The following is a 115343-nucleotide window of genomic DNA, read 5'->3' as shown; positions in this document are numbered from 1 at the left end:
ATCGGTCGATAAAGGCACCGTTGCACCATTCGCCAACGTAATTGTTTCAGGTACTTTGTTAAAACGGATGGTTGGATGTTTATCTTCATTGCCTTCGTAGGTTAGGTGTACCGTCCAATCTTCCATTCTATACCCAACCGATACGTAGTACTGAGACTGCTCTGGCAAAAGGCTATTTTCGGCTTCAACTTCTGTGTATTCACCATCTAGAAGAAAGTTATTGTAATCAATAGCAAACCCAAGGCCTAAGAATGTGCCATCATCTTTATCAATAACCAGTTTGTTTAACTCTTCCTGTAAGCCATAGGTTTTTAATAAAGTGGATAATCCAACCAAAGGTGCTGAGTTATTTAAGCTAATCGTTGTTTCGGCTACCATGTAAGAAGCCCGCAAGGTTAACCAATCTTTCGACACTGTCCAGTTTAGGCCTGTAATATCATTTAGACTGCCATCATCTTTGTTAGTGATCGCTTTAAAGTCTCCTTCTGTGCGGCCATAAACAGCTTGAATAGACGAATCCCAATTTCCAATTGTCGATGTATATAAAAGACTAATACCGGTAGGTGCTGGCGTGTTTAAACTATAGACTGACGTTGGCGGACGCACCCAACGATACGCATAGCCAACTTCAATAAAATCGGAGTACCTGAACAAAGGTAGCCTCATTTTTCCCAGACTCACACGCAAACTATCGCTCACATCATAACTGATATATGCCCAAGCAAATTCAGCGTCGTAATCTTCGCTGCCTCGGGCCACTAGTTGACCCGTAGCACTCAGCCCATCCCCCAAGTCTGAAGATATCTGTAATGCAATCATGGTTTCATTGCTAAATGATATGTCATCTTCATAATCAAATAGTTTCATATTGTCGTCGGTTGCAGTTCCAGCAACAATAGAGGCAAAACCATTGATTCGTACATCGGCCCCATATGCGGCCCCATTTATGGCACAGCATAAAGCCACAGCTAATAATCGTTTTTTCATAGTGTCATCCCAAGTGATAATTAATAAAAATAAATATCAACTTGAGTATAGGAGCCAAATTCTCTTTTAACGTAATAATGTCAAAAGAAATTTTCATTATAAAAGTGTTTTTTAAGGTTGTGAATTTTGATACAAAACTGCACTTTAATGCGTGCCAAAATAAAACATGCGTGCCAAAATAAAACAGCCCTCGTGTGAAGAGGGCTGTTAACATGTAGAGAAATAGAGATAGTTAAGCAAGCTTGCGCAGCAGCCCTTGTGTGTTCTGGCGCATCGTATTCGAAACCATAAAGTAACCAATCGCGGCCACAAACCCTGCTCCCGTAGCCGGCCCTAAAGCCCACACATAAGGGTGCATTTTTCCTTCAACATCAAATAATTGCTGCTGGATCACCAACAAAGCTACATCACTGACCAACGCGGCTACAAATCCAGCAATTGCACCTAACAATAAAAACTCATACAAGGTTGCCAATTTAATGAGTCTTCCTCTTGCACCTAGGGTGCGTAATATCACCACTTCTTGCATTCGTTCAGCAAGACTAGCTTGAACTTGAGACACAAGCACTAACGCACCACTGATAAGCACAATCGCTAGCACAAACCCTATCGCCAGCGACACTTGTGCAATAATAGATTGTGCTTGCTCTAAACGACTTTTTATATCAATCATACTGATCGTTGGATAGCGCTGTAACATACGACTTATCGCTTGTGTGTGACTGTCATCCAACTTGGCAGCGCTAAAATAAGTCACAGGGATCTTACCTGCCATATTCGGACTCAAAATCATCACAAAGTTTGGCTTTAATGTGCCCCAATCTACGCTTCTAAAACTTGTAACAACCGCATCAAAACGTTGCTCATTTACCAAAAAGCTAATTGTGTCACCTAGCTTTAGATCTAAGCGTTCTTGCCAACCGTCGAATACTGACACTTCGATTTGCTCACTTTGAGAATTGCTCTCAAACCACTTGCCCTCGGTGATCTCATTTCCCTCAGGAAGCTCTGTCAGCCAAGTTAAATTAGGTTCTCGATTCACTCCTTCTCGCTCACCTTCGCCCTGCTCTTCGCCTTCTTGACGTGATACTCTACGCGCTAAAGTCTCCCCATTGATAGCATCGACACGCGCGTTAAACACAGGGAAGAATGCTTCATGTACAATATTATGTTGTTCAAAAAACTCATCTAATGGTTGCACCTCATCTTGGCCAATATTAATCAAAAACATGTTTGGCGCATCTGCGGGCACTTGAGTTTGCCAATCAGAAATCATGTCATTTTTTAATACCACCAAAAACAGCATCAGCTTAATTGCTAAAGCAAAGCTAATGAGTTGAATCGCATTTGCGTTGGCACGCTTTTGCAAAGTTGCGATGGCTAATGACCAACTAGACCCGGGGCTTAAACCTAACTTTCTGCCAGCGCTAAAAATCAAACGGGAGAGCGCAAACAGCACAGCAATTACCAGCAATGTTGAACCAAACAAAATAAGCGTTGTTAGCAATTGCCCACTAAACATCCACATCAATAAAAATATAGTGATTAAAGATAGACAAATATGAATACGGCTCAAAGCAAGCTTATCGCCCAAGCTGCGGCGTAGGACACGCAATGGTGGAATATCAAACAAATCTAATAAGGGCTTTAGCGAAAACATCAGTGCGCATACAACACCGATAAAAATCGACAATAGCCAAGGCTCTAGACCTGCAGGCGGCAACTGTGCTTCCATAAATTTGGCTAAATACTCAGCCCCAAAGTGTTGCAATACAAAGCCAATTAAAAGCCCCACTAGGATTGAAAATCCTGTTACCAGACTGAGGTGCAGTAGATAGATGTTGCGAATGACGCGACGACTACCACCGAGCGTTTTCATCATCGCTACAGGGTCATATTGGCGTTCACAGTAACGCTTTGCCGACACAGCCATTGCGACTGCAGCCAGCATAATGCCAAACAACCCAGCCAAGAGCAAAAAGCGCTCTGCGCGCGCCAAGTTATCACCCAAAGGAGATTGCCTGTCTTTAATACCTTGCCAAGATTGGTTGGCTTTCAGGTTGGGCTTCAACCATGTATAAAAATCGCTTAACTGTTGCTCTTCACCTGCGAACAGTAAACGGTGAAACACTCGACTTCCTGGCTGTACAGCCTGAGTTGCTTCAATATCATCATAATTAAGTAACACTCGCCGATTGCCCGCAAGAGAAAAAAATGGTGCATCAGGCTCGTTTACCAGTACCTTGCTCACAGTAAAAATTCCAGCCCCTAGCTCGACTTTATCGCCCACTTGCAAAGCGAGACTATAAAATAAGCCCTCACTTAACCAAACTTCTCCTTTATCAGGTGCCCCTCGAATTTCATAAGGCGTGCTGTTTAAGCTGTCTTTTAGTGTAACTTTCCCTCGTAAAGGGTACTCAGATGACACCGCTTTGACCGACCCTAAAACCAATTCTTCGTTGGCAAATAGCATAGAATCAAAGTACAGCATTTTTGCCGTTTTCAATCCAAACTCTTTACCTGCTGTAAGGATGCTCGAGTCAATCGCATGATTACTCGATAAACGTCGGTCAGCCGCTATGAAATCACTGGTTTTTTGTTCAATGTTTAAACCTATTCTCTGCGTGACCGAAGACAAACTGAATACCGTGAGTACAGCCAAGGCAATAGCCGCAAAGATGATTGAAAGTTCACCTCTGCGAAATTCCCTACTAAATAATTTAAATGCTAACTTAACCCACATAAGCCGCAGCTCCATCACGAATCGTTTCTAATTTTCCGGCCTCGATATGAATAATTCGATCACATTGCTTGGCGAGCTGTTCATCATGGGTGACAAGTATCAAAGTTGTGCCATTTTGTTTGTTCAAATCAAATAGCAATCGCTCTACGAGGTGGCCATTTTTACTGTCCAAGTTTGCCGATGGCTCATCCGCAAACAGTAGCTTAGGAGAGCCAATAAATGCTCGGGCAATTGCCACTCGTTGCTGTTCACCGCCAGATAGTTGTGAGGGGTAATGATCTAATCGATGTGATAAGCCCACTTTGTCTAATAGTGCTAATGCTTGCTGTTTTGCATTACTGTCGCCCGCCAGCTCTGCGGGCAACATAACATTTTCCAGCGCCGTTAAGCTTTGTACCAGCATAAAAGACTGAAATACAAAGCCAACTTTTTTTGCCCGTAGTTGAGCTCGCGCTTCTTCATTTAATTGACTTAATAGCTCGCCATCTATGCTGACATCGCCTTGACTTGCTACATCTAACCCAGCAAGTAAGCTAAGCAATGTAGATTTACCAGAACCAGACGCCCCAACAATCGCAACCGACTCTCCCGACTTGACAGAAAAATTGATATCACTGAGGATAGTGAGCTCGCCCTCAAGGGTATTTACTGACTTTGTAAGCCCTGTGACATTAATGATATTTAACTGAGAAAGTACTGACATGACGCGTTTTTCCCTAAAGTTTTTAGTGTTTTTTATGCTTGTGCTTATGCCAATTAGCAGCTTCGCCAAAGACAAAATAATGATTATTGGAGATAGCTTAAGCGCAGGCTACGGCATTGAACAAGCACAAGCTTGGGTTAATTTGTTACAAAATACATACGATTCACAGCAAAAATCGATCGATTTAATCAACACAGCTGTCAGCGGACAAACAACAGATAACGCGTTATTGAAAATTGATGCTTGGCTTACAGCCCACAAACCCAGTCATGTATTAATAGAATTGGGTGGAAATGATGGTATTCGAGGTTTTCCTGTAAAGCTTCTGCGAAAACATCTTCTTGAACTTGTGACCAAAAGTCAACAAGCGGGCGCTCATGTTGCGCTGATGGAAATTCATATACCACCTAACTTAGGGCCACGATATACGACTATGTTTACGCAAAGTTATAAGAAGGTGAGTGATGAAACTGGCGCTTACTTAATGCCTTACTTTATGATACCCATAGCAGTAAAGCCCGAACTCATGCAAAAAGATAACTTGCATCCAAACAGCGAAGCTCAGCCTTTGATCAGAGATTTTATGGAAAAAGAGATTGATGCTTGGTTGATGAAAACCAAAGACAATGTATAAACGGGGCTATTCACGGGGCAAGAAAAATAATAGTTAGAAAACGTTCCAGCTCTGTCATTTTAGCAATGGCGGAGCTGGATGATTAGCATATTATGCTTTTGATTGCGTCAGCCATCTAATAAAGCTTCTTGCTTCACTGGCAGTTGAAAAACGTTTGTTTTTCAACCCAGTTTTATCTGCAAAAATAACATTGCTTTTATTGACTGAGATAGACAGCACAGGCTGTATAATTTGGATCATAGATCCATTGTATTCATATGACATAGAAAACTCACAAATTTAACGCCAGTGTTCTCTGGCTAATTAACATATAAGCTTCACTACAGTTTTGACGATATTCCCAAAGATTACGGTCTTTTTTTAAGACAAGTTCCAACAGAGCGTTGGTAATTCGGTCGCCGTACAATAATTCAGCTTTCAATTTTTTAATGCTGGCTTACTGGATCAGGGTAAGAAAGGACATTACTAGTTGCTCTTACAACATAGAGCAAGACTAAGCCTAGGATTATACCTTTATATGCGAAGAATTTACAAGCACTAATTAACTACGCTATAAAATATCCCTTTCCAAGCCAACTTTTTTACAAACTACCTACAGGCCCGTTATTTTAGATAAGTGAGTACTGAGGTTTAAATCTATCTGGTGGCTAGGTGAGTAAATTTCAACCAGCGCATCATCAAAATCTCCTTTACTGAAATGATCATAAATATTATTTGATAGCGCGTAAGGCTCGCTAGGCATACCTAAAAATGGGAAGATCATTCTATCTAACTCCCCGTCGCTATCTTTATCATGAATGACATTAATGGCATATCTCCCTGCAGGCAAGTTGTCAAATACCACAGGTGTGTTTGGTTTTTGAGGGGATACAATTTTTTTTGCAAAATAATGGGCGCGAGGATCACTAATGTTTAAGTCCGCGTGATAATCAGCACTGTTGTCATGGATCATAACCAGTAGTTGTCCTTGCTCACTAGATACATTATGTATGTTTATAACTAATTGAGTAGGTGCTCCTGCGACCGCATTCGCAGCGACCGCATTCACGGCGACCGCATTCACACTTTTTTTACTGGTGGACTTGCAAGCGGTTAATGCAACACCTAGGGCAGTCATGAGTAACACTCTAAGCATAACTATCTCCTTGTATTCATAATATGTTCAATTTAGCAGTTTAAGCATGCTATAAACATGGTACGTGTAGGGGATTTTTGTAAAATTGTGTAGAATAATTAGACATATTCTTACACCTGATTAGAGCGAGCTTTACACATGAACAAGCCTATTATTTCTATACATTATTGTGTGTTATGTCAGTGGCTACTACGAAGTGGCTGGCTTGCTCAAGAGCTACTAAGCACTTTTTCCGACGAGCTTCAGCAAGTCGCCCTTGTACCCTCTACAAAAGGCGTGTTTCAAATCTACTATAATGACGAACTCATCTGGTGCAGAAAAGTGGATGGCGGTTTTCCTGAAGCAAAAATATTAAAACGCAGAGTCAGAGATAAACTTGATCCCAAGCGCTCTTTGGGGCATATCGACAATTAAGTTATTTTAATAGAGATTGAAGATTAAATAGCATTTAGTTAGATTTAATCAGCATAACTCATACTGTCAGTGTTGAATTTAATCTATATTCGCCGCTGTTTTGCAAAATAAGTGATATGCTGATATAACAATATAAAAAAGGTACATCCATCATTGGATTAAATAATAAAAATGAAATTCAGTTTTAGCCATTTTGAATTCGACTGCGTGAATCTAGTACTTACCAATAATGGTAAAGTTTTTTCACTCAACGAAAAGCCAGCCAAATTGCTTGCCCTGCTTCTTATGGAATCAGAGCGAATTCATAGTAAAGATGAAATTTTAGAAGCCGTTTGGCCAGGTAGAACGGTCACTAATCAAGTAGTTTTTCAAAGCATCGGGCACTTACGAGCTTTGTTTGGTGATGATGCAATTAAAACGTTTTCTCGCAAAGGGTATCAGTGGCAATTACCACTTACACCTGTCACACAAGACAATATAGCTCAAAGCAATCAAGCAGCCTCTGAGGATAAAACCTCGCTGCAAGACGCGCCATCACATAATGATTCGCTGAGTGAACCTGCTACAAACAAAGTCACGAGTAAATCTAAAGCCGTATGGCCTGTTGCTGCAGCAGCACTTCTAGGATTACTAGCTGGTGTCTATTTTTTAGTTTGATCAATTTAAACTGAACTCGCATTATGTAATACATAGCAACTCATATACTGAGGGAAAGTTATGCTCAATGCATCAAATTGCGGTTTATTGGTAATTGATATACAGGGAAAACTAGCCACACAGGTTGTCAACAGTACACAGCTCATCGCTGGCACTGAAGCACTCATTCTTGGCTGTAAAGCGCTAGACTTGCCTATTGTCTGGTTAGAGCAAGCGCCAAATAAACTTGGTGCAACCGTGCCGCAATTGGCCAGCCTGTTACATCCTGAGCACGCGATCACCAAAACAACCTTTAGTGGTTATGCAAATCATACCGTTGCTCAGCGTATAAAAAGTGAGAACAAGCAATATTGGCTTGTGTGCGGTATTGAAGCGCATATTTGCGTGTATCAAACAGCACGTGACTTGCTTGCCAATAAATTTAAAGTAATGCTCGTAGAAGACGCTATCTCATCACAACATATAGAGCATAAAGCACTGGCGTTAAGTCAGCTGCAACATAATGGTGCGCAACTAACTAACGTAGAGATGTGTTTATACGAATTACTTGCTGATTCTCAACATCCACAATTTAGAACAATCTTAAACCTAATAAAATAAAGCTGATGTTTTGCTTGGTCGACAAGCTTAATGTGCGTACTTCGTTTAAGAAGTATGAGCGCCAGCCGTAAAGCCCCTTTACAGAGCTTTTATTCATTGCCAAGTTCTATCGCTTGGCTCGCCAAAACAGTCTGCAGTGCTTCATCCATTTTCTGTATAAAATCATGTTTGTAAGGAAACTTATTCAACGAGTCTTTTACATAACCTATATGCGCGGTGCGGCGTAATACAATTCGGTCTTCGACTATATGGCTTAGGTCAAGTTCAGGATGTAAACGTTTTACACTTCTCAAACCTAATAAGGTCGAAAGTCTATCATTGACATAGCAATCAATACGCTTTTTAGCCAATTTAATAATATTTGAATAGGTATCTTTGTTTTCCCACAACCTAATTTTGCCTTGTTTAGTGGCTTGCTCTAATCCATCATCAAGGATCATATACCCTGCATTTAATCCCACATTTATCGGGTTTGCCGTCGTGTCTTTTGATTCAATATCCGCTAATGAAACGCCAGCATTACAAAAAGCTACCACCACTTCCTCAAGTAAAGGTACGGAATACGGCCAAATAAAAGGTCTACGTTTAATATGCTTGTAGGGTGGTATCAATGCAAAGCTGTCGCCGTTTTCAAGCGCTGCAACACCTCTTTTCCAAGGAACAGGGTGAAGTTCAACAATATATTTATCATCAATAAGCTTTATCGCTTGCTGTACTAGGTCCACATAAATACCGGCAGGTTCACCGTTATTAACATAACTATATGGTGGGTAGCTCTCATCAACAAGAATGGTGACACGGTACTGAGGTTCCGCATAAACAAATGAAGCAATACTCAAAAATAACAACCACGTTGCGAATTTGAGAGTACTAAAAGTCGTCATTTCTGCAGCATTGGTTTTCACATCTTGCCTCTTATTAACACCTTGACTCTGAACGCTTTGCGTACTTGGCAGAAAAGAGCCCGACCTAATTTTGAGCTACACAATTAGTCTAGTCCAAGCTTTGGCACACGAAACGATAAATCTTACTTATAAAGTGAACTTCGATAACAGCGCTTCTTGCTCATGCGCATGCTCTGCAAGCGCATCACTGGCACAATATTGTTTATCTGCAAAACTCCCCACTTCAACACTAATATCATTGATATGGTTAGTATTTTTGTTAATTTCTTCAATTACAACGCTTTGCTGCTCAATCGCGGTCGCGATTTGAATATTGCGATCCATTAACTCTTTTACCGACTCAGTTATTTCATTGAGCATATGTGTTGCCTGTTCTGTTTGCTCAACACACAACTGGGTCTTGTCTTTGCTACTTCCCATTGAATGCTGTACTTGGCTTGAGGAAGCTTGAATTTGGTCAATCATAGATTTTATTTCTGTGGTGGACTCTTGTGTTTTTGAAGCTAAAGAACGTACTTCATCAGCCACCACAGCAAACCCTCTTCCTTGCTCTCCAGCCCGTGCAGCCTCAATCGCTGCGTTAAGTGCTAATAAATTGGTTTGCTCAGCGATGCCATTAATAACCGAGAGTATGTTCTCAATATTTTGACTATATTCGGCTAGCTGCGTGCTTAAAACATAAGAGTGCTCTATATCCTGTGCTAACGCAGTTATCTGCTCTTTAGCCTTTAAAAACACACTCTGGCCTTCAATTGTCTTGTCGTTAACTTGGGTGATTGAGCTGGCGGCTTGCTGTGCGTTACCAGCAATTTCGGTAGACGTAGTACTCATTTGATGCATGGCCGTCGCCAAACTGTCGATTAGCATAACTTGTTCATCAAGCTTCTTCATTGAGTCACTAGATAATACTTTCGCAGAGTCACTACTGCTCACAACTTTATCAGCACGCCCTTTAACACTGGCCACTAACTGGCGAAGCGAAGCCAAAAATAGATTAAATTGCTGCGCAACAACACCACACTCGTCTTCATTCACTATTTCGAGCCGTCTCGTTAAATCTCCTCCACCACTGGCTATTTCTGTAATTGCTAGCTCTAACTCTTTGAGTGGTCTTAGTAAATGAAGAGCCAAAGCTCTGACACTCACCACTCCAAGCACAATGGCTATCACAGCAATAATGAGCGAGTTTAAAGTAATATCAAACAAGGTCTCATAGGCTAAAGATTTATCTATCAAAACCGCCAAGTACCAATCGGTTCCATACTGATTTGCTAGCTCGTGCAGGTAAAATAACTTAACTCCCTCATTAGTTTTCACTTCTTGTAACTCACCGATTTGGGTGATAGACAATGCTGAATCGATGCTATCGATACTTTTACCATTAAACTTAGAGTTTTGATGACTAATAATTTTGCCATCGCCAGAAACTAAAAATGCATACCCTGTATTATCAAAGTTAACCGCATTAACGCTTTTGGCTATTACACTCAAACTAAGATCACCACCAATGACTCCTTGTAACTTTGCATTTGCACTAATAGGAGACACAACAGAGAGCAACAATTCCCCCGTAGAAGCATCGATATAAGGGCTGGTAAATGCCGTTTTTTGCTGATTTTTACCGAGTTGATACCAGCCTCTTTGGCGAAAATCGACATTCGGTGGGTTCTGCCTATTTGGGTCGTTTGAGCGCAATTGTGTTTCATTTTCCAAAGTTCCAAAAACAAGTAAAAACTCTCGCTTCAAAAATGGCGTGTTTAATTTTTTATTGAACTGTTCAACGCTAAAATCATGCTCTAATTGACTTTTAATCACATTTATTTGGTTGGCTTTAATAGTGAGCCAATTATCAATACTAATGGCCAATAGTTGTGAGCTGTCACTTACATATGCCTGTGTTTTAGTTCGCACAGAGTCACTCACAAACCAATAAGTAGATAGAGTGGTCACAGAAATAATGAGTAAAATAACAATGGCTGAGGCCACAGAGAATTTAGTACGGATCTGCATTTTAGCCGCCTGAGCAAAAATCAACCGAATCTGTGAAGTGTTGACTATAATTCGATGATTGGCAACTATCAAAAGTGAAGACTATGCGACTTTCAGTACACAACTGTGCAGGTCTAATTTCAGTACTATGTTTGTTATTCAGCCTCGTTGCAAACGCCACTGATAGAGCAGTTACCATGGACGATATAGAGGCATTAGAGGCTCAGCTTGCACAATTAAAAGCCAGGTTTTTAGAACAAAATAAACGTACTCTTAGCGCAAATAAAGCGCCACAAGATAAGACCGCACAGGTTATATCAGCACAACAAGACAAAGCCGCTCCTCTCGTAAATGAGACAACAAAGGTTGATGTATACGCTACCATTCGTCCTACTTTTGGACTGATAGATGAGCAAACTCACAGTAATTGGGACGTGCGAGATGCGCTATCTCATGCAGGACTCAAAGTTAGCCACGAATTTCAACCTGGTTGGTCAGCACAACTACATGGCGAGTGGGGGATTGATCTGGCCAATGAAGGGAACTTTGGGAAATCTCGACGTGCTTACACCGCTCTTTCAACCCCCTATGGCCGTTTTGGCATAGGTAAACAAAGACCAGCGCAATATCTATTCATTGCCGAATACGTTGACATATTCAACCATTCAAGCAGCCCTTTTGCATACGATCCTGAAAGCATCTTCTTCGTCGACAACCTGTTGAGTTATCGTTTTGAGACCGGACCACTCACATTTGTTGCCGTTGGACAATTTGACGGCAATCAAGGGGACAAGCAAACTGACTTGTTCAATGCAGGCGTGAGTTATGATGCACATGGGCTACATGCCGCATTGACTTACCAACAAAATGATATATTCGACAAAGATGTCAAGCTTGGCCACAACCGCATCTGGGCTAGCTCATTTGCATACCAGTTTACCAACCGATTTTATGGCGCTGTGTCCTATCAAAACAAAGACTATGCGCGCAATCAGGCGAGTTTATCCCGCAGTGGTCACACTTTTGACTTATCTTTGGCTTATCAATTCGCCGATCGCTACAAACTAAAGACCGGCATTTTTGATTTTGATGATGGCTACAATCACTTTGATACAAATAACCAAAGTTTTGACGGATATAACGTTACCCTTGAATGGCTTCCAACTAAACCTCTTCGGGTACATTTAGAATACTTAAATAAATCCTTTGATAATCAAGCTGACATGCAGTCGATTTCTGTGGGTTTTCGATATGATTACAAACAACAATGGCAATATGAATAATTGCTCACAATTAAAATGTAAAGGGCGCTGTGATTGCTTCTAACTCGATGCACTTTACCAGCGCTCATATTGTCTTGTCGCTGATATGCTGCTCGCTACCAGCAAAAGCAGAGCTATTTTTTACTGAGGACATTTGAGTTAGAGCAATATTTAAACAGCAGAGTTCATATTGGTTAATGAAAACAATTAAGTTCAAGTTGCTACAGACTTTACAGGTTGAAGAAACTCAAAAACTAAAAGCAGCTCGAGTTATTTGCTAGGGGATACTTCCTTAGCTACTTTTAAATACAGGTGCTCAAAAACAATTTAAATTAGGAAGGCTTGTGAAAATATTGTCCGTTGACGATAACCCTCAAAACAGGGCAGTTCTGGAAAAGGCACTGGGCAAGCAGCACGAAATCACCTCATCTGATGGCAGTGAGCCAATACTTGCTCTAATGGAGATGCATCAGCCGCAAGTGGTACTTATGGATATTATGCTTGGTACCGATTATACCGGTTATGACTTAGTTAAAGAGATAAGAGGGCATGGTGCATACAATGAGTGCGAAATAATATTTATTTCAGCGCTGACCTCCAGTGAAGACAAACTCAATGCTTATGGCTGTGGTGGAGACGACTACATTGCCAAACCAGTAGACTTTCAAGAACTGCGTGAAAAGTTAAGACGTGTAGAGCTGCGCATATCCGAGCGCGATGGCCTCAAAGAAATGTATGAGTTAGCCTCAAATACCGCTTTTACGTCAATGCAACAAGCGAGTGAACTTGGAGAGCTCGTTACCTTTTTTACCGACAATTTAGAAGTCACTGATTTAGGTATTCTTTTTAACAATATAAAGCTGTACTTCGCCAATGCTGGAGTTAACTGCTGTGTAGAATTTAGGGTAGCCGGTGAATACCACCAGTTTCCTAAAGCAACAATGTCTGACTTAGAACGCGAAATATTAGAACTAGGTAGAAGCGCTAAGCGCATCGTGCCTTTTGGCTCAAACCTGCTTTTTAACTCCCCTTCTTGCTCAATGCTCATCAAAGGTATTCATGTTGATGATGATGATGAAGTGATTGGGCGGCTACGCGACAACTTCGCCATTTTACTGACTATTGTCGACAGCAGAATTGACTTTATTGAAGAACAAATTGAAAAACACAATATTCGTCAAAAAGCGATCAATAACTTAAAGAGTCAACTCACCGATGACTTTGCCAGCATCAAAAACCTATGCCAGAGTCAAGATGCACAAATCAGCAAACTTGTTAACGACCTATCTCAAGCTGTGCAGTTAAAAATCATTACCCTAGGGCTTGATGAAGAGCAAGAGTCTGAGCTTATGGGGTTAGTGGATGAGACAAAAGAAGTCGTCGAAGAAACGCTAGGTTTATCATTTGTACTTGAAGACAAACTAAAAAATATCACCGAACGGCTTAAAGCAGTTGAGTAATTACAGTATGGAAGATTTTAACCTAATAAACATCAACCCAGTGGCTACTTAGCAGCCGCATTGTTTCATGAGATAGGTCGCAATCACAGTGAAAGAGATACGTAACAGTTCGGTCATTCTTGCAATAGATGATAACCCAACCAATTTAAAGTTATTAGATAGGCTTCTAAAAGCTAAAGGGTATCGACATGTTCATCTTCTAAGTGACTCCAGAAAGGCGGTGACAGCTTATTGTGATCTTAACCCAGATCTCATTTTACTAGATATTAATATGCCACATTTTAACGGTTTTGAGGTTATGGATGCGCTATTTAGCCTTGAGCAAAAATTAATGCCGCCCATTATCGTGATCTCGGCACAACAAAGCATCGAAAGTACACTGACTGCGCTACAAAAAGGCGCTCGAGACTATGTGACAAAACCTTTTGAAAAAAATGAGTTACTGATGCGCGTGCAAAATTTGCTAGATGCCCATCTCGCTCACAAAATGCTTGATAACCAAGCGCAGGTGTTGGAACAGATGGTCGAGGCTAGAACAAAAGAACTACACAGCACCCGTCTAAGTGTTGTGCAACGGTTAGGCATGGCTGCCGAATATAAAGATGAAGAAACAGGTAACCACATTTTACGCATGAGCCATATCAGTAAGTTCCTTGCACAAAAACTAGGTTGGTCTGATTACGAATGCGAGCTGATATTACATGCAAGCCCAATGCACGACATCGGTAAAATAGGCATTCCTGATTCAATACTGCTAAAGCCAGGCCCTTTAGACGCTCAGCAATGGGAAATAATGAAAACACACGCACAAATAGGCGGCGAATTGCTCGCAGGTGATTCCTCCGACCTGATGATCATGGCTCGAAATATCGCACTATGTCATCACGAAAAATGGGATGGGTCTGGTTACCCCAATGGCTTAAAGCAAGAAGCCATCCCTATCGAAGGCAGAATCGCGGCGATTGCAGATGTTTTTGATGCGTTAACCTCGGTAAGACCATACAAAAAAGCATGGAGTATAGCTGCAGCCATTGATTATATTAAAGAGCAAAGTGGTCATCATTTTGAGCCAAAACTTACTGAAATCTTTGTGCAACATATTGATGAAATCAATCACATTAAAAACAAATTTCAAGACTAGTTATATGCTGATTTACTTGCCAAACCACCGCCTCTTTAATCACGTAATTAATCAGGAGTAATGTAACTATGTATATCGAGCAAAATTTACTCCATACGTTGGTGCAATTAAAAAAACAACTCATTGCTCATGAAGCTGTTACAGCATCTTTGGTTGAAAGAGTGATCGAACTGGTGCATGAGCGATGTGACGACCAAAGAGGAAGCGGTATATATCCCGAGTCATATTTAAGTATAGAGCTTATCAACAACTTAACTGACTATGCTCAGCATCCTGATGAGCAAAATACAGAAAAGCTCAAAACCAGCATTGAAGATATTTGCTATATTCTGTCTCATAATCACACCTTTGCAAATAGCATGCGTGTCGAAATTATGGAGCAAAACGACCGCAGCACAAATGAGCACGTGATTATAATTGACAATATACCCACAGAGGGAGTCAAGCTTGCCACTATATTGGAAACCTCAGGGTATGACTGCCAAGTGCTTGATAGCATCAAAGCGCTATATGAATATCTGCATGCGCAGCAAGACTCCAGTATGTCTTTGATGATTATTTATAAGTGGAATGCCCCCCTTGAAGAGCAAACCATTCTTAGTAATATTTCTGAAATTAAAAGAATGCTGCCTCACGATGCGCTGTTGCTTTTCATGTCGAAGTTTATGAATATGCAGTTAAGATTAAAAGCGCTTAGAGCGGGTGTTGATCGCTATATTAGACTTCCAAATCACGAAGCTTATATTATCTCAATCATGAGTTCGTTATCTGATGCAACGAAAGATACCCCTTATCGTGCGCTCATAGTCGATGACAGCAAATCATTTTTGCACCTTTATGGTGAACTTTTAACAGCACAAGGATTCGAAACTTATGAGTTTTCAGACCCATTACAAGTGCTGGAACAGTTACATAATTTAGACCCCGATGTCATTATTCTTGATTATCATATGCCCTATATCATTGGTCCTGAGTTATCCATTATCTTAAGAGAGCAACCACAATTTGTAGATGTACCGATTGTATTTATTTCCTCAGACACAGACTACACAGCACAATTATATGCGCTCAGAACAGGTGCAGATGACTTCTTATTAAAACCCGTTGAGCAGGAGCATTTTTGCGGTTCAATTTTAGTCAGAGCAAGGCGTCATCGATTAAAAAAAGTGTTAAGAGAGAATCTACAAAAAGAAGTCTATGAACGAGACAAAGAGCATTTGGCAATTAACTCTCATGCCATCGTCAGCATTACCGATCACAAAGGCGACATCATTTATGCGAATGACTATTTTTGTAAAATTAGCGGCTACAGCAGAGAGGAGTTATTAGGTCACAACCACCGTATCGTAAAGTCTGACATACATGATGATGCATTTTATCAAAACTTATGGAAAACCATCAAAAGCGGCCGAGTTTGGAAAGGTGACATTTGCAATAAGCAAAAAAATGGTGGCCTTTATTGGGTAAACTCAACCATCACTCCAATGATTGGAAAAAATGGTAGACCCTACCAATACGTATCTATTAGAACAGACATCACCACCAATAAAATGCTCCAGCAGGCCCTGCAAGCAATGGTGGTGAGCACCTCCACCACAATCGGAACCGAGTTTTTTGAACAAACCACTATGGGGCTAACTATAGCAACGGGCGCCACAAGCAGTTTCATCACAGTGCCAACCGACACACCTGGTATGGTAAAAACGCTGTCGCTAGCCCACCATGGAGAGATAATCAACGATTACGAGTACCAATTGGAGCATACTCCTTGCGAAAAAATAAAACACGGTGGTATATGTTTTTATAAGGAAAACGCGTATTTAGCATTTCCTGAAGATGAGTGGCTAGTAAAACACAAGATAGAAGCATATATCGCGGTGCCTCTGGCTACTATTGGCGGTGATATACTCGGGTATATCGGCTTAATGAGCAGCAACAAGCTGAATAATTGTGACTATATCAAATCACTTTTAGCTGTATTTGCAGACCGCGTCTCATTAGAAATGGTCAGATTGGAAAATGAAGAGCGACTGATACAAGCTAAAGAAGAAGCAGATCGCGCCAATAAAGCAAAATCTGAGTTTTTATCCAATATGAGCCATGAACTTAGAACACCGTTAAATGCCATATTGGGGTTTGGTCAGTTATTAGAATCATCAGACAACCTCTGTAATGATGATGCCGAAGACGTGAAAGAAATACTAAAAGCCAGTCGCCACCTGCTAAATTTGATTAATGAAATCTTAGACTTATCAAAAGTAGAAGCCGGTAAATTTGAAGTAGAAAGCCAAATGTATGACGTATCTAAAACGCTCATAGAGTGTATCAAACTTATCAAAGCCGATTGCACCAAAAAGCAGATTTCTTTAAATGTCGAAAAAGTTCACAGTGTCTATGCTATGTGCGACCCGCTAAGGCTTAAGCAGGTGCTCCTTAACGTACTATCTAATGCTGTTAAATATAACTGTGAGCGAGGCAGCATCGTCGTAAAAACGCAACAAACGCCACACCATTGCACTATTTCGATCTCTGATACAGGAAAAGGTATTGCGGAACATGATTTAGAAAAGCTCTTTGAACCGTTTAACCGACTTGGAGCAGAGCGTTCAGAGACAGAAGGCACTGGAATAGGCCTAACTTTAACTCAAAAATTAGTGCAATTAATGCATGGTGAGCTGCTAGTTGAAAGCGAATATGGTGTAGGGAGTACTTTTACCATTCAGCTACCCAAATAAAAGCACAGCGAACATATAGAGAGCAAATATGAAGTGGCTTGAAGCTATCCCCTACCCTTATGTGATTGCCTTTTTAACAACGGCCTTACTAAGTTCATTGTTTATTGTTGTGCAAGACGCACCGGATACACAAATACTCAGTAATAATCAAACTCCCAAAAATGAACAAATACACCTACTCACACAAGAGTTAATTCAGTTCAATCAGCTTGTTGATACCACAAAAAATGATCCTAAACAGATATTCGCAATATGGAAAGCGGGTCGTGCCAACCTTGACCATAATAATCTAAGTGAATACTTTATCTATCAAAACACGCTCACTATTGCAGCATCAGATAACCAAAAGGACATTGGTAACACATTACCTAATACACTTGAGGACACCCACTTTTTATCCTCTGTAGAACACAATTCTCCCTATATACATCAAGACAAGCATCACCTATTTGGGGCCATTAGTCTGTGCGTCTCTGCCGCAGATTGCTATTATTACCTGCAGATAAGAAACCTACCTTCCGAAGTCATAACACACAGCAACTTCATCTATATCGGCAATTGGCTGCTCATAGGTTTGGCGCTGATTTTGCTAAATATTGCCTATTTGAAGTTTCGGATGCGCACACTTAAAAGCGCTCTGGCAACACACTTTGAACAACCTCCTGGTTTTTCACTTATTAGTACTCGCGATGACATTACCTTGATCACCCAATCTATTGTTAACAAAAGTGCAGCTTCAGACGCCACCCAAAGCGATGATTCTGAGCATATGGATAATCTTTCTGCTCAGCTGCAGTCTCAGTTTTCAAGACTATCAGCCATCATTAATACCGTTGTTGATGGCATTATCACCATCGATAGTGAAGGGACTGTAGAAACATTTAATCCTGCAGCCGAGCGTATGTTTGGTTATAAGGCTGACCAAGTTATAGGGCAAAACGTGAAAATGCTTATGCCCGCGCCATATCAACAAGAACATGATAGCTATATTGATAACTATCTCACAACAGGAGAGGCCAAAGTCATCGGCTCAGGTCGAGAAGTACTTGGGCAAAAAGCCGATGGCGCCTTGTTTCCCATGGCGTTATCTATTAGCGAGATGAGCGTTGATGGACAAAGAATGTTTACAGGGATCGTGAGAGATATCTCAGAGATTGCTGAACATAAATCACAGTTAAGCGACCATGTTGCGCGCATCAAAGCCATCATAGAGACAGTGATTGACGGTATTATTACCATCAACGAAAAAGGCATTATTGACAGTTTTAACCCAGCTGCAGAAAAAATATTTGGCTATAACGAACAAGAAGTGATTGGCAAAAATATCAAAATGCTGATGCCCGCCCCCTATCAACAGGAGCACGACCAATACTTAGTTAACTATATGACCAGCGGTATCAAAAAAGTCATAGGCTCAGGCCGAGAAGTGTTGGGACAAAGAAAAGATGGTTCGGTGTTTTCTATGTCTTTGGCTGTGAGCGAAATGCTTGTTGGTGACACAAAAATGTTTACTGGCATCGTTAGAGATATCACGGAGCAGAAAAAATACGAAACGGCTTTAACGCAATATCGCATTGACTTGGAAAAGCAAGTTCAGCAAAGAACCAATGAACTTGAAAGTGCCACCAAGCTAGCTCAAGCAGCCAGTATAGCCAAATCAAAATTTTTATCACGCATGAGCCATGAGCTAAGAACGCCACTTAACGCCATTATTGGTTTTACCCAGTTACTCGAAGAGGAAGATCTGAGTGAAAGCCAAATAGATAGCCTAAAAGAAATATCTACAGCTGGCAAAGACCTCACTTTGATGGTAAATGAGATTTTACAAGTGGCGTCAGTGCAAACTGGCGCTCTCTCTTTAAATATCGAAGAAGTTTTACTGAACGAGAGTCTAAAAGAGTCTATCAACCAATTATTACCAGCCGCTAATCAAAAACATATATCAATATCGTTCGATGAAACAGCGCAATATTATGTAAAAGGCGATTATTCAAAGCTAAAACAGGTCATCACAAACCTCATCGACAATGCTATTCGATATAGTGATGAAAATACTCAGATCACTATAACGCTCACACAAGACCATGATAGCGTTTGCACACATATCAAAGACACAGGAAGCGGATTGTCGAGCGAAAAGCTCGCTAATATGTTTGAACCGTTTGAACGGGGGGCTGATGAATATTCAGGACAACAAGGGATCGGTATTGGTTTAACTATCGCCAAAGAGTTTATTGAGGCCATGGACGGGAAAATTGACGTACAAAGTGCTGATGGACAAGGCACTACTGTCACCTTTATTTTACCCCTAGCTAGAATTGAAGACACTCGCCAAAGCAATCAACTCACCGTTTTATATATCGAAGACAATGTAACCAATAGAAAGCTTATGAAACGACTCATTAGCCGTTTTGACAATATTATCTATCATGAAGCCATTGATGGGGTAAGTGGTATTGAAGCGGCTAAAAAGCTCAAACCAAACTTGATCCTACTCGATATCAATTTGCCTGATATTTCAGGCTATGAAGTGTTTTCAATGCTCAAGAAATGCCAGAGCACACAGAATATTGCGGTAGTGGGCGTCTCAGCCAATGCGATGTCTACCGACCAAGATAAAGCACGCAACCTTGGCTTTAGCGATTACCTAACAAAACCAATAGAGCTTGACGTATTGACCAACCTGTTTGAATGCATATTTAAACAACAGTCTGACAATTAAAATGCTATTGAAAAATAACCATGTGCTAGAAGGGTGAAACACAACATTAATAGGAATAAATCTTACCCTGAACTGTCTGATTCGAACATAGGGCTTTAATCAAGCCTGACCGTCGAGAAAGTGCCAGACTCAGCCATTCAGGTGCAGCCTAACGTTTAAAGTCAATCATGATTACGGGCGTTCAATCTAACTCATTGGGTGTCTAGCAAACTATGGGAAGTCCATTGTTACACTCAGAAAAAGAATATCAGATTGATTATGTGAAATAGTTAAATCAGTAAAAAAGAAAGGTTAGTTAAAACGGTTAACCCCACCGAGTCTTAGCATTAGCAAGTGACGATAACACGGTCAGACCGAGAGCATGAAAGCCTGTTTAGTCGGGAAGAGTTAGCAACTCTGTTTAACGAATGAGGTATTGCTCAAGCGCAAATCATCAGGGCGATAGCGTAGATAAGCTAATAAACGCCGAATGTAGAGCTGCTGTCAGATCTTCTTGTTGTCAAAACTGCTATTGCTTGACAAAGGGGAGTCCATGTAGCCCGGTTAATGGGCAAAATTTAGTTGGCTAAAATGTTGAGGAACGAAAACAGCAAACTGTTTTTTGTCCTTGTTAAACAGCTTGTTATGAGTACTTATAGCTTGGGTGAACTTGAATCACAATATACCCAAACAATTCCAAAATCACCAAATACCTCAAAGCCATTTTCAATTGATTTTACGTATTCAAATTCACCTAAACTCGTTGAATCGGTATCAGGATCGTAAAGCATTCCTATTGATAACTCCGAAAAATCGATCGTAATAGGTGAATTATCAGAATTAAAAAAACGAACATTGATAGAATCAAACTCTTCTTCGTCGTCAAGCACGACAAACCTAAGTTCGCTTCTATCTTGAGGTGCTTCAATTTTTACTACATTGTTGCCGAATAGTCGATTCATCTATCTACTCATAACGCCGTGTTTAGCTGAATTTAAAGTGGAGCCGATTTTGGCATAAAGTGTAGCGAAGCGGAATGCCAAAATTGAGCGGAGCTTTAAATGTCAGCTAGAACACCTTGTTAGCAATTAACCGACTCTATACACTTTAATCCTGCCGTGAGCACACCCACCCTCTTTGTCATAACCAATATTAATTGCTTTTCCACTTGAGTATGCGACCAATAGTCGTGAGTAAACTTGCTGACGAATTGCATCCGGCGTTGACTCGTCTATAGCAAAATAATCTGTCTGACAAGCTGGATGTGATGAAGGTTGATTATCCAACCGGAAGTAAATTCTACCGCTGTAGGTATACGTGGCGATACTGGTCACTTTCCCTGTTATATTTGCATTGTAATCGGCATTCGCATACGACCCCAAAAGTGATAGAAACATTAATACCAAATATTTTTTCATATTTACCTCAAAAATGATTTAATTGCTAACGCCCGGTTATGGGGCGGAAAATGCTTGGCTAAAATTAGCGAAGAATGAGCACAAGCCAAGCTTTTTTGCGTCCCTTTCATTAACCGCTTGTTATACGTTTTTTAAGCCATCAAATGGGTTTATTGTTATATTAATACCAGTAAGATAACCATCTTCCCCTTTGGTAAACTCAAAAGGCTTACCTGGTATGATTGTTTGAGTCACAACCCAACCACCTTTGAAAGTCATTTCTACATCAATAATATTTGAAACACCGCTGAAGTTTAAAGTAATTTTTTCACCTACAGGTGTATTCTCAAGTGACTCTTTTAATACTTTTTCTACTTCAAATTCTCTCATGACTACCCTAAACGTATAACGCCCGGCTCAGGCGCAGACAACCAGAGCGGGATTTGTGCCGAAATCGGCGCTCGCGCCATTGGCACAGATGGCGCGACGGTTGGCTGTCGCTTGGAGCCGTTTGTTATGTGCTGGTGTCTTCTATACAGCTTGTTTTTACTCAACCCTAAGCAAAAAATTAGTGGATTACACTAGAAAAGTTCACTTCACCAATCTGCAACTCAGTTATCTTAGCGGTGCTTGAACCTGGTTCACAAGTTATTGCAACACTAACTTTCCTGTCGGCCGCTTGTGCTGCTAACAGCATAGAGACAATCCGCCCTTTCTCATCCACGAGCTTATATATCCCATTCTCATCTGAAGTTTTACAGCCAGCGTGAACGCTAGAAGTAGACAGTTTTATATGGTGGACAGTTGAGGATGGATACGCCCTAATCGCAAGAACCTTAGAAAATGGGGTCCACTCAGCCATGGCATTAAAACTAATCATAAAAACGAATAGAAACGGTATAGATTTCAAAACTACCTCGCAATGTATTCTAATAATTACAACTGGATAACCAAATAATCAACCAGTTACTTGCTGCCTGTACAGAACTCACAAAGCTACTACACATAACGCCGCGCTCTGCGGCAAATTTGGAGCGCAGCGGAAAATTTGTCCGCCAGCAGCGCCTTGTTAACCCTGCGCTGAAAACGACTCATGGTAAGTAACCGTACCTTTCGGATGAGTACCTTGAAGTAAAAGGGCCTGAAAGTATTCAGGGGGAACATCTGGGAGTACTAGGCCTTCTATCGGTTTAAAGCCAAATCGGTGATAGTAATGAGGGTCGCCAAGTAAAACACAGCCATTTGCTTTTAGGTTTTTCAATTCTGAAAGAGCTGCATGCATTAATTTAGAACCTATGCCCTTACCTTGCTCACTTGGGGTCACGGAGATTGGTCCCAAGCCATACCAATCATTTGAACCATCCGAGATCGTAACTGGTGACAAGGCCACATGCCCAATAATTTGAGTCGAATCCTCTGCAACAAGTGAAATCGTTAACGCACCTGAATCCCGCAGAGCCTTCACAATAAATTGTTCAGTGTGGTCTGTATGTGGTGCGTTGAGAAACGCAGCGACAGTGATCTCATGAATGCTTTGAATGTCGCTAGGTTTTTCTAGCCGAATGTTGATGCTCAACGAAATATCTCCAAGTAGGGTTAACGCCTCAATATGGGGCGCACAAATGCTTGGCTAAAATTAGCGACGAAGTAGCGCAAGCCAAGCGTTTTGCGTCCTTGCCATAATTGACTTGTTATATTGCAGCTACGCCATAATAGATCATGATTATTGTCATAGACGTTACTACTAATGGTGAATATAAATATACCAACCATTTACGCAAAGCTGAAACCTGACCAATGCGATAAATTTTATAGCTTTTAATTGAGTAATTAATAACTGCAACAACACAAGCTAGAAAGCTAATTGCAGCTAAACCCGACCAAATATTCGGAATAGCGAAAGAAAGCATAATAAGCCAGAAGATATAGGCAAAATAGATCACTTAACTAGATTCCTTTCACAAAATTTCAACTGCAATATAACAGTGTATTAGCGTGAATTCGCGTTAATGTTCTACCCATTAGCCCTACAACACACCAATTAACAAATTTAATTGCGCTAAATATTAGCATGTTAGCCGCCATTTTGTCCTCAAAAAGTAACAACGCTCACAGAGCAAAACGAGAATCTACTTAAACGAGAATGAGTCAACTTATCTAAAATGGTTAAGCCTTTTTATAATCAAATGGTTAGGTATATTTTTAGGTCTACAGGTGAACAATTTGAACAATAATTAACGGGGTCTCTACTTGCAAAGTTTGATGCCTTAAATTATACCTGTATAAAACCACAGTAAATGGATTTGCTATGAACAAGGCATCTTTTTTAGAATCTGTACGCGTAGAGCTTAGCAAATTCGAGTGACTGTCTTTTACGGATACTCTTACATGTTACCCAAGCCAGTTTGCTGGTTGAACAAAATTGGCTTGTTATACGTGTTCACAATTTTCCTTGTACTTTTCTTCGATAATAAACGCCTTGCATTATAAATACTATGAAGCCAAACAATGCAAAAATTGAATTGAAGTAGATATTTGTGTCAGGAACGAGCAAAAACATAAAACAAAAAGGAGCGAAAACGAAAGATCTCGTTGATTTTTCTTTGTCACTTAACAAAGTTCACCTTTTCAATTCAACTCTCCCTTAAAGACACATATAACGAATAATATGGACTCCCCACTCGGCATCAATGTGCCATAGTGAAGTTGATAAAAAGCTTCAATTGAGGAGAGTCCGTATGTCATTAATTAAAGCCATTGGCATCGATTTAGCCAAACCTATCTTTAGTATCCACGGTGTTGATACTCATAACAAGTGTAAATCACGTAAAACCATCAAGCGAAACAAACTCTTAGCTGAAATTGCAAAATTACCGCCTTGCATTAATCTAAACTGACAGTCGCCGATTGAAAAACGGGTAACTGCCAGATCAATTCTGAGCTAGTACAAATTAAACTAGTTCTGCTGCATTGAGAAGCGACTCTTCATGAGTCATTTTACCTTCATTTGCCTTCGCAGAGCTTGAAGTCACAATAAATAGAAGTGATATCGTCATTAAAGTGAATAAATTTTTTAATAAGTTTCCTTTGCATAAAATCGACTGTTTGGCAGCGACCAACCTTGTATTGCCGCGACTTAAAATTTGGTGGTATTAAAGCTGACTTGTGTTTTTAGAGAACTTGCTAAAGGCTAGCTCTATTTGCTGTTGAGAGTCTGCATTTTCATTAATAAGCGTTTGCATAAACCCTTTTTTAGTGAATGAACTTGGCTGCTCTAGTTGTTTAAACAACATCTCCTTGAGTTGTGCTTTTCCAACAAGCTCCTCTAACGCTTGTATCAATAAAATAGAATCTAGCGTGATTAATTGCTCTTCAACATGCGCTGTGCGCTTTGAGTGCTGTACCATGTTAAGCGTCTGCAATTTTAGCTGCTTCATTGTATGACCAACGACTTCTTTTCTAGCATCGAGACCAAATTGCTGTTCAACTGTGCTCAATAAAACATGCCCTTGAAGGAACTTTGTTAGCATATCGGGCAACTCCAATTGATTGCTCCAAAGCAGTTGTTTGACAAACGAAGGCACTAAGTAGCGATAGACTAAGTGTAACTTGTCATTGTTAACGGATAGGTGTCGAACAAGGCTATCAAAGTCATATAAAGCCACTTCAGGTACATCTCGAATTTTTTCATGTATGCGTGGACTTGCAATAATATGCATGGGTGACAACAGCGCCATACCAAGCTCTTTGGTTATGCGCTTTGATAACTCAGAAATGACCGTTAACACTTGCTCTGAATCCTCATAGTGTGATGGAAGATAAAGCGCCACATTGGCGTTGATGGTTCCATCTATTTCAGAGGCTTTTGGTATACTCGACCAAATAAAATTGACTCCCTTGTTTGACGTTGACTCAAATAGGAAATAATTACGATTATTTTGTTGCCAAGCTTTCTTTTTCCCTTGGCTGATCACCACATGGCTTGCATCTGTACTGATCACCGATGAATAACTCAAGTGTCTTTGTGGGTTAAATAAAGTCGACGCTTCCCCTAGTGAATAGCGTTTTCGGGCTGATTTATCTTGCAGTTCAAAATGCGCTTGATATCCCACATGTGGTAAAAAGCGTTCAGTTAAAATATTTGTAAAACTAGGCTCAACCACTAAATTTGTGCTAACAGGCCATAGGCTAGGCTGTTGATAGTCAACAGTCATATTAACGTCGAGACTTTCACCAGGCGCTAAAGGTTTACTCAAATCCAAAATGGCCTGTTGTCCATAGTCATCTTCTAAGATAGTAAATTGGGCATTTTGTTGCACTTGCCATGACTTATAGCTGCCGTAACGACCAATCAAAACTTGTTCAATGTTAGAGTTTGATTGATTTACTAACGTATAAGCGGCGGTAATATTTACCGAACCGATAGCCGGGTAAATATCAACTTCAGAGCCTATATGTACGAGTTCTGGTTGTGGCTGTTGAGCCCAATTTCGATACGTTTTCTCATAATAAACTTGCCAGTCTTGTTGCTGAGCGACATAGGTTAACGGCTTTTCCGAGGTCAACGTTTGATGAATACAAAAAGCGTAAAACGCACTGATCACAATCAAAACATAAGCGCTTTTGAATCGACTTTTAGGCTGTTGATTAACCAGTCCTGTGCCTCTGTGGCTTCGAATAATGGCAAAAGAATATAAACAAGCAATGACCATAAGCCAAAATGCAACAAAAGAGAGCAAAACAAAAGTACTGCCTCCAAATCCCCAAAAGTGTGTGGCTTCTTGCATAGGCGAGCCAGCTATGTTCCACAACAAATGAGTCAACCCTAAGCTCGAGGTGATGGGCGTAAATTTAACGATCAATATCGCCAGGATAATGGCTCCGGCTTTAACCGGCGAAGTGACTAAATGATGAATTAAGACAAACATGACAGATAATAACAGTAATGGAATGCTCGCCACCGCAAATTGGCTAACATATTGACTTAATTCGATCTCGGTATTGAATAGTAACTCAGCACTCAAAGACGCCATTGCGGCGTTGAGGATTAAGACTCCTACCAATACACATAGGCTGGTCATTTGCGCCAATAATCTCAAGCTATTGCTTGTTGGCATAGTGGCGATGATCTCATCAAAACCCCGTTTTTTCTCATTCCAACAAATCAAACAACTCCACATCGCTACCGTGATTGAGCCAAATGCCAATAAAACATCCGAAGCAATGAAATTTATCGCATCCAAACTTGAAGATTTATAGGCGCCAACTTGCATTGTGCTATGCAACCCTGTCATGACTTCATTGGTGGCGATCCCAGCCCATAACAGCAGAATGATTTGATTAACTCTATTTCTTAAAATATGACTTAACGAGCTCAAAACCATTGCGGTAAATGGTGTACTCGCGTTAAAAAGTGTCACTGCGACTTTTTTAGACGACGAGGTTTTCTTCTTTTTCTTAGCACCGGTTGACTGTATTTGAACCTTTAACGTTATCACCACGATAACAATGCTGAGGCCTATCAGCATGAGACGGTTTATAACCATAGTGCCGTTGAGTAACTCTGTAGCACCGTTATGAAGTAAAGGTGTTGTGCCAAAGGGGTCAAACCAAATCATCACCTCATAGAGTGCTTGGCTTACCACCGCGCTGCCAGATAAAAAAGGAAAACCTAAGGCGCTCCCCAACACCATGTAACCCACCGCCAATAAAGCCGTAAAAGCATAAGCAGTAAAAGTGCTGCTGGAGTATATGGCAACTAAAATGACAATCGACGATAAGGCAATTAAATTTGGTAGGACTAAACCAAACAAACCAAACACAATAACCTCGATTGCCTCACTCCCTGCAAAATGTTGAATGCTGATCAACAACACACTGATCATAAAGGGAATAAATACGCAGCTAATATGCACCACAAAACGGAGACAAGAGTGTTTCGACTTTTTCAGTGGGGTCGCCTCAATCAACTCATGCATATTTGAGTTAACATCACGAAGGAACAATGTCACCACAGAGATCACCACCATAATTGGCAAAATTAACATCTGGATCAGTGACAAAACCTGCAAGGCATCCTGTTGAGAAGCCCCAGCTTCAAGTGCTCCCAAACCTAAAATAGAACAGGCTATTGTGGATATGAGCAGCATAATAACGAGTAGAGGTTGGCTAAATGCGTATTTAAATTCATTGCGTAACAACATCTTCATGCTCCTTTTTATTTAATTCCCAAAAGTAACGATCTTGCAGTGTAGCCTCGGTTAACTGAGCACTTGGCGTAGGCTGTGCCTCACTCAAAATACGCCATGCCGGTATCCCAAACCGATAGTTTTTACTCAATACGGTGACCTCACCTGCTAAGATAGGCGCATGATCACTTTGCCAAACTCGTCCTTCAAGAGGAGCAATTAAGGTTTGAACATCCGCGCTTTCAACAATCTCTCCTTTAATTAAAAGCGCTACGTGGTGGCATAGGTTTTCAATATCTTCAACGATGTGAGTTGAAAGGATGACCAGTCTGTCTTGACTGATACTTACTAACACATCATGTAAACGTTCCCGCTCCGCAGGATCTAATCCTGAGGTCGGCTCATCCATGATTAAAAAGCTTGGGTTACCTAACAAGGTTTGAGCTATGCCAAAACGTTGTTTCATACCGCCAGAAAAAGACGCGACTGCTTTATTCTCAACGTACTTTAAATTTGTCAACGTGAGCAATTCCTCAATTTGAGGTTCAAACTCCGCGCGGTTGAGCCCTTTTAGAACTGCAATGTGCTCCAACAACTTTTTGCATGACATATGCGGATAGACGCCAAAATACTGTGGCAGATAACCCAGTGTTTGGCGCAATTCATGTGGTGATGTTAGACAATTAATGTTATTAAAATGGTAACTGCCACTATCTGGTGATTGAAGGCAAGCGAGCGTTCTCATCAAAGAGGATTTACCCGCTCCGTTTGGTCCAAGTAAACCAACCATACCGGTTGATAATTCTAACGAAATGTCTTTTAAAGCATGCGTTCCATCAGCATATTTTTTATCAATATTATTAATTTTCAGCATGTGCACTCCAAGGTGAGTTGATTTGGGAGTGACTTTAGCGAGGTTTAAATTTAATCGCTAAGACCGAATGATGTCTGTGTCTGTTAACGTGATAAGTTGAGTAAAACGCGTTTTATCATTTAAATCGTGGGTTTTGTCATTTTTTGCAAGTAAAGTGAAATAAACTCGTATTTACTGTTGTCGATTAATGTTAGCCTCGTTGAGAAAATAAAGGTGTTGTACACAATGAAACTCAGGTTAAGCCCTTACATTCCGCTGTTCACTGCATTGTTTGTTGTTGCCCATATGTTGTTTTTGAAATCTCAAGAACTCACCGCTTTGAGTTATAGTTACGCATTTGTCGCCTCGGTTATAGTAAGCTTGCCTATCTTTGCCTGTGTGTATTTCTCCAAACAAGCCAAAGGTACAAAAAAGGCCCTTCTGTTGATCATAGGGTTTTTACTTTACCCTATTTCCATACTACACCCTTCAGATATATCCGCGACAAAACTGCATCAACAGTTTTCAACAGAAGAATTTGTTATTTTCTTCATATTTTATTTGTTATCTACGATTCATCCTGTTTGGCAAAAAGTAATTTCATCACATACCAGTTTGCGGATAAAAAGCCGGATCACCTTCTCTCATGCTATCCTTTTGATATTAATTGTCAGCTCTTTGATCTTTGCATTTACCTTTAGTGCAGTCCCAACCATCTCGTCCACCACGCAAAATAGCATTACCATTAATATTGAATCACCAATGATCAATGTGACTCACTTTTTTTACTATTTATACCAGTTTCTGGTCATTTCAATGTTAATTTGGGGTCTTTATTATCTAACCCGACGTTGGTTAGTCAAAGATGTGCTGGCTAAATACGGCGTATATATTTTTTGTTGTGCCGTGCTGATAGCGGTTTTAGTTTTAACTCCCATTCTGTTTTCAATTATTTTATCACTGCCAATGAGTCGTGATGAATTGGCTGCGTTCATACCATCTAGCAACAACATTTTTTATAAAAACCATTATCAAGTAGTTTTGGGGCTTTTTGTCATCTTTACGCCATTCATTTTACTATTTGATAAACAACAGCAAGAGCAACAAATCCAACAACTCTCTGAAGAAAAGCTCTCTTCTGAGCTGTTGCAATTGCAGCAACAAGTCAATCCTCATTTTCTTTTTAATACACTTAACAACATATACGCCCACTCATTAAGAGGCTCGGACAAAACCCCAAAACTCATCAGTCGGTTATCAAATATGCTGCGTTATACCGTCTATGACGGTCAAAATAAAACAGTCTCTTTGCAAGAAGAGCTGCAATATTTAAAAGACTTTATTGAGTTACAACGATTAAGAGCCAAAGATAATTTAGTGCTGAACATTCAAATCCCTGAAAGAGTCGATGAAAGCCTCATTATCGCGCCCTTATTGCTTATCATCGTTTTGGAAAATGCATTTAAACATTCAATTGAACGCACCTCAGAACCATGTTCGATTGATATCGATTTAAACGTTGAAGGTAATGAGCTGCATCTTTGTTGTCAAAATACTTTCATCCACCCCCCTAAAAATTCATTGGAAAAAGGCGGCTTGGGGTTGGATAATTTAATTAAGCGACTTAACCTGTTATATCCAAAGCGGCATCGCTTGAGCTACGGTCAACAACAAAAGGAATGGAGGGTAGCATTATCAATAACACTAAACGACGAATAACATGCATCATTGTTGATGACGAGCCTTGGGCACACGAAGTTTTAAGCTATCATATCGAGCGTCATACTGATCTTGAGTTAATTGGTCAAATGAAAAGTGCAACCGAAACCATTAAATGGTTAGCCAATAACAGTGTCGACTTGATTTTCCTCGATGTGAATATGCCTGAGATCTCTGGTGTTGAAATGCTTCGCGTTTTAGCGGTTAAGGTGAATGTCATTTTTGTCAGTGCTCACAAAGAATACGCGTTAGATGGATTCGAATTAGACGCTATCGATTATTTACTCAAACCGGTGGATGAGGAACGGTTTGATAAGGCTATCGGTAAACTCAAATCGTTAATGAATATTGAATCGAGTAAAAAAGAAACCTTAACTATCAAACAAGACAGAGGCTTTAAAGTCTTGTCCCTTGGTGAAATCAGCCTGCTGCAGAGCTATGGCAACTATGTCAAAATTTGGCATGGGAATAATATGGACCTAGTCAATAGTACATTAAAGTCGGTACTACGCGAACTACCTGAGCATAGGTTTATTCAAGTCAGTAAATCATCAATTATTAATAGACATAAAGTCCATGAAGTAAATGCGAAGGAAGTCACTCTAACCTGTGGCAATAGCGTTAAAATTAGTAGGTTATACGTGAATGATATTAAACAGCTTTGCTTATAATCTAGGTGGAATAGAAAAATTTGCCATCAAAGTGCTATTTGATTAACAACGGTAATTTATAACACGTTCTTAAAGCCTATCCGTAAAAAGTATTCACCAATTCCGTATAAAAATTAGAGTATTTAAAGTAAATGATTTAGGGCAACAACGCGTTATCTGAATGTCTACTCTGTAAAAAATGGGGTCACCCATTAGTCAACCGTTGTAAAGTGCCAACAAGAACCTTTCGATTTCAAATTTAGGCAATAAAAACAGCAAAATAATGGACGTACACCCCATTCACTTGTAGACATAAATAACGTTGTAAAGGCAATAACATGCGCAATACATGAAAGAAAAATGCTTTAACGTTTCAAGCTCTCTAGCCTTAAACTAACTTGTTTCGCTAATTTTGTTACGTTTTCTTGATGTGCTTGCATTAACGCTTTGAATTCTCGCCGGCTCTGTATAGGCTTCAGTAGGTGGCTGTCTTGTAATGTCCACCATTCGCGATCAAAGGTTTCAAGCCAGCCTTGATTTAATGCTTTACGCAAATGCTGTGTAGCTTTACTTGGGATATGCAACTGAGCGTTTACTTGAGCTAGTGCCATTTCTGCTTGTGCTTTGTCTTGAACCTTATCTAAAAAAAGAAATTGCTCCACATTATTTAATACAACTTTGGCATACTCTTGTTCATTTAATTTTAATAAGGTTGCGCCATAGAGTATCAAAGCTAAATAATTGTCAGTTGTTACGTCGACTGCGCGGGCTTTATGCCAATCTGGATAAATATGTAATAAAGAAGCTCGGGTTTGCTCATATAAACCTGCTCTGTATTGTGCGATAGCTAAATTGTATTTGTACTTATAGTTTTTTGGATGGGTTTTACTGAGTTGCTCTAATAAAGACACTGCGTTAATTAGCTCACCTTTTAAGCCGTAACCTATTAGCTTTAGAGAGCTCTCAAAGTGTTCATGTTTTGATGTCATGCGAGCCAATATTTTATTGGCTTCTGTTTCCTGCCCAATACTTAAATACGAAAAAACAACCTGCTCACAATATTCGTCACTAGCGCAATATTCAAAAAGGTCGTTATTGTTTACGTGCCATTCAGCGATAGCAATAATCGAGGCTGGTGTATTGCGAAATATATGGGTGGATTCAATAGTACTTGAATCTCGATCCGGCTCCAAAATTATGGATCGTCTATACAGTTTTTGCGCAGTATCAAGCTTTCCTCTGATTGCTAAATATCGGCTATATATAGCTTTTAGTGACGCTGAGAGTGGGTTTAAAGCAATAGCATGCTCCATATGTTTAATGACTAACGATTCTTCTCCCATCTGGTTTAGTAATGAACTATACCAATGGTGAGTAGTTGCGCTGTTTTCTAGCTCTAAAGAACGAACAAACATATCATGTGCTTCATTCAAGATAGGGAGTGGGGTTTCGGAATAGCTTGCCTTAAGAGTCAGTAACATGCCTTTAGTTGCAAGCGCCATAGGCGAGTTTGGTTCTAAAGCCAATGCTTGCTCTACATAAGGAAGTCCTTTATCTACAGATTCTTTCGCACTCCAATTCGCATAATAATGGAATTGGCCGTAAGTAATGGCTAGTCCAACGTGTGCGTCCACGTAATTGGGCTCTAATTCAAGACTATGTTTAAAATAAGTCTCAGATTTTGTTAGTGAAGTTGGAGTTCTTTGTCGCCAATGATATTGCGCCATCAAGAACCATTCGTAAGCTTGGCTGTCTATTTTCTTATTAACCGCAACCTGGGGTTGTGAGTTTGGCTGAATAGCCTGCCTGATATCACGGCTTATTATATCTTGTAAGTTAAATACATTTGTATTTTCACTGTTAAAGCTTTTAGCCCAAAGCAAACGGCCATCGAACGTGCTAATTATTCGTACATTTACTCTTACTTGCCCTGCTGATTGGTGGACGCTGCCGTCTAAAAAAGCTGCGACTTTAAGAGCATTACCAATTTTGGATGGTTCCCTATTTCCTCTGAAATTAAAAGAAGAATCACGAGAGATAACTTTTAAATGTTTCGATTGAGATAGCTGATTAATGATTGCGTCAGAGAGCCCCTCCGTGAAATATATATTGTCTGTATTCTCATTTAAGTCTTCAAAGGGCAATACTGCAATTGAACTAAGTGCTGCAAGATTATCATTCTCAGGCTCAGGCTCTTGATAAAACCGGTAGAAACCCACGATAAGAATGATGACAAGTAATAAGAGTATGCTACCGATAAAATACGCTTTACGACTACTAGTTTGTAGATTAATCGCATGTAATGGCGCTTCTTGTGGCTGATTATTTTCAATTAGTGGTTTTACGTCTGTAATCAAACAATAGCCAACATTGGGTATCGTTTTGATAAAAGTTGGCTGGCGAGCCTTATCTCCTAATGCTTTCCTGATTTTACTGATCGCTACAGACAATATCTCTTCATTTACAACACTCTCTTTCCAAACATGCTCGATAATCTGCTCTTTAGTTACATTTTGCCCTGAGTTTTGTATAAGAAATAAAAGCACTTGCATGCTTTTATTATCAATTGACTTTTGCTCGTCAGAGTCTTGGAAGGTATTAGTTAATGGGCAGACGACCCATCGTCCTAATTGATATTTCTGATTGTTATGCAAAGACCTATCCGAAAAGTAATTTCTGCTGCAATGAATTATAACTGAACAATGCTAATTAATATTTACTTTTTATCCTATGCAAACGATGTCAGCCTTACCTTGGATAAAAACAATAAAAATCAACAATTTAACCTTAAATTTAAGAATATTTAATGTGATTTAAGTTGGGTGAAGTGTGATTAAAATGTACCTTTCTTGTACTTTATTTGCATTGTGATAGCGAACTTTTGAAATCAAATTTGAGTGCTATAACGCAAAAATTTTCGACTTTATAGGAGATAACATGTTCACAAATTGCCGAGCCAAATTACTAACCGTATTCTTACTACTTGTTTCTTTTGAGGGGTTTTCCAATGAAACAGATCTCACAGCTCCAAGAGCCTCAGCGGAAGAGGTTAAAATTGACTTTTGGGACATGGCACCACTAGAAGAGGCCTTTATCAACATAGCACCCGAAAAGTTAGCAGATAATATAGAAGTAGGGAAACTTGGTGTTGATGGCGGTAACAAAACGCCTATTTTAAGGTTAGCTAAAGAGCTCGCTGAGAATAAGTATGGAAAATATGACAGTTTGCTTATCAGCCATAAAGGTAAGCTATTATTTGAGTCTTATTTCAACAATGGAAGAGTAGATTTACCTCACTTTCAGTTTTCCGCTACCAAAGGCTACACTAGCTTAGTCTTAGCTAGAGCTATGCAGCTTGGTTATATAACCATGGCTGATTTGCATAAGCCTTTAGTGAATTTTTTTAAGGGTGTAGATACAAGTAAGCTAGCAACCGGCATAGAGAAAGTTACCCTACACCATTTATTGTCTATGCGCTCAGGTCTTAGGTTTAGTGCTGAGCAACTTAAAGACTTTCGAGGTAACCGGGAAAAGTATTCGGGTACGGCTGAAGTACAAGCCTTTTTGGAACAAACTCAACCGATAACAAAAGAATCTCAAGTATACAAATACCAAGCATCCGATCCCATTTTGGTAATGCACGTTTTAGACGCGGTTGTACCAGGAACAGCTAAAGACTTTATTGACAAAGAGTTCTTAAACAAAATGGATATATATCACTACAAGTGGACACTAGACCCAAAAGCACTCCCAATGGCAGAAAGTGGCCTGAATTTAACGTCTCGTGACATGCTCAAAATAGGGGAAACGCTTATCAACAATGGGAGGTGGAAAAACAAGCAACTTTTATCAAAAAACTATTTAAAGGCTGCTTTCAAAGCACTTACCAAGCCAACCGAAAGTTGGTATCCAGAAGGCTTTAATTATGGCTATTTATGGTACCAAACTGACATTGTGTTAAATACCAAAAGCTACAACGTTAACCTTGCTTGGGGAGCAGGCGGAAACCGAGTCATTGTTGTGAATGATCTGGACCTAGTCATCGTTATTACGGGTCATGATGCAGAAGACGTTATATTTAAACAAATTACCAAACAGGTTTTACCTGCTTTTATATAGATTGTTAAGCGGCATAAAGATCCAACCGTCTCTTGTTCGCTCATAACTGTCTGTCAGATTTGGTCCACTACAATTAATAGCGCCACTTCACTACCAAAAGTCTTTTTGCACGTTTGTGGTGCTTTCTTTGCAGTGACACTTCTACAAGGATCACTGCAATATAGGTTGCTTATGCCCCTTCAAACTGCAACTGACACAAACGCTGATAGAGCGGATCAGACTCAATAAGCATGTGATGCTTGCCTTGGTTTACTACCTTACCCTGTTCCATAACGACTATGCTATCGGCGTGCTTTACCGTTGATAAGCGGTGAGCGATGATCAACGTTGTGCGATTTTTCATAAGCTCTACCAAAGCAGCTTGTACATGAAATTCACTTTCTGAATCGAGTGCACTGGTTGCTTCATCTAAAAGTAATATACTGGGGTCTTTTAAAATTGCTCGGGCAATGGCAATTCGCTGTTTTTGACCACCAGAGAGCCTAACGCCTTGCTCACCCAAAAAACTGTTATACCCTTCAGGTAAAGCCTCAATAAACTCATGCGCGTGTGCTTTTTTAGCGGCATTAATTACTTCTTCTTCACTGGCTGTCGGTTTGCCATAACGAATGTTATGCATCACATCAGCACTGAATAATACTGGGTTTTGGGGGACTAAGCCCATTAACTTCCTAAGCTGTGCTAAAGGCAATGATCGAATATCAATACCGTTAAGCGTAATAGCGCCTTGTTGTGGATCATAAAAGCGCTGCAACATTTCAAACAGGGTACTTTTACCTGCACCAGACGGTCCAACAATAGCGACAACCTCTCCTTGGTTCACGGTTAAGTTAATCTGGTTCAATGCCAGCTGTGTGGGTCTTGATGGATAACTAAATGACAACTGTTTAATATCAATCGCAGTACCTAAGCTCACATCTAGCGGCGCATCATGTTCAGGGCTTAACAAGTCGCTCTTTACTTCTAACAGTTGCAATAGCCTTTGTGCCGCCCCCGCAGCGCGCTGAAGTTCGGAATAAACCTCCGCGATTGTTGCCACCGACATCGCCACCATGACCGCATAAAATACAAATGCAGCAAGATCACCCGCAGTGATATTACCAGCAATCACATCACTCCCACCGACCCACAGCATCACCGTTATCGCCCCAAAAATAGAAAAAATAGCGATGGCAATCAACAAGGCTCGCTGTTTTATCCGCGCTTTAGCAACATCAAAAGCCGACTCTACTTCATCAGCAAACGCTTTACACTCTGCAGGTTCCTGAGTATAGCTTTGCACCACCTTAATATTTTGAATGATTTCTGTGGCATAAGTGCCTATATCTGCAATGGCATCTTGGCTGCTACTGGCGAGCCGTCTGACTTTTTTACCAAACGCAAACATGGGCAATAACACTAAGGGCACAAATGCAACCACAATGAGCGATAGCTTTAGGTTGGTAACAAATAGCATCACTAAACCACCAACCAGTGTTAACGAACTGCGCAGGGCCATCGAAAACGAAGAGCCTATAATGGATTGTAATAGGGTGGTATCCGTGGTTAATCGAGAGGTGATCTCGGCACTGCGGTTTTCTTCAAAGTAATTAGGATGCAAAAATACGATTTTTTCTAATACTGCTTTGCGCATATCAGCAACAACCCGTTCGCCAAGCCAACTCATCAAGTAAAAGCGAAAAAAAGTCCCAACGGCCAACAGTAAAATCATGGCGATCATACTCATTGCCGCCACGTTTAATTGCGATGTAGAACTTGCAACAAAACCACTATCAATGACTAATTTGACTCCCTGACCCAACGACAAGGCAACGGCGGCAGTTACAATTAATGCAATGAGCGCCAAAATAACCATCACTTTATAAGGCTTAACGAACGCAGCTATCGGGAGCAAACTTTTGATCCCCTTAGATTTTTTCTCACCATCATTGGTGGAGTGTGGAGAAACCGATTTATCCATGCTTTTTGGTATTCCTAAACGGGCTTTCGTTTAGCATGCCTGTTTTGGCAAAACAAATACAGCTTAGATTTAGTCCAAATCACAGCTTAACCCAGCCCCTTTTTATCAAGATGACGAGGAACCGTGGCATTAAAATATAATCTCCACTCGCGTTCCCGATTCACTACTTGTGAGCGAATACTGTAGCGATAACTTTTCACACAAGCGTTTCACTATGTTCAAACCCAGCCCTAAACCTTGGCTATTTTCGCCTTTAAATCCGTCTTCAAAAATAAATGCTTGCGCATCATTTCCAATTCCCTGCCCCGTGTCTTCAATACACAACGTGTTATTATTAAAGGTGATGGTGATTGCGCCTTGCGTCGTGTATTTAAATGCATTGCCTAGTAAGTTATTTAACAAAATAAGTAAAATGGTCTGCGCGACTGGCACTTCAATTTGCTCACCAACATCAATATTTAACTCAATATCTTTGCCTGATAAGTGCTCATACTGCTGTATTACACTTTGCTCTATCGCCAACAATAAGCGGCTTTTACCTTGTCCGATGGTGTCTTCGCGTGCCAGTGCTAACAAAATGGTTAAACTTTGTTCTATTTGTTGTTGTGCAACATCAATCCGTTGCACCAAAGATGACTGTTGCTCATCTAACTGCGTCTGTTTTAACAATGTCAGCGCACCTTGGCTGATTGTAACTGGCGTCCGTAGTTCATGAGAGACATCTCGAGTAAACAATTGCTCTCGACTTATAAACGCACGGATCCTTGCCAGCGCAGACTCTAACGTTTTCGCAAACGCGCCGATTTCATCGTTGTTGAACTTGTTCGCAAATCCTTGGGGTAGTTTATCGACTGGCGCATTGGTTAAAATATCCATAATATCATCCAGCGGCTTCAGTAATCGTTTGGAAATTTTATACGAAGCAAATCCCATCACCATGGCGATTAAACACGCAAACGCACAAATAATCAGTAAGAAATACACCATACCTTCAGTGAACTTTCGCACTACGAGGTGTTCACTAACTTCAGCTATCAAAAAACCAGACTGGTCTTTTAATTTAAAAAGATGAAAATGCTGACCATTTTCACCGGCAAACTCACGTCGATTTGGTTCATCCTGTAATACCGTTAATACGGTCTCAGGCAACAGCGCTTGATACTTAACATAATGCACAAAATCAAGCTTAGGTTGAGGCTCTTGCCCCTGTGATATTTGAGTTTGTACTAGTTTTACTTCGTCTTTAAGTAAGTCGTTAAAAAATTGGTCTTCTACGTTGTAGGCGATAAAAAAGCTACTTATCCCAAACAACACACTGGTCAGTAACGTACTGCCAACAAAATAAACGACTATACGATTACGAAGCTGCGTTATTTTCATAGTTTGCCGACTCTATTTAGTAACGTTGGATATAACGTCAAGCGCAAAGCCAACACCGTGTAAAGTTTTGATCACAGGTGACGAAAAGGGTTTGTCTATGGCTTTGCGAAGCTGATAAATGTGCGAACGTAAAGCATCTGAGTCTGTTGGTTCATCTCCCCAGATCTTTTCACATAACTCGCTACGACTAATGGCTCTAGGGTGAGATTCCATCAACACTCGTAGTATTTTTAGTGGTATTGGTTGTAAAAACACCTCTTTTCCTTGACGCGTAACATGAAAGGTTTGCTTGTTTAGAGAGATATCACCAATAGTGAGAGTATGAGAGGTATTCAGTGTATGACGTTGCGACAACGCCATACAACGCACCCACAACTCTTCCAACGCAAAAGGTTTAGTCAAATAATCATCCGCGCCTTGCCCAAACCCTTGTAGTTTATCATCAAGCGTGTCTCGCGCTGTAAGCATAATAATAGGAATGTGCCTATCTGCAATTTTCCTAACTTGCAAACACACTTGCAAGCCATCCATTTTAGGCAACATTAAATCAAGCACAATACAATCATAATAATTGCTCAAAGCGAGCGATAAACCTTGCTCTCCATCGTAAGCAAAGTCGACCACAGAACCTTTTGACTCAAAATAATCGGCAATATTTCGGCTAATATCCGCTTGGTCTTCCACCAGTAGGACTTTGATAGGGCTTGTTGGCATTATTACTCCATCCATAAGCAAGCTATGTGTCACATAATTTAAAAAACAACATGTGAAACAGATGTGAAATTGGGCTTCACACTGTCTTCACGCTGGGGCTGTCACCTTAGCATGATAATTATTAAGGAGTATACGTCATGCAAAATAGTCCAGGCATCGCTTTAACTGCAACTAAATTGAGTCATCAAGTAACCCTCAACTCTGGAAACGAGCTAAATTTAATCAATGAATTATCTTTAACAGTTCAAAGTGGTGAACACATTGCCATTACTGGTGCATCAGGGAGTGGTAAGTCAACTTTGCTTAGTTTGCTCGCTGGACTTGAAAGCGTCCAACAAGGCAGCTTGACCTTCACACACGGTGGTAGATCAGTGGAGCAGCGCTACCTTCGCCAACATAGTGGCTTTGTTTTTCAACAATTTCATCTTTTACCAGAGCTTGATGCGCTCAATAATGTTGCGTTACCTTTAAAACTTCGAGCTATAAAAGATGCCGAAGTAAAAGCAGCTCAGTGGTTAGATAATGTTGGCTTATCTGAGAGGAAAAATCAGCCTATCAGTAAATTAAGTGGTGGCGAGCAACAGCGTGTTGCTATAGCTAGGGCGTTTGTAAATAAACCAAGCATTATTTTTGCAGACGAGCCAACAGGTAACCTAGATGAACACACCGCCAGTGAAGTGGCATCTCTAATGTGTCAATTTGCTCGTAGTAATCAAACCACATTGGTACTGGTGACACATAATTTATCGTTTGCACAACAGTTAGATAGCCAATATTGCCTCGCAAACGGAGCACTGACACATGTTCGCTAATCACTCATCCCCCGCTCTAAACGTTTGCTCTGTTGCACTACAACAAACCCTGCTACTCACTAAGAAAGGGCAAAACTGGTTAACATTAGCCAGTTTAAGCGTTTTGTTTTTTTATTTATGCTTTATCACGCTTGTTGCACAAGGAGTCGACAACTACCTAACTCAGAACCTGAAGCAACTTTTGGGTGCTGACAGCGTCATTCAAATGAATCGTCAAATCCCAAGCAAGGAACTAGCTGCATTAAACCGCATTGCCTCTAAAGGTAGTCAAACTCAGCTCTATAACATCACCTTCACGCACGCTGCAAATCACCAATTAGTGCAATTAAAAGCGGTCGATAATAATTATCCTTTACAAGGCCAGCTAGAATACAGCCAAAGCAAGACGCTTATAGGCAAACAAAGTTCCGAAGCGCCTAGTATTAATCACATATGGTTAGAGCCAAGGCTTGCTGCAGCTCTGGATATAGAAATAGGCGAAACGCTCATATTGGGTAATACCCTATTATTATTCAAAGCCTATCTATTACACGAACCAGACCGCCTACACGAAGGACATTCTAGCGATATGCGCGCATTAGTTCACCGTGACAGTATTCAAGCACAACAACTGCAAGTAAAGCAGTACCGATACTTATTTAATCACAATGATGAGCATATAGAAGACATTCAAAAAATCCAAAAAACAATGCCAGATAGTCAACTATTCAGCAAAGTTTTAGGACAGCATCCGGTTGCGGCCATATACCAAAGGGTAGAAAAGTTCTTAGGTCTTTTAAGTGTATTGCTCATCATCCTCGCTGGTATCACTTTGTTACTCTCGAGTCGTAAAACCAGTCATGCTTTAAGCCGCTTTATTGCTGTGTGCTTAGCCAATGGTATGGACAAAAAATACAAACTACATATTCTGCTATGCAATAGCCTATTTACTCTGCTTTTAAGCTTTGCGCCGGCACTGGTGTTGGCCATATTCAGTGCTGGGGTGTTTGAGCAATCAACGCAAAACTTGATGCCGGATTTTACGCTTATTTGGCAGCCTCTTGATTTACTAAACGTGCTGGTATTGTGTAGTGCTTTGTATTTTGGATTATTTTTACCAGTCTGGATTAACGTATTCAGAACCCAACCTATTCAACTCTTAGCAGCACACTGCGCTAAAGTTACACATTTATCTCTCAATGTATTTTTTCTAAGCATGATGATGGCGGGGATTGTCTACTGGTACTCAGATAACTGGACGTTAACTACATTGCTATTAGGCAGCTTAACCCTATGCATTGTTGGGTTGCTGGCTGTGAGCACGTTGGTATTAAACCTTGGGAGATGGGGGCTTGGCAAGCACGGGAAGTTACTGGGCTTTACTTTATACTTGATGCGTCAACGTATCACGGTTAAAGCCGCGCAAATGATGTCTTTGGGTCTGAGTATCACCTTATTATTGATGGCCGCTCGAGTACATCAAGACATTACCTCTATGCTTGAACATTTTAAATACACACAACAAGGTAACTTGCTAATCACCCAAATAAATCCCCCTCAAAGGACGGCACTGGAGCAGTTTTTAGCACGTAATGGTAGTGAACTCAAAGAGCTTTATCAGTACCAATACGCACAACTCACGCATATTAACAACACACCTCTGTATGATGCTGATATTCCTGTTAGTGATACGCTCAGCACCGTACAAAAGCCCATTCGTTTGCATTGGAGCGAACGCTTGCCTAGTAACAATAAGTTAGAACAGGGCCAGTGGAGTAGTGCGGTTAACTCGAATACTTTAATTAACATTTCTGTTGAAGACGAAGTATTTAACGAGCTTAATCTAAAACTAGGCGACCAAATAAGTATGCAAATGACGGAACAAACACAAGTGTTCAACGTGGCATCTGTGCATAGCTTTGTATCTGGTAGTAGCAATATCACTTTTTGGTTTGTGGCTCAATCCTCAAAGCCGGTGCCTAATGCTTCGATATACAGCATGGGCAGCGCTCAGCTAACAGAAAAAGCATGGCCGCAATTGACTGATCTCTGGCAAGCTCACCCAACCATGCGGTTACAATCCATAGATAGTATATTGTCAAAAACGCGCACCTACTTAAACATACTAACGGGCGCAGTGTTTATGTATAGCGGATTGATCAGTGTGCTGACCATATTACTGATTATTGCTGCCATTCAAAGGCACTTATTAGAAGATAAAAAACGTAATGGCTTGTTAGTTAGTTTTGGGCTGAATAAAACACAGCAATATAAAATTGCCACTTATGAATGGCTGATCATAACACTACTCCCCACCATAAGCGCTTTCGCTTGCGTGTATTTTACAATGAACGCATTTTATCAATATGAGTTAGGGTTAGCTTACAACCCCGATCACTTTGCTTTGTTAATACAAGCGCTGTGTATTGTAATTATTATCACATTACTTGGTCTGTTTTTTACTAGAAAACAGTTTACGAATAACGTGAGAAGCTTACTTGTAGAGCAATAAATCAGAAAGGGCCTTGTAAAGGCCCTTTACATAAGCTCACTTAAGATGATTGGCAAAGCGCATAGCCACCTTTTAGGTGCCCTACATTGTCAAATCCTAAACGAGCAAGCGCATTTGCAGCCACTTGTGAGCGACTACCACTTCGACACACCAAAATAAGTTCTTGCGACTTATTATGCTGCTGCTGGCAAATAAAGTCAGTTAAGCGAGTCAGTGGCACATTCATATCAAACTCTTGATCATGATTGAGTGCGTACTCATGAGGTTCACGAATGTCGATTAGCTTAACCTGAGAATCTCTTTGCAATTTTTCTTTAAGCTCAGATCCGTTATATTCTTGCAGATGCTTCTTAGTGCATGAGCCGGTAAACGCACCACACATGATTTCTTCACCAGTTTGGTCATTGATATTTTTATCTAACTCAACCTTACGCTCAACAAACTGCTCAACTGTGACTGCACCGTTTAACACATCATTTAACAGCGAATTTCTAGAGGATTCAGCTTTAAAATTGGTAACAAATTCATTGTGATAGTCATGGCTAGGGCACAGTAAACTTTGATCTCCAACAAGCTGCGCTAATGATTGTAAACTTTGATACATCTGCTTTGCATCACTTGTCGAAAAGTTAGTTCTGCCAAGGCTGCCCATTAACACTAAGTCACCACAAAAAACGTAACTGACATCAAGCGCACCACTTAGCAACTTATCTTTGTCACATAACACCAAAGAGATACTATCTTCAGTATGCCCAGGTGTGGCAATACGGACCAAATATTTATCGCCAATTGAAATTGCCGCAAAGCGGCGCTGTGCTATTTCTACTTCAGTTGTCTCTACAGGCCAGCCTAGATAATCAGCATGTTGATTGTCTAAATGTGCTTTCGCTAAAGCTATGCGCCCAGATTGGTGATCAGCATGACCATGGGTATCAATCGCCGCAACTAACTGCAACTGCTGACATTGTAAAATGGTTAGTAAGCGATTACTTAACTCGGGCAACGGGTCAATGATCACTGCCGTTTTGGTAACAGGATCAGCATATAACCAGCTACAACTGCCACCGACTTTAAATTGCACCAAGCCTTGCAACTGGGTTTTTTCATCAATGTTACCGGTCGCATTGAGCAAACAACTATGGCCTAAAGCTTGTGCACAGTGATGAATACGGTCGCAGGCTTGATCAATTTGCTGTTGGGTTACCGCTGGACCAAATGACATTCTAATAGCCGATTCACTTTGCCAAGCTGGCAGGCCCATTGCATCCAGTACAAAACTACGGGTCACTTTTGAGCTACATGCTGACCCTGAGCTAACGCGAAGATTTGCCGCATCAAATAAATCCATGATCTCTTTGGAGCTAAAACCTGGTATGGCAAAATTCAGCGTTGTTGGTACGCTATTCGCAAAGTCATGGTTGAAAACTACGGTCGGAAAGGCATTTTTTAACGCAAGCGCCAACTGAGATCGGAACAACTGTAGCTGACCTGCATTGGCAAACACGCCATCCCCATTGTCTAGCAGCTCATCAAAAATCACATTCAAAGCCGCTAAGCCCGGCAAGTTTTCTGTGCCTGAGCGCAATCCGCCCTCTTGTCCGCCACCGGCAATAAATGGCGTAAAAGGCGCACCTTCGCGAATGTACACAAAACCAATGCCCTTAGGGGCATATAGCTTGTGGCCACTAAATGGCGCATAGTCAATACTGGTATTCGCCAATTCTAAACCACGTTTACCCAATGCTTGAACACAGTCAACCATCCAAAAAACATCGGCATTATGGCCTCTAATCACCATCTCTAGTGCTGACAAATCTTGATAAACACCCGTTTCGTTGTTCACCGCCATGGTGCAAATCATCAGTGCATTGGGTACTTCTTTTGCTATGAAATCGTAATCAAGCGTACCTTTTTCATCCACAGGAATAGCCTTTATCTGCGCATCGATTTCTAACACTTTATTCCAATGCTTAAGCGACTCAGGTACTGCTTTGTGCTCAGTGGCGCCATATAAAATGCTATATTGCTTATGTGCATGCATTTTACCTTTTGCGGCACACAAGGCTGATAAAATACCCGTTTGGATCCCTTCCGTTGCACCGCTGGTAAAAATAACCTGTCCAGAGCCAGCCCCTAATACTTGTACCGCTTTACGACGTGTTTCATCCATGATTTGCTTTGCCTGCAAACCACTGATATGGCTACTGCTCGGGTTACCAAACATGGTTTCCATGGTAGACAAAGCCGCTTTGGCAGCCTTTGGCAATACGGGTGTAGTGGCATTTGCATCTAAATAAATTTGGCTTAGTGCTTGTTGCTCAGACATGACAGGACCTTTCTTTATATCGAACCCAACAGTTATAACAAAAAAGAATAACTAATTACTTATTGCTATATTAGCAAGTTTGGGTGCTTATTCAACCATTAATTTTCTAATAAAGTCGTGCAAAGGCTCTAGCTGTCGGCTTTTCGACGAGTTGCTTCAACAATTATTGGGTAACTTCCTTATAACATTTATTGTACATTTTAGGTTAATCCGAAGTTAAAAAATTATAACAATAGAGTTTATTTTTTGTTCATTTTAAGTCATCGTAAAAACGAATCCAATCAAAACAACATGTAAAGGAAATAATATGACAAAGCTAAGCACTCTCACTTTAGCAGTTACTCTTGGTCTTGCTGCAACACATAGCTATGCAGCAAAAATGCTACCTGTTCAAGCTGATAAAGCGATTGAAGATAAGTACATTGTGGTATTTGATACCCCAAGCGTTATTGATCCAAAGGATGCAAAACGCATGAATGCTTATCTCCATTCGCAAGGTAACAATTTAGAGACCAAGTATAATGTGCGTGTAGAGCGTAACTTTGGTACTGCACTTAGTGGCGTACTTGTAAAAGCCAACAAAAGCCAGATACATGCGATGCTAAAAGATGGCAACATCAAATACATTGAGCAAGACCAGATTGTTTCGGTAGAGCCAATGGTTGATGTTAAAGCAGAGCAAAAAATGATTGAGATCCAAGGCGACCAAAACAATGCAGTTTGGGGCTTAGACCGTATCGATCAGCAAGACTTACCGCTTAACAATGTATACCACTATGACTACGATGGCTCTGGTGTTACTGCCTATGTAATCGATACAGGTGTATTAATTAGCCACAATGAATTTGGTAACCGCGCAAGCCATGGTTATGACTTTATTGACAACGACTCAGATGCAACTGACTGTAACGGCCACGGTACGCACGTAGCAGGTACTATTGGTGGTTCAACTTACGGTGTAGCCAAAAATGTAAACGTCGTTGGCGTGCGAGTGTTGAGCTGTAGCGGTTCAGGTTCAAATTCAGGTGTTATCGCAGGTATCAACTGGGTGAAAAACAACGCCAGCGGCCCATCAGTTGCAAACATGAGTTTAGGCGGCGGCGCATCTCAAGCAACCGATGACGCGGTAAACAGTGCAGTAGCATCTGGTATTACCTTTGTTGTCGCAGCGGGTAATGATAACAGCAGCGCATGTAACTACTCGCCTGCACGTGCAGCTGACGCTATCACTGTTGGTTCAACCACAAGTAGCGATGGCCGTTCAAGCTTCTCAAACTATGGTAATTGTCTAGATATTTACGCGCCAGGTTCAAGCATTAAATCAGCTTGGTATAACTCAAACACAGCAACTAATACTATCAGCGGTACGTCTATGGCATCACCGCACGTTGCGGGTACTGTGGCATTATACCTAGATGAAAACCCAAGCTTAACACCAGCTCAAATCGACCAAATGCTTAGCGATAAGAGCGCCAAGAACAAGATCTCCGATGCTAAATCAGGTTCACCAAACGAGTTGTTACAAGCGGCAGCAGGTCCAATTGTTGAACCTGATGTAACCGAGTTATTCAGTGGTCAAGGCCAAGCGGTGTCTGGCGCAACTGGCTCAACAAGCTACTTCAAAATTGACGTACCTGCTGGCAGCGATGCACTATCGTTTGTACTAGGCGGCGGTTCAGGTGATGCTGATTTATATGTTAAACAAGGTAGCATGCCAACAATGAACGATTACCAATGTCGTCCGTACAAAAATGGTAATGCAGAGCAGTGCGACTTCGCAAACCCTGCGGGTGGCGAGTGGTTTGCAATGTTACACGGTTACTCTTCATACAGCGGTGCAACATTAACTGCAACAGTAGGTGGTGACACAGGTGGTTGTGGTAGCAACTGTCTACAAAATGGCGAACCAGTTTCAAACTTATCTGGTACTTCAGGCCAGCAATTAAACTACACCATTGAAGTACCAGCTAATGTTACTTTAAATGTGTCTATCTCTGGTGGTAGCGGCGATGCAGACCTTTACGTTAAAAAAGGCTCAGCACCAACACTATCTAGCTACGACTGTCGCCCTTGGAAAAACGGTAACAGTGAAAGCTGTTCATTAAACTCAGGCACAGGTGGTACATACCACATTATGCTAAACGGCTATAGTAGCTTCTCAGGTGTGAGCTTAGTCGGTCAATATTAATAGCAGTATTTAAGTTGTCATAAAAAAAGCCCCAGCAATTTTGCTGGGGCTTTTATGTTGGGACGAGTGTTATTCTTTAACTGGCTTATACAGGCCATCAAATACCATTTGCCATTGCGCTTGCTGGTCGGTTTTGTTTTGCCATAGTTGACGTACCGAGCCATCTTTATTAGCTGTCCAAGTTATCCGCTCATGCACTTGCTGACCCGCTTTGTTTTTACGTATACCAGCAAGTACCATTGCGCCATCGACTACATTACCTTCAAGTGTTAACAGCAAACCTGAATTATCAACCCAAGTTTGATGCCATACTCCCCGTGTCGCATCATAAATATTTAAGCTCTCACCAGAGAACCCTGATGGGGTTGTATAGCGTTCGTTAATCACACAGCCATTATGGGATTTGCTTATTTCATTATGTCCAGCCAATTTGTTATCAGGGGTATATACCTGCCATTTACCTAACCAAAAATCAAACTGGGTAAATGCTTTTCCCTCGCACTTAGCCAAACTACCAAAGCTTGAGCATAAGCATCCAATCATCAAAAACATCCGCAGCATCGCTTCACCTCTAAATTGTGACAAGCCATATTAATCATATGCCGTCAGTAGTTTTGTTCTGTTCGCTTTTCTTTGGGGTGCAACCAGTCAAATGAGCGATACAAAAACTTTTCTGCGTCTTTATATACGACTTCTCCATGAGACATAATGATTGTTTTTGGTTGCCAAGCAATCATATCTTCCACATGTTCTCTCGCTAAGTCTTTGTGAAACGAAAAGCTCAAGCGCCAGTCAAGCGGGGTTTTACCATTAGGCGCGATAATCCCCGCAAATTTTGCCAACCAACTTTTTGGTGGCTCAAAGGCGTTTTCCGAAAAGTTTTCAATTAAGTCTGTCACAATCAACGTGTGTGAAGGACGATGAAAAAAGACTGCTTCTTCCATTGCCGGTGACCCCGTAAAAAGTAACTGGGTAACGTCATCTGGCCAAGGAGGCGAAAACTGCTCAGTTAACGTGTCATCAAACTTAAGATCGCTGCGCTTTTTAATGACTTCTGCAGTGCCCAAGGTACAGGCTTGAGGAAACTGCAGCTGCCAATCTTTAATATATAAATGATGTAATTCGTTTGGGGCAATAAGATATTTTACTTCGCCAAGTGATTTAATGTGGCTAAGCACATGTACATCAAGCTTGATAGGGCTATGCACCCATAGTGACTGATCTGCAAAACGCACTACGGTCATGCGTGTGGTATAGGGAAGCGAAAAATACGACACTGCTTCTCCGTCAAAAATCCAAATATTATCAGCTATTTTATTCATAATACTCTCCTTAGACGTTACTCCTGCTAGTCAATACTCCTTCACTATCAGGTGAGTAATCAAAAATATCAGTCTGACAGTCAACACATTAGCCATTACTTTATTAACACACACTTAAGACAAAACTATGTACCTCAGTTAAAAGCGAGGTTAGCCATCTTGTTGCTTGCTCATTACCTCTTCCATTGCTTGCAGAATTTGCTCTGTACTTAAGTCTTCTTTATGGGTGCCTATGGTCCAAACATGACCAAACGGGTCTTCTAAAGTTCCCGCTCTGTCGCCATAAAACTGGTCGTGCACTGGGCGCATTTCTTTACCACCCAGCGCCAATACATTAGCAAATACACTATCAACATCTTCCACATACAACATCAAACTAACCGCTGTGCCACCAAGCGAATGGGGATCGTCAAAATGAACCTCTGCGCATTTGTCACTGAGCATAATATGTGAGTCACCGATTTTTAGCTCAGCATGGGCTATGCCACCATCAGGAAGGGGTAATTGGATCACCAACTGCGCATTAAACGCTTGTTGGTAAAACACAATTGCATTAACCGCCCCATCAACAATTAAATAGGGCGTGATACTGTGATAACCGTGCGGAATCGCTTGCGTGGCCATCAAGTGCTCCTGCCAAAAAACCATCCTTTTAGGTTAGTTTAAAATGGCTATTTTTTCACCTCCCCTTATAAAGCAAGCAGGCTTGTACAAGCCAATTATTTTACCAAACCACATTTAAAAACCATGCTTACGTTAAGCGCATGGCGACTTTTTCAATGCCGTGTGAAGGAGTAAAACGTTTGGTTATTACAAATCCATGCTTGCGATATAAGCGGATCGCAGGCTCGTTAACAGCAGCGGTTTCTACAATGGCTTGAGTTGTAGCAAACTCGCTCAACACATAACGCATCAGCTTATCGGCAATGCCTTTTCTAAAAAACTGAGGGTCAACGGTAAGACTATGAATGTCTAACGTTTGCTCGGCAACCTCAATTTCGATTACCGCAGCAAGCGTATCTTGCTCAAAAAAGCCATAAAAATCACTGGGCGAATTACTAATATCTGCTGTCGTTCGAGACAAAGGCGGAAAGTGTTCAGTGCCAATCAACTGCGCTTCAATTTTATACGACTGCTGAAAAACATGATAAATCCTTTGTGCTTCATCGCGATTCTGGTGAGTGAGTTTAGCTATCATCTTCATCCTTACTTGTTATTTTTATTATCAGCATTTGCAGCGTAAGGCATCATAACATTGACGCCACATGCCCTGAACAGTTAAATTTATTTGTTGTGCCGAGAGTAATTGATAAAGAGTAATTGATAAAGGACAGGCACTCGAATTTACTCAACGACCAAAGAGTGATTTTAGATTATGGAAAGCTACCTTTTGGGAACGTGTAGGTTAAGTTAAATGTGAGTTTGGTATATTAAAGGGTCCAAGGCGCGAGATTTAACCGAGTTCCTTTTTAAGTATCTTTTTCTATTAGTGTGTGTCCTTTATATATCCTGAGACTGAATAGCCTTGCTCTGTTACCAAAGCAACTGCTTCTTGCTTAAATTCGGTTGTATAAGATTTATTTTTACGTTTTGTCATTTAACACCTCAATATCAGAACATTGTCCATTATTAAAGTGTCCTGCTCAATTAAACCAGTTCAAAATAAGGCATTAAGTTAATCAAGTATATGAGGTTAACACAGCTAGTGCGCCAACCTCATTATGCAGTATTAGGTACTTTTATTTAACAAAATACAGCAGTTGATCTTGATGGTACCGAGAACTTTCATCATTGCCATAGGGCCATACATCAAATCTGGTCTTTGAATGAGGCGCTTGTATCACTGAAGCTCCTTGATAGGTATAAGTTTGAACACGAGTGGAGTCTTTATCGCCCAATATCACGCCAGAGAAATCCCATGATACATCGCAGTTCGTGTCTTCATGGTGCCAGATTAATCCATAGTCACCTAGCGTGGATAGCTGCGCTAGGTCATCCTCCGTATAAATGTTTCGACAGTTTGCATTTTGTACTTTTGCCTGATAAATCTGGCTAATTTTGCCATGTTCATCTTTGAACATCATACCACCAGTTACAGTGGCTCGCAGTGCCTGCCATCGCTCAGCTTTCATGACTGAAAATTCATTCGGTGAAATCAACTCACCCACCTGAATGTTTTCAATGTTGTCTTTATGGTTTGCGAATAGTGTCCAACCACCACCTTGGTAGTCCATATCGCACCATACTTTAAACGCTTGTACACCTACATCAGCGCCATCAGGGTCTACTAGATAAAATCCAGTCGTTGCTTGTGGTGTCTGTGTAATGATATCTAAGCAGTTTCGACCGACAGGGGTGAGTTTATCTTCCAGAGCCTGAATACGATCTAAAGCGATTAACAATTGATTAGACACTGAGTTATATCTACTTTCCAAACTCACTAAGTTACTTGATAAGGTTTGGTATTGAGTGTTTAACGTATTGTATTGCGAAGTTAACGTTGCAAGTTGCTGCGATAGTTGCAGTGTTGAATCTTGCAAGTCATGTGCTATTGAATCAACATAGCGCTTAGTGACCAAATGGTTATCTTGCAATGGGTCATCTGCTATTGCATTACCTTGAACGTGCAATGCTTCACTCGGTGAGCTTATACCGATACCTACATCTTTACTCGTTACCACACTGCTTGGTTGTTCTATCCATGATGAGGTTGTTTCCGCTTGTGTCGACATTGCTGTCATACCAAGCATGACAGCCAGATATACTAGATTAAATCGGTTTCCGTTAAATTCCATCACTATCTTCCTAAGTTTACATCTTTTAAAAGGATCATAAAGGACAGGGATCATAAAGGACAGGCACTCGAATTTGAAACTTTAAGTGACTTTTCTATACTTAGGGTTCTTCAATCAAATCCAATTCTCAGTTCAAGGAGTGAACGATGGGATTAGCAAGGAAGTGTCAAATCAGTCTATCCGATACTAAATATTATCACTGTGTTTCGCGTTGTGTTCGCCGTGCGTTTTTGTGTGGAGAAGATAAGCTAACTGGCAAATCGTACGAGCATCGACGAGGCTGGGTAGAGGAACGCTTGCTGTTTTTAGCGCAGGTGTTTTGTATTGATGTCTGTGCCTATGCGGTGATGAGTAATCACACTCATATTGTGCTGTATGTAGATGATAAAAAAGCACAAAGATTGAGTGATAGAGCAATTTTACTACGTTGGCATAAATTGTTTAAAGGCACACTGCTCAGCCATAAGTATCTCAATGGTGACGCGTTAGATGAAGGTCAGCGGTTCTTTTTAAGTAAAGATATCAAAGAGTACCGAAACCGCTTATCAAGTATTAGTTGGTTTATGCGTGTGCTCAACGAAAACATAGCCCGCCGTGCCAACAAAGAAGATAAATGCACAGGCCATTTTTGGGAAGGGCGATTTAAATCTCAAGCTTTGCTGGATGAGTCGGCACTACTGGCCTGCATGGCATATGTAGATTTAAACCCAATACGAGCCAAAATGGCACTGACCCCAGAGCAATCAGAACATACCAGCATCCAAAAGCGCTGTGAAGCTGCCACATCAGGCAAACAACCTAAACAACTAGCCCGCTTTGTAGGTAGTCCCAGAAAACATATGCCAAAAGGGTTACCTTTTGAGCTGAAATCTTATCTAGAGCTGGTTGAACTCACTGGAAAATGCATAAGAGCAGATAAACGAGGGCACATAGAATCACACCAAGCCCCCATTCTAAAACGCCTCAATATTCAGGCCGAAAACTGGCTAAAACTGACCACCCAGTTTGAACGTGTTTTTCATGGTGCTGTAGGCAAAGCGCATTCGTTAGATATGTACTGTGAACGTGCGCAACACAAACGACGAAGCAGTATAAAAATCAGTAAAATGCTGTTAACTTAACCTCAATAAGTCAACCTAATCTCCCAGACCTCGCTAAGGCATAGACCGAGGTGCGATAAAATATGCGAGTAGCTTTGTAATTTCAATGCAATCAACGACCAAAGAGTGATTTTAGATTACGAAAAGTTACCTTTGGGAACGTGCAGGTTAAGTTAAATGTGAGTTTGGTAAATTCAAGGGCCCAAGGCGCTAGATTTTAAGTGTCTGTCCTTTTTAACATTTTTCAAGGCGCTAGATTTTAAGTGTCTGTCCTTTTTAACATTTTTCAAGGCGCTAGATTTTAAGTGTCTGTCCTTTTTAACATTTATCAGGCAAACAACCTAAACAACTAGCCCGCTTTGTAGGTAGCCCCAGAAAGCATATGCCTAAAGGTATTCCATTTGAATTAAAGCCTTATCTAGAGCTGGTTGAACTCACCGGAAAATGCATTAGAGCAGATAAACGAGGCTACATAGAGCCACACCAAGCCCCCATTCTAAAACGCCTCAATATTCAAACTGAAAACTGGCTAAAACTGACCACCCAATTTGAACATGTTTTTCATGGTGCTGTAGGCAAAGCGCATTCGTTAGATATGTACTGTGAACGTGCGCAACACAAACGACGAAGCAGTATAAAAATCAGTAAAATGCTGTTAACTTAACCTCAATAAGTCAACCTAATCTCCCAGACCTCGCTAAGGCATAGACCGAGGTGCGATAAAATATGCGAGTAGCTTTGTAATTTCAATGCAATCAACGACCAAAGAGTGATTTTAGATTACGAAAAGTTACCTTTGGGAACGTGCAGGTTAAGTTAAATGTGAGTTTGGTAAATTAAAGGGCCCAAGGCGCTAGATTTTAAGTGTCTGTCCTTTTTAACATTTTAACAGTCCCGCAAGTACTGTGGGAGCCTACCCGCAACGAAGTGCTATACATCGTCAATCAAGACGCACAATCCATAAAAGTGGTTGTAAGGTTTGAAGGTAAAGGCACCGAGCTTGATACGGTAATCAATGTATCTAAGGTCGATAGCACAGCAATTGAGCAAGGTGTAATTGGGGGCTTGTATGAAAGGTGGCGATAGGGTGAGACTCGAACTCACATCATATATGCAGTGCATACAACCGTTACCCATTGGAAACACTACCACCACCGATCATTATTACCCAAGCCCAAAGTGATTACAATATGACCAGTAAAATAGCCATACTCACACACGGCGATGCAACCCAAGTACTCAACGAGATAGCAGCAATACTTGAGGACGCAACCGAAGATGCGTTTGCCCAAGAGCGCAGCCCTGTTACAGGCGAAGCATGGCTAGCTCTGAGCGAAAACTACCTGAACTAATAGGGTCATCTTGCACTTTGCTTTCCAACTCAAGTTTATCAACGTCCGCTTTTCGCTCGATTGAGATCCTAACTCTAACTCATTTAGGGTAGAAACGAGTTACGCTGATGGTCCGCTGTTGGCACCAATACGACTCACAGGCTTGATGCCAAATAAAAACTAACAGCTCCAAATCGATAACCAACCGCCTCATTTATGCTAATCAACGCCGAATGGCGTGGCTTTGCCACTTATCTACCTACTGCGATGTAATCGTAGATACAAGGTTGGATATGCCGAAGGCGTCATCCAACATGATTAAAGCCACAACAGGCAAGTTTTAATATGTTTATCCTTAACTTTTTGACTATTTGCAATATTGTATTAATCACTCTTCCGTGTAGCGCATATGGTTGAGTTGTTAACAAGCCCAGCTCACTTTAAGGTATTTTAACCAAATTCATGGTGATACGCTTATTACCTAAAATTAAATCACTAAATTTATTATCCCAATAAACAAATTAATAAATATACACTGCACAGCACACATTAAAAACCTGATAGCAATTAACCTTTACCGTTTATTTTGTTAACATATTGTTTTTCCCACAATAAAGCTGACTCAGCAGAATTTCTGCCATTTAAAGAAACGCACTACTCGTTTTAAACGTCCCATATATTACTTTTAAATATACTAAATTCTAAAATAATATTTGACATTATTAGTTTTTCTCAATTGATGACGTAATTATGTTCGGTACACTTCGCTTTGAGTTAGATGGCTGGCTGTCTTTACGTATCTGCAGCAACTAGTTCACCCCGCAATTAATAATAAAAAAATAAATTATCAAGGGATCCCTATGACCTACAAATTATCACCTGTTCGAAGTGCGGTAACGACAGCACTACTAATGATGTCTGGCGCAAGTATTGCTGCTGATACTAATAAAACTGATAACAAACAAGAAGCACAAGAGATTGAACGCGTTGCCGTTACTGGCTCACGCCTGTTGAGACCAGCACTAACCTCTTCTTTACCTATCACCACAGTCACCAGCGAAGATATTGCCTTAAGCGGACTCACCTCTATCACCGATGTGTTTACGCGATTACCTGCAATGAATGGTCATCAAGTATCTATTGATGAAAACTTTGGTGCGGATGCACGAAACAATGACGGCAGACAAAAAATTCAGCTTCGAGGCCTAGGCTACGCGCGTACCTTAAACTTACTCGATGGTGTTCGTATGGCCGCCGATACCGATGGCTCAGTGGATATATCGATTATTCCAACTACCATGCTTAAACGAGTCGACATTAAAAAAGGGTCGGCGTCTGCAATCTATGGCTCTGACGCCATTGCAGGGGTGGTTAACTATCAATTACTCAAAGACTTTGAAGGCATAAAACTCAGCGCATCAACGGGGATCAGCGAATACAACGATGCACCAACTCACACCATCAGCTTTGTAGGCGGCTCAAGTTTTGACAAGGGCGGGTTTACCTTAGGTATAGAGGCAAAAAAAATAGGCACATATAACCGTGGCTCTCGCAGCTTTTACCACCCAGATCGAAGTGATCAAAAAATCCGTGGCATTTTTGAAGGGACTAACTTTTTGAGTATTTATGGTCCCGATGGCAACTTTACCTATGCTGATTGTGACCCCGATACAGCCACGGCCACTTATTACATGATGCACCGAAACAACGGTACCGATGGCAGTGATTCATCTGACTTTTCTCCTTTTTCTGCAACCTATAAAGGACAAGTAGGTCAGGCATGTTGGGAATTAGAAGAGATTGCCCAAGAAGAAGCCGAGAAACAATACAAAGAGGCGCATGGCTATAACTTCCAAGGCGAAACACTCGATGCCTCAAAAAGAACCGAGTACAGCATTTTACTCAACACTTACTATAACTTTACCGACACCCTAGAGGGCTCTTTTCAATTGCTTTACGCTGACAAAGAGAACTACGCTCAAGAAGCGGCTGCGGTCGTATCAGGCCTGTTTGTAAGCAAAGACAACGAGTTCAATCCATATGGCCGTGATGTGCGCATGAACCGCCGTTTAACCAACCTAAATAAACGAAATACCACAACGGTAACAACCCCTTTGCACATGCGCTTTGGCTTAAATGGCGAGTTATCTGAAAGCTGGACTTGGTCAACAGACTTAGTACACAGTAGTTACGAAGCTAAAACAACCTACCCTGCGGCATTAAATAGAACCCTGCTGCAAGATAGCCTTAGTGGCCCCGAGGTATGTTTGCCAGAGAATAATTGCTCTGCGCTTAACCCATTCTTAGATTTAGAGCAGCTTAATAGCGAGCTGTTAGATGCCATTATGATAGAGGGCATTTGGACTGAGCATAAAGCCACCACTAATACCTTTAACTTAAGCGCTGTGGGAGATGTATACGAACTACCTGCAGGCAATATTCAAGTTGCAATGGGTATTGAGTATCGCACTGAAGAAGCTAGTAACAAATTTGATGACATTCGAGGCGAATATAAATTGGTCGGTAACTTAGCGCAGGAAGAAAGCAACATACCACCAAAGCGCAAAATAAAAGAAGCTTACATCGAAACCAGTATTCCTTTACTTGAAGATGCTTACCTTGCAAAGCATTTGAGCGTTGAATTAGCAATGCGCTACTCAAACTACAGTGATTCAGGCTCGTCAAGCACACCATCGGCCAATATTTACTGGAAACCCATTGAAGAGTTGATGGTTCGAGCAAACTACTCTGAGGGGTTTAGAGCCCCTACGCTGTTTGATTTATATCGTGGCCGAGAAGTACTCACTGATAGATGGTACTCAAACTCCTCGGATCCATGTAGCAAAACAGGCTGGGAGCAACTAGCGCTGTGTAAGAGTTTTGGCGCCAGAGTGGCTAAGGCTGAGCCTTATCAATGGTCGTTTGAAATGGGTGGCAACGAAAACTTAAACCCAGAAACGTCCACATCGCGTAATATTGGCTTGGTATGGACACCAGAATATCTCAAAGGGTTTACGGCAACGTTAGATTTTTGGAAAGTCGATATCGAAAATGCACCAGAGCGTTTAACACGGGTTATGCTACGCGAAAACGCACGCACCAATGGCGAGTTATTTGCTGATTTAATCCAGCGTAATCCTACAACCCATGTGCTAGAGCACTATAAGAGTATTATCATTAATATCGGCAAAACGCGTTCTCAAGGGTATGACTTAGACTTAAACTACACCTTCCCTGAGACAGCGCTAGGCCAATTTAGAGCCAGCTACTCATTGGCTGAGATCACTCGTGGTGAAAATCAATATTTAGGGGATGACGAGTGGACTCCTTCAATCGGACGTTACAATAATTTAGAGACTAAACAATCGTTTGGCCTATTTTGGAACAAAGAAAACTGGAGTTCATCATTTACCGTTGCCTATGGCAGCAAAGCGTTTAACTCCGATGAAGATGACACGCTGGATTTAAGCGATGTGGCAGAAAAAGACAAATATAGAGAAGCCAGAGAGTACGCCAGAAGTTGGTCACCCTCTTATGATTTAAAAACCTTCACCGTCGGTTATGATGCCGAAGAATATGGCCGTTTAAATCTCACCGTGCAAAACCCGTTTGGCGAAACACCGCCATTTTTAGATGACGCGCGTGGCTATGACCGAGGACCAAACCCAAGAGGGCGTTACTACACCTTGTCTTGGTTTAAAGAGTTTTAATTTGCTATAAAACCCACAATCTTTGGTGGTCAATATTTTGGCCACCAAAGGTTGGCCCCCAAAGGTTGGCCCCCAAGGATTGGCCAATAATCTAGGCTAAACCTGTCGACTTACAGACTCGATAGCGCTGCTGAAGCATCGACATACATGCTATTTGTTAGCTTTTATTGAATACCCGCCCAAGCGTTGCAATTCACCACCTCACTTAAACTCCAGACTCATTCGTAGATAATGACAGGTAGCAACATTGCACGGGCTTAAAGCATCACTGATATTTCACCTTAGGAGCCTTTAATGTAAGCTTAAAGCACTCTAGGGTTATTCACCGCGCTTACCCCTTGCCAGTCTTCTAAGTCTTGCTCCGGTTTTTCTTCTCTAAATTTGGCATATAGGGCTACGCCCATTGGATCTTCCAATATCTCTACAGCCACGCCTTTGTCTTGTAGCAAACTTTCATTGCCAGAGGCATTGGTTACATCACCAACCACCACTTTGCTAAAGCCACGCATGTAGAGCAAAGTCGCGCATACATCACACGGGCTTAAACTGGTATATAAAGTGGTTTTACTAAAATCAATACGTCCTGCATCGCGAATCGCTGAGGTTTCACCATGGTTGTAAGGGTGGTCCTCTTGTACCAAGGTGTTATGGCCCTTACCGACAATCCTTTTAGTTAAGTTATCAACAATCACCGCACCAATTGGGCACCCCCCTTCTTGATAGCTTTTTTTAGCTAATAAAACAGCAATGCGCATGTAATCTGCGTCGTTCAGTGCACTACTAAATTCACCACTTATCAATACAGGTAGACTACGAGTAGGCATGTGAGCTACAGCATCAAGAGCTGCATCATTGATTTGCGTGCGTTTAGTTAAAATAGCCATATTCAATTCCTTATTTGGTGCTAGCTTAATACCCAAAGCATAGCGTTCTCACACTTTTTTGCCCGCCTTTGGCTCACCAATAGCCTCAATATCTACTAAATTCCAAGGTAGATCTTTTTGCCGATAAATACGTTTTTGCAGATTCGGGTAGTCTCCTACATCATGTGCCAAGCGCTGCCCCACTACAATGCACTTAAACGTCACGCTACCTGTATTAACAATGGTGTGCGCTTCACCGCCGGCACGATAGCCAATAAAGTCACCGGCTTTTATTGGGTAACGGTGCTCGCCGATTTGTGCGGTAGCATCACCTTCAAGCACAAACACACATTCATCTTCGTGGTAATGCTTATGAAATTCCGTAGATTCTCGACCAGGTTCCACTTCAATAATATGAAAGCCAAAACCTGTTAGGCCAGTTAAATCACCTAAAGATTTATTGGTACGCTGTGCATTGTCATTTAAAAAATGCGTTTTAGATATGCCAGGTAAAGCGTCTATTTCTTCGCGTGTTATTAAATACTTATCCATTACTTACCCCTAAAATTACCCTTGTGGGTTCACAGTAGCATAGATTCATTTTGCGAAATATTTGAAAAACCAAGTGAGCGGATACTCACTTGGTTTCAGAAGGGTTACTTGATAGAGCCAACAACAAAATCAAGAACTGGATTACCCGAAGAGCGATAAGTTAAGTCAAATAACGACTGTGGCTTGGGTAACATACCGCGTTCAACAATTTCCGAGATCACGCTTAAGTCCAGCAAGCCCGCTTTACCCATCAATAGGTTATCCAGCGGGTTGAGCTTCGCATAATGCAATACATCCCTAAAACCTTTTAAGTACAAATGATCTTTGGTAAAACCACCGCCTCGATACACTCGCGCTGTAAGCGTAAATGCAGATTCTCTTTGCATCCCATGCTCTTCAACAAGCATGTGGAATGTTTTCTTAAAATTACCGTGATCAAGCATATGCTGCACAGCAATAACTCGTAATGCCAAGGTTTTTAAACGCCCAATGGTTAAGCTACCGGAGCAATACTCACTGTAAATTGCTAAGCCTTCTTGTGAATGGGTGTTCCCAGCCAATCCAAGCGCAAAAATCTTCAAAGGCAGTTTTTTAGCGATCAGCGTCGTCAACATATGAATCCCTAGCTCATGATAAGCATAGGCATGCAATTCAGGTTGAGTAAATTTGGCATCTTTATTGACCATTAACAGCGATTTTTCACTATTAACCATGGCCTTTGCAACAACCTTGTTAGACTTTTCAATGCGACATACTAAGCCCCATTGCTCAGCCATTTTCTTGAAATACTCCACCGCATCATCAGCATTATGCTCAACTTTATGTTGCTCAAGCTCACTGTTGTTTAAGTGCAAAATAAATTTTGCGTTATCAACATCAGCGGTCTGAGGTGCGCCATAGTATTTCAACGAGTTATACAAAAAGTTTTCGCTACCTATGGTGCTCAATAAGTCAATTTTATTGGCCAAGTTATCAATAACATGGCGATACAGCTGCTGAATATCAGCATCCATGATCTCATCTACAGGTAACTGATACAGATGCTCTCTAAACTTGTATGGATTAATATTGAGCTGTTTATAATTGAACTCAGGGTTCACATTCGGGTTTTTCAAAAAACGGCTACGTTCAGATGCAATATTCACTGGGTTGATATAGTTCAGCGTTTCTACATTTTTACATAATGCAAAAAGTGCTTTGTCTATTTTCAGCACATCAGGACTAATAGACGAAGACAATACATCCGCTTTTTGGGTCGTTCTGCGCTTACCATAACGACGTGCAAAATAAGCTGCCGTCTCACTGACCGCATTCTTAAAACCCGCTTTAAGCTCTTCAAGTACCAATGGATACACCTCACCCGAGGTTTCATCCATAAATACTTTTTTCACTTCAGTAGGCAGTACCAACGTGTTGTCAAAGTGCGCATTAACGTGTGAGATCAAGTAGCCTCGACCTTGAAATACTTCATCTGTTGCAGCACGCACATCTATGTTAGGCAGCTCAATTTTATTTAGCTGCTTTTCAAATTGCTCTGCTACTTTACCCCAACGCTCAACATCAATCTGGCTAGAGCCAATATTAAAAGTCGGCGTGTCTCGCTCAATACGTTTGTAGTTGTATGAGTGAATATCAAAGATGATGGCATTTTTAAAACGATGTTCTACTTCCGCAACAATCGCCTCTAACACGTTATAAAATGCCTGATGCTTTTTATGACTTTTTGCACGCTGCGCGCTGCTCAAAGGCTTTTTCCAAACCTGCTTGTTCCATGCTGTTTTAAAGTAAGTCGATAAGGTTTTAGCGCGGTTTAGGTCGTATTCAAAGCGTGAGTCATTGCCAATCAATTGGATTGGAAATGACGAAATAAGCTCATCTGTATAAGGGTCTTCTTCAAAAAAACGCTCTTCTTTGGTAAGTAAAAACGATTTTTCAAGGTCACTACGCAAGTTGTGACCATTGTGAATAGCCGCACAAATGATAGGCGAGTATTCATCTATCTTGATGATGAAGGCACCAGACTCAACTCCGGCATGAAAACACTCACCTTTTTTGATGAGTTCAATACATTGGCTCTCAGACAGCGTTAGCATCTTCAATCACCTGTCTAAACTCTGACTTACGACTACGTACTAACTCTTTGGCATGTACAACGCTTTCAACAAAATCAATCACCTGAGACTGCAAGCGAACGCGGTTCAACTTATTAATACGTACAATACCGCCAGGGCTTAAGACATTAACTTCGATAAGTTTACCGCCGATCACATCGATACCCGTAAAATACAAACCATCACGTACTAGTTTAGGACCTATGTACTTACACAGTTTCTTCTCTTGTAAAGTCAATTTGTGTTTTACCACACGGCCACCAGCGTGCACATTGGCACGAACATCATTGGCATCAGGAATACGTTTCATTGCGCCAATCGGCTCGCCGTTTAGCATCAAAATGCGTACGTCGCCTTCTTCAGCACCTTCAACATAGTCCTGTAAAATGACGTAGTTACTGCCTTTACCGTGCTCATCACCACCAATGTAAAAATCAAGCAATGAACGGAAGCTTTGACGGGCGTTTTTCTCAAGTACGATAACGCCTCGCCCACCATAACCGTCTAACGGCTTTAAGATCATGCGGTTGCTTGATGACTCTTCAAAAATACGCTCAAGATACTCGCGGTTCTTAGACACGTGTGTCGCAGGAATAAACTCACTCGCAGTATCTTGGAATGATGCGGTATAGATTTTATTGTTAGCAATACGCAAACCATCTAAATCGTTCATGATAAACGTATCACCACGTACTGAATCTAAAAAGTTAAGTGCCAACGTATCCAATGGCGGGTTTGCACGCATAATGATGGCATCAAATCCAGCCATAGGTAATTGTACGCGCTTAAATTGGGCATTTTTGTAAAAACTAGGAATGTTATCCGGGCATTTGTTGGCTTTTGTGAATACATCACAAAATGCACTGGCAACACTGTCACGAATGGTTAAATTGTTTACCGTTGCAAGTGCCACAGTATGGCCACGCTTTACGCACTCATGGATTAGTCGTAACGTTGAGTCGTTTTCTGGCTCAACTTTATTCCAAGGGTACATAATAAAACAAATTTTCACAGGCTTTAGTCTCTAGTAGCTAATTAGTAATGCCAATATTGGCGGTACATTAAAGAAGCGTAGAGTACAAAATAGTGCTCCAAGGTGCTGAGAAATATTTTTATCGTTACGATAAAAAAACTTATCGAAAAAAATTAGCTATATTCATCAACCTTTAACGCGCTTTTGCATCAAGCAACATCCCAATTCCCAGCGTCGCTATGAGTGTTGCACAAGCGCGATTAAAAACGCGTTGAATAGATGAGCGACTCAACCTGCTTTGCAAACATGACCCTATCGCGGCATAAATACTGATCGCCGTGAGTTCGAGTAATAAAAACAAACCGCCCAATTGCATAAATTGCCCGCCAACGGCTGTGGCTGGGTCAATAAATTGTGGTAAGAATGCGGTAAAAATTAATATCGCCTTGGGGTTGCCCAGTGCCAGCAAGCACTCTTGCTTGGCAAGCTTAACCGTCGACTCATGTGGTGCTGAGGTTTTGCTCAAAACACCATTTACAGACGCACGCCACAGCTTAATTGCCAGCCAAAATAAATAGCCGGCACCGAGGAGCTTAACAGCAAAAAATAGCCATTGTGACGTGAGTAAAACCACGGCTAAGCCACTGGCGGCCAGAGTAATCATGATAGCAAAAGCCACTAATCTACCTAATCCGCCAAAAATGGCCTTTGCTAAGCCATAGCGCTGAGCATTATTTAATGCCAACAAGTTATTTGGGCCCGGAGCCATATTCAGCGCAAAGCATGCAGGGATGAATAAGAGTAAAGTAGAAAAAGTCATATAAATCCTTTTAAAACCGCTATTAATTCGAGTGTGCATGTTGCAACACACATGTATTTTTCAAGACTATCGTAATATGCAAACGTTTTTGCTATAAAGGCGCTGTTAGCAGTTTATGAAACACAAAATAACCATAAAAATAAACTTAAGGATGAAAATGCACCATATTTTAAGCACCATTGCTTTACTAAGTTCTATGAGCACATATGCTGAACTGTCATCAATACATGATATCGAGCGCGACCGCCATATCCCAATCGAAATCAGCGCCCCTCAGAATGCACAAAATTGTACCCAGATTCAACCATGTAAAGTAGCGTTTATTGGTGCAGGCTATCGCGTTGAACATACTCAATATCAGTTTATTTCCACACAGCTTAACCAATTAGATTATTTAACAGTAGCCATTGGCCATGAACTCCCCAGCGACCCACCGCTTTCTGTTGAAGGCAATTTATATGAAACACGCATGGAAAACTGGCAACGCGGCGCTAAAACCGTTTCAGTCGTAAGAGATTATCTTGCGCCTAAATTTCCAAACTACGACTTTGACCACCTCACTCTAATTGGGCACTCCAATGGCGGAGATATTTCAGCTCTGCTAGGTAATTCAGATGCGCAATATGTGAATACCATTATTACCCTTGACCACCGCCGCGTCCCTTTACCTAGAACAAATAAAATAAACATACTCTCAATTCGTGCCAGTGACTATCCAGCTGATCCTGGGGTACTGCCCACGGACGCTGAACAGCAGCAATATGGTAGTTGTATCGTGAAGATAGCCAAGTCTAGGCACAATGATATGAGTGACTATGGCCCTAACTGGCTTAAAGCACACATCAGTAAAATCATTGATGGCTATGTGAAGAACATTCGCTGTGACAAATTACAGAAGATCTGACAAAAAAGGGCCATGCGGCCCTTTTTAAAATCGACAGAAAGATTAATCTAAAATGGTTAGTTTACTCACACTGCGAACTCCAGCATGGCTCATGTAGTCATTTTTAATGCCTTCAACACGTAAACGCTTACCTAATAGGCTAGGGTTTAGTTGTGGGCTAAATGTACTGCGCTGCGAAGACTCAAGCTTGATATAAAGCGTATTCGCACTGTTGTTATCATCGCTTAATGCCAATGCATATTGACCATTGACAGCTGCGCTAATCACACCAGCTACGACTACCGCTTGACCGTTGTTCATTGCCAAGACATCCGATACTGACAAGTCACCACTTGGGTCTGGTTGTGATGTTCCGCTACCATCGAAGATTTCAATTACGCTTACCTGACGAACACCCGGTGCACTCATGTAACTATCGCGCACACCTTTGATCAACAATTGCGCATCTAGAATAGAAGGGTTTAGCTGTGGGCTAAACTGGCTGCGTTGCGACTTTTCAAGTTTTACATTGATAGTAAAGCTTGGGTTGTTCGCGTCTTCTAATACCAATGCATAAATATCGTTAAGTGCTGACTTTACGCGGCCTGTCAGCTCAATTGTTTCACCTTGTGCTGTCGCTAATGCTTGCTCAACAGACAGCGCTGTAGGGGCAATGTGAATATCGCTCACATAACGAATACCTGGGCTACCCATGTAGCTGTTACGTTTACCCGTTACAATGATATTTTGGTTAAGAATGCTTGGGTTCAACTGCGGGTTAAAATCAGCACGCTGACTACTTTCAAGCTTCACATAAATACTGCTTGCTGGATTGTTCAAATCCGTCAAATTCAAACCATAAATACCGTTAACTGCTGCCGTTACTTTACCGATAACCGCTAATTCAGTGCCGACTGTTGCCGCAAGTGCTTGCTCAACAGATACAGTGCTACCCGGTGTAGGCGTTGGATCAGGGTCTGGGTCTGGATCTGGGTTAGTTTGTCCATCACCAAATGGCGCGTTGAACGAGTTGTTTTTGTAAGTATCGGTATTCCAAGCGTTAAAGCCGCTTGCAGGACTACCCCAAGGTTGCCCGTTGTTTGGATCGCTAAACTCTTGCGTTGCCATCGGCGTAGGCGTTGCAACACCGCTTACACGACCATTAGACCCATCAAAGTATTGATAACTTTCTGGCGTTGCTAACCAATTAACAATATTGACCGCAAGTACTGCCGCATTGCCAGAGTCAGTCCACCCTGGATAGGTTTTTTTAGTATTACCGTTATCTTGACGGCGATATTTAGGTGTTGCATCTTCAATGGGTGAAGAGTCACCGATAAATGCAGCTTTACCTGCACCCGATTTAGCAATTGCTGCATAGGGGCCTTCTGCCGCACCACCAAAATATAAACCTTGGTCTTTTGCATGTTTCCATTTTACAGGTGTATCAGAAGGTGAAAAGTACACTAAACCTTTGGCTTTTTGAGGGTCAACAATCGCAAGGGTTGCACCTGCCGCCATTAAGATTGGCTGTACACCTTGTGTGATCCCTTCGGTTTTTGAGCTCTCAACAACGCCACTGACACCTTGCTTGTAGTCCACTGCGTTAAAACGAAAACGAATACCAAAGTTTTCAACTAACCAACCTGCATTGGCACTTTTAGGGTTACGCCAATCACCGTAAGCGCCCCCCATGTTGTATTTGCTTAAATCTGAACGGTTATAACCGTTAAATACTTCTGTAGCATCCCAAGTATTTAAGTTGCGGTCAGCATCATAGTGATCGGCAACAAAAAATATGCCTTTACCAGCTGCAACAAATTGCTCTAAGGCCGCTTGTTCACTCAAAGTGAATGGTCTATTTGTTTCAGCTAGAACCAATACATCGGCATTTTTAATTGCATCATAAGTAATAATGGCTTCATTTTGGTTTGTGCCATTAACGCGATCATCATAAAAGCGAATACGACCATCATTATTAAGGTCAACACCGCGATACTCTTTTACGGTGTAGCCTTCGCGTACCAGAGCATCAGCAAAATCAGAAAAACCACCGTCGATCACCCAGTCAGCATTGCCTTCAACACCACCATGTGACACATCAAAATAAACCGTTTTGCCATTATTATTACTCACTGACGGCGTTTTTACCGGCGCAATATTGTTCCAGCTATATGCATCAGCCGCAAAAGCCGAGCCGCTGGCAATACTTGCACCTAGTAGCAACGCCAAAGCGCTGTTTCTATACATAGGTTTCATGTTTAAGTTCCCGTTATTGTTTGAAATTCCTATCACTTTGCATAACAAAGACTGCAGCTAGGGGTCATCATGAGCAGCCCATCAGTAAGGCTGCTCACTTTGTGCTAGATCAGCACAAATTACTGAGGTTGAGTTAAATCAAGCTGGTAAATCGCAAAACCATCTTCATTAACTTCAGTTGTAGGAATGATGTGACTGAATTGCTGTGCATATGCTTTTGCATCGTCACTATTTGAGCTGGCAAAGAGAATCTGCACGTTTGCAACAGGCGCAAATGACCAGTTCATATCAGCCGATGGGTTTAAGCCTTTACCATTATTTTTGCTACTTTGGTAAGCAATGTAGTCGGCTACCACTTGGCGGTTTTCATCTGGTGAATCAACAACAATTTTATCCGCTGTAATCGCTGGGAAGTTACCACCACCAGACGCACGATAGTTATTCGTTGCAACCAAAAACTTTTGCTCTGCATCAACAGGTTTACCTTGGTATTTAAGCTCGACAATACGCTGGCTATCAGACACCTTCTCTCCTGTTGCGTTATAACGAGCAGGTTGAGTGACATCAATTTGATAGGTTATGCCATCAATCACATCAAAGTTATAAGAGGGAAACTGTGCATTGATAAGCATCTGTACATCAGCACTACTTGTATCAATTTGTTGGAATTGAGCCGCTGACATTTCTAGCCACTCTTTAACTTGCGCACCGTTTAGCTTTAGCACTTTCAATACATTTGGATAAATGTACAAGTCAGCTACGTTACGATAGGCAATATCACCCATAGCGATAGATGTATAATCGTCAGCCCCACCACGGCCCGATCTAAACGGCGCCCCCGCAGATAAGATAGGTAACCCCTCTAATTCTGTGCCTTGCACGATTTTTTGGGTATACCAAATTTGTGCGTCTGTTACGATTTGGATTGAAGGGTCATCATTTACGAGCGCAAAATAACTGTTTACTGGTGCCGCAATTTTGGCAAAGGGTGCATTAACCCAATCTCGTGTCTCTTGGTGTGCTTGGGTTATTGCAGACTCAACTTGCGCATCGTTTTCAACCAGTGCGATTGTGGCACGGTTTTCATCGGTTTTATAAATCGGCTGTAAAGAAGACTGTGAGTCGCTCACCTGCCATGCACCTGATTGATACTCCAGCGTTAAATCAATCACACCTAGGTTATTTCCCCAAAAACCTGGCATCACAGCTGCTACACCATTAATCGTGCCTTTTTCAATATCGACACCGTGCTCTACTAGGCCTTCATAACGAGCGCCAGGAAAGTTAGCATGCGCGTGACCAAACATGATGGCATCTATGCCTTCAACTTTAGACAAGTAGTAGCTTGCATTTTCAGCCAAAGGTTTGTGAGCACTTACCTCTAAGCCAGAGTGTGGAATAGCGACGATTAAATCAGCCCCTTCTTCTTTCATTTTAGGCACGTATTTATTCGCCATTGCAACGATATCTTTGGCGATGACTTTGCCTTCTAAATTCGCTTTATCCCACTGCATAATTTGTGGCGGTACAAAGCCAATAAAACCAACTTTAATCGTGTGAATTTTTCCTTGTGTATCTTTGAAGGTTTTATCTTGGATCACGTAAGGTGAAAACAAAGGCTCGTCATTGTTTGCATCATCATCACCATCGTCTTTAAATACGTTGGCCGAAATGTATGGAAAGTTAGCATCGTCAATCGCTTCGTTTAAAAACGCTAAGCCAAAGTTAAATTCGTGGTTACCAATATTCGCCACATCATAATTTAGCGTATTCATTGCAGCATATACCGGGTGTACATCGCCATCAGCCAAATTTTTAACCTTAGCCATATAGTCGCCCAACGGACTACCTTGGATTAAATCGCCGTTATCAACCAACACTGAGTTAGTGGCTTGCTCTCTTGCTTGGCGAATAAGCGCCGCCGTTTTTACCAGACCCACTTTATCGTCTTGCTTATCAGCAAAATAGTTATAGTTTAAAAGATTAGCGTGTAAGTCGGTTGTTTCTAATAAACGTACTTCTATCTTTGTACCCTCACTTACAATAACTGGTTTTGACACCTCAACTTTTTTCACAGCTTTGCTATTGTCTGAATCTGAACAGCCAGCAAATAATGCGCTTGAGCCACACAATATTGCTAATGGTAATAACTTTGTTTTCATAATCCGTGCTCTTTGTTTTATCTAAATTAGAGCAAGTACTATAGAGTGGAAAAAAGACAATTAGGCGAATTATTCATGGCAAATTGATGCCAGAATTATGACTTTTAGGTACAAAATAATTGTGTGTTTTGCTATAGAGACTTGACAGGTTTCTTTTTAGGCACTAAAGAGATACACTCAAACTTATATCTCGAAAAATGACTAAGAATCAAAAAAGAGCATTAAAATGAGTCACTTAGCAGCAACACCCTGGTTACATATTCCTAACCCAAACCCACAAGCGACGTTAAAGCTAATCTGTTTCCCATATGCTGGAGGTAGCACAAGATCGTTTAGCGACTGGCAAAGCACGCTTCCTCAATACGTCGAACAAATCATGGTTTCAATGCCAGGACGAGGTAGTCGCTTTAGTGAGCCCCCTGCAGATTGTATGGACACCTTAACTGATACACTGATTGAGGTATTAACCCCCCATTTAAACTGCGACTTCATTTTTTATGGGCACAGTCTCGGGGCAAGGGTATCTTTTGAAATACTAAGAAAAATGCACCAACGCGGCTTACAAACTCCCTGTCATTTTGTTGCCTCTGGTAGTGCTAATCCGAGCAAAGACCGCAGTAAAAACTGCACACACTTGCTAGATGATGATGCCTTTATCAAAAAACTTAAAGACCTAAACGGTACCCCACCGGCAGTGCTTGAAAACGAAGAGCTGATGACCCTATTTATGCCGGTACTACGTGCCGACTTCAAACTGGCTGATACTTATAGATATACTGGCTCTGAACAATTTCCCGCTGATCTTAGTGTATTTGCCGGGGAAAAAGACGAAATAACCGAGCAAGAACAACGCGATTGGCAAAACTATTTTTCAGGTAAGTTCACCTATAAAAACTTCGCAGGCGACCATTTCTTTATAGACAGTCATAATACGCAGGTGGGTGCTGAAGTTTGCGCCATTATAAAAGATATATACGAAGACAGGATATTGAGTCATGCAGGCTAGTTTTAACTAAAATAGAACCGCTGTAAATTGGCAAAATGACGCAAGTTATTTAACAACTTGCGCCAACATAAACACCAACAACATCACTGTAAAGACAACAGCAGTTCTTTTGCTTTTTGGTTGTCTGGATGTGATTTGATCACCGCCTCTACCACTGCTTTTGCTTGTTGCTGTTTATTTTGTTTGATATAGCCCTGTGCTAGATTTAAATCAAGCATTGGATGGTTTACTTGTTTTTGGGTAAGCTCCAGTAGCTTAACCGCACGGTCTACAGTTTGCTCTTGCTCAGCAAACTGTAACTGATAGATACCTGACATTGCCACTAGCATAGTGTCATAGTCTTGTTTGTTCTGCTCGTAGGTTGCTATAGCCTGTTGTTCACCTGCCATCATTTTTGCAACCAAAGCCATGGTTTTATCATCTTTATTCGGCGGCAATTCTACAGGCTCTAACCCTAACGCACGTACAACTTCTATTGCAGTGTCAGCAGTTGAAAATGGGTTCTGACCAGTAATTAAGTTGCCATCTATTTGTACATGATTTAGCATCAGCCCTGCCTGGGTAAACTGCGCACCGCGTTCTTTGAGTTTATCTTCTAGCAAAAACGCAAAGTGAGGTCGCCACTTTTTACCAAACGCCACTTCTTCTTCATTAGTAAAACCATTGACACGCTTATTAGCAACTAAATATTGCCCATTACTTAGCTTAACATCTACAAATGCAGCAGGACCGTGGCACACAGCTGAAACAACGCCTTTTTGCTCGTAGACGTTGGCTATCAAGCTTTGCAGCGGCTTATGTTGATGCAAGTCAAACATAGGACCCTTACCCCCAACCACAAACACAGCATCGATATCACCTGCATCTAGTTCGCTTATTTTGTAGGTTGCACTTAACGCAGTAACGGCCGGAGTGTCTTGTAAAAACGCTTGGTTATACGGTTTTTGCTTATCAAATTTGTCTGCAATTGGTTTGCCGCCCGCTGGACTTGCAAAAGTAATGTCTAAACCATTCGCCTTAAAAACACGATAAGCTTTACTTAGCTCGTCAAATTCATAGCCTGGCTGAACCAACTCACCATCAGCATTGAGTTGGCCATGACTGCTGAGCACCATGACCACATTTGGCGCATCACCAGCATATATAGTGAAACTTGCAGCAAGTAAAACCGTGGGTAATATTAATTTGTACATGAGTGACTTCCTTTAACTTATAGTATGAACACCGAAGATGAATACCTAAGCTAAAGGATGAGATGTGAAATAACCGTGAAAATTAAAAATTGCGCGCTTTAATATAAGCCCAATGATTTTGCTATTAACCTTACCCCTAAAAACGCAGTAAAAAGCAATACCGAAAAGCCCAAAAAGTTTGACCACTTGGTATTAGCATGCTGTCCTAACATACTGCGATTGTTCATTGCATACAGTAAAAAACCAGCAATGATGGGTAATAGTAAGCCGTTGGCAAATTGCGCTAAAATAATGATTTGGATCGGTTTAATGTTCGCCATCGAAAGCAATGCCCCGATGATAATGATACTGATTGAAATGAGTCGAAATGATTTAGAATTGACATCGCCTTTAAGATCAAGCAACTCAGAGATCACGTATGCGGTGGCAAGAGGCGCAGTGATCACACTGCTCAAGCCCGCAGCAAATAGCCCAATACCCAGTAAATATTTAGACAAACTACCAAACGTTGGCTCGAAAATTATCGCCATATCAAGCGCACTATTCACACTCAACCCTAAAGTAAAAATGCTGGCAGCCGCCGTAGCAGTAACCAAAATAGCGATTAGCCCACCTAATCCAATTGAAATAATAGTATCAGAGCGCGCTTTTGGAATATCGTCGGGTGTTGACCAATGTGACTTAGCGGTAGAGGCGTGTAAAAACAGATTATAAGGCACGACTGTCGTGCCAATCAACGCAATTACCGTAAGCAAACTGCCCTCTGGTATTGCAGGAGAAACCAACCCTTTAAACAACAGCGCAAAGTCAGGCTTAACTAAAAAAAAGGTAATGATAAAGGCCAATGCCATAACAGAGACTAAAGTAATTAATATACGTTCAATTTGTTTATAAGTGCCCTGCATTAAAATAATTGCCCCAATGGCAGTCAAGGCAATGATAGACCCTCTAAAAATCCACTTATGAGTGTTCGTTATCGCTTCAATACCAAGTGCAGCTCCCACCAAATTACCGGCTTCATAAGCGGCATTACCAATGCAGATGGCAATGATTATCAGCGCAAACAACGGCCACTTCCAAAATGAGTGAGATAACGATTGGTTGATCACTTCACCAAGTCCTTTTTGCGTGACAATTCCGACACGCGCCGACATTTCCTGCAGAATAATCGTTGCCACCGTTGCAAATAACAAAGCCCATAGCAGCGCATACCCAAAGTTAGCACCCGCTAATGTACAGGCGGTTATTGTACCTGGGCCAATGAATGCCGCGGTTACAATCACGCCAGGGCCAAAGTTTTTTAATTTAACCAGCATATATGCCATCCTGTTTTCAGAGAGTATTTGGCCAAAAGTCTTTTAAATATCAATCCTTTGCTCAGGACTAAATTTTAAATCGATTTACAATCGTAGCCAGCTCACCCGCCTTTTTACTCAAATTAGAGCTGATTTCTAAATTGCGTTCGCCGATTGCGGCTGACTCTTTACTGTGCTCAGATATCGACTCGGTACGCTGTGAAATTTCCTTATCAACAATATCCTGCTCTTTTGTTGCACCCGCAATATGCTCATTCACGTTTAAGATCTCATGAATAAACTGCACAATATGCTGCAAAGATTCCGATGCTGAAGCCGCTTTTTCTACCGTCAGTGAACTGAAACTTTTGCTCGATTCCATTGCATTAACGGCATCCTTAGAACCATCGGTTAGTGTATTAATCACACATAATATTTGTGCCGCACTCTTTTGTGTTCGTGTTGCAAGCTCTCTAACCTCATCAGCCACAACCGCAAATCCGCGTCCTTGATCCCCAGCCCTTGCAGCTTCTATGGCGGCATTGAGCGCTAACAAGTTAGTTTGCTCTGCGATTTCTTGAATAATGGATAAAGAACCGGAAATATTACGAACATCACCTTCTAGCTTTGAGATAACATTGCTTGCTTCATCAAGCTTCTTGGCCAAGGTGTTAACGGATCCGGTTGCTTCATCCACTGACGTTTGCGTTTTTTGTGCACTGTTATTGGCATTTTGCGCAGAGTTTGCCGCTTCATTGGCATTGCGTGATATTTCTTCAGCCGATGCCGTCAGCTCAGTCATAGATGTTGCTATCATTTCTGTTTCAGATTGCTGGCGTAGCAAAATCGCGTTGATTTCTGACGATGCAGAGGCAATTTGCTGAGTCTCGGCAACCACTTCATTGGTCAATTTGGCAACTTTGATGATCAACTCATGTAACTGGCCTAAAAAAATGTTGAAGTTTCGACTTAAACTATCAAATTCGGGTAAGGTAAAATCAGGAATACGTGCGGTTAAATCTGCGTCCCTTGCGGCAAATATATCGATGGTCTCTTCAAATTTTTGTAGCGGTACGGTAATACTTTTACTGATTATCAGGCCCAAAATTGCAACAACAATAGAGACTACAAGGGTAAATAAAAGAATACCTTGAATGCTGTCTACCACTTGCTTGTTGTTCTTCTCTCGCATTGATTTAAGCAAAGCATCAACATCTTCTGTGTAGAAGCCTGTGCCCACGATGAGGTCCCAGTCGGGCAAGTAGATGCTATAGGCAAGTTTTGGGATAGCCTCGCTCTGATCGGGCTTGGGAAAATAATAAACCGAATAACCCTCTCCACTTTTAGCCGAGTCAATAATATCTTTAACTAAGTAATTACCTCTTTTGTCTTTTAGGTCTATGAAATTTTTACCTATGCCTTGGCTGCTATCGCCTTGCATAACCCTTGTACCATCCGGTTTAAAGGCAAATAAATAGCCTGACTGACCAAATTTAATATTGCGTAATAACTTAATAACCTCCGACTCAGGACTATTGCTACGCTTTAAATCGAATAGCATACTTTGTGCAATTTCTAAGTAGGCTTTTAATTCAGCGCGTTTCATACGCATCATTTCTTTTTTGCTTAATTCTTCTTGTGCTTCACTGAGCTTTTTTGCCTCAACATAGGTGAGTGTGATCACAACTGAGGAGATAATGATAACGGGAATCAGAGATAGTAATATCAGCCTAGATTTAATCTTCAGTTTCATTCTCTGGTTCCTCTTACAAACAACGGCTGTGTTGCTTGGAATTCATTACCAACCATATCAGCACCTAACTCTGGGCTGTTGAACGGCTTTGGCTGATGCTCTCTGTAATGCTTTAAATATTCATCTACGATTTTTTGATATGTGCCATCTTCCTTCATGTCTCGAAGTGCAACCTCTACACGCTTTTTAATCGATTCAAGCTTCTTGTTTTTTGAAAACGCAATGTAACTTGGAATTTCATATGAATAAGAAGGGATTGGCTGAACTTTGCCTTCAATACCCAGACGCTTTAGAATTTCAAAACCGCCTAACTGATTACTTATAACGACATCTACTCGGTCGGCCAGCAGCAATTTAAAGCTATTAATACCGGTGTCGGTGGTCACTAAATTTTCTAACGTGCCAGATTGAATCGCATTATCTATTTCTTCACCATAACTCACCTTTCGTACAATACCGATGCGATAGGGAGATAAAGAAGCAATGCGACCGCTAAAGTAAATGGGCTGGCTTTTTAGCGCAAAAAAACTAATAGACTGTTCAATTAATATCTCTTGGGAATAGTCCATAAAGGTTTCTCTTTCTGGCGTTTTGTAAATAGTGAAAATACCATCTACACGACCTGCCTTAACCTCTCTTATCGCTCTTCCCCAAGGCATAAAAACAATATTAATAGGTTGATCTATACGTGAAAACGCTTCTTGCACAATTTCAACAGCAATACCACTGGCGTCTTGAGCCCCTTGAAATTCATAAGGAGGGTACTCAAGCGTAACCAGATTGATAATGCGAGCTTGCGCGTTAGAAGCCAATAGCGAGCTTGCATACAACAGTGCAACAATAGTCAATTTACACCGCATTTTTGCTATTCTTTTTCAGTATTCAAGATGACCATCCGTTTAACGATTAAAAATTAAACTGGAACTTGATATAGGCGCGCCGCCCCCTCGGATCACCAGTGCGTGGGTCGTAACTTCCCGCAACAGCAACATAAGGCGGTGCCTCATCAGTGGCATTCACTACGCCTACAATTAAGTTAGATTCAGAATCTTCTTTTAGGACTTGCCCTAAGTTCATGCCGTATTGCAAGTCAAGTGTGTTGAACGACTCGATATTTGCACCACTGATATCATTGGTATAACTGGCAACATGTCGAACATAAACATTTGCTCTGTGCATGCCATTTGACCAATTAAGCCCGATGCTGCCACGCAGACGAGGAGACGGATTTCCTACTGTATTTAGGTTTAACTTGCCTAAGCCATCGGTGGTTTTACCACTGGCGTCCATTAGGTCATAGCTAAGTAAATACGTTGCTTTGAGCTGTGGAGAATAATCGCCATAATCAGTTCGGTAAATTGTCGAAGCACTAATATCAATGCCTGAAGTATCAATGGCTTCGGCATTGATAAACTTGGTATTAACGATAGAAATCGTGCCAGCTGATGTTCTAACAACACGCGAGGGGTCATTCGGGTTAGCATTGACAACCGCTTGATGACTTTCTCTTGTGAGTACATCTTCAAAGGAGAAATCCCAATAATCCATATCAAAGTTAAAATCATCATAGGCATAAGACACGCCTAAATTAAGAGCCTCGGAGGTTTCAGGAACTAGGTTTGGATCGCCAATGGTGCGATTACCGCCAAAAGTCGTAGAGCCATCTTCTGGATCTGTGATGTTGGCAAAGTTGGTTTGCACACCTTGCAATTGATGAACAGAAGGCGCTCGAAACGAGGTACTAAAAGTGCCTCTAAAAGATAACTCTTCAGTTGCTAGCCACAAAAATGAGACTTTGGGGTTAGTGGTGTCGCCACCAAACTCGCCATAATCCTCATACCTAACTGCAGCACCCAGCTCTAGGTTTTCGCTCACAGGTAACAGTACTTCTGCAAATAGCGCTTTAACGTTGCGCTCACCAGTGAAGTTTTGATTACCAATTAAAAACGCAAAACTATCTTGTTGCGTAAACGAGTCATATACATTGTTGATTGATTCATCTCGATACTGAATACCAATGGCAAAACCAACGTCTCCCCCATCTAACTCAAATAATGAGTCGCCGGTGATAACGGCTTCATACACGCGCATTTCTGACTCAGCATCGCCCATATAGTCACCGATAATATAGTCTCTTAAACGTTCATTATCAGGGTCTTGTGGGTCAAATGGATTGAAGTAGTAACACTCCCCCACGCCAGCCTGTGAGGTCGCTGCGCCACGACACTTATTGCCACCAAACCCGTGTAACGCGGCTTGGAAGTTATCAGTAATAACGTCCCTTGGATTGACAATGGCATCATTGGCTGCTGCGACAAAAGAAGCCTGCCAATAGATACCTTCCGTTATCTCACCATCGGCACCAAAGGCAACTCTTGTCGTGGTATGGTCGTAGTAGTTTGTTTCTGTTGGTTTACCAACGCCGTATGGTCTGCCGCGAAAGAAAATGTCTTCGCCATAAGGATTATCTGGGTGTGAGGCCAAAATACTAGGGGCATTTAAAACCGGAAAACTCGGTGACACCTCGCGGGTGATTTTATTTCTGGCATAGCCCGCCTCTGCCCACATCCGCGTGGTATCACTCCAATCCCACTTGGCTCGGACATAAGCTTGTAATCTGTCTTCGTCAGGCACGGCAGTAATTTGAGGACCAAAGTCAAACAAACAGAACGAGTTGCCATTTGCCCCCTGTGACAAACTACCACCATTCGCAACACAGTTAGGGTCAGCAACCGTTAAACCGCTTGGATTATTTTCATCGGCTAGTGAGGGAATAACAAAGCTACCAGGGTTTCCAAAGCTACTTGTCGCAGGTTTCAACCAATCAACTTCGTCCAGTAATAAACTCGAGCGTTCTAAGTAGCTGATAGCCAGCAGCATATGGGCAGAGTCTCCAACATATCCGCCATACGCAAAGTCAATTTTGGTATCGTCTTGACTGCCTTCGCTCCAGCGACTGCGGTATTCATATTGTAGCTCTCCACCTTCTAAGTCATCTCGAGTAATAAAATTGACAACCCCAGCAACGGCATCTGAGCCATAGATGGCAGATGCACCATCTTTTAGAATTTCAACTCGCTTGATAGCAAGCGCTGGCACTAACGAGGCGGTATCTACAAAACTTGCCCCTTGATCTGTTACAACTGCCGATGTGACCTGTCTGATCCCATTGAGTAGCACCAAGGTAGAAGATACCCCCAACCCTCTGAGGTTGACGTTTGATGTACCGACTGTAAAGTTTTGCGACAAATTGTCTGAATTATTCTGTGAGCCTGCATTAAAGGGAAGAACCTCAATTAAATCTCGGACATCATTAGCACCTATGTCAGTTAAATCACTTAACTCCGTACTTGATATGGGTGATGAGCTTTCAGCTTGTACCGAGCGCCTTATTCGAGAGCCTGTTACTGTAATCGTTTCAATTGAACTTTGTGCTTGCACCTCTTCATTTGACTCGGCGTAAGCACCTGTAGGTATAGAAAGGATGCTCAAGCACCAAAGCAGGTGAGATTTATAATTACCCATCATTTCCTCGATAAAGTTTTACTTAATTAAAGAGCTTTTAGCCACCTCCATGTGCCAACAGCGCGCAAAACAAAATAACTAGATCAAGCATAGTCTGGTATTTTTAAAAGTCATAAATAAGCAGCTCTGGCTTACTGCTTTTATAAAAAATTATTCAAAAGGTGAGGTATATAAAAAGAAATAAAGATTAAAACAGAGAAAAAAACATCGAAAAACATATTTAATGCAAACCAAGGCATTCTCGTTCGAAAATGCCTTGGCGAATGCCTTAGTGGCAGCATGGCTGTATTAGGTTAGTTTTGCGCCGTTTGCTGTGGAAACTTTAATAAACTCTGTAAGCAACGTCTAATTAATAAGTAAAGTAACCACGCAAACAGCAACGGTAATAAAATAAAGGCGATAAATTTGTGTGCAAGATTATGTGTCACGACGCTATTACCTTTTAATACCTTGCTTGAGAGCTTAACCGCCAGCGCCTTATGTAACACCTTAACACCATGTTTTGCGTTCTCTTTTAGGTCAGTACTCGATAATTGGGTATGCATTTCTTGCGCAACATCATTAAAATAGCCAATATCCGCTTTATGACCAAGCTCAGACGCCACGAGCGTAGAGGTCTGGGCACTGACATGAATACTATATGGAATTATCATGTGACAAAGTACAAAAACCATCGCAAAAGCCTTTGCTAACCATTGCAAGCTAGGACGGTGGCGTAATTTAGGCTCAAATACACACAAAAGCGCCCATACGCTGGCATAAAGTAACATTGCCTGAAATAGCCACGGGGAGAGCTGCTCTGCCAAAAAAGTAAACGCTTGTATTGCACCAACCAACGCCAAAGACCAAAACAGGTAATGACTGGTTTTTTCAAGTAGCGTTGATAAGTCGCTCAGTAAACTACCTATTTCCACATTAAAATCAACAATAAAGGAAATACCAAACTGGCTAGTTTTAGCAACATTAAGCGCAGCATTAAGCACATTCACATCAGCCAAGTCTTTGAGTATCTGCTGTTCTACTTGTTGTAAATAGTGTTCGTTTGCCTGATACAACTGTTTGTTATCATTAATCAAAGTGCTTTTAGCAAAATGTCCTTGAGCAATGGCTATGAGTAACCAAATGCCCAATACAGCAAACAATGCCGCTAAAAAGCGATATTTTTGCTTAACCACAAAGTGGCTAAGTGATGTTAGTAATTGCATTTTAGCGCCTCCAGTCCTTGTTGCTCATCAAGGATTTTGTCTAAATCAACGGGAGTATCAACCCCAGGTACTGAGCCTTTTTGCGAATATTGCCAAATCTGGATGTTCTTAAGTTTTGAGGGTGCTTGCATGGTTTGATTATATTCAGCAAACCAAAACGGATAGTGATTAAACTCAGTGCCAATATTAACTTGCCAAAAACTACCATAACTATAGATAAGCGGTTTGCAGCCAATTTGCTGTTCCAGGGCGGTTAAAAATTGCTGTAAGCGCGCTTTGATTTGTGTGGCGCTTTGAGCGCGTTGTAATTCAACATCTATCATAGGTGTTAGGGTCAGCGACTTACCTTTAATATGGCGTAAAAAATTGTCTAACTGCGCTTTAGGGTCATCTTCTGCTTCAAAAAAGTGATATGCTCCCACCTCTAAATGGGTGGCTTTTACGCCTGCGAGGTTTTGAAAGTATTTTGGATCTGTATAAGTAATTCCATCTGTCGCTTTTAAATAAACAAACTGAATGCCACTTCGGGCTACTTTTTGCCAATCAACTTTACCTTGATCATGAGAGACATCGATACCGTGAATACCTTGGGTAAAGTCAGGGAGGGGTTTTGCAGATATAAATGTCTCAAACAACATCGGTCTTTTGATACATAAAATAACGATGACCAACAACACAACTATCTGAGTTAACAGTTTATAACTCATTTCATTTCCTTGAAGCATTTCGCAAATACGAATTATATTAACTTATTCAGTAATTTAATTATAAATAAAGTCAAAAGTACAGACTAAAAAATCAACAAATCAACAAATCAACAAATCAACCAGCGGGACAATACTTCTTTTAGTTTTTCTAGTTTTACTGGCTTACTGATAAAGTCGTCCATTCCTGCATTAAAACACGCGTTTATATCTTCAGAAAAAATATTGGCGGTAAACGCGATGATGGGTAAATGACGGTACTTATTCGTCTGACGAATACGTTTGGCCGTTTCTAAACCATCTAAATTCGGCATATGTACATCCATGAGTACTAAATCAAAGTGCTTTTGCTCAAGTAGTTCAAGCGCCAGTATGCCATCTTTGGCGGTACTCACTTCTAACCCAAGCTTCACCAACATCGTACTTACAACCACAAGGTTCACGTCATTATCTTCAGCAAGTAACACACTCCCTGTTAACAGCTCGGGGAGTTGCTGTAGCGTATCTAGATTTTGCTCTGAAATATCATCCGCAATTTCGACTGGTAGCGTAATAAATACTTTAGTACCGACCCCTTGTTGCGACTCCATATGGATCGTGCCGCCAAGTAATGTCAGTAGCTCTTTGCATAAGCTAAGCCCTAGTCCTGTGCCAGCATATCGGTTAGTAGCAGATTCTTGAGCTTGTTTAAACGGTTCAAATACTAGATCTAAATCTTGCTCAGAAATTCCAATTCCTGTATCTGAAACAACTATTTTCAAAATATCTTGCGATGCATAACTTTGGTGCTCAACATCTAAATGCACATAACCATTTTCAGTGAACTTAATGGCATTGCTCAGCACATTAATTAAAACCTGCTGCAATCTCGCAATATCACTTCGTACAAATTGGGGGACTGTTGGTGATATATTCGTATCTAGCGTTAAGCTTTTTTCGTCCGCTAATGGCTTGACCATATTCACGGTACTGTCAACGAGCTCCATCACTGAGAAACAGCTAATTTGCGCTTCTGCTTGTCCTTCTTCTAATTTAGATAAATCCAATATATTATTGATAACATTAAGTAAGTGAGTGCTAGATTGACTACACACATGCAACAATTGTGCTTGTTCGCTATTGAGATCATCGCATTCTTTCAACAACTCTATGGTGCCTAAAATACCATTAAGTGGTGTGCGAATTTCATGGCTCATATTCGCTAAAAAACGGCTTTTTGCATGAGTACTGCGTTGTGCCTGTTGCGCTGCTTCTTTTAACTTTTCAGTACGGACTTGCACGCGCTTTTCTAGACTGTTTCCTCGTTGCTCTAGTTCTTTACGCATGTGTTTAAATGCACGAGCTAAGTCGCCAAGTTCATCTTTACCATATGAGCTAATTGGATAATCATAGTGGCCAGAAGAAAGTTGCTGAGCAGCTGTCGTTAAAGCCTCAATGGGCGCATATAACTTTGCAGATAGCCACCAAGCGATAAATAGCACCATTACAAATACACCTGCAAGTACCATCCACAACAGGTTCTGAAGCGACTGTACTTGTGCAAATATCACCTCATCAGGCAATACCATAGCAATGCTAAAGCCAGCAGACTCAATGGGCGCAAAAAAGATGTGATCAACCTGCCCATGGTCCATATTCGTTAGCATCTCATAGCCCGTGTGCCCTGCGACCATTCTTAGCCCGATGGCTTTTAGTTTAGAGTCACTTTGCTCTGAAATGTATTGTATTTGTGCTTCATATTCACCCATGTCATTAACAACAAGCCCAGTGTTGTTACGCCGTAAGTGGATCACCTTGTCTTTATCCCAATGATAAATAAAAGCGCCATGGGCAGACACTATCATCACCCTCGCTTTATCTGTAAATGAGTGCTCTATGTTCTCTTTAATTAATGTGGTTAGCCTGTCTATTTCTCGCCAAGGAATACTGCCAGCTAACAAGCCCACAAGTTTGTTTTGCTCATTTATAATACTGGCACCAACGGTCAGTTGTCTCACGCCTGTGGTGTAGGAGATCATTGGTTCTGACACGTACACAAGTGGCTGCTGTTCGGTATTTTGACCTATAATTACCTGCCAATAGTCCCGCTGAACAAGGCTTTTTTTGGGGGATTGGGGGTCTAAATCATCAAATGTGCGTTGTAGTCCCTGTGCAGGATTTCCGCCTTCAGTGTTATAAAAACTACCGTCGAGCTCACCAACAATAAACTTTTCATATATACCATTACTGCGGTCTCTTTCATTTTGTAAATACTGCTGCATCTGGCTAAATTGCATGCTCTGTACACGCTGATCGTTCACCATAACGGCCAGCTCAGCTTTGCGCTGACTAAAGTATCGATCAAACACCATGGCACCGTTATTCAACTGTGCTTGTATTGCTTTAATACTGAGCTGTTTAGTCAGTTCACTGGTATGCGTCATGGTTAACAAAAAAACCAGCAATAAAGGTAATAACGAACAAAATAGTAAAACACTTATCAAACGACTTTTTAAACGCATATCAACAAAAAGAGTGATGAATGTGCGTTACAGTTTAGTATAAATATGCGGTTTATCGCCAAAATTTGATAACTTATCTCATTAAGTTTTAGTGAGTATTTGTAAAAACACACCATCCCAATTCTATTATTAACTGGTTTAATACTGAGACGATGCAGTACACAGTAATCGTTTTGATATTCGTTTTGCTCAATGGCCAAATTTAAACAGCACACACCTTTGAAAATGTATCGATGTGACTGATGAATGAACTCTGCTAGCTATGTTATGGCTGATGGTTCAATTCGGGAAGTAGGCAGTTTCGATTTAAACTCATCTGAATTGCCTCAAACATTTACGCCGCAAAGAGCACAAAAGTGACAGATACTGCTTCATTCCTTGCTAGCTACACACCACAAAAAGAAGGTCAAACTGACAACGTTATTCAATACAGCCTAGATAGTTAACATGTAATGAGACTCGTAAATAGGGGTAGAATGACAACAAGCACACCTAACCGCGATTATGTCATGCTAACAAAGGTCAAGCTCTCCTCTGCGAACGACTTGAGCAAACACAGCCTTTTGTGTTGGTCTCACTTATATTTTTTTAGTGCAAGATTGTTTACAGGTAGGGGAACTTGTACAAATCTAGCCCGAATATCAGTACATACAATACGCTTACGTTTGTTTGCTGATACTTCCACCAGCCACAAGCAATTGTTGGTATCAATATAGTAAAAAGCTAATTGATTTAATCGCTTAGCAATTTTATAAGCCGTATCAAGTGAAACTTTAACCATCGCGCTGAGTTCTCTGTAGCTAAATGATTCGTTGCCACCCCAAAGGCTGACATAGCGAAAGCCAGCTCGATTTAGCTCATTTAACGAACACCTTGCCAATAAATTATTTCTTTTTAATGTGTACTTTTTACCCAAAGGGTTCCAAAGACTGATCACAGCACTGTTTTTCACCAGTTTTGTGGCATTCAGGTGATGCCGCTTCACATTGCGCAAATCACAAGGCTGAAAATAAACTTGTCGATACACTTGCCAAAGGTGCTGTGCTATCAAAATACCTACCCTGCCACTAACATATTGACTTAAACCACTATAAATCAAAATTCGTTGTCAAAGTCACGTCATTTCTTTTCGTCGTCACCTGCTCAAAATAAAATCAATACTTTTTAACTAGCACACTCGGCACAATAAAGAGAGCAAAACTTATACACAAAAACACTTATAAGCAAATAAAAAAACCAGCAAGCATAGTGCTTATTTGTGACAAGTTCCACCTTTTAAAATATATAATGTTTGATGAAACAACGTCGATTCTTTTACACTTGGAATAAATATTTTACGGAGAAAATTAAACATTAACCATTGATTTAAATCAATTTTTTAAATAGAAACGCCTTCTACAATGTCATCAAAATTTAACGTGCAAAGTTAAATTTTTACGCTAGGATACACCCGCCACTGAGGCATTTATCACTTTAAATTTAGAAGGAATTCGTTGTGAAAAAATTACTGTTAACCACGATTGCAGGTCTAATTTCATCAGCTAGCTTTTCATCTCTAGCAACTCCAGACCTATCATCAGGCTATTTTTCTGCGCAAGAAGTATTAGAATATGGTCGAACGTATCAGGTGGTAAAAGAGCAGTTACATAACGCTGGATACGAGCTACAAGGGTGTGAGCAAAACCCAGTTTATTATTTTGCTCCACCTAGCGAAGACGTGTTTTTATATGCGCAAGCCGAATGCTATTATTCAATTCCAAAGGACCCTAGCAAGTATGCATTTCGCACCGATTATGCAACCGTTGTTGTAGATATCCATTATCATCAAGTAAACTTCCTATATCACGAAGGTAATGTTAACGTGAGTTACTTTACAGCTTACTAAGTCACATTAAGTAAGCTGCATTACTTCAATTTAATGTGGGGTGCACAGCGTCACCTCACTGCTTTTAATCACTTTTAGCGCCTGCAATATATATTTTTTACCTTCCAACCTTTTCGTTAGTAAAACCGTCTAATAGGTGGTTAAGTTAACCAATAAATAGTGTTTGTGATTAAAATCACTCTGTGAAAGAATTTGTTCTAAATAAAATTTACATATAAATCAAATACTAAAATATTGGCATCTTGCTTGCTCACTTATGTTCGAAAATTATAAAAATGAATTGGGATATTTCATGCTAAAACACATTACACCATTGTTGTCCGCGATTGTTTTGAGCGGTTGTGTTGTACACATTAATACTGCATCTGCGGATGCAAACGTACATGTTCAACGTCAACTTCAGTTATCAGCCAATAATTTAAAATCTTTGTCTGCACGCGCAAATGCAGGAGATATAAAAATTATCGGTAGTTCAGCCACAACTGAAATCACGGCTAACGCAGATATTTACACCCATGAGCCAAACCAATTCGTGTTTACGCTAGAGCAGCAAGGTGACTCAGCGGAGCTCATCGCAGAAGTTGACTCTCACGTCTCTTTTGGGTTTGTCACTTCAACACCACGTATCGACATGACCATCACCATGCCAAATCACCTAGCGTTAGCGCTACAAGATTCATCAGGTCATATTACAATCAACGGCTTGAACGCTGATATTAGTATTGAAGACGGTTCTGGAGATATCGCGATCAATGGGGGTAAGAACATCAGCATAGATGATGATTCAGGCAGCATTATGCTCAACAACACCACCGGCACACTTGAAATTGAAGATGGCTCTGGAGATATCTCTATTAATGGGGGTCAACGACTCACACTAACAGATGATTCGGGTGATATTACACTTTCAGGCATTGCTGGTGATATGACAATTAAAGATGGTTCAGGGAGTATCAGTCTCATGGGAGGGCAAAACCTTAACCTTCACGATGACTCAGGCAATATCAGTATATCTGGGGTAAAAGGTTCTATCTTTATTGTTGATGGCTCAGGTAACCTTAATGTTGATGGCGGACAAGATGTTACCGTTCGCGACGACTCAGGCAATATTCAAATCGCCAACACAAAAGGTGATGTAAGTATTAACGATGGAAGTGGCGATTTGCGAGTTAATAACGCCCAAGGCAATGTGACTATAAACGACGATGCTGGTGATATTTACGTTGACGGTGCACAAAGCCTTACCATTGAAAGTGATACTTCGGGTGGTCTGCACGTTGATAAAATTAAACAAGGTGTAAAAGTTCAGCAATAACGCCTTGTAAAAAGCGATGATAAAGAGCAAACATGACCACCTGCTTGCTCTTTATTTTTGCGTACTGAATTATTAAACTACCCCTACCTTACGCATCGGAGTAAACGCCATCATGAACAACTAAGTCCTGTTATCCATTTTTATCAGTTTATTTTTTTTGGATCTACAGGGTTAGTGAACGTGGCTTTGCGTTTATATCTCCTATCAATAATGTGTTCGTTACTATAGCAAGTTAACCTCGATGCCCGTTTGCTGCCCCTAGTTTATTAGGAGGCACCTATGAGTGTTCTACACGCATATAATGTAAGTTACCAATTTAGCAATGGCGACACGCTGTTTTGCAACCTCAACTTTACCCTTACACAACGCCGCACAGCCCTTGTTGGAGACAATGGTGTGGGCAAATCAATTTTGGGCAAACTGTTGGCAAAACAACTCACACCCAGTCAAGGCTCTATTGAGCAATTTGCACAGGTGGCCATACAAAGCCAAGAAGCACAGCCACTGCTCAAAAGTGATATGACGATTGCCCAGCTGCTCGGCTGTGACAAAACCTTAGCGGCACTTGCTGCAATTGCACGAGGAGAATGCGAACAAACGCTGTTTGACGCCGTTGCCGAGCAATGGCAATTACCAGAGCAGCTATCAGCCCAGCTAGCCACACTCGGGCTAACCACTGACCCTCATGCGCCTTGTAATACGCTCAGCGGTGGGCAGCTCGCGAGGTTACGGTTGTGGCAGTTGTTTAACAGCAACGCCAAAGTGCTTATTTTAGATGAGCCAAGTAATCACTTAGACAACGAAGGGCGAGCGTGGTTGATAGAGCAAATCAATCACTTTACAGGTTATATTTTGCTCATTAGTCACGACCACCAACTGCTTGAGCATGTCACACATATATGGGAGCTAAGCAGCTTAGGGTTAAAACAGTATGGCGGCAATATTGGTTATTATTTGCAGCAAAAGCATCAACAGCAGCAGTCACTTAACCAGCAGTTACAAGAAGTAAAACGCCAGCAAACCCAACTGAAATTACAAGCACAAAAAGACAGAGAAAAAGCTCATCAGCGCGCAGCGCAAAGTAACAAGCTCCGCGTGCAAGGCAGCCAAGCAAAGATAATGCTTAATAATCAAAAGGACCAAGCAGGTGCTCACTTAGCCGCCAAACAAAAAAACCAGCAACAGCGAGAGAAAAAGATAACCACCAAGGCTGAGCAATTGCGGTTAAAAAGCGAGCAAAACAATGCCATACAGTTTTACTTACGAGAGGTACCTGAGCATACGAAGGTAAAAAAGACGCTAGTCTCTTTAGTAGATTTACAGCTCCCTTTTGGCAGCACTTCAGCAATTACTGTTCAGGTAAAAACAGCTCAAAAATGGCATATTAAAGGCAATAATGGCTGTGGCAAGTCAACTTTGTTTAGGGTTTTGCAAAACCACTTAAAAGCTAAATCAGGGGAGCTCAGAGTTAACACACCGCTCAGTTATGTTGATCAACACTTTAGCCTACTACCTAGCCAGCTCAGCGTAATTCAAGTGGTTGAACAGAATTGCCCAGCGATAAGTAAAAGCGACTGCTATACATTACTTGCTGGTATTGGTTTAAAACACAAAAAAGTAGAGCAACCAGTCGCCTCTCTCAGCGGCGGCGAAAAAATGAAACTAACATTGCTATGTGCAAGCCACCAGCAAGCCACGCCATTGCTGCTGCTTGACGAGCCAGACAATCACCTAGATTTAGGATCAAAACAGCAACTCGCCAAAGCACTTAATCAATATAAAGGGAGTTTTTTGCTCATAAGCCATAACGATTGTTTTGTTAAACACGCTGGCGTGACCCATACCTTAGCTATGTAAGGGTTAAAAGCACAGTGTAAAGGGGGTTGACGGATCGCCCCCTAAAAAATAAAGTCCGAGCTTAGCCAAAGCCTGAACAACACACCGCTATACTATCGGTTTTGCTCACTTATCATCTCTTGGCGCACCATCTTAGCTCCCGCACTGAGTGCCTGTAGCTTGGCGTTTGCCACAGATCTAGACAGTGGTGCCATACCACAGTTAGTGCAAGGGTAAAGCTTATCGGCATCAACATATTTAAGCGCAGCGCGCAGCGTATTGGCGACCTCTTCAGGTGTCTCTATGGTGTTGCTTGCCACATCAATGGCACCCACCATCACTTTTTTACCACGAATAAGCTCTAACAGCTCAATGGGCACATGAGAGTTATGGCACTCCAAAGAAATAATATCGATATTTGACTTTTGTAACTTTGGAAACGCTTCTTCGTATTGTCGCCACTGAGAACCTAAGGTTTTCTTCCAATCTGTATTAGCTTGAATGCCATAGCCATAGCAAATATGTACCGCAGTTTCACACTTTAATCCCTCAATGGCTCGCTCTAATGCAGCAATACCCCATTCATTCACCTCATCAAAAAATACATTAAATGCAGGCTCGTCAAACTGGATAATGTCTACCCCTGCAGCTTCAAGCTCTTTGGCCTCTTGATTCAGAATTTTGGCAAATTCCCACGCCAGTTTTTCACGGTTTTTATAATACGCATCATATAAGGTATCAACCATGGTCATAGGGCCAGGCAGTGCCCATTTAATAGGTTGCTTAGTTTGCTTGCGTAAAAACTTGGCATCGTCCACAAATACCGATTTTTGGCGAGAGACCGGTCCCACTACAGTGGGCACACTGGCATCATAGCGGTCACGAATTTTAACGATTTGACGCTTAGCAAAATCAACGCCGTCGAGATGCTCAATAAAGGTGGTTACAAAGTGCTGGCGTGTTTGCTCACCGTCGCTAACAATATCGATATCTGCAACCTGTTGCTCTAGCAATGACACTCGCAGTGCATCTTGCTTGCCATCAATCAGTTCATCGCCTTGTAACTTCCATGGTGACCATAGCGTTTCTGGTTGAGCAAGCCAAGCTGGCTTAGGTAAACTGCCTGCCGTTGATGTTGGTAATAATGTTTTCATAATAAGCTCTGTTATATTCCCGTTGACTACAAAACGTAATTGGCAGAAAACTGCTCAAGCAAGCTTTGGTATGGCTTAAGAAAGTACTCTTGGGCAAACTTACCCTGTTTCACAGCTAACTTACTGCGCTCTTCTCGGTCATACACAATTTGTGTTACCGAATGGTCTGAGTTTTTTAAATTAGGTTGATAAAGCCTACCTGCCATCGCATTGGCATTATAGATTTCTGGTCGATAGATTTTTTGAAACGTTTCCATGGTGGCTATGGTGCTGATCAGCTCTAGATTTGTGTAATCGTTTAACAAGTCACCAAAGAAGTAAAATGCCAAGGGTGCAACACTATTAGGCGGCATAAAATAGCGCACCGCTAAGCCCATCTTTTTGAAGTATTGCTCAGTTAATGACGACTCACTGGGCTGATATTCAAAACCCAAAACCGGGTGGAGGTTTTCGGTTCTGTGATAGGTTTTATTATCAGAGACACTTAAGCAGATCACTGGAGGCTTTTTGAAATGCGCTTTGTATGTTGCTGAGTCAACAAAGTATTTAAACAACTTACCGTGTAACTCGCCAAAATTATCAGGAATACTAAACTGCGGCTTATCTTTGTTGTGCTCTTGCAGCAGTACACTAAAGTCATAATCGCGTACGTAGGAGGAAAAGTTATTGCCTACAATGCCCTCAATACGTTCACCACTTTGGCGGTCAACAATATTGGTTTTTAACACCTCAATAGATGGAAAGGCTTGCCCACTGCCAGCAATATCTAAATCAACCGAGATGATCTCAAGCTCAACATGGTAACGATCAGCTTTTGGGTTATCCCAATTTGCCAATGCATTAAAGCGATTATCAATCATGGTTAAGGCGTTAGTTAGGTTTTGTTGTCGACATTCTCCGCGAGCCAAATTGGCAAAATTAGTGGTAATACGTGTGCTGTCTGATGGTTGATAGTTTTCATCCAGACGGATGCTTTTAATGGTAAATGTGATGTCTTTGTTCATGGTGCGCTCGTATCCAAAAATTGGTTTATTTGCCTCACTTCACCTTGTTTACGGTGTGTGAGCTATCGCTAAAATCATCTTTAAAGGCGAGTACTCATCGCGCTTCTACGTTAGCAGATGTAGAATTTATACGTGGTTCGCCACATGAAGAAAAACGGTATTAATTCACTTCAAACTTGAACCTTACTCATGATTTAGCCTCCTCACATAGCCATTATTTGCTAACCTGTGAGAAAAATAGCAAACCACAGAAATGAAAAAACAAACATCTAGACATCTAAACGCCCAAGTTGAATTAACTTCATTTTAAGCATGAGGATTATTCAGCGCTTACAGCACTTAATACGGGCGTTATATTGCTATACTCGCCAACCATGTAGCACGTGTGGCCATTAGCAGGACAAACAGGCTGTATAACAAAACTATAAATATTTCATAATGATAAGAAGAGATAAAACAAATGAATGAACTCATCATATTGTTTTTTTACTGCGCAATACTAGGCAGCGGCGTGGGCTTTTTGGCGGGCTTGTTAGGGATTGGCGGCGGGTTGGTGATAGTACCCATACTGAGCAGTATATTACTGCACTTTGCAATACTACCAGCTGAGCAAGTGGTTATTGCAGCCATTGCGACGTCATTGGCATCGATATTATTCACTTCAACCTCTTCGGCGCTAGCCCATCATAAAAATGGCAACGTGCCTTGGTCAATTGCGCCTTGGATAATGACAGGCGTTGCGCTGGGCGCACTTGTTAGTGGCTTTATGGCAGCCCTCTTGCCTGAACATGTTGTACGCATTATATTTGCAGTAACGGTACTGCTTATTGCAATCAAAATGTTTTTAAGTAGCAAAAACAGTGCCCCAAAAGAACGCACACTACCAAACAAAGCCGTGCTAACGCTATTCACCACCCTTACTGGTGGACTATCTGCCATGATAGGCATTGGCGGTGGCGCTTTGTTAGTACCGCTACTTACCTTTTTTTCAATCGATATGAAAAAGGCCATCGGCTGCGCCTCTGCATGCGGCATAGTTATCGCCTTGTTTGGCACCATAGGCTACATCAGCGCCGGCAGTACCCAGTTCAACCTAGCAGACGGCTTTGCTGGCTTTGTGTACTTACCAGCCCTAGCAGGTATTGTATGCACCTCATGGTTTACCGCTCCACTTGGTGCAAAAGCCACTCACCACCTCCCCGTTTCAAGCATTAAAAAGATCTTCGCCGTACTGTTGGTGGTAATGGCTGTAAATATGATGATGAGATAGCAAACGCTTTGTTGATGTGCTTTAGTCGAGTTATTGGCTAAACCACATCACTTAGCATCTCATACCTAACTTCCTCTAATTCCAACGCCCAGAACTCCATATCCGTCACCCTGAACTCCATATCCGTCACCCTGAACTCCATATCCGTCACCCTGAACTTGTTTCAGGGTCTCATAACAAACTAGATCCTGACCTTCGTCAGGATGACGAGCATCATTTCTGAGCCGACTGTGTGGCGGTGAACTGAGCGCATTGCGGCCGATTTTTCTTTTGCTTTTTCTGAGCCGCCTGTGTGGCGGTGAACCAACCTTGTCACGCCATGCCTGTTCCGCTTCTTTTCTGAGCCGCCTGTGTGGCGGTGAACAGCATTCGCTTAAATGCGTTTTCAATTCCATCTTTCTGAGCCGCCTGTGTGGCGGTGAACAGCTCCGTACTGATTGGCTATTGATGATACTATTTCTGAGCCGCCTGTGTGGCGGTGAACGCGTATTGCTTCTTTCGCCGTCTCTCAAGGCTTTTCTGAGCCGCCTGTGTGGCGGTGAACCAAAGCAGCATGTGCCAGTGCGGGCATCCATCTTTCTGAGCCGCCTGTGTGGCGGTGAACAAAATGAATTAAATCAGGTAAAAAAAGCACATTTTCTGAGCCGCCTGTGTGGCGGTGAACGCGGTTTAAACAATGTTGCCACCGACCGTGGCTTTCTGAGCCGCCTGTGTGGCGGTGAACTATTCCCACCGTCATCTTGGTATTTCTCTCTATTTCTGAGCCGCCTGTGTGGCGGTGAACGAGTCGAAACGTGATTAATCATTATCCGAAATTTTCTGAGCCGCCTGTGTGGCGGTGAACGTACTGTATCGCTCCAAAAATTGGCGGCATTTTTTCTGAGCCGCCTGTGTGGCGGTGAACAATCGCTTCAATAACTGTGACAGTGCCATTTTTTTCTGAGCCGCCTGTGTGGCGGTGAACTCGCTTCGGCTGTAGATTACATAGATGTTGCTTTTCTGAGCCGCCTGTGTGGCGGTGAACATGCAGAGAAGTCTATTAAGATCACGCCTGTTTTTCTGAGCCGCCTGTGTGGCGGTGAACGCTAGATGCCTAGGCATGAGCTACATGCCTAGTTTCTGAGCCGCCTGTGTGGCGGTGAACTCACAGGGGGCGTGGGGCCAGTTCCCTTATATTTCTCTGAGCCGCCTGTGTGGCGGTGAACGAAGCAACTTGGACGCTAAAGTTCGTGATTTATTTCTGAGCCGCCTGTGTGGCGGTGAACGTATTCTGAAACCCGATTAAACTCTTTGTTAATTTCTGAGCCGCCTGTGTGGCGGTGAACAACAGTATTTGATTGGCTGCTTACGACTAAGTTTTCTGAGCCGCCTGTGTGGCGGTGAACACATGGGTCACAGTAGAGCGCAACGTTGACGTTTTCTGAGCCGCCTGTGTGGCGGTGAACTAATGAATCCATATCGTCAGGTGAGACTTTTATTTCTGAGCCGCCTGTGTGGCGGTGAACAGTTTATAATTATTTTCAAATTGATTTTCTCATTTCTGAGCCGCCTGTGTGGCGGTGAACATATAACCATTTTGATAAACGCCATTACAGACTTTCTGAGCCGCCTGTGTGGCGGTGAACATTCTAATGGTTCTGTTGCGATGATCACAAATTTTCTGAGCCGCCTGTGTGGCGGTGAACGCGGTTAGCTAATGCAATGTATTTATCTGAATTTTCTGAGCCGCCTGTGTGGCGGTGAACGCGCTCTAACTGTGCATGCTCGTCCTTCGATATTTCTGAGCCGCCTGTGTGGCGGTGAACATAAATCAATATTGGCAAGCAATGGCACAATTTTTCTGAGCCGCCTGTGTGGCGGTGAACGGTGACTACATTCAAAGCCTAAAACTCGGTGATTTCTGAGCCGCCTGTGTGGCGGTGAACATGTCTGCGCCAAAGTCAAAGGCTTTTCCATTTTTCTGAGCCGCCTGTGTGGCGGTGAACATCCTGTAGATGCTTGTCGAGGTCGCCCTGTTTTTCTGAGCCGCCTGTGTGGCGGTGAACCAACTTACAATCAGCGTTCAGTTAATGACCATTTTCTGAGCCGCCTGTGTGGCGGTGAACAATAAAAGTTTATAACAAAAATAAGTTACAACAAGCCGTTAAGTAAAAAATAGCTATTTTACCTTGTTTACAACGACCAATTGTAACTCATTGATTTATTAGTTAGTTTTTAAAGAGCAAAAAATAAAAGGTTTTTTGGCTTAAAATCAACCGCTAAACCATGGCACTGCAGCTTGCTGCGCTGCTGAGCGCCTACTTAACCCATAACATGTAAAAAGTGCTTTGTTATCAGTTGGCTCAGTTGTTTTCTGGCACTCTATAAACAACAAAAACTTGCTTCGCTCAGCGGGGCTTAACATACTGTCAGTCGACAAGCTCCGCAAATTGATAAAGGGCAATTTAGATTGTTGCTTTAAGTTATCAATCGATGTCAGCAAGCGGGCTTTTACTTCTTCAACTTCAAAGCCATTTTTTGCTGCAATGGTTTGCGCCCGAGCATCTACCTCTTGTCGCAGTTTGTCTGGTGATTTAAACCGCCAACGCTTGAAGTACGCATATTCTGTCACATTACTTGGTACAGTTTTTATGGCTTTAATATGCACATAGTCAGATAAACGTGATAGCCATTGTGTAACTTTTAAGTTCGCTAGTTGCTGTTCAGAGTCAGCCAGTAACCTAAGTTTATTGCCCAGTGGAAACTGCTTATCTCCATACTGAGGGAACGACACCGCAATGACAGAGTCTTGCTCAGCAACTTTATGCTCCACCAGCAACAAATGAATTTGTTGATATACCTTGTGCCATAAAAAGCCCAAATTAGCTTCAGCGTCTGGCAGCAAGGTAATGTCTAAATAGTAATTCATACAGCCACCTTATTTGTCGCTTTCTCCAAACACACCACCACGCACTAGGGTTGCCATCACATAATGCTCATGTTCAGTGGCTTGCAGCTGTTCACCTCTGGCCCATACATCAAAAAAGGTATAAAAATCTTGTTTTTCAGCGGGAGTTCTATAGGCCTTGCCTCGGTTGGTTACGGCACCATAAGGTTCAATGGCAATTGGCCCTGCACTGGCTTCTGGGTCGGTAAATTCAGGATACCAAGTATCAATGGTGCGCAGCGCATTACCCAGCTTTTGCGAGTGCATGGCAGCAATATCTTGCACTTGATAAAGTATTTTGCTTTTTTCACCTTTACCTTTATCGAGTACCAGCTCTTCACTAGGGTAAACCTCTTGTGCGCGGCCAACTTGGGCATAACAGTTTATATCCAACATTAAAAAGTCATCGTCACTGCTCAATGCTTGCGCAATCAAAGTGGCCAGCTCGTCAATTTTGTCATCTTGATGATCAAAATGTTTGGTGCTGTATTGCGTTGCATCGAAGATCCAGGTTTTTTCAACTTGGTTGTTTTTAGCCGTCACTTGTACTTCTATTTGCTCAGCACCCACTCGGTTACGCCATAAAAACCGAGCATTAGCTAAATTAATGGCATAGCGGCGTGCCAATTCAGTAAACTGGTGCGTTTCAATATAAGCACGTGCCGCATTGCGGTAACTTTGTTTAAATAAATCATTATTACAAGCCGCAGGCTCTGTAATGCCGCCCAATACTTTGATGGTAAATTGCAGGTTTAAGGTGTCTTGCTCTGGTGTTAATGCACAAGCATCAACGCGTTGTAGGTTGGCTTTTTCAACCTCTGCATTGAGTTTCGCTGGATCGCCTTTAATGGCGGCTTTTAAACGGTTTGAAATTGTACCGCGCACCGATTTTTCATTTAATTTAAGCGGTTGTTGGTCTTTGCTGCGCAGCTCCCACGTTGTGCCGTACATATGCCCATCACTGGTTACTAATTTTTTCTCAAATGCCAATACTGATGCGGTGTTTTCTTTTTTAGCCATGTTGATTGTCCTTTTCTTTAATTTTCAAATTCAGTGTTATTCAAATTCATTCCCTGAGTCACATGGCTCAGGTGTTGCAAATTGACTTTGCTGACAAAGGTAATAGTCATCTTGGGTGTAATAACGCCACAACAACGCTTCTACCGAATCAACGCGGTGCGGCATTTTAAATTCACCCAATGTCACTAAGCTCTCTGCAAAGCGATGTAGTGTATCTGGGTCTCGTTGATTTTTGGCCGGCGCTAAATCACTAATGCCATAAAAGCCGGTTGCAATGGGCACAATCCAACCCGTAGAACTGCCATTCACTTGTTTGCTGTGTCTAAACCATTGCACCTTATCTGTGTTGTCAGTGTCGTTGCTTTCACAGCTATAATGTATCGATGTAAAATCAATCAGCGCTTGCAGCGCATCTTGCCCTTCGTTCATTGCATCAATCATTAAATCACGACGCTCTATTAGGGCATACCCTGGCATAAGGTGCCTTTGCAGCTTTTTTAACTCGCTATCATCGCCTTGGGTTACATTCATGCAAATAGGTGTGTTAAAGCGTTTAATATCACCGCTGGCTATTTTCATTTTGCTGTGCAAAAGGTGAGTGACTTGCTCAATCAAAAGCGTACGCTCATCAACGCTTACATTGTCAAATTCAATCACTAAACTTACATCAAGATGGCAGCGGGCTTCTTCAATAAAGGCTGATCTTGCTCCGGTTTTATCCAACGGATTGCCAGTGCCCACTATTGAGTGAACGTAATCGTTCTCTCCTTTGTAAGTTTGCAAATCAATATCGTGGCTTATAACCCCCACCGCATTAAATAACACCCCAATTTGCTGGTTATTTAACTGGCGTTGCAAGGCATGCACGGCACCTAACCATGCAGTCATCGCAGGAAAGCCTATGGTAAACGGACTAGATAGCGCGTTGGCGTTATGCACTTGTATATGCGGTATAACTAGCAGCTTTTTTACTTCTCCTATCATCTTAAAAACTCCTTGTTATCTCGTACCAATTGTTTCATATGCTGATGCTCTGCATAGCTGAACTTAATCGCTTTACTACCTAGCGTTTTTTCATAGCCATGAAATATAAAGCTGACGATGGCATCACAAATTTCATCAAGCCAGCTGTCTGTTGCAAAGCGCTCTTGCGTAAACTCGCTGCATAGCCATATACGCTGTGCTTTTGATAAGCCACTGCTGGTTGCCACATATTGCTGTAAAGCTACTTCTCTGATGAGGTACATTTTTTCAATTACATAATCAATCATGCTTTGATACAACTCGTCGCGCTTTGCTCTGGTTTGCATATTATTAAAGTGCTCGTTGGGTAAGCGATACAATGCATCAAGCGCTTTGAATTGTGTTTGGCAATGGCGATAGCGCACTACTTGAGTAAAAAAGTTGCTGCTTGGAAAGTGACTATCTCGGCGCTGCAATTTGGGCGGCATACTCATCAACAAATGGGCTTTACCACCATTTTGGTTATTTAGCACGCTGATATTTTGTGGTTTTGTGCCCCCATAACCTATGGTGGTAAGGTTGCTTATCTCACGGTGTGTAGGGTGCCTTAAATTGGCTTTACGCTGCTCTCTGGCCAGCTTTATGTCATCACCAAAACGCATCGTATCTAATTGTTTTCTCATTGCAAATAAAATACCTGACGCGGTTAATAGTGATAGTTGGTGATAACTTACATCTTGACCATTTTTTACCGTAAGCGGGAAGTAAACCTGCTTTATTTTTGAACTGGTTATTGCTTCTTGACTAGGGGCTGTCATGGCTAAAAAGCCATTTTTTAGTGCTTGGTAATCTGAGGCTTGATCCGGGGGAGTGGTTCTAAATAAGCGCTTTGCTAAGTCGCTGTCTTGCTCAAGGTGTTGTAATAAGGTTTGCCCGTCCTCTAGCACTAGGGTTAAAAACTTATACACATCTAGCGCTGCGGCGTTACCTAGAGCATCAGCCACCACGTCTACATTCCCTGAGCGTAAAAAGCCATCATTACTTCGCTCACTTTTGGCGATAATCGAGCTGACATAGCCATTTTTGTTTTTTCGAGCGCTTGGGTGGCTAAAGGTACACGGGTGGGTAGAAATAGAGATCTGCCCTGCTCTTTTTGCAGCATTAGGTAGCCAGTTTTGTAAACTAAATACCGACTCACACTCCATATGCGTTTGTTTTATTTCGTCATCAGACATTGACGCTTTAATGTTTTTTTTAAGCCATGCGGCTTTTCTTTCTGCAAAAAACGCATCAACTGCTTTATCTATCATCATTCCCTCCTAAAGTATTTTGTCACAGCAAGCTTGTGTAATTTTGTTCACTCAACCTCCACCAGTCCAAGTTGGTCGTTATATTCATAGCGTTTGTTTTCATTAAATGGAAAGCTCAGTTCACCATATTTAAGCGATATAATCCGCTGAGTCAGCGGGCTTTGTTCATGTGCGTGGCAATCAGCCAGTTCGGCGCACGCTTGGTCAAAGTCTCTGACTAACCATAGCCGTTGCTGCTGATGCGCACTCAGTGCAATGCGTTTTATGTTAAGTATTTCTTCTCTGTCGATGGCATGGCCTTGTGGGTCTTTTTCACAAAAGCGGCTACGCTGCTGGTATTGATCAAACACCAAATAGGTTTTTATATTGGGTGTGCCTTTTCGAAATGGCGTAAGTGCTTGCGGTAACGCCGTTAAAAACCAGTGATGTTCAAGGTAGCCTTGCAGTGTAGCAGGGCTTCGCACACCAGCGCCTTTTGATGTGTAGTAGGCCACAGCACGCAGCGTTACCACATGCTCAAGTTCCGTTAGGCTTTGTGCTTGCTTTATTGTTGCAACGTATCCAGCATTAATATAATCGGGTTTGCAGATTCGTGCGGTAGCATCCAAACGTTCAGCTACCAGCTTAACATCAATTAGTTGTGTTAAATCGTGACTTTTTAACCGGCAACTTTCTTCAAAACCCGGCTTCACAAAGGCTTTTAGGCCCTTTACATGGGCATTTTTTATGGCTTTGTAGTTGTATTGCAGCAAGGTAATATTGGGACGTTCAACGGCTTCTTTACGATGCCTACGCACGCGCCCTGCAAGTTGAATGATAGAGCGGTATGAAGACGGTTCTATCACCGCCCAATCAAAGTCATGATCTCGCCCTACTTCTTCAACTGGCGTGGCAACCAATATAAAAATAAGGCTCTTTACTTGGTTTTGTTGGCTTGCCACCTTTTTTAAATGCTTACGTATCACTGCATTTTTTAGCGCAATAGGCTGCTCGTTAGTGCCTTCTTTACGTTTTAGCACTTGGTCTAGATGCTGCTCTTGCATCGAGCGCAGTAACAGCGTTTGCTGCGAGTGGTAAGGCATCACCCTAACTTCAATACCTTCGGGCCAATCATAAGCCATTAAAAACTGAGCCAATGCCACACAAGGCTTTATGTTTGCCACACGCACCACCCCAAACGACACATTAAGTTGGGTTATTTCATCTACAAAATAATGGTCGCTGTGTTTTGCTAAAATGCTGTTGGCAATAACACTAAAGTAGGCCGACTGCTTGGTTTGTCCACCTTCATTTTGCAACTGTTCTGGTGATTGCTTTTTATCATATATTGCCTCGCAAAAGCTTATGTCAGCCTTTCTTAGCACGGGTTGTTTTGCTAACTTACCTTGGCGTTTTCGAATAAACTCACTGTGTTTTTCGCGGTACTGCAAAATTGCCTGTTCCACAGTGCTGCCACTATTGGTATCAAGGTGCGTATTAAACTCATCTATCCAAGCGCACCCTATCTTTTTACTGGCACTTCGGGTAGCACAATACAACTGCCAACCATCTCGATATGCTTTAAAGTAGCCCTCTGCCAAAGATGGAGGAATGGTAGCAGAGGAGATCATCACTTTTCGGCCCAGCATACCTGCAAGATGAATAAGCCTACCGATTGCAATTAAATCATTGCCTGTGAAGTCATCCACTTCATCAATTACCAAGTCAGACGACATCAACCGTAAAGACGGTAATATGTATTTTCCGCCGCGCTTTGTCTCAGTCGCGCTAATAATATGGTCAATGGTGCAAGCAAGCACAGGAGCATATAAAAACTTTATATCGCGCTCGCTTTTTAATACGGTAGTGAGGTTTTCTTGTGGAATATCGCATTCAAAATCAATATCTTCGTCTATTAACGGCGCTTCTGACTCCGAGCCGGTATGTTCAAAGTCACTCGCCTTCTCTGCCGTCTTGTTTTTTTGATGTAACTCCATAACCGCTTTGGAGCCTATCACCACGGCTAACTGAGTGTTATCTAATCCCACCCTTTGTGCATACTCATCACCCGTTTGTAAGGTTAGCGTACGCAAACCAAGCGCTAAAATATAACGAAGGCTGTTACTATCTTCGGACAACGCCCTCATTACTTTGGCATTGGCAAATGTTTTACCACATCCAGTGCTTGCCATGTTGAGTGCAAAAAAGCCAAATCTTTTTTGCTCTTGCGTGGGTTGCAAAGCACGCCACTGGTTTATGTGGGCTACAGCTTTATCTTGCCATTTATACACTTTAGGGCTTGGTTTTCTTAAGTTTTCTATATCTGTTGCCAGAGGTAGCTCACTCTCAAAGGCGGGTAATAAGTGCGCCGCTTGGGTGGCATAACGCGCCACCCCAACTAAATGTTCATCAAGCTTTTGTTTTAACTGTTTAGTTGCTCGGTCTGTATTTGCAAACAACCCTGTTTTGTTTTGCCACTTTTTGTCTGCTTGTTGCGAAGAATAGTAGTGGTCGCCCAGCATTAAACACAATCGAGCATGATGCACTAGCACTCTGTAGCAGCCATCTTCCATTGCTTTTACGGCAAGCGCCTCGCAAGCAAGTAAGCTTGACGACCAACGTTTAACTCGGCCAAGCCACGGTTTTGAATTGCTCATTAAGCCATTAGGAAATTCAAAACACTGCCCTAAGCGATTTTCAAACTCCTGTTTGTTATAGTTATTTTCATAGCCCCACTGCTGTGTGATCTTGCCAAGCAAGTCATCAATAGATTCAGCAGTTTCAGATTTATACTCGCTCAGCCCTGTGTGTTTAGGCAAAGGTAAGCGGTGATGAGACACCACCAGCCACGCAACAAGCTTTGCAATGGGCGGTAACTGGACCAATGGCTTGAGCGGGCCTTGTTTGATAGCAGCCTTAATTTTTTGCTCATTGATGTCGCCACAACTTAACGCCCACAACCATGCCTGATCTGATTGCGTGCCTGTTGAGTCAACAAAACCACGCAGTAACAGCAATGAAATCCATTCATGACGTATTGGATCACCTTTATACTGGTTTGGGTTATTTGGCTGTAATTTGTTTTGAAACAGTTCGGTGGCCTTACCCCAATCATGGAGTAATGCAGCAACCCCAACCAACCCTTTGATCAAAGACAAAAAATGCCAATCACTTTCAATTTCACTGTTGAGCAGGTTGCGTCTCGTCCTATTCACTGGCACCACGCCTTCGCTATTAAACTTGTTGCGATTGCCCACGACCCACAGCAGCTGACTTCTAGAGCGTGAGCGTATCCAATGGCAGCTTACCGCAGTGCTGCGGCTAGCGGTTTTACGCAGCATCTTTTTAACTGTAAGTAAGCCGTCTTCGGTGATCAGCGTTTGCCAAGTGTTATCGCCTATGCGATTGGCAAAGGCATCTAATACTCTGCGAGTCTTTTTAAGGGCGTTTTTTTCACACTGAGAGACAAACGTCACCATCATAGGTTGTTTGCCTCGATGTGTTCGTCGGAGTAGGTTTGCAACGCAATTTGTTTTACCGTATCGAACATATAATCGAGTGCTTTATGATCGGTAAATGCTTGTAGTACTTGTTGTCGGAATTCCTGCTCAGTGGCATTTTCTTTTGCGCAAACGAAGGCCCATGGCAGCACCAAGGCATCTTTAATTAAATCGGCTACATCGAATACCAAAGCCCCACGTCGAGTTTTACCATGCATCACAGCAAAACCATGTGGAATACCCAGTACCCACAAACAACTGGCAGCAAGCCCATAAGCTAGGTAATTACCGTGGTTTAAAAAATCATTGGCTTTGTCGGTGCTTTGATGTTGGCGGGTAAAGTCAGCTATGTCTGTGTTATTGGCCGCATATTTATAAAGTACTTTGGTAAGCTGTGCTTCTGTTAGTAGTAGTTCAGACTGCTTAGATGCCTCTTCTGTGCGTTTGCGAAAAGTATTTAGTGCGTTTTGAATGGCATCGTGATTAAAATCGAAACCTTCAGTTTTAAGTTCTCGGTCTTTTTTCCACACTTTTTCGAGATATTGAATACGCGCATTTTGAAATTTTTTTGCCGCGTCTAGCCGCTTTGTATCATCAAACCAAAGCTGTAACCAGCCATGTAGATATTCAGTGGGTCGATATTCACTTTGCGGGGTAAACCATTCTACGTCGCACGCCATATGCAAAGGAGTGCCGCCACCGCCACAAAATCCGACGAGCACCCCAGCCTGTGCCAACATACGCATAGCGGCTTGGGTAATAGATGTACCATTTCCCAGCATTAAAACCGTGGTATTAGCGATGGGAATATTAAAGTACTGGTTTTCGTGTTTTGCTTCAGTAAGATACAGCACGCGGCCATCTTTTTGCATCACTCGACAATGTTCCAAGTAATACATGTTGGCACGTTTTGAGTGCAAAATGGTTTTCAGGTCGGTCGGGCTTAAGTCTTCCATGTTCACCACTGTCCCTATTATTTACATATGGTTAACTTCTAGACTAAACGGCAAATTCGGCAAATACAATTAAAATAGATAAGTTATTTTGTTCTTATTGATATAGCACAATATGTAGCTAGATAAGTAAACGCTACTAGATCCTGACCTGCGTCAGGATGACGACACGCCGTCACCCTGAACTTGTTTCAGGGTCTCATAACAACAAACTAGATTCTGACCTTCGTCAGGATGACGAGCCCAATTTCTGAGGCGCCGGTGTGGCGGTGAACCGACGTACATCGCCCTGAACTAAATAAACCGTCACCCTGAACTTGTTTCAGGGTCCATTTACACGTAACTACACAGCCAACACAAGATCCTGACCTTCGTCAGGATGACTAGCCTCATTTCTGAGCCGCCTGTGTGGCGGTGAACCGACGTACGTCGCCCTGAACTTGTTTCAGGGTCTCATAACAACAAACTAGATCCTGACCTTCGTCAGGATGACGAGCATCATTTCTGAGCCGCCTGTGTGGCGGTGAACCGACGTACGTCACCCTAAACTAAATAAACCGTCGCCCTGAACTTGTTTCAGGGTCTCTTAACAATAAACTGTAACCCCCCTTTACACTTTCCTTCCAACTACTCTAGAGTGCATTACACCAGTGGCAGATACACTTCAGTGCGTAAATCGCATTCGTCTACTTCATGAATAAAGTTTAGATATTCAAAAAACACAGGGTGCTCGCCTAGTGTCTCTTGGCTTTGTGGCAACCACTGCTCATATAAAGCATAAATGGTGTTTTCTAAGGTGTCGTGGCTGCCAAAGTGAGTGACTTTTGCGCAGCGCATAGCGGGAATTTCGCCTACTTTTACACCAAATTCGTTGTCGGGAATAGTGCTATTGTTATGCTGCAGTGAGCCACATATTTTGAACCTAAAAGCTGACTCTTCCATTGTGTTTGGGTCACCATTAGGAATACCAAAAGTGCGGCAATTGGCAATAGGTGATAACTGGCTTTGTCTTCGCCAAGCTACAAATTTACCAGCACTTTCGTACACCCGTTGTGGGTCACCACTATGGGTTAAATATGCGATGGGGGTGTGGGCAAATTCAACTATCGACACTTCTAGCTTATCACTGCTATTGGGCAAGGTTAGTTCATAAACTCGATACCAGTTTGGCCAATCTGGGTTTTGTCTAAACTGACTTGGGGTTTGCGAAAAGGTACGTTTAAATGCGCGAGAGAACGCTTCACTGCTATCAAACTGCGCCTCTAATGCTATGTCGATAATTTTCATATCAAGCTCAAACGCCAATTGAAAAGATGCTCTTTTTAATCTGGCGAGCTGTAAGAACTTAATCACACTTACACCTGTATAAGCTAAAAATACGCGATGAAAATGATATCGAGACAATGCCGCTACCTCACTTAGCTGTGCGAGATCTAACTGGCCATCCAAGTGATGGCTAATATAATCACATACTCTTTTAATACGGCGCTCTAAAGACTCTTTACACACTCTATTTAATCCTTTGCTGTTCTAAAACGCTTAGTATGGTTAGGTAAACTTTAAATGTCTTGATTGAGATTGCTGTCGTACCTCAGCCATCACGATAATTCTTAAAATCAGAATGATAACCCCTAAATATACTAATTTTAATCTTTTCTAAAGAATATAAACTCATTTCATCAGTCACCATTACTGACTTATCAACTTACTTATTGAGGAACGACTATGAACATCATTAATCCACTTGTAAACAACACCCTTTTTGCTAACGCGTCGGTGTTACTGGCTCGCTTTGGTTTATCGGCTATTTTCATTTTGGCAGGCTTAAACAAAATACAATATTTTGATGGCAACGCACAATACATGGCATCAGCGGGCTTACCTTCAGAGTTACTGCCCTTAGTGATTGCTTTTGAACTTATTGGCGGCCTGTTTATTCTCACCGGACTACTGAGCCGTGTAACTGCGCTGGCATTTGCAGGGTTTAGCGTGGTAAGCGCTGTACTATTTCATGCTAACTTGGCGGATCCGATGCAATTTATAATGTTCTTTAAAAATATTGCTATAGCGGGCGGGTTTTTAATGCTAGCAGCTCATGGCGCAGGTCAATGGAGCATTGACCAAGTGCTAGGAAACAAAGTAAGCACTCGCAAACAAACCGCCTGACTTATATCAGCACCTGTGTAGATAGCCCTTATAATGAGGGCTGTACGCACGATTGCAATGGCTGGTAGAGGTAACGCGCAACTTTTAGGGTATCTCGGGTGCGTATACTCATATATGGATTTTTAATTTTAAGCACAGTTCTATCAGATACATGACTCTTCATTAGTGCCTGTGCAATGATAGGATTAGCTAACCAACGTTTTTCAAAACTACCATCTGCTATCGCTTTTTCTAGCCCGTAGGTAAGGCGCTTTCTTAACCTATGATTGTCTTTATTCACAAAAAAATACATGGCGGTGGGATAGCAAAGCACAAAATTGTCTTCTACTACCAACTGTGCTCTATTGGCTATTTCGCCCCACGGTTCATGTAAGGCCCGTGGGAACAGATCAAAACGCTTTTGGGCCAGCATATCATGTAAATGAGAGCTGTCACTGGTAGCAACAACAATGTCGTTTCTTTCGTATATTTTGGTATCGGGCCAATCAATACCACTGCCAAACGAATATTGCTTTAGCTTTTGAGCATTCTGTAGTTTTGCAAAGCTCTGCGTATTGTCTTTGTGGATCAAAAACAACCGTGCGCCCATTAGACCGCGCATAAGCGGAATGTATACAGTACCAAGCTGTTGCTCTCGCTCAATTGAAGTAACACTCCAGTGCACATCTAAAACATTTTTGTTAGCGAGCAAGTCGAGTGTTCTACCTTGAGGCGCCTCATCAAGTGATAATGGGATTAGTTGGAAGTCACCATATTTATGTGCGCTTTTTTCTAATGCTAATTGCAATACTGATAAATAGTACGCTTGCTTTGGGTCGTACACGCTCTGTGCAATGTTATAACGCACGGTGTCAGTAGCGTTCGCCAACGAGCAAAAAACGCCTGTTAAAACATAACTTAATAAAGTGAGGTAACGCACCAAGTTCCCTTATCTGAATCACTAATTTTTATGCTTAATGCATATTGACGCAACTGTACCTTGAAATCCAAATGATCTCTACCCTAACCCTCGATACAGATCTCAATAGGTCTTTCTCAATTTTGGGATCTGTCTCATTTTTAGTCCCATTTTTGGGATTAAAAATAATAGAAACAAAATAACATTAAACATTTCAATATCTTAACATTTGGCACACTCTCTGCAATTAACTCTACAACACCCGTATTTTTATTCTGTAGGAGCTTAAGTGGACATTGCAGTATCTGAACAAAAGGCCACGCCTATTCGTAAGTATGTTACAGCTTGCATCACCATGGCCATCATATTTATTGGTGCATATCAGCTTTGGCAGTTTAGCCGTGCTGAGCTTACGCTAAATGCCAATTCTTTAGTCATTAGCCAAGTACAAAGAGGAGACTTTACCGTTACTGTGCGAGGTAATGGCGTATTGGTACCTGAAAAAGTGCAATGGCTATCGGCCAGTGGCGATGCCAAGGTTGACGCACTGCTATACAAACCAGGCCAACAAGTACGCCAAGGTGATGAAATTGTACGCCTGACTAATCCGCGGTTAGAGCAAGAGCTTAGTGAAGCCGAGTGGGAACTCTCAGCATTAGAAGCCGAACACAAAGCCAGCGACTTAGCAGAGCAGGCTGCAATCGCAAAACAGCGCTCAGATATACTTAACGCCCAAATGGCATTAACGGGCGCTGAGCACGAATACCAAGCACACCAAGAGTTAATCGCCACAGGTGCGGTGTCTAAGCTTGATTTTCAGCGTGCTAAAATTGCGCTTGAGCAAGCACAGCAAGCCTTGCGCTCTGCCAAAGTTCAACTGGCTGAATCAATCAAAAGCTTGCAAGCGCAGCAACATGCCCGCTTTGCGAGACTCAATCAGTTAAAAAACCGTGTGTCTCGCATTCAAACACAGGTGAACGACCTCACCGTACGCGCTTCAATCGATAGCATTATTTTAGCGCTTCCCATTGAAGTAGGTCAGCATGTGAGTATGGGCAGTAACATTGCCAAGCTTGCTAACCAAAACGCGTTAATTGCTGAACTACAAATTCCCGAAATTCAAATTCAACAAATCGCCGTGGGCCAAAAGGTCACCATTGATACACAAAACAATGAGGTGCTTGGCCGTGTTACCCGCATAGATCCAGAGGTTGTGCAGGGCAATGTTCAAGTTGATGTTGCCTTTTCCCAAGCACTACCAAGTGATGCACGTCCAGCACTGAGCGTTAATGGAGAGATCACCATTGCGCAACTAAGCGACACCTTATATGTGTCACGCCCACTGTTTTCTCAAAGCCAGACTCAATCCAGTGTTTACAAGCTCAGTTCAGATGGTTTAATGGCTGAGCGCACAGCAGTAAAGCTGGGTTTAGGGTCTGTCAGTTATGTACAAATCATTCAAGGCCTGCAAGAGGGTGATCAGGTTATTACCTCTGATCCAAGCCGCTTTGAAAGTTACACCCAATTTAGAATCAATTAGGAAAACATCATGACTCAATGTGTCTTACAACTGAAAAACCTAAGCAAAGTATTTTATTCTGACGACTTAGAAACCCATGCACTTCAAGACGTATCTCTACAAGTATTTAAGCAAGAATATATCGCGATATCAGGGCCTTCTGGCTCGGGTAAATCTACCCTGCTGTCTTTGCTTGGGTTATTAGACACGCCAACGTCAGGCAGTTACCAGCTAGCGGGCCACGAGGTAAGTAAGCTCAGCAAAGCACAGCGTGCTCAGATCAGAAACCAACAAATAGGGTTTATCTTTCAGTCGTTTAACCTGATCAGTGATTTAGATGTAATGGAAAATGTGGAGTTACCACTTACTTACCGCAAAGACTTAACCAAATCTCAAATCAAGCAGATGGCGGCTGAAGCCTTAGCCAAAGTAAACATGAGCCACCGAGTTAACCATTATCCGTCTCAGTTATCGGGTGGACAGCAGCAACGTGTAGCGATTGCGCGAGCGATTGCAGGCTCACCAAGCCTTATTCTAGCGGATGAACCAACCGGTAACCTTGACTCTAAAAATGCCCACGATGTATTAGCCTTACTTGATCAGCTGCATGGTGAAGGTGCCACCATTTGTATGGTTACTCACGATCCTCGATCAGCCCAACGAGCACAACGTAATATTGAAGTACTCGATGGGCGTATTATCTCTGATCATAAAACCCACAGTGCTAAAGCAGATGCTGCTGACGCTATGAGTGTATAAGGGCTGAATTATGAGTATTCGCAACGATATTAAATATGCCATGCGCTTATTGGCTAAAAAACCCAGTTTTAGTGCCTTAACAGTGTTTGTAATGGCCACAGGTATTGGCTTAAGTGTGTATTTATTTTCATTTATGAACACCATGTTATTTAAGCCTCTGCCGTTTGAAGATGGCGAACATATTATTGAAATGACAACCTCGATTAACGGCAAACGTCATTTTGGAGACTTTAATCTACATGACTTTGCACAGGTTCAAGCAAATCTAACCAGTGCCAGCGAATTTAGTGCATATCGAAATGAAATTGTGAGTATATCAGGTAGAGATGGTGCTCGCAGATACAGTGCCACAGATGCGCGGGCCAATATTTTTGCGCTTACGCGCACGACTCCGATATTGGGCAGAACATTTAACAGTGATGAAGACAAAGTTGGCGGTGAACATGTCGCGGTTATTGGCTATGACTTATGGCAAAACCAGTTTGCCGGGCAAGCCGATGTGTTATCGCAAAACATTACCATAAATGGTGTAAACCATCGTGTTATCGGGGTGATGCCTGAGGGGTATTATTTTCCACGTCGCGCGCAGCTGTGGCGCCCTTTGCGTGATAACACCGAGCAGGTAACCAGAGAGCAAAATAGTTTGGTAACAGGGCTTGCTCTGCGTAAACCAGACGTTAGCATTGAGCAAATAGACCATCAGCTGAATTTAATCATGCAGCGCCTTGCTGAGCGCTATCCAAAAACCAATTCGGGCTTGAGCGCCTATGCTTTAACCATGCATATGTCTACCGCAGATGGCGGTATGCCCGTTGTGTATGTGCTGCATATAGCAGCTGTTTTAATATTGGTGCTCGCGTCTGTTAACGTTGGCAATTTATTACTATCAAGAGCTGTAGAACGCTCTCAAGAAACCGCCATTAGAGTAGCGTTAGGTGCGCCTACAGGGCGTTTATTAAGCCAATTGTTATGGGAAAGTATTTTTATCTGTGGCCTTGGTGGCCTGATTGGCCTACTCGTTATGGGTTGGGGATTAGAAGTGACTCAAACCGTCACAAACCAGTTCTTTACCGATAGACCGCCATTTTGGTGGGACTTTGGCGTGGATGCGTATACGCTAAAAATCTTTTTTGCCTTTTTAGTGGGCACTATTTTTGTTACTGGTTTTTTACCCGCTTGGCGCAACATTAATGGTGATTTTAATGCGGTACTGCGCGATGGTACACGTGGTGCGCTAGGTAAAAACGCCGGTAAGCTCAATAAAGCACTGGTGATAGGTGAGGTATTTTTGTCTATCACGATTTTAATCGTTGCCGCGGTGATGATCACAGCAAGCTTTAAAGCGACGTATGCAGACTATGGCGTAAATACCCGCAATAAACTAATTGGTCAGATTGCTCTGCCGCAAGAAAGCTATGCGACAGACGAGCAAAAGGTGCAGTTTGTACAGGCCCTTAAAACTCAGTTAAGCACTCAAAATGCCCTGCACGATACTGTGGTTATGTCGAGACTCCCGGGCTTTAGTGACCAACGCCCAGCCATAGCAGTTGCCACTCAAGAATATAGCCAACAAAACTTATCTAGCTACCCACGAGCTAACCAAATAGCGGTATTACCAGGCTCTTTAAGTAACCTAGAAGCACAATTGATTGAGGGGCGTTTCTTTAGCGAAGCTGACAACAAAGCGCAAAACCATACCGTAATTGTGACCGACAGCTTTGTAGATCAATTTATGACAACAGCCCAACCCCTTGGTCACAAAATACAGTTTATCAGTGAAAATGGCACCAAAGGCCCTTGGTTTACCATTGTTGGTGTGATCAAGCATATTGTGCAGAATATGCCAAACAGAGATAAAGAGATAAAAATGCCATCGGTTTATTTACCATTTGCACAAGCACCACGCTCATCTATGTTTATTGCGGCACACATCAACAGTGATATGGCAATTGCTAAAGCAGCGCTCACAAAAGCAGTTGATGACATTGCTCCTGATCTGCCTATTTTTGATATTGGCAGCTTAGATGCGCGTTTATCACAACGTGTTGCACCACTTAGATTTGTTGGTGGCGTATTAATGTTATTTGGCTTAGCATCATTCTTATTAGCAGCCAGTGGTATCTATGGGGTGATGGCCAATACCATTTCTCAGCGAACACAGGAAATAGGCGTAAAACGTGCGTTAGGCGCAAGTGAGCAAAGGATCATCGCCGAGTTTGTCATCTCAGGCACGAAGCAATTATTGTTCGGTGCGGTGCCGGGGTTAGCCATTGGCCTTACCTTAGGGTATGCGATGTCGGCCCCTATTGGTGTGGAATTTATGGATGTGGCAATTGCGGCTGTGATATTAACACTATTGCTTTCAGCGGTGGTATTGCTGGCAACTTATTTGCCCACCAAACGTGCCTTGGTCAATGAGCCTGCATACGCATTGCACAGTCAATAAAGCCTTTAGGCAAAGCGTGGCTTTTATATTTGCTACGCTTTGTCGTACACTAAACTCACTTAAGCGTTTGATTAAAAGTTATTTATGAGCGATCCGATATTAATCATTGATGATGATGAGGGCATAAGGCATGCGCTAAACTTATTGCTACAAGCAGAAGGCTATATGTGTTTACAAGCCAATAGCCCAATTGAGGCCAAGCAACTATTAAAGCGTCATACCATTAGCTTGGTGATCACCGATCTCAACTTTACGCAAGACACCACATCCGCCGAAGAGGGCTTAGCCCTTATCCAACAATTAAGAGCCGATGATGAGCAAACCCCCATCATTGCGATTACGGGTTGGGGTAGTATTGAAATAGCCGTAAAAGCCATGCAGCTTGGTGCCAATGATTTTGTGCAAAAACCATGGGAAAACGAGCGGCTTTTAAATATTATTCGCACTCAATTACAACTGGCTAAAGCCAAACAACGCACACAAAAACTGGCTATTCACAACCAGTTACTACAAAACGAATTGGGGTTTGTGTCGGGTTTGATTGCACACTCTGAACAAATAAAACGAGTGTTAGCCACATTATCACAAGTTGCCAAAAGCGATGTAAGCGTATTGCTCACAGGCGAAAATGGCACAGGAAAAAGCCTCTTTGCTCGTTACCTACACGACCTTTCTACACGAAAAGACGAGCAGCTGATCAGTGTCAATATGGGCGCGGTCAGCGAAAACTTGTTTGAAAGTGAAATGTTTGGCCATGTTAAAGGCGCATTTACCGACGCCAAGTCTCAGCGTATTGGCCGTTTTGAACTGGCCGATGAAGGCACCTTGTTTTTAGACGAAATAGCCAATACCCCCTACTCCCAGCAAGCCAAATTACTACGAGTGTTAGAAGAGAAGCAATTTGAAAAGGTCGGTGCTAGCAAAACACAATCAGTAGATGTGCGTTTGGTGAGTGCGACCAATGCAGATCTTAATCATGCAGTTGCAACTGGTGCATTTCGAAAAGATCTTTTGTATCGTATTAATACCGTGCAAATACATATCCCTCCTTTGCGCGAACGTGTGGCTGACATTCTACCTTTAGCGCACTACTTTTTGCAGCGCGCCATTGAAAAGTATGCCGCGCAAGGGCGAGTTTTAACCCCAGAGGCACAACATGCGCTGCAGCATTATCAGTGGCCGGGTAATGTTAGAGAGCTTGGCCACTTAATGGAGCGTGCACATATCCTCGCGCCGAGTGAGCATATTGACGTTGATCATCTTAATTTAACGCCGATAACGAACGTACAAGTAAAAATAAATGAGGGCCAAATAGATAGTAAACACCTACCAACATTAAGTGAGATAGAACAGCAAACCTTAGCGCAGCGGCTTGCTCACTTTGAAGGTGATGCTATCACTGCCGCACAATCACTAGGCCTTAGCCGTAGTACCTTTTACCGCCGCTTAAATAAACCAACTAAATAACAAAAGTGATGACCATGTATGCCAAGACACACGCCATATGAAAAGCAACTGAGCATAATTTACTTGGCAACTGCACTGCCTTTACTGCTATTGCTCATCATCACCATGCTCTACAGCCAAGTTTCGGTATGGTTAACTGCATTGAGTGCGTTACTCGGCACAATTTTAATTACATGGAGCAACGTACGATTAAAACAAAAAGTGGTCTATCAATTACGAACGCAAACTAATTTAATTGAAGCGCTAGCACAAGGGGATTACACCTTAAGAGCACGCATAGGGAAAGGCGAACAAGAGTTAGCCCCCTTATTCAGCGCGATAAATCGCTTAGCGCAACAACTAAGTGCACAGCGCTGGCAATCAGCTGAATCTCAACAGCTAGTACAGACCGTATTAGAGCACATCGATGTGGCTATTTTAGCCATTGATGAAAAGCAGCAAATCGCCCTGTTTAACCCAGCAGCCCAAGCGCTGTTATCATTAAACACGCACAAAACAGCTAATGACTTGCCCAAACAGCTACATATAGTAAATCAGCTCCAAGAAGGTCAAAGTCAGGTCATAGAACTGCCAATTGCTTTACAAACAAAGCGCTATAATTTGCATGTTGAGCAATACATGAGTGATGGTAAAACCTATAAGCTAGTGTTTGTCACCGACGTTCACTCTTTATTACGTAGCGAAGAACGCCATGCGTGGCAGCGACTCATTAAGGTTATGAGTCATGAGATCAATAACTCGTTGTCTCCTATTGCATCGATTTCGCAAACGTTGGTCAAGATAATCCATAAGCAAGTCGACACTCCGTTAAAAAATAGCATCACCGAGAACTTAGAGTTCATTCAAAAACGTGCCTGCGATTTAGGTAAATTTATTGAAAGCTATCATCAACTAGCAAGGCTACCAGAACCAAAGAGCCGACCTCACTCTCTCAAAAAATTAATAACAAACTGCCAAAAGCCGTTCAGTGACTGCGTATTTAACATAACATCGAAAAGTGATGCAATCTTACATATTGACTCACTGCAATTTGAGCAGCTTTTAATAAACCTATTCAAAAATGCCCAAGATGCTTGTGCGCAAAGTAATCATATGTGCCAACTTGATATTGATTGGCAAATTAGCGACAAGCAAATAAGGATTCGTATCTGTGACAATGGAACGGGCATTAAAAACAGTGATAATCTATTTGTGCCATTTTACAGCACCAAACAGCAAGGCTCTGGGATAGGATTAGTGTTATGCCAACAAATTGCCGAAGCACACCAAGGCCGTTTATCTTTGCATAATCGAGTTGATAAAACAGGCTGCTGTGCCCTACTCGACTTACCCTACACCGCAAATTAAATAAAGATCATCGCCTTACGTTATCAATCACCTACGGTTAATGCTAAATTAGCCATCATAACGAAAATAACTATTCATTTTTTATGACATTTTCTAGGCTTATAAAACCATTAGGTATATTTTTCGCCATGACCATGAGCAATCCATCAATCGTTTCTGCACAGTCCGAGCTACCCATTGAAGTACAGCTAGGACAAAAGTTAATGCTAGATTTTCGCTATTTTTGTGAACAAGGGCAAAGCAAAACCTGCCGTGAACCAATGACACAATTACCCGAACAGTTAGCCCAAGTGATTGCCAATTATCATATTGGTGGAGTCATTCTATTTTCAGAAAACACCCATGATACTGAACAAATAGTAAAGCTAAACAACCAGCTACAGGCTGCAGCGCAAAAGGCTAAGCACCCTCTTCCGCTATTTATTGCAATAGATCAAGAAGGCGGCCGTGTAGCACGTATCAACCGTGAGCAAGCAACTTCATTTACTGGTAACATGAGCATTGGCGCCACCTACCCAAAACACGGTACTCATTACGCCACTGCGGTGGCTCAAGTGATCGCCAAGGAGCTTACAAGCCTAGGCGTAAACGTCAACTTTGCGCCCACCGTTGATGTTAATATGAACGCCGCAAACCCGGTGATCAATGTCCGTTCATTTTCCGAAGACCCCGAATTAGTCGCCAAGCTTGGGGCAGCACAAGTCAAAGCTTTTGAACAACATGGCGTGATCTCAGCACTAAAACATTTTCCAGGTCATGGCGATACCCATGTTGATAGCCACACCGGGCTTCCGAGAGTTGACCATGATACCCGCACTATTTGGCAAAATGATTTAGCACCTTTTGAAGCGGTGATTAATACCAACCCTCCGGGTATGATCATGACTGCGCATATTCAATATCCCGCGCTTGATAGCAGTACCCTGAAAAACAAACATGGACAACAGATGCTTAAGCCGGCCACCATGTCGCGTACCATCATGCATGACTTGCTGCGCACTAAACTTGGTTACCAAGGGGTGGTGATCACAGACGCTTTAGACATGGCTGGGATCAGTGACTTTTTTGATTACACATCAGCGGTCATTGAAACTTTTAACGCTGGAGTAGATATCGCCTTGATGCCTCTTGCCATCCGTACACCTGATGACATCCAGCAACTAGATAAACTGCTTAAATCGCTCACTCAAGCCATCCAAAGTAAAACTCTAAATGAAGACGAGATAAACGCTTCAGCGAAAAGAATTATTACCCTCAAACAAGGTTATTTACAAAATACCGCCCCAGCTTCCAGTGCGATAGCAAAAGCCACATTAGGTAACCCCGGACATCGAAAACTAGAAGCTGAGCTTGCTCTGGCAGCCATCACGCAAGTAAAAAATAAACAGTTATTACCTTTAGAGGTAACGACTAAGAGTAGAATTCACCTGATTATGCCCGACATGCGTAAGTGCGAAGCCATGCTCCAAGCACTAAGGGCATTTAGTAAAGCCCCTTTACAGATAACCTGCAACAGTTTGCAAGGGTTTGATCCAAACTTAGCAGAGCAACAAATTTCACAAGCTGATGTAGTCATTGCAGGTCATGCAAGTCCACAGCAAAGTGCAGTAGAAATTGGTGGGATGGAAGATGTAGCGAAGTTAGAGCAGTTTTCTCTATCTCGACAACAGCAACCGCAGGCACTTAAAACACTACTAACTTTTGCAAAAAAACAAAGTAAATCAACCTTATTTATAAGTTTGCGCGCACCTTATGAGATCAAACAATTTGCGCCACTGAGCGATGCTGTGCTCGCAAGCTATGCTTATAACATTGATGTTGAGACGAATGAGCAAGTTTCAGGCCCGGCCTTTACCGCACTGGCAAAAGTGATACTGGGTTTAGCCCCAGCAAATGGCGTATTGCCCGTAACCATTAAATAGGACTCGTTATGCTATTAAATTGTGATTTGGGAGAGAGCTTTGGCGCATGGAAAATGGGCCTAGATGAGCAAGCAATGGCTGTGATCGACTGCGCAAATATTGCTTGTGGGTTTCATGCGGGCGACCCTACAGTGATAGCCAAAACCCTTAAGTTAGCAAAACAGTATCGCGTAATGATTGGTGCACACCCAAGCTATCCTGACTTGCAAGGCTTTGGCCGTCGCTCTATGAAAATGAGTGCACAGGAGTTAACAGATACACTGCACTACCAAATTGCAGCGCTTGATGGCATGGCACAATGCCAAGGCTTAACCCTAGCCTATGTGAAACCGCACGGCGCCCTTTACAATGATATGATGGCTGATGAGTCACTACTCAATATCGTGATCCAAGCCATTGCACGCTACCCTAAAGAGTTAAAGCTTATGGTGCTCGCTACCGCTCGTCAAAACGAACATAAGGCTTTAGCAGAGCAACTTGGTGTAACCCTCATGTTTGAAGCATTTGCAGATAGGCTCTATACCGATGAGGGCATGCTCACACCACGCTCACAGGCCAACGCAGTACATGACAAAACAGCACTTATGGCACAAGTTCGTCAATTGGCTACGCAAGGTTGTGTAACAACAGAGTCAGGCAAACAACTGGCATTAACAGCAGACACACTATGTGTACATGGCGATAATGAAGCGAGCCTTGCACAAATTAATGAGATCAGTATTTTACTAACTTAAACAGGATGAGTCATGATTCATCGCTAACAATGGTGCGGTCACCATGACTGGGTGGGGTGGAAATAACCAACATAGTTAACACCTGATTGCTGATGTTCTTTAATTGATGTGAGGTGTTCGCACTAACATGTACGCCCTGCCCACTATGTAGTGTTAATGTCTCACCATCGACCTCTAAACATGCTTCCCCTTCTAAAATATAAAAAAACTGCTCGGCAACATGGTGAAAATGTTTAACCTCTTTTGCTCCCGGAGGTACTCGCTCTTGGATCACACTTAGCCCTTTTGTTGCAGCCAAATGCCAACCATCACACACTTCACCCCAAGTATAATGTTTAGCGTTGTCTGTGCCGATAACTTTGCTCATAGCTCACTCCAAAGTGCACATTAAAAAGCCGAGCAACAAGCTCGGCTTTTATCTAACAGTTAGCTGCAATTAGTTTTTAACAATTGCATTGTGATAAATGTTTTGTACATCATCACAATCTTCTAGCATACCCATGAACTTTTCGAAGTTCGCGATATCATCTGGATCTGTGATTTCAATGTGTGTTTGTGGCACAAACGTGATTTCATCGATCTCAAAGTTGATACCATCAAATGCTTCTGTCAATGCAGTCTTCGCTTTGTAGTACTCTGTGTGCGGTGCAAATACTGACACTTTGCCATCTTCTACTTCAACATCCGTCACGTCCACATCAGCCATCATCAGCGCTTCTAATACTGCTTCATCGTCGTCGCCATCAAAACCTAAAATAGCAAAGTGATCGAACATGTGCGCAACGCAGCCTGGGCTACCAATTTTTGAGTCTGTTTTGGTAAATGGTAAACGTACATCTTTGATGGTGCGGTTTGGATTGTCAGTTAGACAGTCAACAATCACCATACAGTTACCAGGACCGTAACCTTCGTAGCGCGCAGCAGCATAATCTTCACCAGCACCACCTGCAGCTTTTTCAATAGCTTTATCAATAACATGTGCGGGTACTTGGTCTTTTTTAGCTTTATCAATTAGGCGACGTAATGACAGGTTAGTTTCAGGGTCAGGGCCGCCATTTTTTGCTACAACGTAAATTTCTTTACCATATTTTGAGTTTACTTTGGTTTTTGCCGCCGCCGTTTTTGCCATGGCGTTCTTGCGGACTTCAAATGCTCTGCCCATCTTAATTCTCGTTTTATAGATTAAATTGACGAGATTTTAACAAGACTCGCGCCATTGGGCTAGCGTTTGATGGGCATTGTCACATGCAAACCTAAGCAAATGCTTTTACCAGCTCGGGAAGCTCGTTGAAATGGCGAAGTATATGGTGAGCTTGGCTTGCATAATGTGGCATATCTTCGGGTGCATATAAGCATGAGCGCATTTTGGCATTGTGTGCAGCCTGGATATCATACAAGTAATCGCCAACATACATACAATGGGGAGTCGAAAACTGCCATTGCTTCGCAATATGCAAAAGGGCACTTGGGTTTGGCTTTGCAGGCGCATCATCACGAGTTAATATCAACGAGATAGGCACATTACACTGTGCGAGCTTGAGTTTGGCTGCTCGACCAAAGTTACGGGTCACGATAGCCATCGGAATTTGCATTTGTTCAAGACGCTTTAAACTGCTGGCAACGCCTGGTAAAAGCTCTGCATTTTGCGCATCTAACATCTCGTGTTGATGAACGATGTTCATTGCTTCTTGGCGCATATAAGGTGAAGGAAGCTGAGCAATAAAATCAAGCAGGTCTTGTTCTGGCGAACAGCCGACTTGTGCTTTGATCAGCTGAAAATCTAACTCTGAGCTAACGAGGGTGCCGTCTAAGTCGAAGATCACACCTTTTATCGTTTGTTGGATCATAGCACTACTGTTGTATGAACACGCCTGTGCATTTAATTGTAACATTATTATCCCTGCCATTAGTGGCGAATGTTTTTTAACCATAGGCCACGAAGCACCTTCTTGCAAAGCGCTAAGTTGCCATCCCTTTTACCTGCTTTAAATTATTTCATTGCATTGATAAAAACAATAGTGTCGACAACTGTAGCCGAACAGAC

General features: G+C 41.9%; 87 protein-coding genes, 2 pseudogenes and 1 CRISPR repeat array (1 of these 90 running past the window's edge). Of the genes and pseudogenes, 35 read left to right on the top strand and 54 right to left on the bottom strand.

Features of this window, described 5'->3' with window-relative positions; genetic code table 11:
* The 3 genes from HG263_RS08180 to HG263_RS08170 all read right to left on the bottom strand — a co-directional run.
* Window positions 1-987, bottom strand: partial view of a porin gene (locus tag HG263_RS08180; RefSeq protein WP_171625576.1) — the 5' portion only. It extends 207 nt beyond the left edge of the window; only the first 987 of its 1194 coding nucleotides appear in the window; it begins with the start codon at window positions 985-987; its stop codon lies beyond the left edge, outside the window.
* Between the two features lie 232 nt (window positions 988-1219).
* Window positions 1220-3730, bottom strand: a complete 2511-nt coding sequence (locus HG263_RS08175) for an ABC transporter permease (RefSeq protein WP_171625575.1) — start codon at window positions 3728-3730, stop codon at window positions 1220-1222.
* The gene (locus HG263_RS08170; RefSeq protein WP_171625574.1) at window positions 3720-4433 is read right to left on the bottom strand and encodes an ABC transporter ATP-binding protein; all 714 of its coding nucleotides are present in this window, start codon (window positions 4431-4433) and stop codon (window positions 3720-3722) included. The genes HG263_RS08175 and HG263_RS08170 overlap by 11 nt, the downstream gene beginning before the upstream one ends.
* On the opposite strand from HG263_RS08170, the gene HG263_RS08165 reads away from it, so the two are divergent.
* Complete coding sequence (locus HG263_RS08165; protein ID WP_171625573.1) at window positions 4432-5067, top strand: arylesterase; 636 nt, start codon at window positions 4432-4434, stop codon at window positions 5065-5067. The genes HG263_RS08170 and HG263_RS08165 overlap by 2 nt on opposite strands.
* A 90-nt stretch (window positions 5068-5157) precedes the next feature.
* Here the strand turns inward: HG263_RS08165 and HG263_RS08160 are convergent, their stop codons facing one another.
* Both HG263_RS08160 and HG263_RS08155 read right to left on the bottom strand, forming a co-directional pair.
* A complete protein-coding gene (locus HG263_RS08160; protein WP_171624919.1) occupies window positions 5158-5307 on the bottom strand; it encodes a hypothetical protein in 150 nt (49 codons plus the stop codon).
* A 352-nt stretch (window positions 5308-5659) separates the two neighbouring features.
* Window positions 5660-6202, bottom strand: a complete 543-nt coding sequence (locus tag HG263_RS08155) for a DUF2141 domain-containing protein (protein WP_171625572.1) — start codon at window positions 6200-6202, stop codon at window positions 5660-5662.
* 138 nt (window positions 6203-6340) lie between these two features.
* Here HG263_RS08155 and HG263_RS08150 point away from each other — a divergent pair, with 138 nt between their 5' ends.
* From HG263_RS08150 to HG263_RS08140, 3 genes are all read left to right on the top strand, one after another.
* Entirely contained in the window at window positions 6341-6616 is a 276-nt protein-coding gene (locus HG263_RS08150) for an Rdx family protein (RefSeq protein WP_171625571.1), read from the top strand.
* Between the two features lie 171 nt (window positions 6617-6787).
* Complete coding sequence (locus HG263_RS08145; protein ID WP_171625570.1) at window positions 6788-7273, top strand: winged helix-turn-helix domain-containing protein; 486 nt, start codon at window positions 6788-6790, stop codon at window positions 7271-7273.
* Window positions 7274-7333: 60 nt separating this feature from the next.
* Window positions 7334-7873 carry an isochorismatase family protein gene (locus tag HG263_RS08140; RefSeq protein WP_171625569.1) on the top strand — a complete coding sequence of 180 codons (540 nt, stop codon included), beginning with the start codon at window positions 7334-7336 and terminating at the stop codon, window positions 7871-7873.
* 89 nt (window positions 7874-7962) lie between these two features.
* Here HG263_RS08140 and HG263_RS08135 read toward each other — a convergent pair whose 3' ends face one another.
* Together HG263_RS08135 and HG263_RS08130 are read right to left on the bottom strand one after the other, a co-directional pair.
* Entirely contained in the window at window positions 7963-8778 is an 816-nt protein-coding gene (locus HG263_RS08135; protein ID WP_343043965.1) for a substrate-binding periplasmic protein, read from the bottom strand.
* 126 nt (window positions 8779-8904) lie between these two features.
* Window positions 8905-10788 (bottom strand): methyl-accepting chemotaxis protein, encoded by a 1884-nt coding sequence (locus HG263_RS08130; protein WP_171625568.1) that lies wholly within the window; start codon window positions 10786-10788, stop codon window positions 8905-8907.
* Window positions 10789-10871: 83 nt separating this feature from the next.
* Here HG263_RS08130 and HG263_RS08125 point away from each other — a divergent pair, with 83 nt between their 5' ends.
* The 5 genes from HG263_RS08125 (at window position 10872) to HG263_RS08105 (ending at window position 20087) form a co-directional block, all read left to right on the top strand.
* Window positions 10872-12050, top strand: a complete 1179-nt coding sequence (locus tag HG263_RS08125) for a porin (RefSeq protein ID WP_171625567.1) — start codon at window positions 10872-10874, stop codon at window positions 12048-12050.
* Window positions 12051-12373: 323 nt separating this feature from the next.
* Window positions 12374-13489 carry a response regulator transcription factor gene (locus tag HG263_RS08120; protein WP_343043964.1) on the top strand — a complete coding sequence of 372 codons (1116 nt, stop codon included), beginning with the start codon at window positions 12374-12376 and terminating at the stop codon, window positions 13487-13489.
* A gap of 88 nt (window positions 13490-13577) precedes the next feature.
* The gene (locus tag HG263_RS22685) at window positions 13578-14630 is read left to right on the top strand and encodes an HD domain-containing phosphohydrolase (RefSeq protein WP_343043963.1); all 1053 of its coding nucleotides are present in this window, start codon (window positions 13578-13580) and stop codon (window positions 14628-14630) included.
* A gap of 68 nt (window positions 14631-14698) precedes the next feature.
* Complete coding sequence (locus tag HG263_RS08110; protein WP_171625566.1) at window positions 14699-17365, top strand: ATP-binding protein; 2667 nt, start codon at window positions 14699-14701, stop codon at window positions 17363-17365.
* 28 nt (window positions 17366-17393) lie between these two features.
* Entirely contained in the window at window positions 17394-20087 is a 2694-nt protein-coding gene (locus HG263_RS08105; protein ID WP_171625565.1) for a hybrid sensor histidine kinase/response regulator, read from the top strand.
* 632 nt (window positions 20088-20719) lie between these two features.
* Here HG263_RS08105 and HG263_RS08100 read toward each other — a convergent pair.
* The 5 genes from HG263_RS08100 to HG263_RS08080 all read right to left on the bottom strand — a co-directional run bounded on the left by HG263_RS08100 (window position 20720) and on the right by HG263_RS08080 (window position 23039).
* On the bottom strand, window positions 20720-21028 hold the full coding sequence (locus tag HG263_RS08100) for a hypothetical protein (RefSeq protein ID WP_171625564.1): 309 nt from the start codon (window positions 21026-21028) through the stop codon (window positions 20720-20722).
* A 126-nt stretch (window positions 21029-21154) separates the two neighbouring features.
* Entirely contained in the window at window positions 21155-21484 is a 330-nt protein-coding gene (locus HG263_RS08095) for a hypothetical protein (RefSeq protein WP_171625563.1), read from the bottom strand.
* 120 nt (window positions 21485-21604) lie between these two features.
* Window positions 21605-21853 (bottom strand): hypothetical protein, encoded by a 249-nt coding sequence (locus HG263_RS08090; RefSeq protein WP_171625562.1) that lies wholly within the window; start codon window positions 21851-21853, stop codon window positions 21605-21607.
* Window positions 21854-22031: 178 nt separating this feature from the next.
* On the bottom strand, window positions 22032-22325 hold the full coding sequence (locus tag HG263_RS08085; protein WP_171625561.1) for a hypothetical protein: 294 nt from the start codon (window positions 22323-22325) through the stop codon (window positions 22032-22034).
* 207 nt (window positions 22326-22532) lie between these two features.
* A complete protein-coding gene (locus HG263_RS08080; protein WP_171625560.1) occupies window positions 22533-23039 on the bottom strand; it encodes a GNAT family N-acetyltransferase in 507 nt (168 codons plus the stop codon).
* Window positions 23040-24201: 1162 nt separating this feature from the next.
* On the opposite strand from HG263_RS08080, the pseudogene HG263_RS08075 reads away from it, so the two are divergent.
* Window positions 24202-24348 (top strand): annotated as a pseudogene (locus HG263_RS08075) (IS110 family transposase); the annotation flags it as partial.
* Window positions 24349-24615: 267 nt separating this feature from the next.
* On the opposite strand, the gene HG263_RS08070 reads toward HG263_RS08075, so the two are convergent.
* A complete protein-coding gene (locus tag HG263_RS08070) occupies window positions 24616-27666 on the bottom strand; it encodes a hypothetical protein (RefSeq protein WP_171625559.1) in 3051 nt (1016 codons plus the stop codon).
* Window positions 27650-28525, bottom strand: coding sequence for an ATP-binding cassette domain-containing protein (locus tag HG263_RS08065; RefSeq protein ID WP_171625558.1), 876 nt, complete (start codon window positions 28523-28525; stop codon window positions 27650-27652). Before HG263_RS08065 ends, HG263_RS08070 begins: the two co-directional genes overlap by 17 nt.
* A 225-nt stretch (window positions 28526-28750) precedes the next feature.
* On the opposite strand from HG263_RS08065, the gene HG263_RS08060 reads away from it, so the two are divergent.
* On the top strand, window positions 28751-30223 hold the full coding sequence (locus HG263_RS08060) for a sensor histidine kinase (RefSeq protein ID WP_171625557.1): 1473 nt from the start codon (window positions 28751-28753) through the stop codon (window positions 30221-30223).
* Window positions 30184-30894 (top strand): LytR/AlgR family response regulator transcription factor, encoded by a 711-nt coding sequence (locus HG263_RS08055; RefSeq protein WP_171625556.1) that lies wholly within the window; start codon window positions 30184-30186, stop codon window positions 30892-30894. Before HG263_RS08060 ends, HG263_RS08055 begins: the two co-directional genes overlap by 40 nt.
* Window positions 30895-31238: 344 nt before the next feature.
* Here HG263_RS08055 and HG263_RS08050 read toward each other — a convergent pair whose 3' ends face one another.
* Complete coding sequence (locus HG263_RS08050) at window positions 31239-33527, bottom strand: winged helix-turn-helix domain-containing protein (protein ID WP_171625555.1); 2289 nt, start codon at window positions 33525-33527, stop codon at window positions 31239-31241.
* A 283-nt stretch (window positions 33528-33810) separates the two neighbouring features.
* On the opposite strand from HG263_RS08050, the gene HG263_RS08045 reads away from it, so the two are divergent.
* Entirely contained in the window at window positions 33811-34992 is a 1182-nt protein-coding gene (locus HG263_RS08045; RefSeq protein ID WP_171625554.1) for a serine hydrolase domain-containing protein, read from the top strand.
* A gap of 169 nt (window positions 34993-35161) precedes the next feature.
* On the opposite strand, the gene HG263_RS08040 is transcribed toward HG263_RS08045, so the two are convergent.
* From HG263_RS08040 to HG263_RS08030, 3 genes are all read right to left on the bottom strand, one after another.
* Window positions 35162-36952, bottom strand: coding sequence for an ABC transporter transmembrane domain-containing protein (locus HG263_RS08040; protein WP_171625553.1), 1791 nt, complete (start codon window positions 36950-36952; stop codon window positions 35162-35164).
* A 129-nt stretch (window positions 36953-37081) separates the two neighbouring features.
* Window positions 37082-38332: a sensor histidine kinase gene (locus HG263_RS08035; protein WP_171625552.1), complete on the bottom strand. Its 1251-nt coding sequence runs from the start codon at window positions 38330-38332 to the stop codon at window positions 37082-37084.
* Between the two features lie 12 nt (window positions 38333-38344).
* Window positions 38345-39046 (bottom strand): response regulator transcription factor, encoded by a 702-nt coding sequence (locus HG263_RS08030; RefSeq protein WP_171625551.1) that lies wholly within the window; start codon window positions 39044-39046, stop codon window positions 38345-38347.
* A gap of 137 nt (window positions 39047-39183) precedes the next feature.
* Here HG263_RS08030 and HG263_RS08025 point away from each other — a divergent pair, with 137 nt between their 5' ends.
* The gene (locus HG263_RS08025) at window positions 39184-39858 is read left to right on the top strand and encodes an ABC transporter ATP-binding protein (protein WP_171625550.1); all 675 of its coding nucleotides are present in this window, start codon (window positions 39184-39186) and stop codon (window positions 39856-39858) included.
* On the top strand, window positions 39848-42349 hold the full coding sequence (locus tag HG263_RS08020) for an ABC transporter permease (RefSeq protein ID WP_171625549.1): 2502 nt from the start codon (window positions 39848-39850) through the stop codon (window positions 42347-42349). Before HG263_RS08025 ends, HG263_RS08020 begins: the two co-directional genes overlap by 11 nt.
* Window positions 42350-42389: 40 nt before the next feature.
* On the opposite strand, the gene HG263_RS08015 is transcribed toward HG263_RS08020, so the two are convergent.
* The gene (locus tag HG263_RS08015) at window positions 42390-44675 is read right to left on the bottom strand and encodes an aminotransferase class V-fold PLP-dependent enzyme (RefSeq protein WP_171625548.1); all 2286 of its coding nucleotides are present in this window, start codon (window positions 44673-44675) and stop codon (window positions 42390-42392) included.
* A gap of 307 nt (window positions 44676-44982) precedes the next feature.
* Between HG263_RS08015 and HG263_RS08010 the strand changes: the two genes are divergently transcribed.
* The gene (locus HG263_RS08010) at window positions 44983-46863 is read left to right on the top strand and encodes a S8 family peptidase (RefSeq protein WP_171625547.1); all 1881 of its coding nucleotides are present in this window, start codon (window positions 44983-44985) and stop codon (window positions 46861-46863) included.
* A gap of 69 nt (window positions 46864-46932) precedes the next feature.
* Here the strand turns inward: HG263_RS08010 and HG263_RS08005 are convergent, their stop codons facing one another.
* From HG263_RS08005 to HG263_RS07980, 6 genes are all read right to left on the bottom strand, one after another.
* Window positions 46933-47424, bottom strand: coding sequence for a hypothetical protein (locus HG263_RS08005; RefSeq protein ID WP_246239903.1), 492 nt, complete (start codon window positions 47422-47424; stop codon window positions 46933-46935).
* A 44-nt stretch (window positions 47425-47468) separates the two neighbouring features.
* Complete coding sequence (locus HG263_RS08000) at window positions 47469-48185, bottom strand: DUF4336 domain-containing protein (RefSeq protein WP_171625546.1); 717 nt, start codon at window positions 48183-48185, stop codon at window positions 47469-47471.
* A gap of 150 nt (window positions 48186-48335) precedes the next feature.
* Window positions 48336-48809, bottom strand: a complete 474-nt coding sequence (locus tag HG263_RS07995; RefSeq protein ID WP_171625545.1) for a VOC family protein — start codon at window positions 48807-48809, stop codon at window positions 48336-48338.
* A 127-nt stretch (window positions 48810-48936) separates the two neighbouring features.
* A complete protein-coding gene (locus HG263_RS07990; protein WP_171625544.1) occupies window positions 48937-49383 on the bottom strand; it encodes a GNAT family N-acetyltransferase in 447 nt (148 codons plus the stop codon).
* Between the two features lie 288 nt (window positions 49384-49671).
* Entirely contained in the window at window positions 49672-49782 is a 111-nt protein-coding gene (locus HG263_RS07985; RefSeq protein ID WP_171625543.1) for a transposase, read from the bottom strand.
* Window positions 49783-49924: 142 nt separating this feature from the next.
* Window positions 49925-50980 (bottom strand): fibrinogen-like YCDxxxxGGGW domain-containing protein, encoded by a 1056-nt coding sequence (locus HG263_RS07980; protein WP_171625542.1) that lies wholly within the window; start codon window positions 50978-50980, stop codon window positions 49925-49927.
* A gap of 146 nt (window positions 50981-51126) precedes the next feature.
* On the opposite strand from HG263_RS07980, the gene HG263_RS07975 reads away from it, so the two are divergent.
* From HG263_RS07975 to HG263_RS07955, 5 genes and pseudogenes are all read left to right on the top strand, one after another.
* Window positions 51127-52101, top strand: a complete 975-nt coding sequence (locus HG263_RS07975; RefSeq protein WP_171625541.1) for a transposase — start codon at window positions 51127-51129, stop codon at window positions 52099-52101.
* Window positions 52102-52411: 310 nt separating this feature from the next.
* A pseudogene (locus HG263_RS07970) lies at window positions 52412-52744 on the top strand (transposase); the annotation flags it as partial.
* Window positions 52745-52944: 200 nt separating this feature from the next.
* Window positions 52945-53166 carry a hypothetical protein gene (locus tag HG263_RS07965; protein ID WP_216628387.1) on the top strand — a complete coding sequence of 74 codons (222 nt, stop codon included), beginning with the start codon at window positions 52945-52947 and terminating at the stop codon, window positions 53164-53166.
* Window positions 53167-53270: 104 nt separating this feature from the next.
* Window positions 53271-53432, top strand: coding sequence for a phage virion morphogenesis family protein (locus HG263_RS07960; RefSeq protein ID WP_246239902.1), 162 nt, complete (start codon window positions 53271-53273; stop codon window positions 53430-53432).
* Between the two features lie 839 nt (window positions 53433-54271).
* Entirely contained in the window at window positions 54272-57121 is a 2850-nt protein-coding gene (locus HG263_RS07955) for a TonB-dependent receptor plug domain-containing protein (RefSeq protein ID WP_171625540.1), read from the top strand.
* A gap of 302 nt (window positions 57122-57423) precedes the next feature.
* Here HG263_RS07955 and HG263_RS07950 read toward each other — a convergent pair whose 3' ends face one another.
* The 5 genes from HG263_RS07950 to HG263_RS07930 form a co-directional block, all read right to left on the bottom strand.
* Entirely contained in the window at window positions 57424-58005 is a 582-nt protein-coding gene (locus HG263_RS07950; RefSeq protein WP_171625539.1) for a nucleoside deaminase, read from the bottom strand.
* A gap of 48 nt (window positions 58006-58053) precedes the next feature.
* Entirely contained in the window at window positions 58054-58536 is a 483-nt protein-coding gene (locus tag HG263_RS07945; protein WP_171625538.1) for a cupin domain-containing protein, read from the bottom strand.
* Between the two features lie 104 nt (window positions 58537-58640).
* Window positions 58641-60629, bottom strand: a complete 1989-nt coding sequence (locus tag HG263_RS07940; protein WP_171625537.1) for a flavohemoglobin expression-modulating QEGLA motif protein — start codon at window positions 60627-60629, stop codon at window positions 58641-58643.
* Complete coding sequence (gene gshB, locus HG263_RS07935; RefSeq protein WP_171625536.1) at window positions 60613-61659, bottom strand: glutathione synthase; 1047 nt, start codon at window positions 61657-61659, stop codon at window positions 60613-60615. The genes HG263_RS07940 and gshB overlap by 17 nt, the downstream gene beginning before the upstream one ends.
* Before the next feature lie 154 nt (window positions 61660-61813).
* Window positions 61814-62440 carry a LysE family translocator gene (locus HG263_RS07930; protein ID WP_171625535.1) on the bottom strand — a complete coding sequence of 209 codons (627 nt, stop codon included), beginning with the start codon at window positions 62438-62440 and terminating at the stop codon, window positions 61814-61816.
* 157 nt (window positions 62441-62597) lie between these two features.
* On the opposite strand from HG263_RS07930, the gene HG263_RS07925 reads away from it, so the two are divergent.
* Window positions 62598-63344 (top strand): alpha/beta hydrolase, encoded by a 747-nt coding sequence (locus HG263_RS07925; protein WP_171625534.1) that lies wholly within the window; start codon window positions 62598-62600, stop codon window positions 63342-63344.
* A gap of 42 nt (window positions 63345-63386) precedes the next feature.
* Here the strand turns inward: HG263_RS07925 and HG263_RS07920 are convergent, their stop codons facing one another.
* Both HG263_RS07920 and HG263_RS07915 read right to left on the bottom strand, forming a co-directional pair.
* Window positions 63387-65582 (bottom strand): DUF6359 domain-containing protein, encoded by a 2196-nt coding sequence (locus HG263_RS07920; protein ID WP_171625533.1) that lies wholly within the window; start codon window positions 65580-65582, stop codon window positions 63387-63389.
* A gap of 119 nt (window positions 65583-65701) precedes the next feature.
* Window positions 65702-67744 (bottom strand): bifunctional 2',3'-cyclic-nucleotide 2'-phosphodiesterase/3'-nucleotidase, encoded by a 2043-nt coding sequence (locus HG263_RS07915; protein ID WP_171625532.1) that lies wholly within the window; start codon window positions 67742-67744, stop codon window positions 65702-65704.
* A gap of 226 nt (window positions 67745-67970) precedes the next feature.
* On the opposite strand from HG263_RS07915, the gene HG263_RS07910 reads away from it, so the two are divergent.
* A complete protein-coding gene (locus tag HG263_RS07910; RefSeq protein WP_171625531.1) occupies window positions 67971-68750 on the top strand; it encodes a thioesterase II family protein in 780 nt (259 codons plus the stop codon).
* Window positions 68751-68833: 83 nt separating this feature from the next.
* Here the strand turns inward: HG263_RS07910 and HG263_RS07905 are convergent, their stop codons facing one another.
* The 9 genes from HG263_RS07905 to HG263_RS07865 form a co-directional block, all read right to left on the bottom strand.
* Window positions 68834-69943 (bottom strand): type 1 glutamine amidotransferase domain-containing protein, encoded by a 1110-nt coding sequence (locus HG263_RS07905; protein ID WP_171625530.1) that lies wholly within the window; start codon window positions 69941-69943, stop codon window positions 68834-68836.
* Window positions 69944-70041: 98 nt separating this feature from the next.
* Window positions 70042-71259 (bottom strand): Nramp family divalent metal transporter, encoded by a 1218-nt coding sequence (locus HG263_RS07900; RefSeq protein ID WP_171625529.1) that lies wholly within the window; start codon window positions 71257-71259, stop codon window positions 70042-70044.
* 67 nt (window positions 71260-71326) lie between these two features.
* Entirely contained in the window at window positions 71327-72991 is a 1665-nt protein-coding gene (locus tag HG263_RS07895; RefSeq protein ID WP_171625528.1) for a methyl-accepting chemotaxis protein, read from the bottom strand.
* Window positions 72988-73851, bottom strand: coding sequence for a substrate-binding periplasmic protein (locus HG263_RS07890; protein ID WP_171625527.1), 864 nt, complete (start codon window positions 73849-73851; stop codon window positions 72988-72990). Before HG263_RS07890 ends, HG263_RS07895 begins: the two co-directional genes overlap by 4 nt.
* A gap of 46 nt (window positions 73852-73897) precedes the next feature.
* Window positions 73898-76519: a TonB-dependent receptor plug domain-containing protein gene (locus tag HG263_RS07885; RefSeq protein ID WP_171625526.1), complete on the bottom strand. Its 2622-nt coding sequence runs from the start codon at window positions 76517-76519 to the stop codon at window positions 73898-73900.
* 290 nt (window positions 76520-76809) lie between these two features.
* The gene (locus HG263_RS07880) at window positions 76810-77721 is read right to left on the bottom strand and encodes a hypothetical protein (RefSeq protein WP_171625525.1); all 912 of its coding nucleotides are present in this window, start codon (window positions 77719-77721) and stop codon (window positions 76810-76812) included.
* Window positions 77709-78428: a glycoside hydrolase family 25 protein gene (locus HG263_RS07875; RefSeq protein WP_171625524.1), complete on the bottom strand. Its 720-nt coding sequence runs from the start codon at window positions 78426-78428 to the stop codon at window positions 77709-77711. The genes HG263_RS07880 and HG263_RS07875 overlap by 13 nt, the downstream gene beginning before the upstream one ends.
* A 107-nt stretch (window positions 78429-78535) precedes the next feature.
* Entirely contained in the window at window positions 78536-80848 is a 2313-nt protein-coding gene (locus HG263_RS07870) for an ATP-binding protein (protein WP_171625523.1), read from the bottom strand.
* A gap of 652 nt (window positions 80849-81500) precedes the next feature.
* Window positions 81501-81977, bottom strand: coding sequence for a DUF3293 domain-containing protein (locus HG263_RS07865; RefSeq protein WP_171625522.1), 477 nt, complete (start codon window positions 81975-81977; stop codon window positions 81501-81503).
* 444 nt (window positions 81978-82421) lie between these two features.
* On the opposite strand from HG263_RS07865, the gene HG263_RS07860 reads away from it, so the two are divergent.
* The 3 genes from HG263_RS07860 to HG263_RS07850 all read left to right on the top strand — a co-directional run bounded on the left by HG263_RS07860 (window position 82422) and on the right by HG263_RS07850 (window position 85983).
* Complete coding sequence (locus HG263_RS07860) at window positions 82422-82811, top strand: hypothetical protein (protein ID WP_171625521.1); 390 nt, start codon at window positions 82422-82424, stop codon at window positions 82809-82811.
* A gap of 292 nt (window positions 82812-83103) precedes the next feature.
* The gene (locus HG263_RS07855; protein WP_171625520.1) at window positions 83104-84126 is read left to right on the top strand and encodes a DUF4097 family beta strand repeat-containing protein; all 1023 of its coding nucleotides are present in this window, start codon (window positions 83104-83106) and stop codon (window positions 84124-84126) included.
* Window positions 84127-84405: 279 nt separating this feature from the next.
* The gene (locus HG263_RS07850; RefSeq protein ID WP_171625519.1) at window positions 84406-85983 is read left to right on the top strand and encodes an ATP-binding cassette domain-containing protein; all 1578 of its coding nucleotides are present in this window, start codon (window positions 84406-84408) and stop codon (window positions 85981-85983) included.
* A 92-nt stretch (window positions 85984-86075) separates the two neighbouring features.
* On the opposite strand, the gene HG263_RS07845 is transcribed toward HG263_RS07850, so the two are convergent.
* Window positions 86076-87116 carry a methionine synthase gene (locus tag HG263_RS07845; protein WP_171625518.1) on the bottom strand — a complete coding sequence of 347 codons (1041 nt, stop codon included), beginning with the start codon at window positions 87114-87116 and terminating at the stop codon, window positions 86076-86078.
* A 26-nt stretch (window positions 87117-87142) separates the two neighbouring features.
* Window positions 87143-88120, bottom strand: a complete 978-nt coding sequence (locus HG263_RS07840) for a DUF1852 domain-containing protein (protein ID WP_171625517.1) — start codon at window positions 88118-88120, stop codon at window positions 87143-87145.
* Window positions 88121-88580: 460 nt separating this feature from the next.
* Between HG263_RS07840 and HG263_RS07835 the strand changes: the two genes are divergently transcribed.
* Window positions 88581-89390 carry a sulfite exporter TauE/SafE family protein gene (locus HG263_RS07835; RefSeq protein ID WP_171625516.1) on the top strand — a complete coding sequence of 270 codons (810 nt, stop codon included), beginning with the start codon at window positions 88581-88583 and terminating at the stop codon, window positions 89388-89390.
* Window positions 89391-89606: 216 nt separating this feature from the next.
* A CRISPR array of direct repeats spans window positions 89607-91495; the repeat unit is 28 nt; unit sequence TTTCTGAGCCGCCTGTGTGGCGGTGAAC.
* Window positions 91496-91641: 146 nt separating this feature from the next.
* Here HG263_RS07835 and cas6f read toward each other — a convergent pair.
* From cas6f to HG263_RS07800, 7 genes are all read right to left on the bottom strand, one after another.
* Window positions 91642-92298, bottom strand: coding sequence for a type I-F CRISPR-associated endoribonuclease Cas6/Csy4 (gene cas6f, locus HG263_RS07830; protein WP_171625515.1), 657 nt, complete (start codon window positions 92296-92298; stop codon window positions 91642-91644).
* A 9-nt stretch (window positions 92299-92307) separates the two neighbouring features.
* Window positions 92308-93336: a type I-F CRISPR-associated protein Csy3 gene (gene csy3, locus HG263_RS07825; RefSeq protein WP_171625514.1), complete on the bottom strand. Its 1029-nt coding sequence runs from the start codon at window positions 93334-93336 to the stop codon at window positions 92308-92310.
* Window positions 93337-93372: 36 nt separating this feature from the next.
* Window positions 93373-94320, bottom strand: a complete 948-nt coding sequence (gene csy2 / locus HG263_RS07820; protein ID WP_171625513.1) for a type I-F CRISPR-associated protein Csy2 — start codon at window positions 94318-94320, stop codon at window positions 93373-93375.
* Window positions 94317-95609 (bottom strand): type I-F CRISPR-associated protein Csy1, encoded by a 1293-nt coding sequence (gene csy1, locus HG263_RS07815; RefSeq protein WP_171625512.1) that lies wholly within the window; start codon window positions 95607-95609, stop codon window positions 94317-94319. Before csy1 ends, csy2 begins: the two co-directional genes overlap by 4 nt.
* Window positions 95610-95656: 47 nt before the next feature.
* Complete coding sequence (gene cas3f / locus HG263_RS07810; RefSeq protein WP_171625511.1) at window positions 95657-99070, bottom strand: type I-F CRISPR-associated helicase Cas3f; 3414 nt, start codon at window positions 99068-99070, stop codon at window positions 95657-95659.
* Window positions 99067-100044, bottom strand: coding sequence for a type I-F CRISPR-associated endonuclease Cas1f (gene cas1f, locus HG263_RS07805; RefSeq protein ID WP_171625510.1), 978 nt, complete (start codon window positions 100042-100044; stop codon window positions 99067-99069). The genes cas3f and cas1f overlap by 4 nt, the downstream gene beginning before the upstream one ends.
* Before the next feature lie 639 nt (window positions 100045-100683).
* Window positions 100684-101550 (bottom strand): GyrI-like domain-containing protein, encoded by an 867-nt coding sequence (locus tag HG263_RS07800; RefSeq protein ID WP_171625509.1) that lies wholly within the window; start codon window positions 101548-101550, stop codon window positions 100684-100686.
* Window positions 101551-101766: 216 nt separating this feature from the next.
* Here HG263_RS07800 and HG263_RS07795 point away from each other — a divergent pair, with 216 nt between their 5' ends.
* Window positions 101767-102207 (top strand): DoxX family protein, encoded by a 441-nt coding sequence (locus HG263_RS07795; protein WP_171625508.1) that lies wholly within the window; start codon window positions 101767-101769, stop codon window positions 102205-102207.
* A 28-nt stretch (window positions 102208-102235) separates the two neighbouring features.
* Here HG263_RS07795 and HG263_RS07790 read toward each other — a convergent pair whose 3' ends face one another.
* Window positions 102236-103126 carry a transporter substrate-binding domain-containing protein gene (locus HG263_RS07790; RefSeq protein ID WP_171625507.1) on the bottom strand — a complete coding sequence of 297 codons (891 nt, stop codon included), beginning with the start codon at window positions 103124-103126 and terminating at the stop codon, window positions 102236-102238.
* Between the two features lie 268 nt (window positions 103127-103394).
* Here HG263_RS07790 and HG263_RS07785 point away from each other — a divergent pair, with 268 nt between their 5' ends.
* From HG263_RS07785 to HG263_RS07755, 7 genes are all read left to right on the top strand, one after another.
* Entirely contained in the window at window positions 103395-104645 is a 1251-nt protein-coding gene (locus HG263_RS07785) for an efflux RND transporter periplasmic adaptor subunit (protein WP_171625506.1), read from the top strand.
* Window positions 104646-104654: 9 nt separating this feature from the next.
* The gene (locus HG263_RS07780) at window positions 104655-105383 is read left to right on the top strand and encodes an ABC transporter ATP-binding protein (RefSeq protein ID WP_171625505.1); all 729 of its coding nucleotides are present in this window, start codon (window positions 104655-104657) and stop codon (window positions 105381-105383) included.
* A gap of 10 nt (window positions 105384-105393) precedes the next feature.
* Window positions 105394-107829 (top strand): ABC transporter permease, encoded by a 2436-nt coding sequence (locus HG263_RS07775; RefSeq protein ID WP_171625504.1) that lies wholly within the window; start codon window positions 105394-105396, stop codon window positions 107827-107829.
* A gap of 84 nt (window positions 107830-107913) precedes the next feature.
* Window positions 107914-109296, top strand: coding sequence for a sigma-54-dependent transcriptional regulator (locus HG263_RS07770; RefSeq protein WP_171625503.1), 1383 nt, complete (start codon window positions 107914-107916; stop codon window positions 109294-109296).
* Between the two features lie 18 nt (window positions 109297-109314).
* Window positions 109315-110643, top strand: a complete 1329-nt coding sequence (locus tag HG263_RS07765) for a sensor histidine kinase (RefSeq protein WP_171625502.1) — start codon at window positions 109315-109317, stop codon at window positions 110641-110643.
* A gap of 128 nt (window positions 110644-110771) precedes the next feature.
* Window positions 110772-112565 (top strand): glycoside hydrolase family 3 protein, encoded by a 1794-nt coding sequence (locus tag HG263_RS07760; RefSeq protein ID WP_439331984.1) that lies wholly within the window; start codon window positions 110772-110774, stop codon window positions 112563-112565.
* Window positions 112566-112573: 8 nt separating this feature from the next.
* Entirely contained in the window at window positions 112574-113299 is a 726-nt protein-coding gene (locus HG263_RS07755) for a 5-oxoprolinase subunit PxpA (protein WP_171625500.1), read from the top strand.
* A gap of 10 nt (window positions 113300-113309) precedes the next feature.
* Here the strand turns inward: HG263_RS07755 and HG263_RS07750 are convergent, their stop codons facing one another.
* The 3 genes from HG263_RS07750 to HG263_RS07740 form a co-directional block, all read right to left on the bottom strand.
* A complete protein-coding gene (locus HG263_RS07750) occupies window positions 113310-113666 on the bottom strand; it encodes a cupin domain-containing protein (RefSeq protein WP_171625499.1) in 357 nt (118 codons plus the stop codon).
* A 69-nt stretch (window positions 113667-113735) separates the two neighbouring features.
* Window positions 113736-114461, bottom strand: a complete 726-nt coding sequence (locus HG263_RS07745) for a YebC/PmpR family DNA-binding transcriptional regulator (RefSeq protein ID WP_171625498.1) — start codon at window positions 114459-114461, stop codon at window positions 113736-113738.
* A 91-nt stretch (window positions 114462-114552) separates the two neighbouring features.
* Window positions 114553-115191 (bottom strand): HAD family hydrolase, encoded by a 639-nt coding sequence (locus HG263_RS07740; RefSeq protein ID WP_439331983.1) that lies wholly within the window; start codon window positions 115189-115191, stop codon window positions 114553-114555.
* Window positions 115192-115343 lie beyond the last annotated feature (152 nt).

Origin of the sequence: Pseudoalteromonas caenipelagi, from assembly GCF_013140855.1 — a bacterium.
GTDB lineage: Bacteria > Pseudomonadota > Gammaproteobacteria > Enterobacterales > Alteromonadaceae > Pseudoalteromonas > Pseudoalteromonas caenipelagi.
The sequence above is the reverse complement of the archived record's forward strand: the minus strand, read 5'-3'. Positions and strand labels throughout refer to the sequence as shown.

Bases quoted from the DNA above. Each gene is read 5' to 3' on its own strand.
- HG263_RS08175 (WP_171625575.1), bottom strand. From the start codon at position 3,730: ATGTGGGTTAAGTTAGCATTTAAATTATTTAGTAGGGAATTTCGCAGA.
- HG263_RS08165 (WP_171625573.1), top strand. From the start codon at position 4,432: ATGACGCGTTTTTCCCTAAAGTTTTTAGTGTTTTTTATGCTTGTGCTT.
- HG263_RS08170 (WP_171625574.1), bottom strand. From the start codon at position 4,433: ATGTCAGTACTTTCTCAGTTAAATATCATTAATGTCACAGGGCTTACA.
- HG263_RS08160 (WP_171624919.1), bottom strand. From the start codon at position 5,307: ATGATCCAAATTATACAGCCTGTGCTGTCTATCTCAGTCAATAAAAGC.
- HG263_RS08155 (WP_171625572.1), bottom strand. From the start codon at position 6,202: ATGCTTAGAGTGTTACTCATGACTGCCCTAGGTGTTGCATTAACCGCT.
- HG263_RS08150 (WP_171625571.1), top strand. From the start codon at position 6,341: ATGAACAAGCCTATTATTTCTATACATTATTGTGTGTTATGTCAGTGG.
- HG263_RS08145 (WP_171625570.1), top strand. From the start codon at position 6,788: ATGAAATTCAGTTTTAGCCATTTTGAATTCGACTGCGTGAATCTAGTA.
- HG263_RS08140 (WP_171625569.1), top strand. From the start codon at position 7,334: ATGCTCAATGCATCAAATTGCGGTTTATTGGTAATTGATATACAGGGA.
- HG263_RS08130 (WP_171625568.1), bottom strand. From the start codon at position 10,788: ATGCAGATCCGTACTAAATTCTCTGTGGCCTCAGCCATTGTTATTTTA.
- HG263_RS08125 (WP_171625567.1), top strand. From the start codon at position 10,872: ATGCGACTTTCAGTACACAACTGTGCAGGTCTAATTTCAGTACTATGT.
- HG263_RS08110 (WP_171625566.1), top strand. From the start codon at position 14,699: ATGTATATCGAGCAAAATTTACTCCATACGTTGGTGCAATTAAAAAAA.
- HG263_RS08105 (WP_171625565.1), top strand. From the start codon at position 17,394: ATGAAGTGGCTTGAAGCTATCCCCTACCCTTATGTGATTGCCTTTTTA.
- HG263_RS08100 (WP_171625564.1), bottom strand. From the start codon at position 21,028: ATGAATCGACTATTCGGCAACAATGTAGTAAAAATTGAAGCACCTCAA.
- HG263_RS08095 (WP_171625563.1), bottom strand. From the start codon at position 21,484: ATGAAAAAATATTTGGTATTAATGTTTCTATCACTTTTGGGGTCGTAT.
- HG263_RS08090 (WP_171625562.1), bottom strand. From the start codon at position 21,853: ATGAGAGAATTTGAAGTAGAAAAAGTATTAAAAGAGTCACTTGAGAAT.
- HG263_RS08085 (WP_171625561.1), bottom strand. From the start codon at position 22,325: ATGGCTGAGTGGACCCCATTTTCTAAGGTTCTTGCGATTAGGGCGTAT.
- HG263_RS08070 (WP_171625559.1), bottom strand. From the start codon at position 27,666: ATGTTGTTACGCAATGAATTTAAATACGCATTTAGCCAACCTCTACTC.
- HG263_RS08065 (WP_171625558.1), bottom strand. From the start codon at position 28,525: ATGCTGAAAATTAATAATATTGATAAAAAATATGCTGATGGAACGCAT.
- HG263_RS08060 (WP_171625557.1), top strand. From the start codon at position 28,751: ATGAAACTCAGGTTAAGCCCTTACATTCCGCTGTTCACTGCATTGTTT.
- HG263_RS08055 (WP_171625556.1), top strand. From the start codon at position 30,184: ATGGAGGGTAGCATTATCAATAACACTAAACGACGAATAACATGCATC.
- HG263_RS08045 (WP_171625554.1), top strand. From the start codon at position 33,811: ATGTTCACAAATTGCCGAGCCAAATTACTAACCGTATTCTTACTACTT.
- HG263_RS08040 (WP_171625553.1), bottom strand. From the start codon at position 36,952: ATGGATAAATCGGTTTCTCCACACTCCACCAATGATGGTGAGAAAAAA.
- HG263_RS08035 (WP_171625552.1), bottom strand. From the start codon at position 38,332: ATGAAAATAACGCAGCTTCGTAATCGTATAGTCGTTTATTTTGTTGGC.
- HG263_RS08030 (WP_171625551.1), bottom strand. From the start codon at position 39,046: ATGCCAACAAGCCCTATCAAAGTCCTACTGGTGGAAGACCAAGCGGAT.
- HG263_RS08025 (WP_171625550.1), top strand. From the start codon at position 39,184: ATGCAAAATAGTCCAGGCATCGCTTTAACTGCAACTAAATTGAGTCAT.
- HG263_RS08020 (WP_171625549.1), top strand. From the start codon at position 39,848: ATGTTCGCTAATCACTCATCCCCCGCTCTAAACGTTTGCTCTGTTGCA.
- HG263_RS08015 (WP_171625548.1), bottom strand. From the start codon at position 44,675: ATGTCTGAGCAACAAGCACTAAGCCAAATTTATTTAGATGCAAATGCC.
- HG263_RS08010 (WP_171625547.1), top strand. From the start codon at position 44,983: ATGACAAAGCTAAGCACTCTCACTTTAGCAGTTACTCTTGGTCTTGCT.
- HG263_RS08005 (WP_246239903.1), bottom strand. From the start codon at position 47,424: ATGCTGCGGATGTTTTTGATGATTGGATGCTTATGCTCAAGCTTTGGT.
- HG263_RS08000 (WP_171625546.1), bottom strand. From the start codon at position 48,185: ATGAATAAAATAGCTGATAATATTTGGATTTTTGACGGAGAAGCAGTG.
- HG263_RS07995 (WP_171625545.1), bottom strand. From the start codon at position 48,809: ATGGCCACGCAAGCGATTCCGCACGGTTATCACAGTATCACGCCCTAT.
- HG263_RS07990 (WP_171625544.1), bottom strand. From the start codon at position 49,383: ATGATAGCTAAACTCACTCACCAGAATCGCGATGAAGCACAAAGGATT.
- HG263_RS07985 (WP_171625543.1), bottom strand. From the start codon at position 49,782: ATGACAAAACGTAAAAATAAATCTTATACAACCGAATTTAAGCAAGAA.
- HG263_RS07980 (WP_171625542.1), bottom strand. From the start codon at position 50,980: ATGGAATTTAACGGAAACCGATTTAATCTAGTATATCTGGCTGTCATG.
- HG263_RS07975 (WP_171625541.1), top strand. From the start codon at position 51,127: ATGGGATTAGCAAGGAAGTGTCAAATCAGTCTATCCGATACTAAATAT.
- HG263_RS07960 (WP_246239902.1), top strand. From the start codon at position 53,271: ATGACCAGTAAAATAGCCATACTCACACACGGCGATGCAACCCAAGTA.
- HG263_RS07955 (WP_171625540.1), top strand. From the start codon at position 54,272: ATGACCTACAAATTATCACCTGTTCGAAGTGCGGTAACGACAGCACTA.
- HG263_RS07950 (WP_171625539.1), bottom strand. From the start codon at position 58,005: ATGGCTATTTTAACTAAACGCACGCAAATCAATGATGCAGCTCTTGAT.
- HG263_RS07945 (WP_171625538.1), bottom strand. From the start codon at position 58,536: ATGGATAAGTATTTAATAACACGCGAAGAAATAGACGCTTTACCTGGC.
- HG263_RS07940 (WP_171625537.1), bottom strand. From the start codon at position 60,629: ATGCTAACGCTGTCTGAGAGCCAATGTATTGAACTCATCAAAAAAGGT.
- HG263_RS07930 (WP_171625535.1), bottom strand. From the start codon at position 62,440: ATGACTTTTTCTACTTTACTCTTATTCATCCCTGCATGCTTTGCGCTG.
- HG263_RS07925 (WP_171625534.1), top strand. From the start codon at position 62,598: ATGCACCATATTTTAAGCACCATTGCTTTACTAAGTTCTATGAGCACA.
- HG263_RS07920 (WP_171625533.1), bottom strand. From the start codon at position 65,582: ATGAAACCTATGTATAGAAACAGCGCTTTGGCGTTGCTACTAGGTGCA.
- HG263_RS07915 (WP_171625532.1), bottom strand. From the start codon at position 67,744: ATGAAAACAAAGTTATTACCATTAGCAATATTGTGTGGCTCAAGCGCA.
- HG263_RS07910 (WP_171625531.1), top strand. From the start codon at position 67,971: ATGAGTCACTTAGCAGCAACACCCTGGTTACATATTCCTAACCCAAAC.
- HG263_RS07905 (WP_171625530.1), bottom strand. From the start codon at position 69,943: ATGTACAAATTAATATTACCCACGGTTTTACTTGCTGCAAGTTTCACT.
- HG263_RS07900 (WP_171625529.1), bottom strand. From the start codon at position 71,259: ATGCTGGTTAAATTAAAAAACTTTGGCCCTGGCGTGATTGTAACCGCG.
- HG263_RS07895 (WP_171625528.1), bottom strand. From the start codon at position 72,991: ATGAAACTGAAGATTAAATCTAGGCTGATATTACTATCTCTGATTCCC.
- HG263_RS07890 (WP_171625527.1), bottom strand. From the start codon at position 73,851: ATGCGGTGTAAATTGACTATTGTTGCACTGTTGTATGCAAGCTCGCTA.
- HG263_RS07885 (WP_171625526.1), bottom strand. From the start codon at position 76,519: ATGATGGGTAATTATAAATCTCACCTGCTTTGGTGCTTGAGCATCCTT.
- HG263_RS07880 (WP_171625525.1), bottom strand. From the start codon at position 77,721: ATGCAATTACTAACATCACTTAGCCACTTTGTGGTTAAGCAAAAATAT.
- HG263_RS07875 (WP_171625524.1), bottom strand. From the start codon at position 78,428: ATGAGTTATAAACTGTTAACTCAGATAGTTGTGTTGTTGGTCATCGTT.
- HG263_RS07870 (WP_171625523.1), bottom strand. From the start codon at position 80,848: ATGACGCATACCAGTGAACTGACTAAACAGCTCAGTATTAAAGCAATA.
- HG263_RS07855 (WP_171625520.1), top strand. From the start codon at position 83,104: ATGCTAAAACACATTACACCATTGTTGTCCGCGATTGTTTTGAGCGGT.
- HG263_RS07850 (WP_171625519.1), top strand. From the start codon at position 84,406: ATGAGTGTTCTACACGCATATAATGTAAGTTACCAATTTAGCAATGGC.
- HG263_RS07845 (WP_171625518.1), bottom strand. From the start codon at position 87,116: ATGAAAACATTATTACCAACATCAACGGCAGGCAGTTTACCTAAGCCA.
- HG263_RS07840 (WP_171625517.1), bottom strand. From the start codon at position 88,120: ATGAACAAAGACATCACATTTACCATTAAAAGCATCCGTCTGGATGAA.
- HG263_RS07835 (WP_171625516.1), top strand. From the start codon at position 88,581: ATGAATGAACTCATCATATTGTTTTTTTACTGCGCAATACTAGGCAGC.
- cas6f (WP_171625515.1), bottom strand. From the start codon at position 92,298: ATGAATTACTATTTAGACATTACCTTGCTGCCAGACGCTGAAGCTAAT.
- csy3 (WP_171625514.1), bottom strand. From the start codon at position 93,336: ATGGCTAAAAAAGAAAACACCGCATCAGTATTGGCATTTGAGAAAAAA.
- csy2 (WP_171625513.1), bottom strand. From the start codon at position 94,320: ATGATAGGAGAAGTAAAAAAGCTGCTAGTTATACCGCATATACAAGTG.
- csy1 (WP_171625512.1), bottom strand. From the start codon at position 95,609: ATGATAGATAAAGCAGTTGATGCGTTTTTTGCAGAAAGAAAAGCCGCA.
- cas3f (WP_171625511.1), bottom strand. From the start codon at position 99,070: ATGATGGTGACGTTTGTCTCTCAGTGTGAAAAAAACGCCCTTAAAAAG.
- cas1f (WP_171625510.1), bottom strand. From the start codon at position 100,044: ATGGAAGACTTAAGCCCGACCGACCTGAAAACCATTTTGCACTCAAAA.
- HG263_RS07795 (WP_171625508.1), top strand. From the start codon at position 101,767: ATGAACATCATTAATCCACTTGTAAACAACACCCTTTTTGCTAACGCG.
- HG263_RS07780 (WP_171625505.1), top strand. From the start codon at position 104,655: ATGACTCAATGTGTCTTACAACTGAAAAACCTAAGCAAAGTATTTTAT.
- HG263_RS07775 (WP_171625504.1), top strand. From the start codon at position 105,394: ATGAGTATTCGCAACGATATTAAATATGCCATGCGCTTATTGGCTAAA.
- HG263_RS07770 (WP_171625503.1), top strand. From the start codon at position 107,914: ATGAGCGATCCGATATTAATCATTGATGATGATGAGGGCATAAGGCAT.
- HG263_RS07765 (WP_171625502.1), top strand. From the start codon at position 109,315: ATGCCAAGACACACGCCATATGAAAAGCAACTGAGCATAATTTACTTG.
- HG263_RS07760 (WP_439331984.1), top strand. From the start codon at position 110,772: ATGACCATGAGCAATCCATCAATCGTTTCTGCACAGTCCGAGCTACCC.
- HG263_RS07755 (WP_171625500.1), top strand. From the start codon at position 112,574: ATGCTATTAAATTGTGATTTGGGAGAGAGCTTTGGCGCATGGAAAATG.
- HG263_RS07750 (WP_171625499.1), bottom strand. From the start codon at position 113,666: ATGAGCAAAGTTATCGGCACAGACAACGCTAAACATTATACTTGGGGT.
- HG263_RS07745 (WP_171625498.1), bottom strand. From the start codon at position 114,461: ATGGGCAGAGCATTTGAAGTCCGCAAGAACGCCATGGCAAAAACGGCG.
- HG263_RS07740 (WP_439331983.1), bottom strand. From the start codon at position 115,191: ATGTTACAATTAAATGCACAGGCGTGTTCATACAACAGTAGTGCTATG.